The following is a 115,343-nucleotide window of genomic DNA, read 5'->3' on the forward strand; positions in this document are numbered from 1 at the left end:
GTGGCAGGCGGTCTCCGCCTGCCACGCCCTTCTGCATTCCACCCTTAGAATCGCAGTGTGTCGACCACCCCCGAATCATTCAGCCGCGTCACCGTTGAAGAGCGCCTCTTCAGCCTCGTCCTCGCCTTGCTGGCGACGGAGAACGGCCTGACCAAGTCGGATATTCTCTCGACAGTGCAGGGCTATCGGCAGCGATACATCATCGGCGGAGACAATGCCAGCCTGGATCGGCAGTTCGAGCGCGACAAGGACGACATCCGAGAGCTCGGTATCCCTCTCGAGACCATTGATCCGCCCGATGACCCAGGCAGCAACCACAACCTTCGCTACCTGATCCCGAAGAGCCTGTATGACCTCCCTACAGACCTCACATTCTCGCCGGACGAGCTCATGCTGCTCAAGCTCGCTGCAACGGTGTGGCGGGAGGGTTCGCTGTCGGCCGAGTCGCGGCGTGCACTGACCAAGCTCAACTCACTGGGCGTCGAGTCAAGCGACCCCTTGCTCGGCTATGCACCGCATCTGCGTGCGCGTGAGACCTCATTCGAACCGCTCAGCAAAGCGATGGACCGTGGCCAGATCGTCTCGTTCCTCTACCTCAAGCCCGGCGAGTCAGCGCCCAGGCTACGCGTAGTCGCCCCGCACGCTGTTGTTCTTCATGAGGGTCGTTGGCACCTGTTTGCCACCGACCAGAATGCGCAGGCAACGCGTACATTCCTGTTGTCGCGCATCGTCGGTCCTGTTGCCGTCGTGCAGGGCAAGTCATTCACTCCCGATGGCGACGGAAAGGCGACTCAGGCGCTTGACGAACTTGACGCCATTTGGAATCGCAATCTCGCGACAATTTCGGTGACGCCAGATTCGGATGCAGCGGTGAGACTGAGTAAGCGCGACGCCGACGGCGATCTGAGCCGCAACGCACACGGTGACCACATGATCACGCTGCACTTCACCGACCTCAACATCCTGGCCGACGAGCTCGCCGGATATGGTCCAGAGGTGCTCGTCCTCAGCCCCCTCGAGTTGCGCCAGGCGGTATATGCCCGGCTCGTCGGCGTCAGGGACGCCCATTCCGAGGTCAGCAGCACTCAAGCAGATTCAGAAGGGTCAGCACGATGAGTCCTAAGCCTCCGGCGCTGGGCGCACCTGACAAGCTCACGTTCCTGCTTTCCCTTGTGCCTTACTTGATGGATCACGACGAGGTGACGGTGACGGATGTCGCAACTCACTTTGGTATCAGTCCCGCACGTGTGCGGGATGCGGTCAACCTCATCGCCATGTCTGGTGTCCCTGGTGACACTCACCAGTATCTGCACGGTGACCTTTTCGACATTCAGTGGGATGAGTTCGAGAACAACGACAGAATCATCCTCACCAATCTGGTCGCCATCGACGATTCTCCACGCTTCTCGGCACGTGAAGCCGCTGCACTCATCGCCGGTTTGCAGTACCTGTCATCGCTGCCGGAGAACGCCGATCGAGATGCAATCGCGTCGCTGATGGCAAAACTCACCAGGGGAGCCTCAGCAACGCCGAGCCAGCTGGCCGTAGCTCAGCCCGGCTCAGCCGATACCCTTGCCCTCATCCAATCTGCGGTGCAGGGCAACCGCCAGCTCGAGTTCGACTACCTCAACGCCCGGGGCGAGCAGGAACGTCGCCGCGTCGATCCGCTTCGGGTCGAGTCGGTCGACAACGACTGGTACCTGCGCGGCTGGGATCATCTGCGCGAGGCAGTGCGCACGTTCCGCCTCGACCGCATGAGCAACCCGGTGGTGACTAACGAAGCGATCACAGAACACGCTGGCGACGTCGAGCTTCCCGATTCCCTGTTCGTCGGCTCGGCTGACGATCTCACTGTCGACATCGAACTCCCGGCCGCTGCAGGCGCCTTGATCGCCGACTACGTACCTGAGGGCACAACGGGCACGATAGAGAATGATCGGATGCGCGTCACTCTCAGGGTCGCGCACTATCACGGGCTGAAACGCTTCGTGGCGGGTCTGGCCGGCGTCGTGACAGTCGTCGACCCGCCGGAGGCACGGGCGATCGTCGCGGCATGGGCCGCTGCTGGAGCCGCCAGATACGAGCAGCTCGAGTCTGACACTGCGCCAACCGAGAGCGTTCTCTGATGATGCCGTGGTGGTCGTGGCTCCTGATCTGGACAGGGCTGGTCCTCGGTCTGCTGGGCATGCTCGCGTACTTCGCCGTGAACCTTTTCAAAAAGCTCATGAAAGCGACGGATGCCCTCGGTAAGTTGGGCGCCCAGGTCGGCGCGCTCGAAACCAACATCAGTGAACTCCAAGCCCCTTCACCGCGTCCCGCCATCTTCAAAGACCATAATGTGCTTGCGTACCAGCGCGAAGTAGGCCAATACGCCAAGGCAGAGCGTCGTCAACGACGTAGGGATGACTTGGTGAATCGGGGTAAACTCTTGACTACCCCCTCAGATCAAAGGATGGACGACCATGCTCGGTAACGCACTCAGCGGATGGCACCTCGTTGTTATCGTCTTCATCGTCTTGCTCCTTTTCGGCGCACCCAAGCTCCCTGGCCTTGCTCGCAGCCTCGGCCAGTCGATGAAGATCTTCAAGAGCGAGATCAAGTCCGACAAGACCGAAGAGCGCACGACGACACCAGATGTCGCGCAGCCGAACCAGTCCGACGCGTCGCAGAGCACGGGTTCAACCGACTCAACGACTAAGTCGTAGCCCACATGGCAGTGCGCACCTCCCGGCGTACGGACGGCGAAGGGAAGATGTCCCTCGGGCAGCATCTTCTCGAACTGCGAAAGCGCCTCTTTCTGGCTGCCGCCGGCATCATCGTCGGAGCAATCATCGGTTGGTTCCTCTCTGAGTTTGTCTGGGACGCACTCCGTGAGCCGGTGTATGCGATCGCGAATGCACAGGATCGCAACGCGCAGATCAATTACCCGAACATCACATCAGCGTTCGATCTCAAGTTGAAGATCGCGTTCTACGTTGGCCTCATCATCTCGAGCCCGATGTGGCTCTACCAGATCTTCGCCTTCCTGGTTCCTGGCCTCACCCGCAAAGAGAAGCAGTACACCTTCGGTTTCTTCTTCTCTGCCGTTCCGTTGTTTTTCGCGGGCTGCGCTGCCGGCTGGTACGTGCTTCCGCACATCGTTGAGCTGATGACGAGCTTCGCTCCAGCCCAGGACGCCGCGTTTATCGCGGCAGCCGAGTACTTCGACTTCGTGCTCAAGCTTGTGCTGGCGATCGGTATCGCCTTTGTGCTCCCTGTCTTCATCGTGCTGTTGAACTTCGCAGGCGTGATCAGCGCAGAATCCATCGTCAAGTCGTGGCGCGTTGCGATCCTGGTCATCGTCCTCTTCACAGCGATCGCCACACCGTCTGCCGACCTCGTGTCGATGTTCATGCTCGCGATCCCGATGATCGTGTTGTACTTCGCCGCGTGGGGAATCGCCTGGCTGCACGACCGTCGAGTCGCAAAGCGCAACCTCGCCTTTACCCAAGAATTGGCACTGTAGGTCTATCACGTGAGCACAAGCGATTCCCTGTCACCCGCGGAAAAATATGCAGCTGCGCGCACTCGCGCCAAGTACTCCCAGGTGGAAGCATTCCGTTCAGGATTGCGCTTTGATCTCGACCCGTTCCAGCGCACAGCATGTGTGTCTCTCGAAGAGGGCAATAGTGTGCTGGTCGCCGCCCCGACGGGTGCTGGCAAGACGATCGTCGCTGAGTTCGCCGTTCACCTCGCGATGCAGCAGCCCGCGGCGAAGGTGTTTTACACGGCGCCCATGAAGGCGCTCAGCAACCAGAAGTTCCAGGAGTTCGTGGCTGAGTACGGCGCGGAGAACGTTGGCCTGCTCACCGGCGACACGAACGTGAATTCCGGAGCCCGGATCGTTGTCATGACGACTGAAGTCCTGCGCAATATGCTGTACGCGGATTCCGATCTGCTCACCAATCTCGCATTCGTCATCATGGACGAGGTGCACTATCTGGCAGATAGATTCAGGGGTGCAGTGTGGGAAGAAGTGATCATTCATCTTCCTCAGTCCGTCAGGCTGGTGTCGCTCAGCGCGACAGTTTCCAACGCTGAAGAATTCGGCGATTGGCTCCAGGCGGTCCGTGGCGACACCGATGTGATCGTGTCTGAGGAGCGGCCGGTTCCGCTCGAACAACACGTTCTGGTCAAGACCAAGATGCTCGATCTGTTCGACTCGTCTGGCCTCGCTGCAACCAACCGGGTGAACCCCGAGCTCGTTCGGCTGGCTTCAAGCGGTGGGCGGTCTATCGGTAGCAGATCATCCGCTGGCCGGCGCGGAAATGACCGCGGCAGCTACCATCAGCGGGCGCAGCAGGATTCTGGAAAAATGCCGAGGGCGGACATCGTCGAGATGCTCGCCGGTAAGCACCTGTTGCCCGCCATCTTCTTCATCTTCAGTCGCGTCGGCTGCGACCAGGCCGTCAAACAGGTGCTTCGCGCAGGCGTCAGGCTCACGGATGCCGCAGAACGCGACGAGATCAGACAGATCGTTGACGAGCGGTGCCGCACCCTGCTCGACGAAGACCTGGCCGTTCTTGGCTACTGGGAGTGGCTCGATGGGTTGGAGCGCGGCGTTGCTGCTCACCACGCCGGGCTGCTCCCCGCATTCAAAGAGGTTGTCGAGGAGCTGTTCCAGAAGAAGCTCGTCAAGGCAGTCTTCGCCACTGAAACGCTCGCTCTCGGCATCAACATGCCCGCGCGCACCGTCGTGCTTGAGAAGCTTGAGAAATTCAACGGTGAGGCCCGTGTCCCCATCACAGCGGGGGAGTACACGCAGATCACCGGTCGTGCAGGCCGGCGCGGCATCGATGTCGAGGGCCACTCCGTCATCCAGTGGCAGCAGGGTCTCGACCCGCAGTCTGTGGCGTCGCTGGCGTCTCGGCGCACGTATCCGCTCAATTCAAGCTTCAAGCCCACCTACAACATGGCAGTGAACCTGATCGATCAGTTCGGGCGCGAGCGCACCAGACAGATCCTGGAATCGTCGTTTGCGCAGTTCCAGGCGGATCGCGCTGTCGTCGACATGGCCCGCAAGGTGCGTGCGCAGGAGGAATCGCTAGCCGGCTACGCCGAGTCGATGACCTGCCACCTCGGCAACTTCACTGAATACGCCGCAATTCGCCGTTCTCTCACCGATCTCGAACGCGCGGGAAGCGCGGGGGACACCGGGTCTCGTGCGCAGCGGGAAAAGCGCCAACGCGAACTCGCGAGTCTGCGCAAGCGGATGAGGTCGCACCCCTGCAATAGCTGCCCTGAGAAGGAGCAACACGCCAGGTGGGCCGAACGCTGGTGGAAACTGAAACGACAGACAGATGCCCTGAACAAGCAGATCAGTTCACGCACCGGCGCTGTTGCTCGCGTCTTCGACCGCGTGACTGACGTACTGCTCGGCTTCGGATACCTCGTATCCGATGAGCACGGCCGCGTGTCTCTCAGCGAGAGCGGACGCATTCTCCGCAGGATCTACGGAGAGCGTGACCTGCTGGTGGCCGAATCACTGCGCCGGGGGCTCTGGAGCAGTCTCGACGCACCGAGCCTGGCCGCCATGGCCTGCGCCCTTGTCTTCGAACCCCGGCGTGACGAAGGGATGACCGACGAGCGCTGGCTGCCCAAGGGTGCATTCCGTCCGGCATTCGACGCAACAACAGACCTCTGGAGCCGCCTCGACGACCTCGAACGCGATAACAAGCTCCCCGGTAGCAACCCACTCTCGGTCGGCCTGAGCCTTGCAATGTGGAAATGGGCAAAGGGAGCGTCGCTGGGTGACGTACTTTACGAAGCCGACATGGCTGCAGGAGACTTCGTCCGCTGGACGAAGCAGACTATCGATCTGCTCGATCAGCTGTCAGTCGTTGCCGATGGCCACGTCGGACGCACCGCCCGCACCGCGATGGACGCCATCAGACGCGGAATCGTCGCATACAGCTCTGTCGCTTAGGCTAACGAGGTGACCGAACCTGATCGCCGAGTGCTGAACATGCCGCTCTGGGCATCCATCCTTCTTGCGGCAGGCGCCGGCGTCATCCTCGATGCAGGGTTCCCCGACCGCGACTGGTGGATACTTGCCCCCGTCGGCGTATTCCTCATGCTCGTTGCGCTGCTCGGGCGCGGTCCGTGGACAGGCCTGTTGGTCGGTGCAGTGGCCGGTCTGTCGTTCTGGCTCGTCCACGTTAGTTGGTTGACGCTGTACCTGGGATTGCCCCCGTGGCTCGGTCTCGCCGGGCTCGAGAGCGTCTTCTTCGCTGTCGGTATGAGCCTGATTGCCGTGGTGCTGAATAGAGGGCCGCGAGCGTGGCCGACGACGTTCGGCCGACTCGGCATCGTGCCCGTTGTCGTGGCGGGGCTCTGGACCGCCAGGGAAGCAATCTCAGCCGTGTGGCCATATGGCGGATTCGCGTGGGGCCGCGTCGCAATCTCGCAGTCCGAGAGCCCATTCAATTCCTTGGTCGCGTGGGTGGGGATGTCAGGACTGAGCTTCGTCATCGTCTGGCTGTGCGCGCTCATGCTGCAGCTGATCCGGGCAGGAGACTTGTCCATCTCGGCGAGGTCGGGCATTGCGATTGCATCGGTGGCACTCGTACTCGTATTCCCGTCCTGGCCGACCGTGCAAAGCGGTACGACACGTCTGGCCGCGGTGCAGGGCGCCTCAGACGCGGGTTTGTTCGCCCAGAACAGCCCAGGCCAGATTTTGCAGGATCACGCCTCGGCGACTCTTCCCCTGATCGGTGAAGATCTTGACTTCGTGGTCTGGCCAGAGAATGGCAGCGACATCGACCCGACCAGGAACGCACAGTCGGCGAAGGTCCTCGATTATCTGAGCACCAAACTCGATGCGCCCATCGTGGCGGGAACCATCACGTTGCGGGACGATGTGTTCTACAACACGTCACTGCTTTGGAAGGCAGGTGAGGGTGCAGTCGACTGGTACGACAAGGTGCACCCGGTTCCATTCGGGGAATACGTACCCGACCGCGAATTCTGGCGTCCGTTCGCACCGGACCTGATCGACCTGATCCCTCGGGATTACGGCATCGGTACCAGGGACAGCATTTTTGACATCAATGGCATTCGCGCCGGTATCGCTATCTGCTTCGATATCGCCGATGACCAGCTGATCCACAACATGATTTCCGGCAAGGCCGAGATCATTCTCGCGCAAACCAACAATGCGGATTTCGGCACGACAGACGAAAGCGTGCAGCAACTGGCAATCGCGCGTCTTCGCGCCATCGAGGCCGGCCGCACAGTGGTTAACATCTCGACTGTCGGTTCCAGTGCGATCATCACTCCCGACGGTGAGACTCTCGACTCGCTGCCCACCTGGGAGGCCGGTGTCATGGTTCAGACAGTTCCGCTGAGCACGTCCGTCACTCCGGCGATGTCGCTTGGGCGCGGGATTGAGTGGTTGGTCTCCGGTCTGGGGCTAGCAGGTTTCCTGCTCTGTGCGCTTGCCGGTACACAAAAGCGCCGAAACAAGTTCGGCGCTTAGTTGTGGCTGCAGCGTAGCTGTCAGATGAATTTCGGCTTGCTATGCGCCGATCTTCTGCTGTCCGCGACGTGTGCGCAGGTATGTCAGGCGCTCCTCAAGCAACTCTTCGAGTTCGGCACGGGTTCGACGCTCAAGCAGCATGTCCCAGTGGCTTCTCGCTACCTTTTCGTCCGAGTGGTCAACAACGACAGGCACGGAATCTACCAAGCGGGTCGCGACTTGAGAGCAATGCTTGCACTCCCACTCATCTGGCGCTTCAGCATCCGCTGAAAAAATCATCACCGTCTCGCGGCCGCACGCGGCGCACAGGTAGGTGTGGCTAACTCGTGGTGAGAAAGTGACGCCCTCTTCACTCTGCAGGCTTTGTGCGCCCAGTCTCATTCCACGCAAACTGCGATCTGCCATCGTGTGGTCTCCTCTCGCGATGCATTCACAGTTCTAAACCATCAAGCTGGGCGTTATCTTTCCGTTATCTAGCTTCTGGCAGTTAATTCTCAGGCTCGAGCGGAAATCAGCGCCACAGCGAGGTCGGTCCTGTCGGTCACGAGTCCGTCGACCCCCATGTCGAGTAGTCGCCTCATCTCCGCTGGATCGTTCACCGTCCAGGCATGCACCTCGCAGCCGGCCGAGTGAATGGACCTGACGATCTGAGGGGTGACCAGGGATATGCCCCTGAACCTGACTGGGATCTGCACGGCATCGATGCCGTGCAATGCCCGCTTGGTCGCCCAAGCGGCGCCGAGATTTGCCGACAGCACGGCGCGAATGACTCCGCTGCGCGATGCGGAGGTCGCGACGCCGGGAAGCAGCTTTGCTGTTTGTCTGCGACGATTCTCAGAAAACGACGAAATCAGCACCCGATGTGTGGCCCTGTAGCGCAGAACTGCCTCGGCTGTCGGCACAATCGCATCGTCCGATTTCACGTCGATATTGAACCGTGCTTCCGGAAAAGCCTCGAGCAGCTCGCCGAGCGATACGAAGGATTGTCCGTGCCCCAGATCCACCTTGTGCAGTTCTGCGAGCGTGAAGTCACTCACGAGTCCGTCTCTGCCAGCGACGCGCGAGAGATCGGAGTCGTGACTGATGATCGCGATGCCGTCACGCGACGCATGCACATCGGTTTCCAAATGTGTCGCGCCTGCGTTCAGCGCTCTCAAGAACGCCAGCAACGAATTTTCAGGCGCATCGAGGGCCAGGCCTCGATGCGCAAACACCCGCGGCCCGCTGCCGGAGAGAAATGGTGGGCGCAGGTTGGATGGCATGGAGCGTTGTTTCCTTCAGGCTGGCCTTAGGCCCGCCGAATGACGGGACTACGTCCCGGGAGTAGACGGTGGCGCTGCAGCGGGATGAACACCCGGAGTACCAGCCGGTGCGGGCGAATCTGCATTGCCTGCACTCTGCCCGAACGCGCGTCCGATACCCTTCAGCGCCTCCGTGAGCTCACTCGGCACAATCCACAGTTTATTAGCGCTTCCCTCGGCGAGTTTCGGCAGCGTCTGCAGATACTGGTACGCAAGGAGCTTCGGATCAGGGTCACCATCGTGAATTGCCCTGAAGACGGTCTTAATGGCCTCGGCCTCACCCTGGGCGCGGAGCACGGCAGCTTTTGCGTCACCCTCGGCAGAGAGGATCGCAGCCTGTCGCGCGCCTTCTGCAGTGAGAATTGCAGACTGCTTGGTTCCCTCTGCGGTCAGGATCAGGGCTCGCCGGTCACGCTCAGCGCGCATCTGCTTCTCCATGGAGTCCTGGATCGACAGGGGCGGGTCGATCGCCTTGAGCTCAACACGACCGACACGAATTCCCCACTTGCCGGTCGCTTCGTCCAGCACGACCCTCAGCTGACCGTTGATGTTGTCGCGGCTGGTCAGAGCTTCCTCGAGGTTGAGGCCACCGACGACGTTGCGCAAAGTGGTCGTCGTCAGCTGTTCAACGGCGCCCAGGTAGTTGGCGATCTCGTAGGTGGCCGCACGTGCATCCGTCACCTGGAAATAGACCACAGTGTCGATCGAGACAACGAGGTTGTCTTCAGTGATCACCGGCTGTGGCGGGAACGAAACGACCTGCTCGCGCATGTCGATCAGCGGGCGCATCCTGTCGATGAACGGCACCAGGATGTTCAGGCCCGGCATCAACGTCTTGTGGTAGCGACCGAGACGCTCGACGACTCCGGCCGACGCCTGGGGCACGATGCGAATCGCCTTGAACAGTGTCACGATGACGAAGACCACAACGATCAGGATGATGACTGCGACGACGATGGTTGTCACGATCTGACTGGCATCCATTAGATTTCCCTCTCAGCAGGCACGACAACAGCGGTCGCCCCATCGATTGCGGTAACAAGTACACGTTCACCGGGCCCGACGACGCGTTCCAACGTTCCGGGGGAGAGTCGCGCCGTCCAGATTTCGCCATTCGCGAGCCTCACCTGCCCGCCGTTGGAACCGATCGATGCAACCACGCGTCCGTCAAGACCGAGCAGGGCATCAACGTTGGTACCGCTCGGGTCCCCACCCTTTTTCAGCGCACGCAGCAGCGGTGGTTTGATCCCGAAGAGCAGCACAATTGCCAGTACTGCAGCGACGATCAATTGCAGCCACCAGGGTCCACCGAGGAGTCCGGTGACCAGTCCTCCCAGGCTGCCCAGCGCAATCATGAGGAACGTGAGTTCCAGGGTGACCATCTCAACGGTCATAAAGATCAGAATGAGCACCAGCCAGATGATCCAGCCATATTGAACTACGAACGAGTCCATGCTTTTTCCCTCCGATCTCGTATTCTTCGACGCTAGCAGGTGACCGCCACGGCATACTGAAGCCTTGTTGGTAATGTCGTCTTTCGTAGATAAAGCACTTATTGAGGAGCACGCGTGACGAACCCACTTGCCGCTGGATCACTTGAAGGACGACGAGTACTCGTCACAGGGTCCTCGCGGGGCATCGGAGCCGACACAGTCGGTTATTTCGCCGAGGCCGGCGCCCAGGTCGTCATCAACTACCGCAACAAGGCGGCCAGGGCGCAGAAGCTTGCGGATGCCATCACGGCAGCGGGCGGCAAAGCAATCACTGTCGGCGCTGATCTCACCGACCCAGCGTCACTCACCACCTTGTTCGACACCATCCGCACCGAACTAGGCGGTCTCGACATCCTCGTGATGAACGCATCGGGCGGCATGGAGAGTGGCATGGCTCCCGACTACGCCATGCAGCTGAACCGCGATGCACAGGTGCAGCTCCTGCAAGCGGCGCTGCCGCTTCTTGGTGACGGCGCGCGTGTCGTGTTCGTGACCAGCCACCAGGCCCACTTCATCGAGTCGACTCCGACCATGCCTGAGTACCTGCCTGTCGCACTCAGCAAGCGAGCGGGCGAAGACGCGCTGCGTGCGCTCATACCCGAGCTCGAGGCGAAGGGCATCGAATTCGTTGTCGTATCAGGTGACATGATCGAAGGCACGATCACCGCGACCCTGCTCGAACGCGCCAACCCTGGTGCGATCAGTGAACGCAAGGAATCGGCCGGGCGCCTCTACAACGTCAGCGAATTCGCTGCCGAGATCGCCCTCGCGGCCGTTGAGCCCATTCCCGCCGACAACACACGTTACGTCGGCGACACCTCAGATTTCAGAACGACCTAACGGCACAACAGATGAAGGCTCCCGACCTCCCTCTGCTCTCCACAGTTTCCCGGCCCACCATCCACCCTGATGGTGATCGGGCAGTCATCGCCGTTACCAGACCAGATCTGGCGGCCGATGACTATGTCGGTCAACTGTGGAGTGTGAGGCTGGTCGGGGATCCGACTCCGGTGCTCGTTACTCGAGGTTTCAGGGACACGGCGCCGCACTTCTCGCCAGATGGACGTCTTCTTGCTTTTCTCCGCGCCTATCCAGGCGCCCCGGTCCAGCTCTGTGTGGTTGACGCCGCCGGGGGAGAGCCAGTCGAGGTCACACAAACGCCATTGGGCGTCACCGAGTTCGTATGGGCGCCAGACTCAGGCTCGCTGGCGTTCATCGCGCGAGAGCCCGAGTACGGCCGCTACGGCACTGTCCCAGGGGTCGATGCCAGTGACGAGCCTGCCAGGCGCATTACGACGCTGCGATACAAAGCGAATGGTGTCGGGTACACATTTGATCGACCTGCCCAGGTTTTCCTCGTGCGCACGCCCAACGTTTGGGCACCGCCGACGCCTCAGACTGCACCCTCTGCCGATGGTGCCGATGTGTTGCGGCATCGATCGGCACGCTCAAAAGATGGCATCCCGCGACAGCTCACGTGGGCGGTCGACGGCTTCGACCACGCTGGACTCGCGTTCTCACCCGACGGCGCCTCGCTCATTACGATTTCGGCTCGGCAGTCAACCCGCGATATCGACCTTCGGTCGGGTGTAATAGAGCTCGCGATCGCCGCGGATGCACAACAGCACCGGACTCTTTCGCCTCACCTCGACGGAGCGCGTTCCTCGTCGACTCACCGCAGAGGAATCCATCGACCTGGCCGAATCGTCGGAACTCACATTCACCGATGACGGGTCAGTGATTGTGCAGAACACGACACGCGGAACCGTGCAGCTGATGGCCGTCTCACCCCACGGCCAGATCTCGCAGATCACCTCGACCGCCCTCGTCGTCACCGGCCATGATTGTGTCGGCGACAAGGTTGTCTTCGCTTTCCAGGACGCTATGTCGTCAGGCGACGTTGCGGTAGTGGCCGACAACCACATCCGGCGCCTCACCGGGCTCGGTTCATCACTGCGGGATGACGATATTCTGCCCTCCCGCGAGGTCACGGTTATCGGCCGCGATGGATGCCCTGTGCACGGGTGGGTCGTCCGGCCGAAGGAGCACAGCACAGAGGGACCGGGCGCGCATCCGGTGCTGTTGTGCATCCACGGCGGACCCTTTAGTCAGTACTCAGTCGCCCTCTTCGACGAGGCCCAGATCTGTGCTGCGGCCGGCTATGCGGTGGTGATGTGCAACCCTCGCGGGTCGTCAGGATACGGGCAAGCGCACGGGCGTGCGATCCGGCACGGCATGGGGCAGCTTGACCAGAATGACGTGCTTGATTTCCTTGACGGTGTTCTCGATACCGATCCAACCCTGGATGCAACACGGGTCGGAATCATGGGCGGCTCGTATGGCGGTTTCCTGACCGCCTGGATCATCGCCAACGACCACCGATTCACGACGTCCGTCATTGAACGAGGATTCCTTGACCCCGAAGCTTTCATCGGAACCTCCGACATCGGCAGTTTCTTCACGGATGAGTATGCGGGGGAGACCCAGTCCCACATTCAACGCCAGAGCCCGCAATCGGTAGTCGGTAGTGTCAGAACCCCCACCCTGCTGACGCACTCCGCCAACGACCTCCGATGTCCGCTGGGTCAGTCCGAGCGCTATTACGCAGCTCTCAAGCGCGGGGGAGTTGAGACTGAACTTGTCATTTTCCCAGGCGAAGATCATGAGCTGTCCCGCAAGGGAAGCCCACGCCACCGCGAGCAGAGATTCGCCATTGTGCTTGAGTGGTTAGCTCGCTATTTGCCGACGGCGCACAACGCCCGTTGAGGCCGCACACGGTCACCCACGCCACCAAACTATATGAGGTTGTCGACTCGCAAGAGCCGACAACCTCATATAGTTATGTCAAGAAAAATTAGCTACCAAGCACCGCTTTTGCCGCGCGGCCGAAAGTAAACGCCTGGATGAGCTGCAAAATCCCTGTGATGACCAGGAAGATTCCACCGATCAGCACCAAGACGCCGATTGACTCGACCGGCGAGAGCAGTACGACGATGCCGGCGATGATGCTCACCACGCCGAACAGGATGCCGAACCAACGGCTCGAGTCGGTTGAGGTCTCAACCAGGGCTGCAACTCCTTCGATGATCCATGAGATGCCGATGACCATGCCGAGCACAACTAGTGAGTTGAGCGGATTCCTGATCGAAATGATGCCGGCGATGATGAGGAGGACGCCAAGCATGATGTTGAGCACCCTGGGTCCTGGTGCCACGCCGACGACGAAGATGCCCCTAACGAGGCGAATAATTCCCGCGATCAGGAAGTACAGCCCAAAGAGGATCGCAATGAGCGAAACCGTGGCGTCCTGCCACACGAGAATCATGACGCCGAGAACGAGTGCAATGACACCGCTGATTGCGATTGCGGTACGCACGCCGCTGACAGCCGACTTGGTCAATTCGTTCGGATCGACTCGAAAATCAAATACTGCAAAATCGTTCGACATTGATGACTCCCTTTGATCTGCCTGTGCACGAACCGAATGATTTCGTCCATCTGAGCGACACCCTAGCGATGACGCTGAGGATTCGTCGCAAACGTGCACCAGTGAGTCCGTGTTGCACCTCGAAACGTCCACCAGCTGGTTGATTCAGCCAACGCTGCTGTAATTCACGCCATGCGAGCCGCAGCGATCATCCGATGCGCATATGGGTACTCATGCCGACGATCACGCATAACCATCAGAACAGCCTGATCAGAAGCAGATTCCGCGAACTACTAATTGGGCTGATAATGCACATTATGTCAAGTCATGGGCCAGCTGGCCCTACGGGGACGGTTTTCCATCTGCCCATGGCAATCTGTTGCTCGGCTACCCGATTCAACCGCACAAATACCATAGAGTCGCCGCATGATGAATGCGGCGACGCTCGGAGCGCTCTCTCGGTCGGTTCGTTCTTCCTGTTTCCTGACTCCACTCGGCGCCGGGTGCGCGTTCTTCTCGCAGCCAAGCCGCCAGAGACGGAAAATTGGCCGCAAGCAGCGGTCGCCACCGCGAAAATGCGCACCACTCCCCTGGCCCATCCGGGCGATACTCAGGAGTGTCTCGTCGAGCCTCGAACCGCTCTCCCCCGACCATGTGACGGCATGACGACGTTCATGAACCCCCGTGACACGTAAGACCTCCCGGCTTTCCGATGCCGGGGCTCACGCGCATACTGACGGGAGCGAGAGGAGCCTCGTCATGGCCGCACTGATCAGCTCGGCACTACTCTCACTCGACGGATACATAGCGGATGCCGCTGGCAACTTTGACTGGGCAGCCCCGACTGACGAGGTTCATTCCTTCGTCAATCAGCTCGAGCGCTCGATCGGAACCTATCTCTACGGCCGCCGCATGTACGAGGTCATGTCGTTCTGGGAAACAGCCGCAGACGAACTGCCCCTGTCTGGCCCTGCCCTGGAGTACAGCGACATCTGGCACTCTGCAGACAAGATCGTGTATTCCCGCACTCTGACTGAGGCGCCGACCGCGCGCACGCGCATCGAACATTCCTTCGATGCTGCCGCCGTCAGGGCTATAAAGGCGGCCGCAGTGCGCGATATCTCGATTGGTGGGTCGGAGATCGCAGCCGAGGCACTGAACGCCGACCTCATCGACGAGATTCACCTGTTCGTGACACCGATCCTGGTCGGCGATGGCACGCCATTCTTCCCGCATGGGTCGCGCGTCAACCTCACGCTGCGTGACGAACACCGCTTCGAAGACGGCACGATGCACCTTCACTATCTCGTCATCCGCTGACGTCAGGGCATCGGAACACCACGCACAAACGGGCATCGGGTGACCCATTTACCTTTCAACTCTGGCGGCTTACTGTGAGGCGCAGAGTCACTAGCTACGTCAGGGGCACGACCGTTGCTCCCCGCGATATCGCCGAAAGCGAGAGTGCAGAGATGAATCTGACCCCGAGGGAAATCGACAAGCTGTATATCTACCAGGTCGCGGATCTGGCACGAAAACGGCGCGAAAGAGGTACCAAACTCAACGTTTCCGAAGCCCAGGCCTTGATCAGCGAGGCCATTCTCGAAGCTGCCAGAGATGGCAAAAGCGTTGCCGAATGTATGGAGCTCGGCAAAGGCATCGTCAAGGAGAAGGATTGCATGGATGGCGTGCGTCCCCGAATCGCCCTGCTTCAAGTCGAAGCCACGTTCGTTGACGGTACAAAGCTCGTCTCCTGCCATGACCCAGTGGGGGTTTAGCGGATGACGCTCGGCCAGGAACCGTCGTGGATTGTGTTAGTCGGCGGGCACGAGAGTGACGATGGCGCTGACCTTGACTTCGTCAAGGCCGCACTGCCCAACGTGCGCCCCAGCCCTCCAGGGCGTCCTCTGAACAATGTCGTCTCACGAGCACTCGACGCCACAGACGGTGTCGTGGCTGTGCTGCCCATGACGTTCGGACGCAATCCAACGATGGTTGCCGATACGGCCAAAACGATGCAGTGGCTGTCGACAGGACGAGAAGGTGGCCGACTTACGTTGTGCGAGCCATTCGGTTCCGCTGACCACCTCGTCGCCTGGCTGCGTACCGCGGCTACCAGGACGCATGCGCGACGGCCCGGTGCCGGCATCATCGTCGCGGCGCCTCGGTCGAATCCATTCGACGATGCCGAACTGTATCGACTGGCCCATCTTGTGCGCACACACGGCGCCGGAAACGACGTCGAAGTCTGTTGCTACGAATCCGACGGCGATGTTGTCCAAAGCATCCAACGCTTTCGAGCGCTGGGGCGGGGCGAGACCGAAATTGTTCCTGCTGGGTTCGCGCGCACGTCACCTGTTGACCTGTCAGCGTCAGCGTCAGCGACATCCGGTGCCGAATTCTACGGACCGCTGATGAGTGAGCAGGCAATCGTTCGGATCATCACGGAACGCGTCGCGGAGGCCGAGCACAACCTCGGCCGAGGTCACAACGGGATCGAAGATGGCCTGCTGGCCGACCACGGTCACGGATTTGCCCACTCCCACGCCTTCGAAGAAGGGCAGGCCCCGCACACCCACTCGCACAGTGGTGTCCCCCACACACATGGAGGGCACAGCGAAGAACACACCCACGAATCGCACTCGGATCAGTCCGATGTGCGCCCAGAAGAATTCACGCACAGTCATTGACAGGTGGAGGAAAAATCATGCTTGGAAGCCCTAAATATGAGTTTGGTAGCGATCAATTGGAGATCAACGCCGGACGCGATCACGTCACGCTCAAGGTGAGCAACACAGGCGACCGTGCAGTTCAGGTCGGATCACATTTCCACTTCTTCGAGGCTAATAAAGCCCTCAGGTTCGAGCGGGAGAAGGCATTCGGGATGCACCTCGATATTCCGGCGGGCACAGCAGTCCGGCTCGAACCCGGAGACACGAAGGAAGTGACGCTCGTCGCTTACGCCGGAAATCGACACATCGTCGGTTTCAACAATCTCGTCGACGGCGGGCTGGATTCCGAACGCACCCGCATCGAGGCGATCGATCGCATGAAGGAACTGAAGTACGAAGATGGCGCGCCAACAACGCGTTCCACCGCTGGTGCCACCACCTCAAAGGGGAAGAAATAATGGCTCTCATCTCACGCAAGGAATACTCGGACCTGTACGGACCGACCCGGGGCGACAAAGTGCGGCTGGCCGACACCAACCTCGTCATCGAGATCGAAATGGACTACAGCGAAGGTCACTATGGCGATGAGATCGTCTATGGCGGCGGTAAGACCGCCCGAGACGGGATGGGTGCCGATCCTCAGGCGACAGGAGCCAACGGGGTACTCGACCTCGTCATCACGAATGCGATTATTCTCGACCCGGTGCTTGGAGTCATCAAAGGCGACATCGGCATCAAGGACGGACTGATCGTTGGTGTCGGAAAGTCAGGCAATCCCCAGCTCCAGAGCGGCGTCGACCCTCGGCTTGTCGTCGGCCCAGGCACAGAGCTACTCGCTGGCGAGCACCTGATCGCAACCGCAGGCGGAATCGACTCCCACGTCCACTACATCTCGCCGCAGCAGGCGCAAGCGGCGCTGTCCAATGGGATCACCACGCTCTTTGGCGGTGGTACCGGCCCGACAGATGGCACAAATGGTGTGACGACGACGCCTGGCGCATGGAATATTCATCGCATGCTTCAAGCCGCAGAGGACATGCCCGTCAACCTCGGTTTCCTCGGGAAGGGAAACGGGTCGCTCCCCGGCGCGCTTATCGAACAGCTCGAAGCCGGAGCTGCCGGGCTCAAGGTGCACGAGGACTACGGCGCAACGCCGGCCGCGATCAGCAATGCGCTGGACGTCGCTGAACTCTACGACGTCCAAATCTCGGTGCACACGGACAGCCTCAACGAGGCTGGGTTCGTTGAGAACACACTGGACGCGATCAACGGACGCACCATCCACACCTTCCACACTGAGGGCGCTGGCGGTGGGCACGCCCCAGACATCATGAAGGTTGCCGGCCACTCCAATGTGTTGCCGTCATCGACCAACCCAACGCTGCCGTACACCGTGAATTCGGTCGACGAGCTGCTTGACATGGTCATGGTCTGCCACCACCTGTCGCACGACATCCCAGAGGACGTCTCGTTTGCGGACTCCCGGGTACGCGCGGAGACGATCTCGGCAGAGACGGTGCTGCACGACGAAGGGGTCATCTCGATGATCTCGTCCGACTCGCAGGCGATGGGGCGCGTGGGTGAATCATTTACCCGCACATTCCAGGTGGCCCACCACAACAAGGACCAGCGCGGAAAGCTGCCGGAGGATGCCGAGGGCAACGATAACTTCCGGGTACTGCGCTACCTGGCCAAGATCACGATCAACCCCGCTATCACGCAGGGTATCTCCGACTACATCGGTTCGATCGAAGCCGGAAAGATCGCAGATATCGTGCTGTGGCCGACGGAGTCCTTCGCTGCAAAGCCCAAGCTCATCGTGAAGGGTGGCTTGATCAACTGGGCGCTCATGGGAGACCCGAACGCCTCACTGCCGACTCCTCAGCCGGTGTACTACCGGCCGATGTTCGGCGCCATGGGCCGGGCGCAGAAGAATACGCGAGTCACGTTCATGTCGAAGGCCGGAATCGAGAACGGTATCCCCGAGAAGTTGGGGCTGGAGAGCAAGGTGCTCCCCGTGAAGCGGACCCGCAACATCGGTAAGGAGAGCATGGTCAGGAACAATGCCTTGCCGGTCATCGAAGTCGACCCTGAGACGTTCAAAGTGACGTACGACGGCAAGCCGGCGACGATCAAGCCAGCGAAGACACTTCCGCTGACCCAGTTGTTCTTCCTGGCATAGTCGATCATGGCTTCCTCTGATGTTCGGCGGCTGCTGGTCAGCCTGCAGCTGTCGGACTCGGCATTTCCGAGTGGTTTTTACACGCTCTCCCATGGCTTGGAGGGATTCAGTCAAGCCAGGTTGATAGCGCGTGGAGGAGTTGAGGCGTTGCTTGCCGAAATGCTCATACACTCGGTCGGTCCGGGCGACGGGACTGCGCTCGCAGCAGCTCATCGCGCCGCCCGGATAGGAGCGTGGGATGTCGTTCGAGAGGTCGACCAGCGCCTCTTCGCTTCGAAGCTGAATGCGGAGATGCGCAAGGCCTCTGTCCGAAGCGGCCGTCAGTTCACGGAGGTCGCCATGGCGGCCTTCGGCGGTGCAGAGCTCGAAGAGTACCGCCGCATGGTCACGGACCGATCGACACCTGGCTGCCAGGCGGTCGCAACTGCCGTGGCGTACGCGGGTGCCGGCGTCGACACCGAACAAGCTGTCGCCTCTGACCTTTTCGCCTTCTCGGTGAGCTTCGTAGGAGCCGCGCTTCGGCTCCGGCTCACGGACCACCAAGACGCACAAGTGATATTGAACGCTGTTGCGCCCGCCATTGAGCGGGCGACCGCCCAGGCCATCAACCGGCATATCGAAGATCTGGGTGGCTGCGTGCCCATGGCCGACGTCATGTCGGCGAGGCACGAGCGAGCAGAAGCCAGGCTGTTTGCCAGTTGAGCGCATCCGATGGCTCGCTTTAATCCGCATCTCTACAGGAAAGAAAGACACACACCATGAGTGAACACGTACTGCGTATTGGCATCGGCGGACCTGTCGGTTCTGGAAAGACCGCGCTTGCCGAGGCCTTAGTTCCCCTTCTCATTGCATCCGGGCACACGCCGGGCGTCATTACCAATGACATCTACACGCAAGAGGATGCGCACCACGTTCGGCGCGAACTCGCCGGGGTTCTCGATCCGGAACGGGTGGTCGGCGTGGAGACGGGGGCATGTCCGCATACTGCAGTTCGAGACGACCCCACTATGAATCTGGCCGCGGGCGCCGAAATGCTTGAACGGTTCCCCGACATCGACACGCTCATCTATGAGTCGGGCGGGGACAATCTCACGCTGACCTTCTCCCCCGCGCTCGCTGACGTTTTCGTTTTTGTCCTCGATACCGCTGAGGGCGAGAAGATGCCACGCAAGCGAGGTCCAGGCATCACGGAATCCGACATCCTCGTCATCAACAAGATCGATATCGCCCAATATGTGCGTTGCGACCTCGACGTGATGGAAAGTGACGCGCACCGCGTCCGTGACGACAAGCCGGTCGTCCTCACGAACGCGCTGACTGGGCATGGGGTGCAAGCTCTCCATGATCAGATCCTGGCTGAGTGGAGTAAGACGCGCGAGGAACAACTGGCATGACGATCGAGCACGAAGTGATTAACCACGTTGGTAGTGAGCCGCCGGAATTTGCCGGCGGCTATCGCCTCCAGCGCGCGCATTTCGAACCTGCTCGCGTACCAGATGAGGTCCTGCGCTACGACGAGGCGATGGGCGACCTCGACGTGGGCAGCCCGGGCAAAGTCGGAATCATGCAGCTCGAGTTCGCTAAGGGCGAGCATCGCACAGAGCTCGCGCACCACTATCAAAAGTCGCCGCTGCAGATCATGCGACCGTTGTATTACGACGAGCTGCGCCCCGACATGCCGTACACCTTCCTCATGTCCACCGGTGGGGGCGTTCTGCAGGGTGATCGACTCCGAACTGACCTGACCTTTGGTCCTGGCAGTTCCGCACACGTCACGACGCAGGCCCACACCAGGATCTACAAGATGGAGCGCAACTACGCGACGGCCATCGTGAATCTTGTGGTTGGAGCAGGTGCCTATGTGGAATACATGCCAGACCCGGTCATCCCCTTCGCCAGGTCCAGGTACTACCAGCACACCAGGGTTGAACTCGATCCGACGGCCACCCTGATCGTCAGCGAAACAGTGTACGCCGGGCGACTGGCCAGGGACGAGCGGCACCACTACGACGTGTTTGCGTCTGATTTCGAGGTGTTCAGGCCAGACGGATCACTCGTCGCGTTGGACAAGGTACGGCTAGTGCCTGGGGACGGTGGGGTCGAAGGGCTCGCCATGCTCGATGGGCGCGATGTGCTGTCGATGCTTTACGTCTTCACTCCCTTGGTGCCGGCGCAGGAATTGGCCGACAGCCTGCATGAACTCCTCGCCGAATTGACGGACACGACTGCGCAGGATGATCCCCTATTCGGCGTGAGTGTCCTGCCTGGCGACGTCGGAGTCTGGGTACGTGCCCTCGGAAATGACACCATCGCCATGGCCAGGAGGACCGCCGCGCTCTGGAGCTTCATTCATGAGCGAGTGACGGGGCTCGCAGCTCCGGCGATCAGAAAGACGTGACCTGATATGAAGAACCCGCCCTCATATGCCGTCCAGCTCGTCAAGGTATTCATCCCTGTCGTGATAATTCACGTCGTCGGCTTTGGGATATTCTTCATGTTCGTCCAGCCTCAGCAGCTCCAGCTCGGCTCGGCGGTATTTGGGATCGGAATCGCGATCACTGCCTACCTGTTGGGGGTGAGGCACGCTTTCGACGCCGACCATATTGCCGCGATCGACAACACCACCCGCAAGCTTGTTGATATGAATAAGCCAGCGGCTGGCGTTGGGCTGTTCTTTTCATTGGGGCACTCCACCGTGGTGTTCCTCATGGCTCTACTGCTCGCCGGTGGAATCAGCTGGGCGGCTGGCCTGGCATCCGATGGGAATGCGGCTCGGGACTGGCTGGGCGTCTTCGGCACCATGATCTCTGGCATCTTCCTGATACTGATCGGCGTCATCAATGCCATCTCATTCTTCGCAATTCTGCGGGTGTGGCGCGCATCGAGAAACAGCACACTTAATCAGGAGGATCTGGACCATCACCTCGAAGGCCGCGGCTTCATCAACAAGATCCTGCGGCCACTCGTCAAGTCGGTCGATCGCCCAGGGAAGATGTACTTCGTCGGATTCCTCTTCGGGCTTGGCTTCGACACCGCTAGCGAGATCGCGCTGCTGGTTCTTGCCGGAACAGGCGCGGCAACCGGTATGCCCTGGTATGCCGTGCTGTGCCTGCCGCTCATCTTTGCAGCGGGGATGAGCCTGTTCGACACTCTGGACTCCGCTGTGATGGTCAAAGCGTACGGCTGGGCAACGATCAACCCGATTCGCAAGGTCTACTACAGCCTCACGGTCACTGGAATCTCAGTGGTTATCGCAATCGTGATCGGTGGCATCGAGCTCCTCGGGCTGCTCAATGAGAAGCTCGGTTTGAAAGATCCAATCACCTCGTGGATAGCGACGATTGATTTGGAGTACATCGGCTACATCGTGGTCGGCACGCTAGTCACCGCGTGGCTGTTGTCGATGGCGTATTGGAAATTCGGCAAGATCGAACAGCGCTGGAACGCTCATCATCCGGCTACAGACACGCCTTCACCAAGCTCGAAGGGCTCTGATTGACATGACTAACGCAAATGCAACTCAGCATGCACAAGGACCGGCCGTGCAGGCCGGCGAATCCATCGGCCACGGCGTCTCGCAAATCTACTTTCAGGCAAATATCTGGACGGGACTACTCATCCTCGCGGCCTTCGTCGTCGCGGACTGGCGGATGGCCATCCTGGCTCTACTCGGCGCCATCGCGGCAACCGTCACCGCGGTGCTATTCAAAGTGCCGAGGAGCGACATCGTCGCTGGAATGCACGGCTTCTGCGGCACGCTCGTGGGCGCCGCAGCGTTCGCGGCAATGGGCGGCGACCAGTGGCTGCCATATCTGATGGCGATCGTCGGCGGTATTGTCTGCACCCCGATCACCCTTGGTGTGCTGTGGCTCTTCACTCACGGGCCGCTGAAGCCAATCAATCTCCCGTACACCACAGCGCCGTTCTGTATCACCGCCGGCATCGTTTACGGCCTCACGATTCCAGCCCACGTCACCTCAGCGCCACTGACAGCTCCTGAGTCCGGCGGCATCGGCTTTCTGCAATCCCTTCTGACCAATGTGTCGCAGGTCGTGCTCGTCGACAGCGCCATCGGCGGTGCGCTCATTCTGATCGGGCTGTTCATCGCGAGCTGGAAGGTCGGAGTTGCCGCGATACTCGGCAGCCTGATCGGCAGCCTGATCGCTCTGGCCGTTGGCGATGATATGGCCAAGATCTCCAACGGCCTTGGTGGCTACTCCGCCGTGTTGACGGCCATCGCCATGGCGGCCGTGTTCCTGAAGGGCGTGTGGGAGCCATGGGTGATGGCGGTCATCGGCGCCGTGCTCACCGCACTTGTCCAATTCTGGATGGGCTTCCTCCCCGGCCCGATCTATACCTGGCCATACATCCTCACGACATGGGTGCTGCTGATCCTGACCTTCGTCATCCCGCGGCTCGTTCGGCGGGAACACGGAGGTCACGGCGCGGAAGCCATGGCCACGGCCACCTAACAGGCGCTCGCACGGCCAGCCTGCGGTCGCTCGCTAAGATGGAAACGAGCGAGGAGCGTCCCCTTTCCTCGCTTTTACACCGCAGAATTGGAGCTTTAATGGCCGAACAGTCCCGTCTCGATGCCGTCATCACTTTGGCGCAGCACCGCGGATTCGTATTTCCGTCCGGCGAGATCTATGGCGGCACCAAATCTGCGTGGGACTACGGCCCTCTCGGTGTCGAGCTCAAGGAGAACATCAAGCGCCAGTGGTGGAACGCTTTCGTGCGCGGGCGTGGCGACATGGTTGGTCTTGACTCTGCAATCATCCTCCCAACTGCGGTCTGGGAGGCCTCTGGCCATGTCAAGGTCTTCAGCGATCCGCTGACCGAATCGCTGACCACGCACAAGCGATACCGGGCAGACCATTTGTTCGAAGCTTACGAGGCCGAGCACGGCCACCCTCCCGTCAACGGGCTCGCTGACATCCCCGACCCTGAGCACCCCAAAATCATCGGTCAGTGGACCGAGGTTCGCGCATTCTCAGGGCTAATGAAGACCTACCTGGGCGCCGTTGACGATGAGTCGGGCATGCACTACATGCGCCCGGAAACCGCACAGGGCATTTTCACAAACTTCCACAACGTTCTGCAGACGTCGCGCAAAAAGCCGCCGTTCGGTATCGGCCAGATCGGAAAGGCCTTCCGCAACGAGATCACACCGGGAAACTTCATTTTCCGAACCCGTGAATTCGAGCAGATGGAGATTGAGTACTTCGTCGAGCCCGGTACCGACGAAGAGTGGCAGCAGAAGTGGATGGACCTCTCCTGGGAGTGGTTCATCGACCTTGGCATGAACCCTGAGAACATCCGTTGGTTCGAACACCCGCAAGAGAAGCTGGCACACTACTCGAAGCGCACCGTCGACATCGAGTACCGATTCCACTTCGCCGGCAGCGAATGGGGCGAACTCATGGGCGTCGCCAACCGCACCGACTACGACGTCAAGGTGCACGCAGAGGCTTCTGGCAAGGACCTCAGCTACTTCGACCAGAACAAGAACGAACGGTACATCCCGTTCGTAATCGAGCCGTCGTTCGGTCTGACCCGTGCTCTGATGGCGTTCCTGGTCGATGCGTACGATGTCGAAGAGGTTCCCAACGCCAAGGGCGGTATCGACAAGCGCACTGTGCTGCGTCTCGACCCGCGCCTGGCGCCGGTCAAGGTTGCTGTCCTTCCGCTGTCGCGCAACGAGGCATTGTCGCCGTTGGCGCGTTCGGTCGGAGATGCACTTCGCAAGCACTGGAACGTCGACTTCGATGACGCCGGTGCAATCGGTCGTCGTTACCGCCGCCAGGACGAGATCGGCACCCCGTTGTGTGTGACTGTCGACTTCGACTCCCTCGAAGACAACGCTGTCACAGTGCGCGACCGCGACACGATGCAGCAGGATCGCGTGCCGCTCGATGAGCTGCACGAGTACCTCTCCAGCCGCTTGAACGGCGCATAACATCAGCTAATGAGAAACCCCCTCCAGCCTGCTGGAGGGGGTTTCTCATTGTGCACATTGGGCTTAGCCCGGTTCTCCGGCCTGAGATGAGCTCTTTATGTCGCTGACAGGCGGATGGATGACCATTCCGAACTCGTTCACACGCTTGAACTCATCGGGATCAGCACCTCTCAGAGGTGGCTGTGGACAGTTCAGTACTGTGTTGTTCAGGGAATGATCAATCGTGTGCTCGGTCATCGGTTGCCCGCAAACCGGACAATCTTTAAGCGCCACAGTTTCTGCGGCCGGATAAGTTCCCTCAGGAGGCGACTCGAATATCGGGTACAGTTTTCCTTCGACCCACTCGAACAAGTGGGAGAATCCGCCACCGCGCGTTGATCTCTCCTGAGTCATACCACCACCATACGCCTGGTGTTGCCTGGTGGCACAAGAATCTATTGCGGCGGTTATTCCTCTCCGAACCCGGTTTCAACGAGGTCAGCCAGAGCGTTGACTGCATCCGCGCCGTCGGGTGCGTCCGACGAGATCTCGGCGACTGCGCCCTTGTTCAGGCCTAACGACATAATGCCAAGCAGGCTCCGTGCGTCTTTGCCGTTCACTGTGACCGGCACCGAGAACGAGCTCGCCAGTTTGACGAACTCAGCCGCAGGACGCGCATGCAGGCCAGCTTTGTTGCGCAGGGTAACGGAGCGCGAGAAGCGCCCGCTTGGCGCCTCTGCCTCTGCAGGAGCAGCAGACGGTGCAGCAGACGGAGTAGCCGGAAGGCCAGGAACGAACACTTGTGCGGCCGACAAGGCGGCATTCGACACAGCATCGAGGTCTCCCCCGACCTCAGCCGCAACCGCGGCAGCGACTCCGCCCTCAACGAGTGGTGCGTTCACGAGCCTGACTCGCGCCCTAACGCCATCGTCGAGGAAGTCGAGCGCGGTTTCGGCGGTCAGGATTGCTGAACCCAGGTCGCAGAGCACGACAACACCCGCGCCGGAGTCGGCGGCTTCGATACCGGCGGACACCTTTTCGTAACTGGTTCCGATTCCGTCTTCGTCGGTGCCGCCGGCCGCGACGAGCGTCACCCCGGCTGCCATCTGACGCGCCAGATCGACGAGTCCCTCCGCGATCTTGACGCTGTGGGAGACGAATACGATTCCTACCATGTCGGTTGCACCAGCCACGTCTATGCCTTCACAGCCGAATCCGCGGCGGCCCTCAGCAACAGCGCTGTTGATTGTGCGCCAGGATCACGGTGTCCGATCGCCCGCTCCCCCAGATAGCTGGCCCGCCCCTTCCGAGCGACGAGCGGTTCGGTCGCGACCGCGCCTGCTTCTGCAGCGTCCGCGGCAGCGGCCAGGACCCCGGCAGCATCTACGCCATCGGCAGCAGCCCGTGCCGCGGCGTCTACGGCTGGAGTCCAGGCGTCCACCATAGTCTTGTCACCGGAATCAGCCTTTCCTCGCAGCACGATTCCGTCACGCGCTGCCGTGAGCACGGCAACGATGCCCTCGCTATCGAGCTCGCTCCCGGCAACCATCGATGCTTTGAGATACGCGGTCCCGTACAGCGGCCCTGATGCGCCGCCGACAGTCGAGATGAGCGTCGTAGCCACAACCTTCAGAACGTCGCCTGGCGTGGCATCCGCCGGGACGTTGTCCAGTTTGAGGAGCGCCGCCTGAAAGCCTCTGTCCATGTTCTCGCCGTGGTCACCGTCACCGATGTCCCGATCGAGGGTATTTAGCTCTGCCCGCTTCTCAGAGAGGATCTGAGCGCTTTGGCGAATCCATTCTTTTGCCCAAGCAACATCGACAGACATACTTCTGCTCTACCTTCCCCACCGCAGTGCGGCCGTGTGCACCGGGGCATCCCACAGTGCAGTCAATTCATCATCAAGCTTAAGCACAGTGATTGAAGCTCCCTGCATCTCCAACGACGTGGTGTAGTTGCCGACGAGCGTCCTGGTGACCTCGATGCCCTTGCTCGCCAGCACTTCTGCGGCACGGCGGAAGACGATGTAGAGCTCAACCTGCGGTGTGCCACCCATGCCGTTGACCAGCAGCAGCACCTTGTCGCCGGCGACGAACGGGATGTCCTCAACGATCGGTCCGAGGAGCCGGTCGACTATGGCGTCCGCCGGCTGGAGCTTGATGCGCTCACGACCTGGCTCACCATGAATGCCAACTCCGATCTCGATCTCGTCGTCGGCGAGCTCAAAACTGGGCTCACCTGCGTGAGGGACGACACAGGGGGTTAAAGCGACGCCCATCGTCCGCACCTGCGCGTTCACCCTCTCAGCGATGGCCACAACGGCGTCGAGGGAGTCGCCACGCTCTGCGGCTGCTCCGGCGATCTTCTCGACCAGAACTGTTCCCGCGACTCCGCGACGACCAGCGGTGTAGAGGGAATCCTTGACGGCTACGTCATCGTTAATGATGACTGAGCGCACCTCAATACCCTCGATAGATGCCAGGTCGGCTGCCGTCTCGAAGTTCAGGACGTCTCCGGTGTAGTTCTTGACGATGTGCAATACCCCAGCGCCGCCGTTGACTGCCTGGGTTGCGGCCAAGATAGGGTCTGGCGTCGGAGAAGTGAATACCGGCCCAGGGACTGCAGCATCCAGCATCCCTGGACCGACGAATCCGCCGTGCAAAGGTTCGTGGCCACTTCCGCCGCCGCTGACGATTCCAACTTTGCCTGCAATAGGGGCGTCTTTTCGCACAATGTAGATCGGGTCATGAGACACCCTGACCAGGTCACCATGCGCGGCTTCGAAGCCTGCAACAGCCTCGTTGACCACGTCCTTTGGATCGTTGATGAGCTTTTTCATGAGCATCCCTTCACCTGGCGTATGAGGCACCGTCATCTTCGCTGATGGCGGGTTCGACCCAAACATACCGTTGCCCAACTTACGCGCTCCTGACGCTCACTGTAAGTGCCCGAAGTCGGCCGCACGAATTTACATTCCCCTCGGCTACCCCGCGGGTCTATGGTTGAGCCAACCGCTCGTGCCATGGGTTTGCTCAGGCGTTCCCTGGCCTCATCTGAAAGGTCAACGTGGACAATCTCGGAGTTGCGTTTCTGTCGGAAGTAGTTGGCACAGCACTGCTGGTGCTCCTTGGCTGTGGTGTCGTAGCTAACGTCGCTCTCGCGAAGACCAAAGGTCTCGCCGGGGGCTTCCTTATGGTCAGCATCGGATGGGGCTTCGCGGTCTTCTCCGGCGTGATCGTTGCGTATAACTCAGGCGCCTATTTGAACCCGGCAGTCGTGCTCGGCGTCATTGCGTCAGGAGCAACTGATTTCGGTGGTGCGGCACTTGTGCCCGTCACCTTCGGGTCAACGCTCGCATATATCGCAGCGGAGCTGATCGGCGCCTTCATCGGCGCCGTCGTCGTATGGCTGGCTTACAAACAGCACTTCGACACCGAGCCTGAGCCTGCCAACAAGCTCGGCGTCTTCTCGACCGGCCCCGCAATCCGCTCATACGGCTGGAACCTGGTCACCGAGATCATCGGCACGTTCGTTCTCGTCTTCGTCGTCATCGGCTTCGGTGGCGGACGACAGGGCGAAGGTGGCCTTGCTGCCCTCGGCGCCCTGCCGGTAGCACTGTTGGTTCTCGTGATCGGTACTTCACTCGGTGGACCGACCGGATACGCCATCAACCCGGCACGTGACCTGGGCCCGCGTATCGCGCACTTCGTGCTTCCGATCAAGGGCAAGGGATCATCCGACTGGTCCTACTCCTGGGTACCGGTTGTCGGTCCCATCATCGGCGGCCTTCTCGCCGGCTGGGCATCCATCGTGATGCTGCCGATCCTCGGCTAACGCGCAGCGGGCCGGTTCATCCCGAACCGGCCCGCATCTCTGCCTAAATGCACCTCCCAATTTCAATTTCAATGGAGAAATCAATGCCTGATTACGTACTCGCCATCGACCAGGGCACCACCAGCAGCAGGGCAATCATCTTCGACAAGGCCGGGTCGATCATCTCGACCGGTCAGCTCGAGCACGAGCAGATCTTCCCGAAGGCCGGCTGGGTCGAGCACGACCCGAAAGAAATCTGGGACAACGTCCGTGAGGTCATTGGCCAGGCACTGGGCAAGGCAAACCTGACCCGCCACGACATCGCGTCTGTCGGTATCACCAACCAGCGCGAGACAGCTGTCGTCTGGGACAAGAACACCGGGGAGCCCGTCTACAACGCAATCGTCTGGCAGGACACCCGTACCCAGCCGATCGTTGACCGTCTCGCAGCGGATGGCGGTGTCGAGCGCTTCAAGCAGAAGGTCGGCCTGCCGCTGGCCACCTACTTCTCGGGAACCAAGATCGTCTGGATCCTCGAGAACGTCGAAGGCGCCCGCGCCAAAGCCGACGCCGGCGACCTGCTCTTCGGAACCACAGATAGCTGGGTCCTCTGGAACCTGACCGGTGGAACCGACGGTGGAGTCCACGCCACCGACGTGACCAACGCGTCTCGCACGCTGTTCATGGACCTCGAGACCCTGCAGTGGGACGACGACATTCTCGCGGCATTCAATGTGCCGAAGTCAATGTTGCCCGCGATCAAGTCCTCGTCCGAGGTCTACGGCATCGTCGACGAGCACAGCCTGTTGCGCGAGGTACCCGTCGCCGGCATCCTGGGCGACCAGCAGGCCGCGACCTTCGGCCAGGCTGCATTTGACCAGGGTGAAGCCAAGAACACCTACGGCACCGGCAACTTCCTCATTTTCAACACCGGTGAAGAGATCGTGCACTCCAAGAACGGCCTGCTCACGACCCTGGGCTACAAGCTGGGTGACGCGGCTCCCCACTATGCACTCGAAGGCTCGATCGCCGTCACCGGTTCACTGGTGCAGTGGCTGCGCGACAACCTCGGCATCATCCACTCAGCACCGGAGATCGAGGCTCTGGCCGCCACTGTGGAGGACAACGGCGGTGCATACTTCGTACCGGCGTTCTCTGGCCTCTTCGCGCCATACTGGCGTGCGGATGCCCGTGGTGCACTGGTTGGCCTGACCCGCTTCGTGAACAAGGGCCACATTGCCCGCGCTGCACTTGAGGCAACGGCCTACCAGACCCGAGAAGTGATCGACGCTGTCAACGCAGACTCCGGAGTCCCTCTGACTGAGATCAAGGTAGACGGCGGAATGATCGCCAACAACCTGCTGATGCAGTTCCAGGCCGACATTCTGGGGGTGCCAGTCGTACGTCCGGTCGTTGCAGAAACCACGGCACTCGGTGCGGCATACGCTGCCGGCCTGGCCGTCGGCTTCTGGAGCGGCTTGGACGAGTTGCGTGCAAACTGGCAGGAAGACAGCCGGTGGACACCCCAGCTGCCACAGGAAGAAAGCGACCGTCTGTTGCGCAACTGGAAGAAGGCCGTCACGAAGACCTTCGACTGGGTCGACGGCGACGTGAAGTAGTCGACACAGGCGCGAGCCGAACACATCCAGTGCTTCGGTTCGCGCCTGTACTTATTCAACCTCGAGTTGATTCAACCCACTGAGCAAGCTTGGCCGTGGCCGCACCGGAGTCAATAGTCTCCGCGGCCACGGCCATCTTCGTACGGAACCGCTCAAGAATGGCAATCTGGGACTGTGCCGGATCCTGAGCCAGATCAAAGGCGACCAGGCCAGCGGCGGCATTCAGCAGAACGATGTCCCTGACCGGGCCTTCCTCCCCCGCGAGCACAGCACGCACGACATCGGCGTTGTGCGCAGCGTCGCCGCCGACCAGATCGCTCATCTTCGCCCGCTTGAGACCGAGGTCGCGCGGCTCGATGTCGTGTTCGGTAACGAGTCCCCTCGATACCTCCCATACGTGGCTGTGGCCTGTCGTGGTGAGTTCGTCGAGACCGTCATCACCCCGGAAGACAAGTGCTGTAGCTCCGCGGGTCTGGAAGACACCCACGAACAGCGGGACCCTATCAAGGCTGGCGACACCGACGGCAGAGGCCTCAGGTCGAGCCGGGTTGCAGAGCGGGCCGAGATAGTTGAAGACCGTCGGAATGCCGAGGTCGCTACGAACCTCAGAAGCGTGACGGAAACCAGGATGGAAAGCTGCAGCATACGCAAAGGTGATCCCGGCCTCATCCAAGATCGACGCGACCCGATCGGCTGACAGCGTGAGGTCGATGCCGAGTGCCGCGAGCACATCAGATGACCCCGATGCCGAACTGGCTGCCCTGTTGCCGTGCTTGATTACCGGAACACCTGCTGCAGCACACACGATCGAGGACATCGTCGACACGTTGACAGTTCCGAAGCGATCGCCGCCCGTCCCCACAATGTCGAGTGCCATTGGATTCACGGACAACGGAACGGCGTGCTCAAGAATTGCGTCACGAAATCCGACGATCTCGTCAACAGTTTCGCCCTTGGCTTTCAGTGCTACCAGGAACGCCGCCAACTGAGCCGGTTTAACTTCACCGATCATCACCTGTTCCATACACCACGCAGCATCGGCGACGCTGAGATCCTCGCCATTGAGTAGGGCGTGCAGGATATTGGGCCATGACTGCAATTCGAACATGACATCGATCTTAAAGCAGAAGTGCCCACTCCCCTGAATTTACGCGGCCTTCCGGGCAGTTATTAGGCATACCTAACTCGCACCAATCTGGGACAGGCATGCCAGATTGAGAAAAACCTGTGCGAATATCGGCCATAATGGAGGAGTGACGAGCACTTCAATTACTCCTATGGCGGCTACGCCCGTAGTGAACAGGCCCAACAGCGTAGCGGTGGGCACCATTGTCTGGCTAGGCAGTGAGGTCATGTTCTTCGCGGGGCTCTTCGCGATCTACTTCACGCTTCGTTCGACGTCGCCTGAACTGTGGGCCGCCGAGACAGCGAAACACAACTTCACCTATGCGTTGATCAACACGCTGATCCTGGTCTCCTCCTCCGTGACATGCCAGTTCGGCGTCTTCGCGGCCGAGCGGCTGCAGGCGCGTGCGACCGGTTGGAAGCCGAGCCAGTGGGGCATGGTCGAGTGGTTCTTCCTCACCTACGCCCTCGGCGCGATCTTCGTAGCCGGCCAGGTACTCGAGTACGCAACGTTGGTCTCTGAGGGAATCGCCCTCGACACCAATGCATACGGCTCAGCCTTCTACCTCACCACCGGTTTCCACGGAATTCACGTGACCGGCGGTCTGATTGCCTTCCTTCTGGTTATTGGCCGCGCTTTTGCTGTCAAGAACTTCGGCCACAAGGAAGCAACAAGCGCCATTGTCGTGTCTTACTACTGGCACTTCGTCGACGTCGTCTGGATCGGGCTCTTCCTGGTCATTTACGTTCTCAAATAGAAATCAGGAGCGGACAACTTCAGCATGCCCGAGAACAGAACACCCAAGGTCCGTAAGGTCCGTAAGGTCCGTAAGGCCGGCCGCCGTCACCCGATGGCCAGCGTCGCTCTCATCGCGATCGGCCTCCTCTTCACCGGTGGCGCCTACGCCGCCATTAGCACCGGAACTGCTTCAGCTGAAGCAGACGCCACATCGCAGCAGACCATTGATGAAGGTCAGAAGCTTTTCGCTGCAAACTGTGCAACCTGCCATGGCATGAGCGCAGAAGGAACAGCGAACGGTCCGACACTGATCGGTGTTGGCGCAGCCTCCGTCGACTTCCAGGTCGGCACCGGACGCATGCCGCTCGAGATGCAGGGCCCGCAGGCGATTCAGAAGCCAGTGCAGTTCACCGAAGATCAGGTTGCAGCCCTCTCGGCTTATGTCGCGTCGTTGGCACCTGGTCCCGCAATCCCTGACGCAGAGCTGCTCGATGCACAGGGCGACGCCAGTAATGGTGGCGAGCTGTTCCGCATCAACTGCGCAATGTGCCACAACGTGGCTGGCGCAGGTGGAGCACTCACCGAGGGCAAGTTCGCACCCCCTCTCACCGGTGTTCCGGCCAAGTACATCTACGAGGCCATGATCACCGGCCCGCAGAACATGCCGGTGTTCAATGACATGAACATCTCGCCTGAGGGCAAGCGCGACATCATCACGTACCTCAAGTACATCGAGAACAACCCGTCACCAGGCGGCTTCGCACTCGGATCGCTCGGACCCGTTTCTGAGGGCTTGTTCCTCTGGATCTTTGGACTCGGAAGCATCGTGGCGTTGACCGTATGGATCACGGCAAAGTCGAACTGACCGGAACCCGGTCTCGAAAAATTATTGAATCGACATTTGGTATGAAGGAGAACAATGGCCAAGGACGATAACGGCGGGAAGGATCTGACAGCTGCCGATTCGTCAGACGTTGTACACGTGGATGAATCCCCGGGTATAGCAGTCGTCGCACGGGATGCCCTTGCCAATCCTGGCTTACCCCCGCACCGCCCCCGCATCACTGACCTCAGCCCCAAAGCAGAGCGTCACGCGGAGCGAACCGTATACACGCTTTTCTACTTGTCAATTGTGGGCAGCGTTTTTGCGATCGCGGCATACATGGTCTTCCCGATCGTTCCTGACGACCCCAGTTCAGTTCGCCTGAACACGCTTTTCATCGGCCTCGGTCTGACGCTTGCACTGCTGGCGATCGGTATCGGTGCTGTGCACTGGGGCAAGGCGCTCATGTCGGACCACGAGGGTGTCGACGAACGCCACCCGGTTCGCGGTTCGGAAGAGACACGTGCTCGTGCAGTTGAGATCTTCGCTGAGGCAAACGAAGAATCAGGTTTCGGTCGCCGTACCCTGATTCGCAACAGTCTTATCGGCGCGCTCGTTGCCTTCCCGCTTCCGGCAGTCGTTCTTTTCCGTGGCCTCGGCCCGCAGGATGAGAACCCCGTCGAGCTCCTCAGCCACACCATGTGGAAAAAGGGAACTCGTCTGGCCATCGACCCGACCGGACTTCCGATCAAGGCATCGGATGTCACCCTCGGGTCAGCTTTCCAGGTTATCCCTGAAGGCCTGATGGACATCGAGCACGGCAGGCTCGAAGAAAAGGCAAAGGCCGCTGTACTTCTTATGCGTCTGAAGCCTGAAGATCTGCACGAACTCCCGGATCGCAAGGATTGGTCGTACGACGGCATCGTCGCGTACTCCAAGATTTGCACCCACGTTGGATGCCCCGTGGCCCTGTACGAGCAGCAGACGCACAACCTGCTCTGCCCGTGCCACCAGTCCCAGTTCGACGTCACAAACCACTGTGAGGTCATCTTCGGACCGGCCGCGCGGCCACTGCCGCAACTTCCTATCGCCGTTGACGCTGAGGGTTACCTCATCGCACGTAGCGACTTCACCGAACCCGTCGGGCCGAGCTTCTGGGAGCGCCATTGAGTACGACAACCACCGAGAGCGCCCCGGCAGATACTCGCAAGTCCGGCGGCTTCACCGCCTCGGCAGCGAACTATCTTGACGAGCGCACCAGCATCTCATCCGCGGTCAAGGAATTGGGTCGCAAGATCTTCCCTGACCACTGGTCATTCCTCCTCGGCGAAGTAGCGCTGTACAGCTTCGTCATCATCCTGCTGTCAGGTTCATTCCTGACGTTCTTCTTCCAGGCTTCAATGGCAGAGGTCCACTACGACGGCTCGTACGTTCCGCTCAAGGGCGTCGAGATGTCTGTCGCGATGGCTTCATCGCTCGACATCTCGTTCGACCTCCGTGGCGGACTGTTGATGCGCCAGGTTCACCACTGGGCAGCCCTGCTGTTCGTGGCGTCCATCGGTCTGCACATGCTGCGCATCTTCTTCACCGGTGCGTTCCGCAAGCCGCGCGAACTCAACTGGGTGATCGGTTTCGTGCTGTTCATCCTCGCCATGGCAGAGGGCTTCACGGGATACTCGCTTCCCGATGACCTGCTGTCTGGTAACGGCCTCCGCATCATTGATGGCATGGTCAAGGGCATCCCGCTCGTCGGCACCTGGATCTCGTTCCTCCTCTTCGGTGGAGAGTTCCCCGGTACCGACATCGTTGGTCGCCTCTACTCGCTGCACATCCTGCTGCTGCCGGCAATCATTGTCGCCTTCATCGCGCTCCACTTGCTGTTCGTGGTCGTACACAAGCACACGCAGTTCCCTGGTGCAGGCAAGACCAACTCGAACGTTGTCGGCTTCCCCGTGCTCCCTGTCTACGCAGCCAAGGCCGGTGGATTCTTCTTCATCGTCTTCGGCGTAGTCATGCTGATGGCGTCGCTGTTCACGATCAACCCGATCTGGAACTACGGCCCGTATGACCCCTCACCGGTGTCTGCTGGTACACAGCCTGACTGGTATATCGGCTTTGCTGACGGCGCACTCCGCCTGATTCCGCCGCACCTCGAGTTCGTATGGCTGGCCCGCACGTGGTCGTTCAACATCCTGATCCCGCTGGCCGCGATCGGTATCTTCATCGTCCTCGTGATGATCTACCCGTTCATCGAGGCCTGGATCACCGGCGACAAGCGCGAGCACCACATCCTTGACCGTCCACGCAACGCCCCGACGCGCACAGCGATCGGTGCTGCGGGTGTCACGTTCTACGCCGGCCTCTGGGCCGCAGCATCGTCGGACATCATCGCCACTCACTTCCATCTCACAATGGAAGGCGTGATCCATACGCTGCAGGCTGTTGTGATTCTCGGCCCGTTCATCGCCTACTTCATTGCCAAGCGAATCTGCCTGGCCTTGCAGAAGAAGGATCGCGAGATCGTTCTCCACGGCTATGAGTCCGGACGCATAGTCCGACTTCCTGGCGGTGAGTTCATCGAGGTTCACCAGCCGGTCGACGAGTACGAGCGCTGGAAGCTGGTTAACTTCCAGGAGTACCAGCCACTGATGATTCGTCCGAACTCCCGTGGCCAGATCACGTTCGGTCAGCGTTTGCGCGCAGGACTGTCCCGCTGGTTCTTCGAAGACCGGATCGCTCCGGTCTCCAAGAAGGAGATCGAGCAGTCGCACGGAGACCACCACTAAGTCCGCCAGCCGGACCTGATACACATAGATCGGGCATCGATGTCCCTCCACACATTGTCGGAGTGGCTTCGGTGCCCGATCTGTTTAACCCCGTTGACTGCTTTTGAACCGTTGTTGCTCCGCTGCGAGCATGGGCACTCGTTCGATGTCAACAAGCGCGGCTTCGTGACGATGCTGCGCTCGCACGGATTGATCGGCGACAGCGCAGCGATGCTCGACGCACGAGCATCCTTTCTCAACGCAGGCTGGTACGCACCGCTGCTGGATGCCGTCAGCACACTGAGCACGCAGCAGGACCCGGCAGACGTACTTGATATCGGCTGTGGCACCGGCTATTACCTGGGCGGGGTATTGGAACGCTCCCCTGCCGCTCGCGCGCTCGCCTTCGACATCTCCCCCGCGGCCGTATCTCGGACGGTACGCAGCCATCCGCACGTCGACGGCCTGGTTGCCGACGTCTGGTCGGCTTTGCCGATCCGCGGCAACTCAGCCGATCTCATCCTTAACGTGTTCGCACCCCGCAATGCAGCGGAGTTCGCGCGTATTCTGCGACCCGACGGCCTGATGATCGTCGTGATCCCCCAGGACAGCCACCTCCGCGAACTTCGGGATACCGGACTGGCCCTCGGAGTTCAGCAGAACAAAGCGACTCAGCTCGTCGACAGCCTCGCCGACCACTTCGCCGTTGAAAGCCGGCAGAAGCTCGATGTCCGAATGGATTTGACGCAAGCAGAGATCATGAGCCTCGTCGGAATGGGTCCGTCTGCGCATCACCAGGGCGAGACGCCGGAACGCGGCGATGACGCCGACAACGACGCCGGGCACCGCCAGGTCGTGACTGCAGCGTTCGAGATCTTTGGGTTCAGGCCGCGCCACACAAGCCCGGCGGCGCAGTAGCACCCAGAGAGTACAGCGCCAGGAGCACTCAGCGCGGCCGTACTCGGCTCGCTAGCCGGCTACCGCCGATATGCGTCAGGTTGACTGCGATACGTCCTGAGGGCCGTCTTTGCCGCTCTGAAGATGTAGAGACAAGAGGCGCCAGCCAGAATGTCGGCGCCAAAGGTCGCCCCCTTGCGTAGGTCTACGCGACATCTGGCAACCAGGACCTCTTGACCATCAGATTTCGTCGTTCGCAGACGCTTCGATCCAATCGGTGGCTTCATCTGACAGAAAGAAGCCATCAGGTCCGCTCTCGCCAACCCAATTAGCTTCGTCGTTCATGACACCACCGGCGGCGACAATCTCATCCAGAATCGTCGCCGGGACCGCATCGCCGTTGTTGGCGATCAACCACTCTCGTGCCGAATCACTCAGGTTCGGCCACCACTCATCGATTTCCATGATCAAAGCTTTGCACTAGCATCCAGACTTTGCACCCGTGTGCGCCGCACGTTTCATCCGTGCACAACACAGAACGGCGCCCTCCCGAGGGAGAGCGCCGTTCTGTCGTGTAGCTATTCGCGTTTAGCGAGCGAACAATCCGCGGTAGTACTCGTAGACCCAGCCGACGAGGCTGATGGCACCGATTCCTACTGCGATGAAGCAGATCCAGAACCCGACGCCCAGTCCGAGGAAGAGCAGCGCGGCGCTAGCCGCGAGCATGATCGGCCACCAGCTCCACGGGCTGAAGAAGCCGAGCTCAGGGTCGCCGTCGTCGATGTTGGCGTCGAGGCGGTCTTCTGGCAGTTCGCCGCCCTGGGCTGCGTGGACGCGGCCCAGGTAGAAGGCGATGAATGCAGCCAGGACAGTCGACAGCGCCAAGGCCATCGTGCCGGCCCACTCGACGGTTCCGTAGAGAGGATCAACCAGGCTCCACACCACGTATGTGACGGTTGCCAGACCGAAGAACGCTGCGAGAATCCACAGGAGGTTGACGTTTGCTTTCATTTACTTGACCTTCTCGGAAGCCGCGTCGTACGTCGGAGCGTCAGGAGCGTCCTTCGCCGGGCCGATGCCAACGGGGATTGCGACCTCGGGGTGATTGAGGTCAAACGCAGGACGCTCTGAACGAATGCGCGGGATGGACGTGAAGTTGTGGCGCGGCGGCGGGCAGGATGTTGCCCACTCGAGCGATCCACCGTAACCCCATGGGTCGTTCACGGTTACCTTCGGCGCCTTGCGAGCGGTGATGTACACGTTCAGGAAGAACGGGATCATCGACGAAGCAAGGATCATGGCACCCACGGTGGAGAGCTGGTTCATCCAGGTGAATCCATCGTCGGGTGAGTAGGTTGCATAGCGACGCGGCATACCGACGACACCGAGCCAGTGCTGAACCAGGAACGTGGTGTGGAATCCGATGAACAGGAGCCAGAAGTGCCACTTGCCGAGGCGCTCGTTGAGCATCTTGCCTGTCCACTTCGGCCACCAGAAGTAGAAACCACTGAACATGGCGAATACGACGGTACCGAAGACGACGTAGTGGAAGTGAGCTACGACGAAGTAGGTGTCAGACACATGGAAGTCGAGCGGCGGCGAAGCCAGGATCACGCCGGTGAGACCACCGAAAGTGAAGGTGATGAGGAAGCCGATAGCCCAGAGCATCGGAGTCTCGAAGGTCAACGACCCTCGCCACATCGTGCCTATCCAGTTGAAGATCTTCACGCCTGTCGGAACAGCGATGAGCATCGTCATCAAGGAGAAGAACGGCAGCAGTACGGATCCGGTGACGTACATGTGGTGAGCCCACACGGTTACGGAGAGAGCAGCAATGGCGATGGTTGCGTAGATCAGCGTCTTGTAACCGAAGATCGGCTTGCGGCTGAACACCGGGAAGACCTCGGAGACGATACCGAAGAACGGCAGCGCGATGATGTACACCTCAGGGTGGCCGAAGAACCAGAACAGGTGCTGCCACAGGATGGCCCCACCGTTGGCAGGGTCGTAGATGTGCATGTCAAAGATGCGGTCACCGGCTGCGGCGAGCATTGCTGCTGCGAGAACGGGGAATGCCATCAGGACCAGAATCGAGGTGACGAGTGCGTTCCAGGTGAAGATCGGCATGCGGAACATCGTCATACCAGGTGCACGCATCGTGATGATGGTCGTGATGAAGTTGACCGCACCGAGGATGGTACCGAATCCGGAGAGACCGAGGCCCACCATCCACAGGTTTCCACCCACGCCTGGCGAGAACGTCGTACTTGCCAGTGGTTGATACGCGAACCAGCCGAACGAAGCTGCGCCCTGCGGGGTGAGGAAGCCGCCAACGGCGATCAGGCTACCGAAGAAGAAGAGCCAGAAGGAGAAAGCGTTCAGACGCGGGAACGCAACGTCTGGAGCACCGATCTGCAGCGGCATCAACGCATTGGCAAACCCGAAGAACAATGGGGTTGCGAACATGAGCAGCATGATCGTGCCGTGCATGGTGAAGAGCTGGTTGTACTGCTCCTTCGTCGCCACGACCTCAAGCCCGGGCTCGAACAGCTGAGCGCGGATGACAAGGGCCATCACGCCGCCGATGCAGAAGTAGATGAACGAGGTGATCAGGTACATGTACCCGATGACCTTGTGGTCAGTGGATGTCATCCACCTCACCAGGATGTTGCCCTTTTTCTCAGCACCGGGGCTGATGATGGGAGGCGCTGTGCGCACTGGTCCCGGGGTTTCGATGGTCGTGCTCATGGGTTAGTTGCCCTCCTGCGCCGTGGGGGCGCTGGTGCCCGGGAGATTTGAATTGCGGTCGTACTCGCTGCCGAGCTGACCTACATTACCCGCAGCACGAAGACCGTCGGTGTAAGCGATGTAGTCAGCCTCTGACACAACCTTCACCTTGAACAGCATCTGGGAGTGGTACTCGCCACAGAGCTCGGCACACTTGCCGTCGTAGGTTCCGATTCGTTCAGGGATGACCGACATGTAGTTGGTCTTACCGGGAATCATGTCCTTCTTGTAGAGGAAGTCGATGACCCAGAAAGAGTGAATGACGTCGCGTGAGTCGAGAGCGATCTCGATCTCCTTGCCGACGGGCAGCACGAGAGTCGGGAGCTCTGACTCAATGATTGAGCCGGGAGCACCCTCGGGGTCGGCCTGTGCCTGAATGCCTGTGTAGTAGACATCCTCGTTGACGTAGTTGAAGTCCCAGGCCCACTGCTTGCCCATGACCTGGATCTTGACCTCAGGATCGTCGAACCGGGCCTCAATGGCCTGCTGGTCCCTGGCCGTAAAGGCGAAGAATCCAAGAACGAGGATCAACGGCACGATCGTGTAGAAGATTTCGATCGGCATGTTGTAGCGAAGCTGCACCGGAAGGCCGGTCTGGCCCTTGCGGCGGCGGTAGACGACAACAGCCCACAGGGTGAGGCCCCATGTGATGATGCCGACAATGAGGAGAACGATCCAGGAGGTGGTCCACAAGCCGGAGACGCGCTCAGTGTGGTTCGTTACCGGTGACTGCCCCTCCTGGAATCCGGGGAGAAACCCGTTCTGCTGGGCTTGTGTACACCCCGCGAGAACAATGGTTAACGTCGCTGCGATTGGAATTGCAGCCCATCGAAGACGGCGGTTATTGCGCACCGGTGACCTTTCGGGAGACTCGTGGGCACTTCTCAGGAAGTGATTTGATCGAGTCCCAGCCTACTCCGAGACAGGCCGCGAGATGTGCACTTCACCCGACGCGTCGGCGTAAAAATCAGGGTTTTGCTGGTTTTTTTCACCAAAAATAGAACTGGGAGACCGTCCAAACGGACGATCTCCCAGCCTAAAATCAACTTTCTCGACTAGTGGAACGAATCTCCACACGCACAGCTTCCGCCTGCATTCGGGTTGTCGATCGTGAAGCCCTGCTTTTGGATGGTGTCTTCGAAGTCGATCGACGCGCCGTCAAGGTAAGGGACGCTCATCTTGTCGACGATCACCTCGACGCCATCGAAATCGACGACTGCATCTCCGTCGAGCATCCGCTCGTCGAAATAGAGCTGGTAAATGAGTCCGGAGCAGCCACCAGGCTGAACCGCGACGCGGAGGCGCAGGTCTTCGCGACCTTCCTGGGCGAGCAGGCTTCGAACCTTCGAGGCTGCAGTGTCACTGAGACCGACACGGTGAGCTGTCGTCTCTGCGGCTGCAGTGCTTTCGGTAATGGTGTCAGTCATGGTGCTCCTTGAGACGTTGTTCGACGCGAAATCTACACAGATTCTACAGCTGGCAACAGGGAATGGGCCGTGAGCATTCCCTGTTGCCTCACCCGGTAGCGGGCTAGTGCCCACTCATGTCGTTCATTCTGGCCAGCAGCAATGCCTCGCTCAGCACTGCTCGCTTGAAGACTCCCAGGTGAAGGGATTCGTTCGGGCTGTGTGCCCGGGAGTCGGGGTCTTCCACTCCGGTGACGAGGATCTGGGCCTCGGGGAAAACTCGTACCAGGTCGGCGATGAACGGAATTGATCCGCCCACCCCCATGTCGACGGGTTCGACACCCCACGCGTCATGCATGGCCTGGCGGGCCGCAGCCACGGCCCATCCGCTCGTGTCGACCAGGAAGGCATCCCCCGTGTCGACGTCGTCGATCTCGAGGTGCGCACCGAATGGAGCGTTCGCTTGAAGGTGGGCCACGAGCGCCTCATACGCCTCAGCTGCTGGCTGGCCAGGAGCGATCCGTGCGCTGATCTTCACGCTGATCGCGGGCGATAGCGTGTTCGACGCATTCTCGACACTGGGCGCGTCGATGCCGGTGACCGTGATGGCAGGCTGCGCCCAGATTCGGCTCAGGATGGTGCCGGTCCCGATGGGCGTCACGCCGTCGAGTAGGCCTGCCTCCGACCTGAACAGTTCGTCTGAGTACTCTGGCGTCTGCTGTTCATGGCTTGTCAGCCCTGCAACCGCAACGGAACCGTCCTCAGCGTGCAGGGTAGACAGCAGCTTGATCGTGGCGAGCATCGCATCGGGCACTGCTCCCCCGTACATTCCAGAGTGCGAGGCGTGGGCAAGCGTACGTACGGTGAGCTTGAACGTCACGTTGCCCCGCAGGCCGATCGTGAGTGCAGGAGTGTCGATATCCCAGTTGGTGGAATCTGCCACGACGATGGCATCCGCGCGCAGGACATCCTGGTTTTCCTCAAGGAAGTTGGCGAACGAACGACTACCAAATTCCTCTTCACCCTCGATGAAGAGTGCGAGGCCGAGGTCGAAGTCATCTCCGGCAGCATCGACCAGGGCCCTAATTGATGCAATGTGAGCCATGACCCCCGCCTTGTCGTCAGCCGCGCCGCGACCATACAAGCGGTCCCCTCGCACCGTCGGCTCGAAAGGATTGGACTCCCACTCTTCGTCCTTGCCGGGGGGCTGCACATCATGGTGCGCATACAGAAGTATTGTCGGCCTGCCGTTTCGAGCGGCCCTGCTGGCCAACACTGCCGGCTGACCGAGTTCGTCGGTTCCCGGAATGCCGGCTTGCTTGACCTCGACCCTGTCGAAGACGCCGAGTCCGCGAGCCAGGTCGGCCACCGCGTCTGCGCTGGCCGCCACGTGGCTGGGGTCGAAGGCCGTCCATGCAACCGATGGAATGCGCACGAGCGCGCTTAGATCGGCAATTGTGCCCGGCAATCCGCGTTCAACTGCGAGGCGAACGTCAGCCTCAACTTTCGCGTTTGCTGGAGATGTCTGTTCGCTATCCGTCATGCAGGTAATCTTAAGGCAACCGAATTCAAGGACATGATGTGGCAAAGCAACCTCTGACCCCCGACGCGGAACCCTCGATCGAAACCTCTGAGGAGACCGCAGCGCGGCTCGCAGCAGCGGCGACGGCAAGCAAGGGCGCGCCGACTCCCACCCGCAAGCAGCAAGAGGCCGCGAACAAGCGGCCCCTGGTTCCCGACGACCGTAAGTTGGCCGCCAAGCAGGCTCGCGCCAAGTCGGCAGATTCCCGCGAGCGTGCTCGCATCGGGATGGCGGCAGGCGATGACAAGTACCTGCCCCTCCGTGAGCGCGGCCCGCAGAAGCGATTCGTGCGTGACTACGTCGACGCCAGGTTCAACGTCGGTGAGTTCATGATTCCGGTGATGTTCCTTGTCATCATCCTGACGTTCTTCCCGGATCCCACGGTGCAGACGTACGGAATCCTGGCTCTCTGGGCATTCTTCCTCGTTGCCGTGATCGACTGCGTGATCCTCGGCTTCATCCTGAAGCGCAAGGTTGAGGCGAAGTTCGGTGCGAGCAAGGCGGAGCGCGTGCGCTGGTACGCGGCCATGCGTGCCCTGCAGCTGCGCGCAATGCGCCTGCCTAAGCCGCAGGTCAAGCGCGGACAGTACCCGAGCTAGATCCCCGCTACGACGAAGAATGGCCCGAGCATCTGCTCGGGCCATTCTTCGTGGCGCTTCGCTACCCGAGGCGGAAGGCGCCCGCTCTGATCAGCGGGATGCGGGTCTCGTCCTCTGTCAATGAACCGTGCTGTCCGATCATCCTTCTGGCCGACTGGTTCGGCTCCCTGGAGTCGTAGTATGCGATGAGTTTGCGGGCTGCGACGATCACGTCACCGATTCGGGGTGCGACAGCGTCGTCGACATCACCGAAGTAGCCGGCAGCGATGGCCTCGCTCCGCGTCATGATCCAGGCCCGCTCACCCTCACTCTGGCGCCAGGCTTCGGCCAGTGCGTCGGCGGTGCGCTCGGTATCCGGGTCAAGGTACAGGTGCAGGCACCGTGGGTCTCCCCCGATGTGACGGACGCCATCAACAAGCTCTGGAACAGTGTCGAACAGGATGTGCCGTTCGGCGGGGACGTCGATCACTCCGTGATCGGCCGTGACAATGAGTCCTTCGTCGGCACGAAGTGAATTCTCGAACTTGACAAGTTCCGAGTCGAGGTTCTCGAGCTCGGCCAGCCATCTGGGTGATTCCCAACCGTGTGCATGGGCGGCGACATCAAGTTCGGCCACATACAGGTAGACCAGCGCACGTGGTTCTTCGTCGAGAATCCGCCTGGCCGCTGCAAAACGATCGGCAACGCGTTCTGCCGGGACGTACGTGGCGCCACGCAGGACCGCGCGCGTGAACCCTGAGTCTGTATATCGTGCGGGCCCGACGGCAAAGCTCGGGATGCCCGCATCCGCTGCCTGTTCAAAGACTGTGCGCACGCGCTGCCACGTCGCAGGGTCCATCCCCGCATCCCAGCCGGTGAGCTGGTTGACCACGCGGTCGTTGGCTTCATCGCGCACTCTGTAGCCAACCAACCCATGCTGGCCAGGGGCGACACCTGTGGTGAGTGTGGCGATACCCGCGGCAGTTGTTGCAGGGAACACACCGTCGATCACGCTGCGCTTACCGAGCCGTGAGGCCAGGAACCGCGCATGACCGGCCCGGCTCTTGATGGCGCTGGCACCAAGTCCATCAGCGAGGACCACCACAGCCTTACGCACGGCAGGCAGGTCGAGAACATTGGATTCGCCCTGGAGGGCAGAGAGGCAACTTGGGAGTACATCGGCAAGGCGAATCGTGCTGAATTGGCGGGCCGGTAGCATATAGGACATCGGGACGATTCTTTCACAGTCGTTCCTGACACCCGTTATGAAACCTCGTGCTCTCCCGCACGCCCTTAGCAGAATTCACGAATGAGCCGCTCAGACAGCACAGCAGACGCATCCTTTACCGAGCGCATCGAAGATGTCGACGTATCGACAGAGATGCAGGGGTCATTCCTGGAGTACGCGTACTCCGTGATCTACTCCCGTGCCCTTCCCGACGCCAGAGACGGCCTCAAGCCGGTTCAGCGGCGCATCCTTTATCAGATGAGTGAGATGGGCCTGCGTCCGGATCGTGGTCACGTGAAGTCCGCGCGCGTCGTCGGCGAGGTGATGGGCAAGCTGCACCCCCACGGTGACACGGCAATCTACGATGCCATGGTGCGCATGGCGCAGCCGTTCACCCTGCGCGTGCCCCTCATCGACGGGCATGGCAACTTTGGCTCCCTGGACGACGGCCCAGCAGCCCCCCGGTACACCGAAGCTCGCCTGGCAGCGCCCGCGCTCTCGATGACGGCAGACCTCGACGAGGATGTCGTCGATTTCGTACCCAATTACGACAACCAGCTGACGCAACCCGATGTGCTGCCGGCTGCGTATCCGAACCTGCTCGTCAATGGCGCAAGCGGAATCGCCGTTGGTATGGCCACAAACATGGCTCCGCACAACCTCATCGAGGTCGTCGGCGCTGCCAGACACCTGCTTGCGCACCCGGATGCCACGCTCGACGAGCTGATGGAATACGTTCCAGGCCCCGACCTTCCCACCGGCGGCACGATCGTCGGCCTTGCCGGAATCAAAGATGCATACGCGACGGGTCGCGGAAGCTTCAAGACCAGGGCCCGCGTGTCAGTCGAGGCGATTTCGGCCAGGAAGACCGGCCTTGTCGTCACCGAACTGCCATACCTGGTCGGTCCAGAGAAGGTCATCGAGAAGATCAAGGACGGCGTCAACTCCAAGAAGCTGTCGGGTATCTCGGATGTGACGGACCTCACCGACCGCACCAAGGGCCTGCGCCTGGTCATCGGCATCAAAACAGGATTCAGCCCTGAGGCCGTACTCGAGCAGCTCTACCGCGTGACCCCGCTGGAGGATTCCTTCGGCATCAACGCCGTCGCCCTCGTCAATGGCGGGCCGCAGACGCTGGGCCTCCGCGAGCTGCTCCTCGTCTACGTGAACCACCGCATCCAGGTAGTCACGCGACGAAGCGCCTACCGCCTGGCCCGCCGGAAGGAGCGCCTGCACCTCGTTGAGGGTCTGCTAGTGGCGATTCTCGACATCGATGAAGTCATTCAAGTCATCAGGGCCAGCGATGACACCGAACAGGCCCGCACCCGACTTATCGACGTCTTTGAGTTGAGTCAGATCCAGGCCGAATACATCCTCGAGCTCCGTTTGCGCCGCCTGACGAAATTCTCGCGGATCGAGCTGGAAGCAGAGCGCGACAAGCTGCTCGCTGAGATCGCTGAACTTGAAAAGCTTCTGTCGAGCAAGCAGGCAATTCGCACCCTGGTCTCCGATGAGCTCGCAGAGATCGCAGAACGCTTCGGTACCCCGCGTCGTACGGTGCTGACGGAAGCCAGGCCCAGCATCGCCGGAGCAGCTGCGAAGCGACAAGCGGCCATCCTCGAAGTGCAGGACACGGCCACACGCGTCTATCTGAGCGTCACTGGGCGCATCGCACGGGTCGATGCGCAGGAAGCCGACGTAGAGGGCGCCCAGTCGCGTGCTGTGCCCGTACAGCGCCGGAGCAAGCACGACGCCATCCTCTCGGTGCTCGATACGACGAGCCGCACCGAGATCGGTGCCGTCACGAACCTGGGACGACTCATCCGCTTCTCCCCCGTCGACCTGCCCGTCATGCCGACGTCGTCGATTCAACTCGCTGCGGGCGTGCGTATCGGCGACTATCTGGCGCTGAGCAATCGCGCCGAGAAGGTACTCGCACTTGTCTCGCTTGAATCAGACAAGTCGATCGCCCTCGGTACGAAGCAGGGTGTTGTCAAGCGTGTGACTGCCGGAGATTGGGCAAACAAGCCTGATTTCGAAATCATCGCGCTGAAGCCGAAGGATGCAGTCGTCGGCGCTGTCCAGGGCGGAGACGACGACGAGCTCGTCTTCGTCGCGACTGACTCGCAGCTGCTGCGGTTCCCTGCGAGCTCGGTTCGTCCGCAGGGACGTACAGCGGGTGGAATGGCCGGCATCAAGCTGGCGGCCGGGGCAGACGTGATCTTCTTCGGGTCAGTGTCACCGGAGGAAGCCGAGTCTGCTGTCGTCGTGACGATTGCGATCGGCAGTCAGACGCTGACCGGAACAGACCCAGGTAGCGCGAAGGTGTCTGACTTCTCCGAATACCCCGCCAAGGGCAGGGCAACCGGTGGCGTGCGCGCTCAGCGCTTCCTCAAGGGTGAAGACGCCCTCTCGCTCGCGTGGGTCGGCCCAGCACCCGCGCGCGCCGTCGGACCCGATGGATCACCGCGCACGCTTCCGGAAAGCGGTGCCAGGCGCGATGCCTCCGGTGTGCTTCTCGACGCGGTCATCGGCGCCGTGGGCGCTCAGATCAGCTAGGCATACGAACTAGGCATACAGAAGGGGCGGTGCATCAGCACCGCCCCTTCTGCGTCACCTGCTATCAGTCGGCTACACGTCGATGCGGTCGCGGCTGAGCTTGTCTGAGCTGTCGATGATGAACTCCTTGCGTGGGGCGACGTCGTTGCCCATCAGCAGCTCAAAGATTTTGCCTGCCTGTTCGGCATCAGACACCTGCACGCGTCGCAGAGTGCGGTGCGAGCGTTCCATTGTGGTGGTCGCCAGTTGGTCGGCATCCATCTCACCCAGTCCCTTGTAACGCTGGATCGGATCCTGGTACTTCTTGCCCGTGCGCTTCAGTCCGGTGAGTACGCCCTGCAGTTCTGCTTCTGAGTACGTGTAGATCGTCTCGTTCGGTTTGCTGCCTGGATTCATCACCACGACCCTGTGCAGCGGCGGAACTGCTGCGAAGACCCGACCGCCCTCGATCATCGGGCGCATGTACCTGAAGAACAAGGTCAGCAGCAGGGTGCGGATGTGAGCGCCGTCGACATCGGCGTCGCTCATGATGATCACCTTGCCATAGCGGGCGGCGGAGAGATCGAAGCTGCGGCCGGAACCGGCCCCGATCACCTGGATGATCGAGGCGCACTCTGCGTTGGAGAGCATGTCGGAGACCGACGCCTTCTGCACGTTCAGGATCTTGCCGCGAATCGGCAGCAGTGCCTGGTGTTCGCTGTCGCGTGCAAGCTTGGCGGTTCCGAGGGCCGAGTCACCCTCAACGATGAACAACTCGCTCGTGGCGACGTCATTGCTGCGGCAGTCAACCAGCTTGGCCGGAAGTGACGAGCTTTCGAGCGCGTTCTTACGGCGCTGAGTCTCTTTGTGCGCCCTGGCTGAGATGCGCGACTTCATTTCGGAGACGATCTTGTCGAGTACAAGTGCTGTCTGCGCCTTGTCGTCGCGCTTTGCCGACGAGAACCGCTCGGCCAGGCTCTTGGCCACAACCGACGAGACGATCGCGCGGACGGCGGGAGTGCCGAGGATCTCCTTGGTCTGGCCCTCGAACTGTGGTTCTGGCAGACGCACCGTCAGCACGACGGTGAGTCCGGCCAGGATGTCGTCCTTTTCAAGTTTGTCTGAGCCGACCTTCAACCGCCTGGCGTTGGCTTCAACCTGTCCGCGCAGGAACTTCAGCAGGCCGGCTTCGAAACCGGCCTGGTGCGTCCCGCCCTTGGGAGTGGCGATGATGTTGACGAAGCTGCGCATCACCGTGTCGTAACCGGTCCCCCAGCGGAGGGCGATGTCAACCGCGCACTCGCGCTGCAGTTCTGTCGGAACCATTGCGCCTTTGTCTGTCAGCACGGGCACCGTCTCTGTGAAGGTGCCGGTACCGCTCAGGCGCCAGATGTCAGTGAGTGGTGCATCCGTTGCCAGGTGTTCGACGAACTCGGAGATACCGCCCTCGAACGAGAACGATTCGTCGATTGTCTCTTCTGCACGCTGGTCGGACACGTTGATAGTGAGACCAGGAACGAGGAACGCGGTCTGCCGTGCGCGCGAGAGCAGTTCATCGGTCTGGAAGGTTGCACCCTTGGTGAAGATCTGGCGATCGGCCCAGTACCTGATGCGAGTGCCGGTGACGCCCTTGCGGACCTTACCGATGACGCGCAGTTCGCTCTTCTTCTCAAAGGGAGTGAACGGGGCATCAGGGCTCTTCTCGCCACCCTCGTCTGCAAATATCCCCGGCTCGCCACGGTGGAACGACATGGCCCAGGTCTTGCCATCGCGGTCGACCTCGACGTCGAGGCGTTCGGAGAGCGCGTTGACGACAGAGGCGCCGACACCGTGAAGTCCACCCGAAGCAGCGTAAGAGCCACCGCCGAATTTTCCACCGGCGTGCAACTTGGTGAAGACGACCTCAACACCGGACAAGCCGGTCTTCGGCTCAATGTCCACTGGGACGCCACGGGCAGTATCCCGAACCTCGACGCTCTGGTCTGAGTGCAGGATGACGCTGATCGAATCGCCATGGCCGCCGAGGGCCTCGTCAACCGAGTTGTCGATGATCTCCCACAGGCAGTGCATGAGTCCGCGGGAGTCAGTTGAACCGATGTACATGCCGGGACGCTTGCGTACAGCTTCGAGTCCTTCGAGGACGGAAAGGTGGCGCGCGGAATAGTCAGAACTCACAACTGTTAAGACTACTGACCCCAGGTGACAGTCGCCTGACCAACACTCAAGGCTCGCTGCTACGCGGTGAGCGAAATACTTGCCAAGTGGCCTATGAAGTCACCGCAGGCGTGTTTACATTGAGTACTAGGTTTTATTGGTTCAAGTCTGGAGGAGGAGCTTATGTCCCAGATCGCCACCGAGAATGGTGCCGTCGACGAACTCGACGCCCCCCACCAGCTCACCGCAGCCGACCGCTGCGATGCATGCGGAGCTCAGGCATACATCCGTGTCGTCGTGAACAACAGTGAACTGCTGTTCTGCGCACACCACGGTCGTAAGCACCAGGAAAAGCTGGAAGCTGTTGCGCAGAGTTGGCATGACGAGTCGAGTCGGTTGTTCAATGACCAGCGTTCGTAAGAACGTCTAAATTCGGTAAAAGAATAGGCCTCTGAGACGAATAGTCTCAGAGGCCTATTTGTATTCTGGCTACTCCGCAGCGATACCGAGCCGTACAGCAATCTGATTGCGCGCGGCCTTCGCGATGTCATCTGCACGCTTGCTTTGCTCGCCAGGAACGTACTCCGCACCGTGCCTGGCCAATGCGACGGTGAGCAGGTGGTCGGCAAAATCGGGGTTACGAGCCAGAACGGGCCCATGCAGATGAGTGCAGAACATGTCGCCCATGACGAGGCCTTCCTGATCCTGGCCATTTCCCGTGCCGCTGACGACGCGGCCAAGGGGTGAGGCTTTCGCCCCGACATAGCCTCGAGAGTGATTCTCGAAACCGCTCAAACGGCCATACTTCGATTTGACGACGATATCGTCGGTCACCCTCGATTCCGCAGGAACGGCGCGGCCGGCAACAAGCCCCAGCCCTTCGATGACCTCTCCATCACCCAGTTCGATCCCCCAGCTCAGCAACTCCCAACCGGTACCGACGGCAAGGATAGGAACATGCCCTGCGCACCACTGGCGAAAGTGGTCGACCATCGGCTGCAGGAGATCGCGTGCGAGCACCAATTCAGAATCTGTTCCCGAACCGACGACAACCATGTCGACGGCCTCAGGGATCTCGTCGACCGAGTTAACCGCAACCACGGTAATCTCGTGCCCGGCCCACTCGGCGCGCCTGGCCAGTACCCGCGCGTTCTCCGCATCACCGTTGGTGTTCAGGAGCTCGGGCAGAATGGAAACGATTGTCAGTGCTGTCATGGCTGGGCTACCTCTAAGCGGGGTCTGGATCGTTGCTGGTGAGACCGAGGTGAGCGCGCGTGCGTCGCATCGAGTCAGCTGAGAACACAATGGTTTTCAAGCCATGGCCGGGATCCGGTAAAGCAATGAAATCATCGAGAGCGCGCCCGAGATCCGGCTCGATACGATCGATGTCTACCTCGTCGTATGCGAGTTGCAACGCGATGTCATACGCCTTTGAACCAGAGACGACGAGCACTCGACCCAACAGCGATGTGTCGACGGGCCAGAAGTACGAGGGGTCGCGCACATCAGATCCGACAGCCACAAGGATCTGTTCTGTGCCGCGCTCGATGTTGTCGACATTGAGCTGAAAGCTTGCAGGGTTCTGCACCAGAACGAACTCAACCTGCTTGCCACGCACGGTGACGATCTCGCCTCGACCGAATACTGCAGGGATTGCAGAAACGGCGGTGATCGCGTGCTCAGCAACAAACCGATCACCCAGGATGGCATGCGCTGTCGCCAAAGCGGTCGCAGCATCAACCGCGTAGTGGGTTCCTCGCGCAGGGAGTCCCACGCCGAAGCTCTGCCCCGAGGGCATCGACACCGTGGCTTCACGACCGGAAACCTGCGTGACGAGAACACCCTCGGCTGGACTCAGGCGCTCTGGCGCGGTCTGTGTGTAACCAAGGCCCCGAGGGCTCTGCTCAAGGACCGCTTCGCTAACGCCGTATTGATCGATCCGAACACCGGGTGCGAGCTGTTCAGCCAGTGCAACAAGGTATTGGTCGTCGGCATTGATGATCACAGACTCTGTGGCGCGCGCCGCAATCTTCAGCAGCATTGTCGCGACCATCTCAGAGTCGTGGAACCTGTCGATCTGGTCGACCATGACGTTTGTCAGGGCGACAACCCTCGGCGACAAGCCGCCGGCGATCAAAGCGCCATGACCTTCATCCATCTCAAGGACAGCGATCTCGCCCTCGATTCGGCCAGTCAGACTGACCTCTTCGAGCAGAGCGGATGTCAGGCCCTGGCTAATGTTGGCCGTCGACGGGTTGGTGAAGACCGACACGTTGTGCGCACGCAAAATCGCCACCAGCATCTTGGTGGTTGTGGATTTGCCGCTCGAACCGGTTACGACAACCAGACCCGACGGGAAACTGTTGAGGGTGCTCGTCAGAAAGCCTGGGGCTATCTTGTTGACGACCAACCCGGGGACGGCAGAACCGCCCCCGGGTTTTCTCCATCTTGCAAGTGTCCGTACGACCCTGCCGATGAGGATCGCCGGTGCATAGCGCACCTGGTAACCCTTATTCGAGGTAGTCGCGCAGCGACTGTGAACGCGACGGGTGGCGCAGCTTCGCCATCGTCTTCGACTCAATCTGACGGATACGTTCGCGGGTGACCCCGAACGTGTCGCCGATCTGGTCGAGCGTCTTCGGCATGCCGTCTCCGAGGCCGAAGCGCATGCGGATGACGCCAGCCTCACGCTCTGACAGAGAATCAAGCAGGCTTTCCAGCTGCTTCTGCAGCATGGTGAAGCCCACAGCATCTGCAGGGACGACAGCTTCGGTGTCTTCGATCAGGTCGCCAAACTCGCTGTCACCATCTTCACCAAGCGGGGTGTGAAGTGAGATCGGTTCGCGACCATACTTTTGGACCTCAACGACCTTTTCCGGCGTCATGTCGAGCTCGCGGCTCAGCTCTTCTGGCGTTGGTTCGCGACCGAGGTCCTGCAGCATCTGGCGCTGCACCCGAGCGAGCTTGTTGATGACCTCAACCATGTGCACCGGGATACGGATGGTGCGAGCCTGGTCGGCCATGGCACGAGTGATCGCCTGACGAATCCACCAGGTGGCGTAGGTCGAGAACTTGAATCCCTTGGTGTAGTCGAACTTCTCGACTGCACGGATGAGGCCCAGGTTGCCTTCCTGGATCAGGTCGAGGAACTGCATTCCGCGGCCGGTGTAGCGCTTGGCCAGCGAAACCACGAGTCGGAGGTTGGCTCCGAGCAGGTGGCTCTTGGCGCGGGCGCCGTCCTTTGCGACCCACTGAAGTTCGCGACCGAGGGCGGTGCGCTTCTCAGCATCGGTCATCTGCGACAGCTTGTCTTCAGCGAAGAGGCCGGCTTCGATTCGCATGGCGAGCTCGACTTCTTCAGCCGCGTTCAGAAGCGCGACCTTACCGATCTGCTTCAGGTAGTCCTTGACCGGGTCTGCCGTAGCGCCGGTGATTGCGCTTGAGTAAACCGGGACTTCATCATCGTCATCAACGAGTGACAAAACGAGTGCGCCTGAGGGCAGCGGCTCAGTCTGAGCGGGGCGCTTGGCTGCACCTTCTTCGTCTGAGTCGTCATCGTCGTCTGACTTGTCGACTACAACGTCTTCGACCTCGACAACACCTTCACCGGGTTCGACATCTTCGTCTGGTCCGTCTTCGGTCTTGCCCTTGGCAGCCTTGGCCTTGGTCGTTGCGGCACGCTTGCGCGGTGCAGCCTTCTCAGCAGCGGGATCCGCTGCTGCCTTCTTCGCGGCATTTGCGGCCCGTGTAGCGGCGGCCTTCGTCGCCTTGGCCGTGCTCGCGGTGGTCTCTTCGGTCACCTCGGTCTTTACTGGGGTTGCCATTCGAACACCTCTCATGCGTCATATTTGCGCGTAAAACCCGCGTATTCCCGCAGTCAAAAACTATAGCTACAAGAAATTGGGCAGTACTAAGACCCATGTCAAGTCCTAGGGCATCGCGCGGATGACAACTGCACCAACATTTCATTGGTGCTCCTAGAACCAGAACGGGTCCTATTGACAATTATTGCATGGATTGGTTATACAGCGAGCCACTGGCCGTTAAGTCTCGCGCACGTGTCGTCACAGTCCCCGGCGCCGCTTCCATGCTCGAGATAATGCAACCCAGAGAGGGGCCACTTCTATTCCCTCGTCACGTGACATCTGGCTCCGTGTGCGACGGCGGGCACGCAAGAGAAACACCACCCCGATACCGATCACGAGGTACTGCACAGCAAATGCGACCCTGAACGAGTCAGCGGAGTAGAGGTCGCTCTCTGCGCCACCACTCATCCTCAGCTTGTCCTGTACGTCGAGCAGTACGCCAATGAGAAACATCATCACGAAACTAGCGGTGAATCCGCCGACGTTGACGACACCGTTCGCCGAACCCAGGCTGCGCTGTGGGTTGAATGTACGTGCAAAGTCGAATCCGATCAGTGACCCCGGTCCACCGACGCCGATGACGACGAGAAGCAGCGCAATGAGCCACACCGGCTGCGGACCCGGCCAGAGCAGCACAACGGCCCAAGCTGTGCCAATTGCTGCGACGATCCCCAGCACAATTGAGCTTCGGCGCGCCGGGAAGCGGGCAGTCATGATCCCGAGGAATGGGCCCATGATCAACCCCGATCCGACAAGGATGGTCAGCAAACCAGCGGCGAGACTCGGTGAGTAGCCCAATCCGTAGACCATGAAGGGAAACCCCCAGAGCAGGCTGAACACCGCGCCAGATGACTGCGTCACAAAGTGCGACCAGAATCCAAGCTGAGTGCCTGGCCTGGCAAGGCTGTGTCGCAACTGGGAGAGAGCCGTCTTCCAATCGGCCGGTGCTCCGACGTCAACGATTTCAGCTGGCCGGTCTTTGATGAAGATGCCGACCACGATGAACGCGATGACCGCGACGGAACCAGCCGAAACGAATGCAGACGTCCACCCCCACATATGCAGGATCCAGGCCAGCGGGACAGCGGAGAGCACCTGGCCGAGCTGGCCGAGGTTGCCCATCCACTGCGACATCTGCGGAACCAGCCGCGGTGTGAACCAGGACGAGACCAACCTGATCACCGAGATGAAGATCGTCGCATCGCCGGCGCCGACCAGGATGCGACCGATGACCGCAATGGTGATCGACGGCGCGAATGCGAGAGTGAACTGGCCGATGATCATCAGCGCAGTGCCACTCAGCATCAACACGCGCGGACCGTATCGATCGATCAGGACGCCGACGGGAATCTGAGCTGAGGCGTACACGATCAGCTGGACAACGGCGAGGCTCGACAAGACCGCCGCGGATCCCCCGAACCGTTCAGCTGCGTCGACTCCAGCTATACCCAGCGAAGTGCGCTGCAGGATTGCGGAGATATAGGCGAACGCTCCAACTGCAAAAATTAACGCGGATCGACGAGAGTTCACTCCACAACGTTACCCCCGGTGGTTCAGCTGCCTGACCCGTCGTCCCTGGTGCGTTTGATCATGAGGAACTTTTCGAGCTCTGCCGCGATTTCATCGGCGCTTGGAAGCTCGCCGTCTTCGTCAGTCAGGGGTGAGCGAAGGGGGTTGCCCTCCATATATGCGTCATAGCGCTGCTCGAGGGTGCCGACAAGCTTGCCGAGTTCACCGTTCTCCTGGACCTGCTCATCGATCCGAGCGACGAATTCTCGGTTCTGCTCGCGCAAACGATCTGTGGGGAAAATGAGTCCTGTCGCTGCGCTCGTACTCTCCAGGGCGGACAACGCCGCTGAGGGGTACTCGGTGTCTGCGAGATAGTGCGGAATCAGCAGCACAAACCCTGCGGTCGTGGCGCCTACATCCTGTAGTCGGAACTCCACAAGGTGCAGAGCGTTGGCGGGGACCTGAGTGTGTGGCCGCCAAACAGACATACTCTCGATGAGGTCTGAGCGGTTGCCACTCACCGTGACGCCTATCGGGCGAGTGTGGGGAACCGGCATGGGGATGGCGTGCACCCACGTCGTTGATGACACCTTGAAATGGTCGATCAGCTCGAGAACGGCCGCCGTGAACTGTTCCCACCGGAAATCCGGTTCGAAACCAGCAAGCAACAGGAACTGTTGACCAATTTCATCGGTCGCCAGGTAGACCTGGAGACGCGCCGGCTGATAGTCGGTGAGGTGATCCTGATCGAAGTAGATGATGGGACGCCTGGCTCGATAGTCAAGGAGCGCATCAGCATCGAAGGTCGCGACAACGGTGTGATCAAGCGTCGACAACACATATTCGGTGAACTGGGAAACAGCGCCACCGGCGTCAGCGAATCCCGTTAGTCCTGCAACCAAATGCAGGCCTTCCGGGACCATGACGGCATCGGCCGTCAGCTCGTAAAGTTCACCAGGATCGCGCATGCTTCAACTCTATGCCGCCCCTATAGACGCACCCGGGGAAACAGCCTTGAAGCCTTGATGCCGAGAGCGAACACCCGTCTCCCCGTACCATGGAGGCATGACAGTTCCACAGCTTTTCGTATCCGACCAGCCCGCCCTCGACTCGAATGCCGATGCAATCGTGATTGGAGCAGTCTCCGCTTCTGGCGGCGTAACCCTGTTTGCAGATGAGGCGTTTGCAGCTATCGCAGACCAGCTCTCCGCCCTGGGCGTCACGGGTGCCGCAGATGAGTTGACCCGAATTCCGGCCAGCATCGGAAGCGCACGCAGCATCGCCATCATCGGGCTTGGATCAACCCCGTCAGAGGTCGCGCTCCGGAACGCCGCAGGATCAGCTGTTCGGCAGCTGGGTGGAGTTGAAACCGTTGCGTTCGGATTCCCCCTCACATCCGCTGAGGAACTCTCTGCAGTGCTTGAAGGCGCAGCGCTCGGTGCGTACTCCTTCACGTCCTACCGCTCAAGCACCACCTCGCTCAAGCTGCCCGCAAGCACAGTGACAGTACACACCGCAATTACCTCGCCTGAAACGCTCGACAGGGCACGTGTCGTTGCCGAGGCGACCTCGCTCGTGAAGGACCTGGTCAATACTCCGCCAGCCGACCTCTACCCGGCATCCTTCGCCGATCTCGCCCAGCGAGCGGCTGCAGACCTGCCCGTCGAACTGACGGTGTGGGATGAAACCCGCCTGGCCGAAGACGGCTTCGGTGGCATCCTCGGCGTCGGACAGGGCTCATCGCGCCCGCCCCGCCTGATCAAGGTGGAGTACTCCCCCACCGGAGCAGAGAAGCACCTCGCACTGGTGGGTAAGGGCATCACCTTCGACACCGGTGGGCTGTCGTTGAAGCCCGCATCGTCAATGGTCGGCATGAAGTACGACATGGCAGGCGCCGCGACGGTGCTGGCCGCCACGCTCGCTGCCGCCCGACTCGAACTGCCCGTTCGGATCACCGCATGGCTCTGCATGGCCGAGAACATGCCGTCGGGCACCGCGACCAGGCCGGAAGACGTACTGCGCATCCGTGGCGGACGCACAGTTGAAGTGCTCAACACTGACGCCGAAGGCCGTCTCGTTCTGGCGGATGGCCTCGTCGCTGCCGGCGAGGAGCACCCGGATGCCATTGTTGATGTGGCAACGCTCACCGGTGCCGCGACAGTAGCTCTCGGCACGCGGTACTTCGCGGCGATGGGCAACGACGACTTGGTCAAGCAGGTTCTGGATGCCAGCGCAGCAGCCGGAGAATCGGCCTGGCCGATGCCGCTTCCGAGCGAACTTCGCTCAGTGCTTCGATCCGACGTCGCCGACATCGCCAACGCGAAGATCGGCAACAAAGCCGCCGGCATGCTGCTGGCCGCTGTGTTCCTGCAGGAATTCATCGGCACCATCAGCGACGAGCCCGACGCGGCAACAATCCCGTGGGCTCACCTCGACATTGCCGGCTCTGCCCAGAACGAAGGCGGCGGCTATGGATTCACGAAGCCAGGCCCGACAGCCGTTTCGCTCCGGACACTGATCAAACTGGCCGAGGACTTTTGCCGCCCGTAGTACAGTCGTATGGGCAAGACAAGCTTGTCAAGGAACGTCTGTCCCGCACTCCATAACCGTGCCGGACAGCACGTGGCGCAGTTCGTAACACACGAAGGAGTAGCTGGGTGGCCGAACAGAGTTTTGATCTTGTAGTTCTCGGTGGAGGAAGTGGCGGATACGCGGCAGCACTGCGCGCAGTCCAGCTCGGATTCACTGTTGGCCTGGTTGAGAAGGGCAAACTCGGCGGCACCTGTCTGCACCGTGGTTGCATTCCAACAAAGGCTCTTCTGCACTCCGCAGAGGTAGCCGATGTGACTCGTGAATCAGAGAAGTACGGGGTCTCCGCTACCTTCCAGGGAGTCGACATCCAGGCTGTGACGGCATACCGCGAGGGAATCGTCGCCAGCAAGTTCAAGGGTCTGCAGGGGCTTATCAAGGCGCGCGGCATCACGGTCATCGAGGGTGAAGGTCGACTCATCTCCCCCACGACTGTGCAGGTCGGCAACGACACCGTCGTGGGCAAGAACGTCATCCTGGCAACCGGCTCGTACTCACGTTCACTTCCTGGCCTTGAGCTCGGCGGTCGCGTCATCACCAGCGAGCAGGCACTCGAGCTCAACTTCATTCCGAAGAAGGTCGCTGTCCTTGGTGGCGGCGTCATCGGCGTCGAGTTCGCCAGCGTCTGGAAGTCGTTCGGCGCAGACGTCACCATCATTGAAGCTCTTCCCCACCTCGTTCCGAACGAAGAAGAGTCGATCTCCAAGCAGCTCGAGCGTGCGTTCCGCAAGCGCGGCATCGAGTACTCGCTCGGCGTTCGCTTCCAGAGTGTCGTGCAAAACGAGAACGGTGTCGTCGTCACCCTCGAAGACGGCAAGACGATCGAAGCTGAGATCCTCCTTGTTGCAGTCGGCCGTGGTCCCGCAACTGCCGGACTTGGCTTCGAAGAGGTCGGCGTCACCGTCGACCGCGGCTTCGTCATCACCGACGAGCGCCTCGCCACCAACATTCCGGGTGTCTACGCAGTCGGCGACATCGTCCCCGGCCTGCAGCTTGCACACCGCGGATTCCAGCAGGGCATCTTCGTCGCAGAGGAGATTGCGGGCCTGAACCCGATCATCGTCGAAGACGTCAACATCCCGAAGGTCACCTACTGTGACCCCGAGGTGGCTTCTGTCGGTTACACCGAGGCCAAGGCCGGCGAGAAGTTCGGTGCCGACCAGGTCTCGAGCTACGAGTACAACCTCGGCGGCAACGGCAAGAGTGCCATCATCGGAACGAGCGGCTCAATCAAGGTTGTACGCGTGAACGATGGCCCCATCGTCGGAGTTCACATGATCGGAGCCCGCGTCGGCGAGCTCATCGGCGAAGGACAGCTCGTCGTCAACTGGGATGCATACCCCGAAGACATCGCGCCATTCATCCACGCACACCCCACCCAGAACGAAGCACTCGGCGAAGCATTCCTTGCACTGGCTGGTAAGCCACTGCACGCAATGTAGTCCGAGTGCGACTCACCCCACTTAGTAAGCTAAAAAGACAAATGGTTTTGAAGGAGACAAGCGCATGAGCGAATCCGTCAGCCTCCCGGCACTCGGCGAGAGTGTCACAGAGGGAACGGTTACCCGCTGGCTCAAGAACGTGGGAGACCGCGTCGAGGTCGACGAGCCCCTACTCGAAGTATCGACCGACAAGGTCGACACCGAGATTCCGTCGCCCGTAGCCGGTGTTATCGAAGAGATCCTCGTGCAGGAAGACGAGACGGTCGAGGTCGGAACCGTTCTGGTGAAGATCGGTGATGGATCGGCAGCAGCCGCTCCTGAGGCTGCTGCCCCCGCCGCGGCACCTGCCGAGGCGGCACCGGCCGCAGCTGCACCTGCTGAAGCTGCACCGGCCGCCCCCGCGGCACCGGTAGCCGCACCAGCACCTGTTGCCGCTCCTGTCGCAGCACCTGCACCTGTTGCAGCTCCTGCTCCGGTCGCAGCACCGGTTGCAGCGCCTGCTCCGGTTGCAGCACCTGTTGCAGCACCTGCTCCGGTTGCAGCACCTGTTGCTGCGCCGACTCCCGCTGCAGCACCTGCACCTGCTGCCGAAGCTGCACCGACGCGTGGCTCACACGCCGGCACATCCGGCTACGTCACACCGATCGTTCGCAAGCTTGCGAACGAAGCTGGCGTAGACCTGTCGACCGTCACCGGTACCGGTGTTGGCGGACGTATCCGTAAGGAAGACGTCGTCTCGGCAGTATCGTCGACCGTTCCTGCAGCTGCACCCGCAGTCAAGGTTTCACCGCTCCGGGGCACCAGCGTGCCGATGACGCGCCTCCGCAAGGTTGTTGCTGAGCGTGCTGTCATCTCGATGCAGACATCAGCACAGCTCACCACGGTTGTCGAGGTCGATGTCACCCGCGTTGCAATGCTGCGCGACAAGGTGAAGGCCGACTTCCTCTCGAAGACCGGCAACAAGCTGTCCTTCCTGCCGTTCTTTGCTGTTGCTGCAGCAGAGGCACTCCAGGAGTTCCCCATCATCAACGCCACGATCGACGCTGACAACAACATCGTCTACCCGGCGCAGGAGAACATCAGCATTGCCGTCGAGACCGACCGAGGTCTGCTCACTCCCGTCGTCCGCGACGCTGCTGAGCTCGACATCGCAGGCTTCGCCGCGCAGATCGCCGACCTCGCAGAGCGGACCCGCGAGAACAAGCTGAAGCCAGACGAGCTGTCTGGAGGCACGTTCACGCTGACCAACACCGGTTCACGTGGCGCGCTCTTCGACACCCCTGTCGTTTTCCTCCCGCAGAGTGCAATCCTCGGCACCGGCATCGTGTACAAGAAGCCTGTCGTCGTTACGAATGACGGACTCGACTCGATCGCGATCCGTTCAAGCGTGTACCTCGCGCTGTCGTACGACCACCGCATCATTGACGGAGCGGACGCCGCAGGCTTCCTCACCACGATGAAGCGTCGTCTCGAAGCTGGAGCATTCGAGGGCAACCTCGGAATCTAGTCGGCTCGCTCGGCTTTCTTAGTCGAACAGCTCACGAAGTCGCCAACCGGCCTCGCCCTTGATCACAAGGAGCGAGGCCGGTTTTGTCTGTTCGTTTTCTAAATGCGCGCCACCCGCCGCCCAGCTCATGATCGCCGCATTTCCCGTGCGTTCCACAAGCGTGAGCAGTCCATCGCCCACACCAGCTGTCTCGGCTGGGGTGCCGCCCTGTTGGACGAGACGGATGCTGTAGCTGTCGGCGTCCAGGATTGCCGAGGGCGACTGGTCCACATCGCTCAGGCACGATAGGGATGCCTCTTGTATGCATGCGTCTCGTCGTTTCAACAGCACGGCTGTCGCGGCAATCGGGTCATCGGCCGAGAGCAACTCGTCATCAGGCGAATCGGCGAGGGCATCGTCTTGCGGGCTCGCAATCGGCGTTACAGAACTCTTGGGCGATGTAGCCGCGCCGCCCTTTGATGGCGGCACTGTCAGGACGAGGACCAGAGCAGCAGCGGCGAGGGCAGACGCCACTATGAGCGGATTCCGCTTCAGCCGGAGCCACCGAGCAGCACGGGCGCGCAGCTGGGTAGTCTGCCGTGCGGCTGGCCGCGCGACCCGCCCCACCGCCCACAGTTCGCTCATCAGTGCCCTGGCCATCGTGGCCAGGAGACCCCCAGCCTTGTCTGGAACGCGTAGCAGCTCGTCATCAGACTCGACGGCGTGACCTGTAGCGCGGACGACACCATCGCGTGCCGCGGTCGCCAGATCGGGTTGTCGCTGGCGCACCGGGGTGTTCGCTAACCGAATAGGCGCGCCGGGCGCCCAGGAGAAGAGACGCCGCTCAAGTTCGTCAAGACACGGCAAAAACGGAACAGCTGTCGTCGCCATCTCGAACCACGCAGCAATCGGCTCCGCCCTGCGGTTGAGCGCAGAGCTGTTTTCGAGAAACTCGAACACCGCGCGTATCAGCGCAGTCAACCTGCAATAGTCGGCCCGAATCAGGTCCATCCGGTCGTGGCCGACAGACGGTGGCGCCTGATTGACCATCCGGGGCGTCACATCCATGAGGCTTTCCAGGCCGGTCAGGACTGGCCGCCCGGCACGGGTGAGCGAAACGGTGGCGAGACTCAACCGGGTATGAACGAGGTTCAGGGCATGCAGCTCCGCCAGTGCAGCGACGACCGGTGCGATGATCGTCACGGCCTCCCCTGCTTCAATGCGTCGCCACTCGCTCAGCATTGCTCCCACGGATGCCGTCGACACCGTTTCCTCAACGATGGCAACTCGACCGTCTGGCAGTGTCGCGACATCATGCAATTGAGGCACACCGCCACCGATCATCGAGCTCAGCGCCCGAATCTCTCGTGCAATTGCCATGGGGTCCGCCGATGGGTCGAAGACCCGAATCGCCACACACTCTGGCATCTCCTGATCAGCCGCAAGCGGGCCGTCGGTCGAATCGGCGCCGATCCTTTCGGACAGTCCGAGGTCACGCCCGAGGTACACCGTCGCGTGCCCACCAGCGCCGAGTCGCCGCAGGACGCGGTAGCCCACGAGGCCACCCACCGACTCAAGATCCATTTGTCCAGAGTGCCAATTGGCATCCGCTGAATCCTGCGAATCCAACCAAATGTGGAGTGAATGCGACCTTCAACAGTGTGGAGGAGATCACCAGAGGATTCGGCAGACTGTCACGAAGCATTCCGGCGACTCGATAGTCTTATAACCATGGCTCGCAGCAAGGATAAAACTCCCCGCACCCCGAAAGAACCCGGCCGCCTGAAGCAAATGTGGCAGGTGTTCCAGATGACCCGGCGATACGACTCGAAAATCGTGTTGTACATGATTCTCTCGTTCGTGGTCCCCGTGATTATCGGTGTGGCACTGGCGCTCGTCTTCTCCCCCGGCAACGCGCTCACGATGACCCTCTGGATCATTGCCGGAGTGCTCGCCGGCATCCTCACCATGCTCATCGTTCTTGGACGTCGCGCCGAGAAGGCCGCGTACTCCCAGATTGAAGGGCAGCCGGGTGCCGTCGGCGCGGTGCTGCGAAGCTCCCTCAAGCGTGGCTGGGTCGGGAGTGAGATGCCCGTCGCCGTGAACGGCAAGACGCAGGATGCTGTCTACCGTGCAGTCGGTCGTGGTGGAGTCGTCCTCATTAGCGAGGGCCCCCAGAGCCGCACGAATCGCATGATCGAAGAAGAACGTCGCAAGGTCACCAAAGTTCTCGGCAACGTGGCAATCACCGTCATCTCCGTGGGGCCCGACGAAGACGCAGTACCACTGCACAAGCTTGCTGGCCGTTTGACCAAGATCAAGAAGACGGTAACCAAGGCCGAGGTTCTGGCCATGAACAACCGCCTCAGCTCACTCCGCACGACAATGCCGATCCCCAAGGGCATCGACCCGATGAAGGCGCGTCCGCAGCGCGGAAAGTAGACCGCACGAGCATTAGCTCACCTCCAGGTGAGCGCTACAGTCCTGATCCGCGTCGCTTAGGCGCGGATCAGAACTGTTCCTGCGACCTTGTCGTGAAATCCGCGCTGATCTGAATCCCACACCAGGGCGGGAACGACGATCGCGAGCAGCAGTGTGCGAACAATGGGGCGCCACAGCCCGACGTGATTTCCCGTCAGCGTAATCAGGCGCAAGCCGAGCAACCGGTGCCCAACGCTGCCGCCCATGATGGGAATGAGCACGATTTGCATGATCACGAAGATCAATGTGGTGGCAAATCCGCTGTAGTAAACGAAATCCGCACCGTAGAGACCGTACCCGACACCGATCGCCAGTGCCCAGTCGATCGCCAGTGCCGCGATCCTGCGCCCGGCCCTTGCCACGGACGTTGGTCCATGGGCCGGCAGTCCGAGGCGCTCCCCCGGCCATTTACTGGGGGCAAGCTGGCCGAATGACATGGGGCTGGAATTTGGTTGAGGCACCGAACAAGTCTATAGAGCAGGCTCCTGCGTAACATGCCGGAAACAATTGCGACACTGTCGAGAAACGACGAACCGGTACGTTCGGATGAGGTCGTAGCGCACGACCCTTATGGATCCACGTCGTTTGGAGTTAACCCGCATGTTCCGCGATTCGTCAGAAGTGCTTAAGTTCATCAAGGACACAGACGTCAAGTTCCTTGACATCCGTTTTACCGACCTGCCCGGTGTGCAGCAGCACTTCAACATTCCGGCTTCAACCGTCGATGAAGAATTCTTCACCGTCGGCCAGCTGTTTGATGGTTCATCGATTCGCGGCTTCGCGAACATCCACGAATCCGACATGCAGCTCATCCCCGACGTCACGACCGCGTACATCGATGCGTTCCGCACCGAGCGAACGCTCGTCATGCTGTTCGACATCTACAACCCGCGCAACGGCGAGATCTACTCCAAGGACCCGCGTCAGGTCGCCAAGAAGGCAGAGAAGTACCTCGCCTCCACCGGCATCGCCGACACCGCATTCTTCGCGCCAGAGGCCGAGTTCTACATCTTCGATGACGTTCGCTACGAAGTGAACCAGCACTCAAGCTTCTACTCGGTCGACTCCAGTGAAGGCGCCTGGAACTCGGGCCGCAACGAAGAAGGCGGAAACCTCGCCAACAAGACGCCCTTCAAGGGCGGCTACTTCCCCGTCAGCCCCGTTGACCAGCACGCCGACCTGCGCGACGACATCTGCCTCAAGCTGATCGACGCCGGGCTCATCCTCGAGCGCAGCCACCACGAGGTTGGCACCGGCGGACAGGGCGAGATCAACTACCGCTTCGACACCATGGTTGCCGCAGCAGACGACATCCTGAAGTTCAAGTACATCGTCAAGAACACCGCTCACGAGTGGGGCAAGACCGCAACGTTCATGCCGAAGCCGCTGTTCGGCGACAACGGTTCTGGAATGCACACCCACCAGTCCCTGTGGGCAGACGGCAAGCCGCTGTTCTACGATGAGGCCGGCTATGGCGGACTCTCCGACCTGGCCCGCTGGTACATCGGTGGCCTGCTGAAGCACGCTCCGGCAGTGCTCGCGTTCACCAACCCCAGCGTGAACTCGTTCCACCGCCTGGTTCCCGGCTTCGAAGCTCCGGTCAACCTGGTCTACTCGGCCGGTAACCGTTCAGCCTGCATCCGTATCCCGATCACGGGCACGAACCCGAAGGCCAAGCGCATCGAGTTCCGCGTTCCTGACGCTTCGAGCAACCCGTACCTGGCGTTCGCTGCACAGCTGATGGCCGGCCTCGACGGAATCAAGAACCGCATCGAGCCGCACGAGCCCGTCGACAAGGACCTCTACGAGCTTCCGCCCGAAGAGGCCAAGAGCATCCCGCAGCTTCCTGCATCGCTCGAAGAGGCACTCTCGGCTCTCGAGGCTGACCACGAATTCCTTCTCGAAGGCAACGTGTTCACGCCGGAGCTCATCGAGACCTGGATCGACTACAAGCGCGAGAAGGAAATCAAGCCGCTCGCTCAGCGTCCGCACCCGTTCGAGTTCGAGCTGTACTACGGCGTCTAAGTCATCGCCTGAACACTGATCGTGGCCGTCCCTCTTCATGAGGGGCGGCCACGACTGCGTTAAGCTCACTGCGCGGGTCGGGAGATATCATGCGAACTATCCCCGACGAATGGAGAATGCCGTGCCAGACGAGTACTCGCACGCCCCGAGTGGTTCAATTGTCGTCGGACACGACGCATCTGAGCACTCAGCCAGGGCTCTCCAACAGGCCCTCACCCTTGCAGAAGCATTCGCCGCACCACTGGTGGTCGTGCGGGCCTGGGAGCTGGACAAGCACGTTCCCGAGTACACGCAGATGCTCTCTGGACCCGGTTCCTTCCCCGAGGTGACGGATGCACTCCGCGCCATTCTGGAGGCCGAATGCGAGGAGACAGTGAGTGAGCATCCATCCGTGGCTGTCAGATATCTCGCGGCGCTGGGCTCCCCCGCCGTTGTGCTGACCTCCGTTGCGGAACAGGCGCGGCTGCTTGTAGTCGGGTCGCGGGGTCATGGCGGCCTGGCTGGGTTGCTCTTGGGGTCCGTCGCTGATCGCTGTGTACTTCAGGCATCCTGCCCCGTGCTTCTCATTCGGCCACCCGCCGAAACGGAAGCGGTATCGGCAACGCCTCCACAAGCTGAGACAGGCCACGCCGGCCCTGAGGTTGCGCTCGAGATAGAGCCGGGTTCGGTCGTTGTCGGGCATGACGGTTCGGCAAACAGTGAGAAGGCGCTCGAAGTGGGCTTCGAGTATGCGCTGACGCTCGGACTGCCGCTTGCGATCGTTCGCACATGGAGCATCGATCATCTACCGCGCGGATTGCTCTGGAAAGAGGGTTACGTCGCCTCGTTCGACGAAATCAACGTTGGCGTGAGGGAAGAACTCATCGCCGACGTCGGCCCGCTGGCCGAACGGCATGAGGCTGTAACCGTCAGCCACTATGCGACTCTGGGTGATCCTGGCGAGTCACTGGTTCGCGCTTCACAGAGTGCAGCACTCCTGATCGTCGGAAACCGAGGCAGGGGCGGGTTCGGGAGCCTTCTCCTCGGCTCGGTGAGTGCCTATTGCGCCCACCGCGCTGACTGCCCCACTCTCATCGTTCCGCGTTGACCGCACGATCCGGCCGCTAACAAAAAGCACGGGCCACAGCCCCGATTGGGGATGCGGCCCGTGCTTTAGGCTGCGAACGCGATCATCAGGCGAATGCGTAGGCTCCCTGACTGGCGGAAGCCGCGCTTGCGCTCTGCACAGGGGCACGACCGATTGTGCGTACATTCCAGCCAGCAGCAGCCCACGCCTGACCGTCGAGGCAATTGCGGCCATCGACGATGTTCTGCGCCTTCACGAGAGCGGCAAACTCACGTGGGTCTGCATCAACGAATTCCGGCCACTCGGTCAGGACAAGCACAACGTCGGCACCCTGGATTGCCGTCGCTGCCGAGTCGGCATAACCGAGGGCCGGAAAAATACGGGCCGCGCTGGTGGTGGCCTGCGGGTCGAATACCGTTACCTGTGCGCCACGCAGCTGAAGGGCTGCGGCGACGTTCAGTGCCGGCGAGTCACGCACGTCGTCGGTGTCGGGCTTGAAGGCGGCGCCCAACACGCCGATGCGACGGTTGAGTACCGATCCGCCGCACGCGGCCAGAGCGTGGTCGATGACCAGCTGACGCTGTCGCATATTGATCTCGTCCACCTGCTGGAGCAGATCCGACGCCGAGTGAGCGCCCAACTCGCTTGAACGGTGCATCAGAGCCCTGATGTCCTTCGGTAGGCAGCCGCCGCCGAAGCCGAGGCCCGCGTTCAGGAACTGGCGACCAATGCGGACGTCATGACCCAGGGCATCCGCGAGGAGTGTGACATCCGCTCCCACGGCCGCACAGACCTCTGAGATCGCATTGATGAACGAGATCTTGGTGGCAAGGAACGCGTTCGCGCTGACCTTGACCAACTCTGCCGTCGGAAGGTCCATGACCAGTACCGGGGTGCCGTTGGCGATGGGTTCTGCGTACACCGTACGGAGCATGGCCTCAGAGGCGGCAGTTGTGCCACCCAGTACCAGTCGGTCAGGCGCGAGGGTGTCCTGCACCGCTTTACCTTCACGCAGGAACTCCGGGTTCCAGACCAGCTCAGCGGTGACGCCAGCCGGCAGGTTCTCGTGCACGATACCCCGCAGTCGAGCCGCGGTGCCGACGGGTACCGTCGACTTGCCGACGATCAGACCATCGTGGGTGAGGTGCTTAGCCACTTGCCTGGTCGCATCCTCGACGTAGCTGAGGTTCGCAGCAAAGCTTGTTGACTGCTGCGGGGTACCGACGCAGACGAAGTGCACGTCAGCGAACGCTGTTGCAGCTTCGATGTCAGTGGTGAAGCGCAGCTGGCCAGTGCCCACGTGCTTGCGAAGCAGCTCGGGAAGTCCGGGCTCGTAGAACGGCACGATTCCCTGGCTGAGAGCATCAACCTTGTTGGGGTCTGTATCGACGCCGATGACCTCGAATCCCATTTCGGCCATGGCTGCAGCATGGGTCGCACCCAGGTAGCCGGTGCCGATAACACTGATTCGCGGTGCCCGCTGCTCGCCGTTGTCGTTCGTCATTGGTTTCTCCTTAGTCCTGAAAAGTGATGAAGCATGGGGGTTGCCGTTCGGACGAGTTCGGTCAACTTGCCGGCAACAGGGTGAATCGACCCAGCGGATCCGTCAGCCCTGTGATGAACGCGGAGAGGCTGTCGGCTCGAGAGTTAATGCGCCAATCGTTGGTAGTGCGTTCTCCTTCAACGAAGGTCGTGATCGCGAGGTTGAACCAGGCGAACCCAACGATGTCGTCATTCTCCGGCTTTGCCATGGACGAGAAGAAGCTCGTCAGCCACGTCTCCTTGTGTCCACCGGTCTCAGATGCGCCGACCTCGGCCAGCAGGATGGGCTTATCGGTCAACGCGCGGAGCTGGTTGAGGCTCGCATCGAACGTGTACTCGAAGGTGAATTCCTGCTTCGCCACGTATGCCGGTCGCAGGTATCCGGAGAGACCCACCATGTCGACGTAGTCATCGCCTGGGTACAGCGACGCCAGGAACTCCGGCTTCTTGTTGATAGCCGGAAGCTTGTTGATGATGTTCGGTGACCAGACCCAGAACACAAGCTCGTTGGCGCCTTCAGCCTCGAAGATGTCGTGCACGTGCTTCCAGACCTTGACGTAGTCGCCCGGGTTGTTGCCGTTGATCGACTCACCCTTGCCCGTTGTCTCATTCCACGGGTACCAGATGCCGTTCATTTCGTGATTGAACCGGATGCCGAGCGGGAGTCCGGTTGCGACGATGTCACGGGCGTACTGATGGATGTACTCGTCGAATGCTCCAGGCACGCCTGCCGCTTCGTCACCCAAAATCCTGGGCAATGAGTAGTCAGGCTCTTCAATCACATCGTTGCCGGCCTTGATCGGGCGTGATTCCCAGGTCAACAGCGGGACCTTGCCACGCTCCCATGCTCGCGTGACGGCGTTGGCCCTGAAGGTTTCGTCCCACCCGCCGAAATAGCCAACCAGGTTGGGCTGAACGCCGATGGCCGAGCTCGTCGAGTCAAACGTCGACCAGTTGAACGGCGCCTGCTCCGTGTACATCCCGAAATATCGCGAGGCCGGGTTCAGAATGTCCTGCTTCGCCGGAGCCGTAATGACCGGCTCCACAGCCGGAGTCTTAACGGGCGGCGTCGTTGTCGGCTTGGATTTGGTGGCCGATGCTGCTGCTTTTGCCTCCGCCGTTCGACGGTTGGCAGCGGAAACCTGCTGTTGCACTTCAGCCAGCTTCTTCGCCGTCGAGGCCTGTTGCGCGAGCAGCTTCTTCTTCTGCTCGGTCAGCTCGCTTGACGTCTTCGCAAGCTTTGCCTCGATAGAAGCGAGCTTTGTCTTGAGCTTGGTGTTTTCGGCACTCAGCGGGTTGAGCGTCACACCAGCATCTGCGACTACGGCTTCGACGGTTTGACGGATCGGACTGCTCGGAGAGGCCCACACGATGGCCGACAGGATCGCGAGGGTTGAAGCCATGGCAATGAGCGCGATCACCGAACGCCGGGTGTTCTTCTTTCCGGTTGACCACCAGGTTTTGTTAGACAATGAGCAGTCCTTCCAGGACGAAGATGGCGATACCGATCAGATACGGAATCGCAGCTTTGGGGTTCAAGCGACGCCGGGTCGGCTGTGCGCGACGCGACTCAAGGACGACCGGTTCCGCGGCAGGGTACTCGCGCAGAGCGGTTCCGGCTGGAGCAGATTCTGCCTGGTGAGCGCCGGCGGTGGCGGGCGAGATCGACCAGGATTCGGGGATACCGAGTGATTCCAGCGTGCCGAATTCGGCCTCGTCGCTACGGCTGCCGACGGAGTCGACTCCGGTGCCTTCGCTGGTCAGGGTGTCTCCCCCGGCATATGCGCCGACTCGTGTTCCCCATCCGCTGGCGTGTGCCATCCGGAAGAAGCCGATGAGTCGGATCGGCATCAGGAAGAACGTGGAGACGAGGATGAAGATCGGCAGGCGGAAGAAGTCGCTTGGCTTTTCGGCAAGGTGGCGAATCTGACGGATTGCCATGCTGATCACTGACGACAGGACCATCAGAATGGCGACGGTGACGATGCCGGTTCCCATACCGTATTCGCTCAGGAAGCCCTCGTAGAAGTTGTAGCCCTGGCCAGTGAATGAGCGGTAGATCCAGCCACCGATGACCCCGGCGAGCAGGAACGGCAAGATGATGTCCATCAGGAAGAAGAAGGCAAGAACCGGGGCGTGGCCCAGCATCCAGGGCAACATCCGAAGCGTGTTGTACTGGCTGCCACGCGCCCAGCGCAGCTGCTGCTTCCAGAGCTTCTTGATCTGGAGCGGTGCGTCCGTGTATACGAGGCTGGTGTGCTGGTAAACGGTGCGGTAGCCCTCTTTGAGGGTGAGGTTCGTCAGCGTGCGATCGTCAGAAACCTCGAGGAAGACGCCCATGAACTTCTCGTTCATGAACTTGTCCATCACTCGAATCAGGATTGAGCGACGAAAGGCGATCGTTCGGCCGGGGAGGCAACCGATCTGACCAAGGGTGCTCTGTGCGGGCATCGAGTACAGCGCACGCGAGTTCTCAAGCCAGTCGGCCCAGCGCGTGATCCAGCTGCGAGTGGGTTCCAGGATGCGCTGGCGCGTCGTTACGCCACCGACTTGGCTGTCTGCAAATGGCTTGACGAGCTCAGCGAGAGCGTTGGGCATCCAGACGGTGTCAGAGTCGACCAGCACTGTGATGTCGCCGGTGGAGAGCTCAGTACCGATCTTGACGGCGTTTCGCTTGCCGGGAATCGGGGTGTGAACCCAGCGCACGAGCGGCGCGAACTCGTCACACACGCTGACAAGGCCAGGGTTCTCTGGGCCGTTGATGACGACGATGATTTCGCCAGGCTGCTGCTCGACCATGCGGCCAAGCACATCGCGAAACAGGTCGAGGGGCTCGTCGAGCACGGGGACAACGACGCTTGTCGTGCCGTGATAATCACCAGTGAACGGGCGATAACGAGCAGACAAGAAGACCTTGACTGCCCAGAGGATCCACACCAGTGCGGAGTACACGGAGAACATGTACAGCTCTGGATGCCCCTCCATCATGTGTCTGATTTGCAGGATGAATATGAACAAGGCTCTACCCCGGCGATCGTGGTTGTGATGAGATCCGCGCCGCTGGGGATCATCAATGATTCGAACAAATTGCGCTACGGGTCTGAGTATGGTGGGTCTGAGTCCCGCTTCGCAAACGCGTCGTCTACCCCCGGAAGTGGTACGTCGTGTCCCCCATTAGGCCGACACGTGTCCCCCCTTGTGCGGACACTCGGAGGCGGGTCTTCGCCCCCGAATCGACGGAAGATTTTGCACTGTCTCAGCCCGCATTGGTCGAGGGGGTCGACTAATAAAATCCCAGATCAAACGTATTTATGCGCGGGCATTTTCAAGCGCGACAACCGGGGTGCTTCAGCGTTCAGCCGCGTGAGGACGCCGCAGTCTGAGGACTACTCACCTTGGATTGGGCGCGCAAAATTGCGTCAAAAATGCAGTCAAAATTGCTCCGGAAATTTACGGCGCCGTAACAAATGAGACGGGATCGAGAGCAGATCGTCAGCCGGTCAGCGGACGCGTGCGTTCGGGTGGACCATAGAACAGTCGTTCGAAGACAGCGCGGGACCGTCTCGTGACGCCCAGATAATCCTCTTCGAGCTGATTGGCCGAGCCGGGCGGGTACTGCATGATCCGGGCGATGCCCTCGAGCTGCTGGCGATCGGCCGGCAGTACGTCTGAAGTCTTGTTTGTCCACAGAGTGATGGCCGACCGGGCCCGGGACGCGAAGATCCAGGCGGCACGCAACGTCGCGGCATCCTCTTCTGTGACGAGGTCAGCCTCGCTCGCAACGGTCAGTGCGACCATCGTCGACGTCGTCTGCAGCTCGGGCAGCGCCGCCGCGTGCTGCAGCTGCAACAGCTGCACGAACCATTCGACGTCGCTCAACGAGCCACGGCCCAGCTTGAGGTGCCGATTGGGATCTGCGCCCTGCGGGAGCCGTTCGTTCTCAACTCTGGCCTTGATCCGCTTGACCTCTCGAACATCCTGCTCGGCGATCTGTGCCGGATACCTGACAGAGTCTGCAATCACCTCGAAGTCGCCGAGCAAGGCCGCGTCACCGGCGACACCCGTCGCCCGAAGCAGAGCCTGGGCCTCCCACGTCAAGGACCAGCGGCGATAGTAAGCAGCGTAAGAGTCGAGAGAGCGGACGACGACGCCGTTCTTTCCCTCTGGTCGCAGCCCGATGTCGAGATCGAGCGGCAACACGTTGTCTTCGGTGAGCCGATTGAGCTCACGCACGATGAAACGCGCCCGATCATGGGCGGGCTCGTTCTCAAGCGCGGCGGCCCTGAAGACGTACATGACGTCGGCATCCGAACCGAAACCGAGCTCTGCTCCGCCGAATCGCCCCATTCCAATGACGGCGAATTCGATCCCGTCGCCCTCGCCAGGTTTGGGCACCAGCGACGTGCCTCTGATCGACGCGACAACCGCCTGGATGTGAGTGGACGTGATATCAGTCAGTCCGACAGCGAGCTGCGCCACCGTGATCTCGCCGAGGATGGCTGAGAAAGCGAGGCGCAACACTTCACGACGTCTGGCCGTGCGCAGAATGCCGGCAACGGCATCGGGGCTCTCATGGCGGCCGATGACGGCGCTTGCCTCCTCGTGCAGCACGGCAAGTGGGCGCGGACGCAAGTCGTCTTCATCTTCGAGCCAGGCAACGGCTTCCGGGATCTTCTCCAGGAGCTCACCGACAAATCGGGAGCTGGAGAGCACGCGGGTCAGTCGCTCTGCGGCACCCGACGAGTCCCGCAGCATGCGCAGGTACCAGTAGGTCGAGCCCAGGCTGTCGCTCAGGCGCCTGAACGCGAGCAGACCGTAGTCGGGGTCTGCACCCTCGGAGAACCACTGCAGGATGACAGGCAACAGGTGCCTCTGGATCGTCGCGCGTCGCGACACTCCCCCAGTCAACGCCGCAATGTGGCCGAGTGCTCCCTTGGTGTTGCGGAATCCGATCGCCGCCAGCCGCGCCTCGGCTTGGGCGCTCGTGAGATTAAGGCCCTCGGCCGGCAATGCAGCAACAGCGGACAGTAACGGCCGGTAGAACAAGCGCTCATGCAGGCCCCTAACGCGCTGTTTGAGCGCCGTCCAGGTGTCAACGAGACCGGCGGCACTCGTCGCCAGCCCTGTCGCCCTGGCGAGCACCCTGAGCGCCTGCTCATCGCGTGGCAGCATATGCGTTCGTCGAAGCTTCTCGAGCTGAATGCGGTGCTCCATGAGCCTGAGTACACGGTAGTCATGAGCGAACTCGGCGGCCTCGACCCTGCCGATGTATCCGTAGTCGGCCAGGGCGGTCAGTGCCGGTAGCGTGCCGGCCTGCCTGACACCCTCGTCTGACTGGCCATGCACGAGTTGGAGCAGCTGAACAGTGAACTCAATGTCGCGCAGCCCTCCGGGACCGAGCTTGAGCTGGTAGTCGACCTCACCGTCCGGGATGTTCGCGGTGACTCGCTCGCGCATCCGCTGCACCGACTCGACGAAGTTCTCGCGACTTGAGCTGTTCCAGACACCCGGAGCCACTGCGGTGACGTACCGCAGGCCGAGCTCACGGTCACCGGCCAAGGGTCGCGCCTTCAGCAGAGCCTGGAACTCCCAGCTCTTGGCCCAGCGGTCGTAGTACGCGAGATGCGACTCGAGGGTGCGCACCAGTGCGCCGTCCTTGCCCTCTGGTCGCAGGTTGGGATCGACCTCCCAGAGCTCCGGCTCGACGGCCGACTGATTGAGCCCACGCATCACCAGCACGGCGAGGCGGGTGGCGATGTCGACTGCGCGCATGTTGTCGAGTTCGGCGTGCTCGTCGCCTTCTGCGACGAAGATGACATCTACGTCGCTCACGTAGTTGAGTTCACGCGCACCGGCCTTGCCCATACCGATGATGGCCAGTCTGGTGGCGCGCACCTGGTCAGTCGGGAACGTTCCATGGCCAGGCACGTCGCTGGCCACCATGGCGCGAGCGACGGCGAGGGCTGCATCGAGAGCTGCAGATGCCAGATCAGCCAGACAGTGGGCGACGGCGTCGACGCCGGCGACCTGATCGGCCTGCCCGAGATCGAACGCAGCCACCTCGGCGAGCCGTCGGCGATAGCGCACCCGAAGCGCCACCCAGGCCTCGTCGTCGACAAGGCGGGAGAATCCGGCTGTGGCGCCGACTGACGCCAACAGATCGGCATCGAGATCGTCTGCCGTCGGCAAGCTCTCTCGAGCCTCCGCCAGAATCGACAGCTCGTCTGGGTGCCGAAGGAAGAACTCAGTGAGACCGCTCGACGCCCCGATCACCCTCAACAGGCGTTCGGCTGACTCTGGATGGGCGAGCAGCGCACACGTCTCGTCAGGGGCACGGCGCAACAGCTCGATCAGAGAGCTGAGCGCGGCATCGGGACTCGCTGTCAGACCGAGCAACGGGAGCAACTGGGCAGCGGCTGGCGCACCCAGTTGCTCTGCGATGCCCAGCCGCTCCCGCACGGCTCCAAGTTCGACGAAACCGACGCGCGCGAGTTCAGTGAGTGTGAGTTGTTCGCGCGCCATATTCAGGTGCAGCGCTCTTAGAGCATCTCGAGATTCTTGCGAAGTTCGAACGGCGTTACCTGGGAACGGTATTCCTTCCATTCCTGACGCTTGTTGAGCAGCACGAAGTTGAACACCTGCTCCCCCAGTGTCTCGGCGACCAGCTCGGATCGTTCCATCAGTTCAATCGCGTGGTCGAGGCTGGCAGGCAGCGAGCTGTAGCCGAGTGCGCGGCGCTCGGTGTCGCTGAGGCTCCAGACGTTGTCTTCGGCCTCAGGCGGAAGCTCGTACCCCTCTTCGATGCCCTTGAGCCCTGCAGCCAGCATGAGTGAGTACGCCAGGTACGGGTTCGCGGCTGAGTCAATGGCGCGATATTCGATGCGCGAGCTCTGGCCCTTGTTCGGCTTGTAGAGCGGCACACGCACAAGCGCCGAACGGTTGTTGTGGCCCCAGCACACGAAGCTCGGAGCTTCGTCGCCGCCCCACAGCCGCTTGTATGAGTTCACGAACTGGTTGGTCACCGCAGTGATCTCCGGCGCGTGCTTCAGCAGGCCGGCGATGAACTGACGGCCCGTCTTCGACAGCTGGTACTGGGCGCCGGCTTCGTAGAAGGCATTCGTGTCACCTTCGAACAACGACATGTGAGTGTGCATGCCGGATCCGGGGTGCTCTGACATCGGCTTCGGCATGAATGTCGCGTAGACGCCCTGCTCGATCGCGACCTCTTTGATGACGGTGCGGAACGTCATGATGTTGTCGGCAGTGGTGAGTGCGTCCGCGTAACGGAGGTCAATCTCATTCTGGCCGGGACCGGCTTCGTGGTGGCTGAATTCCACCGAGATGCCGAGATCTTCAAGCATCCGCACGGAGCGGCGACGGAAGTCGTGAGCTGTACCACCCGGAACGTTGTCAAAGTAGCCGGCCGAGTCAACGGGGACGGGGCCTTCGGCGCCGTACTTCGAGGACTTCAGCAGGTAGAACTCGATTTCGGGGTGCGTGTAGAAAGTGAAGCCGCGGTCGGCCGCCTTTTCCAGGGTGCGCTTGAGTACGTTGCGGGGATCGGCAACTGCCGGCTGTCCGTCCGGCGTCGTGATGTCGCAGAACATCCGCGCTGTCGGGTCGATCTCGCCACGCCAGGGCAGGATCTGGAAGGTCGAGGGGTCTGGATGCGCGAGGACATCGGCCTCGAACGATCGCGTGAGTCCTTCGATGGCTGAGCCATCAAAACCGAGCCCCTCGGCGAATGCACCCTCAACCTCGGCCGGGGCGATCGCCACCGATTTCAGAGTACCGACGACGTCGGTGAACCATAGGCGAACGAACTTGATCCCTCGCTCCTCGATGGTACGAAGAACGAAGTCACGCTGCTTATCCATTCAGGCCCTCTCTTTCCCTTCTAGGGTAGTGGTTCCAAGGCCACACCGGGCATAAGAAACACGGCGGCGCGCCTCACTGAACAGCCAAGAAGTCCGCGAAATGTCGCTGGCTACACTTGAGACATGTCAGACCAGAACAACTCCCCTGTCAGCGCTACCGCAGAAGAAGTGAAGCCATACGGCAGTGCCCCGACCGGCCCGAAGCGAGTGCGCACCCGCCACTTCCAGAACGCCAAGGAGCAGGGCATTCCCATTACGGGACTGACCAGCTACGACATGCTGACGGCACAGATCTTCGACCAGGCCGGCATCGACTTCCTGCTTGTCGGCGACTCAGCCGGAAACAACGTGTTTGGTTACGAGACGACGCTGCCGGTGACTGTCGATGAGCTGATACCGCTTACTCGCGCGGTCTCTGACGCGGTAAAGCGCGCACTCGTCGTGGCCGATATGCCTTTTGGTTCATACGAGAGCGGCCCGGAGGAAGCGCTGCACACCGCCGTCCGCTTCATGAAGGAATCGCGGGCACATGCCGTCAAGCTCGAGGGCGGCAGGCGCAGCCGCAAGCAGATCAAGCGGATCGTCTCTGCCGGCATTCCGGTGATGGCTCACATCGGCTTCACCCCGCAGAGTGAGCACGGTCTTGGCGGACACATGATCCAGGGCAGGGGCACTGCCGCTGAGCTCCTTATCGCTGACGCACTGGCCGTACAGAAGGCCGGCGCGTTCGCCGTCGTCCTCGAGATGGTGCCGTCATCCGTCGCCGCTGAGGTGACCGCCCGACTGGACATCCCCACAATCGGTGTTGGAGCAGGACCGGATGTCGACGGCCAGCTCTTGGTCTGGACCGACTTCGCCGGAATGAGTGAGGGCAGAGTGCCGCGTTTCGTGCGTCAGTATGCCAACGTCCGCAACATCCTCACGGATGCTGTCACTCAGTTCAGGGCTGATGTTGAGTCAGGCGCATATCCGGCACCAGAGCACAGCTACGAATAGCTGACGGTCCTGCAGCGAGGAACGCTGGTCACGGAACGGTGATCAGCGGTTGTCTTCTGCCTCTTCTTCGGCCCACTTGGCGCTGTTCTCTCGCAGCTTCTCGAGCGCATGCTCGGCCTCGACCCTGGTCTGGAATGGGCCGACTCGGTCGATTGAGGGTGATTGGAAACCCTGTTCGACGGCTCCGGTGCGCATGTTGTACCAAAACAGGTGGTCAGTATCTTCAGCCATAAACTTGATCTTATGCCTCACGATTCTGCCGGTCATCTGATCCCGGGGACGATCTCCCCTACACGCGCCGTCCCCGCCCACATTCAACGCCCCGAGTATGTAGGGAAGAAGGCACCGGCCGGATACTCCGGAAACAACATCTACACGCCGGAGCAGATCGAACTGATCAGGGAATCCGGCCGGATCGCCGCGCAGGCAGTCGAAGCCGTCGCCGCAGCCATCGTGCCGGGTGTCACCACTGAAGAACTTGACGCGATTGGCCACGAGTTCCTGATCAGTCACGACGCGTACCCGTCGACGCTCGGCTACCGCGGCTACCCCAAGTCACTGTGCAGCTCGATCAATGAAGTGATCTGCCATGGAATCCCCGACGACACAGTTCTGAACAACGGCGACCTCATCAACATCGACATCACGGCGTTCAAGAACGGGATGCACGGCGACCTCAACGCAACATTCATCGTGGGCGAGGCCAGCGAAGAAGCGACGCTGCTTGTCGAACGCACAAGGGAAGCTCTGGCGCGCGGAATCAAAACCGTCGCGCCCGGTCGCCAGGTGAATGTCGTCGGTCGCGCAATCGAGTCGTACGCGAAGCGTTTCGGCTATGGCGTCGTGCGCGATTTCACTGGCCACGGAGTCGGCGAAGCCTTCCACTCCGGCCTGATCATCCCGCACTACGACTCTGCGCCCGAGTACGACACCGTGATGGAGGTTGGCATGGTGTTCACCATCGAACCGATGCTCACGCTCGGTACCCATGAGTGGGACATGTGGGCAGACGATTGGACGATTACCACAAAGGACAAGAGTCTTACCGCCCAGTTCGAGCACACCCTTGTCGTCACCGAACGTGGCGCAGAAATCCTGACTCTGCCATAGCGAGAACGGGCCAGCGATAACGGCGACAACGGCCACCCGGTAAGTTGTCAGCATGAATGCAACGGGGACTCCCGCCACTACGGCTATCGGCATTGACATCGGCGGCACCGGCATCAAGGGTGCCATCGTCGACCTCGCCACCGGCGAATTACTCTCGGACAGACTCAAGCTGCCCACACCAAAAGGCGGCAAACCGGGCGACATCATCGATACGACACGGCAACTGCTTGAGACTCTCTCTGCCGGTGTCGGCAGTCTTCCGATCGGTGTGTGCTTCCCGGCCGTCGTGAAGAACGGCCACACGATGTCGGCGGCCAATGTCTCACGAGACTGGATCGGGCTGGCCGCAGAGGAGCTCTTTGAAAAGGGCCTCGGCCAGCCGATCCACTTCGTCAATGACGCGGATGCTGCCGGCTATGCCGAGGCACAGTTCGGTGCCGCCCGTGACGTGCCCGGCGTGGTGCTGCTCACCACACTCGGTACCGGTATCGGTTCTGCGCTGCTCAATGACGGCGTGCTGGTACCCAACACCGAGCTCGGTCACATCGAGATCGACGGCCACGACTATGAGACGAAGGCTGCATACTCGGCCAAGGAGCGTGAGCACCTCAGCTGGTCAGACTGGACCAAGCGCCTGCAGAAGTACTACTCGACGCTCGAGAAGTTGTTCTCTCCCGACCTGTTCGTTGTGGGCGGTGGCGTCTCAAAACGCTATGACGATTTCATTCCCCTGCTCAAGCTGAACACCCCGATCATCCCGGCAGTGCACCGCAATAACGCCGGAATCCTGGGCGCAGCTGCACTGGCAGTCCGTTTTCCGGACCCGTCCTGAAAGACGCCCCATGACGACCCCGCGCACTTCACGCCCCTCTGTCAATCACGAGTCGGCGGCGGGTAACTCTGCGTTTACTCCGGCCCACATCGACGACATCGCGCAGTCGTTCAGCGAACACCACGCGAGAGGTGCCTCGCCGAGTGTCGTCTGGGCGTTGTTCGACCGCACATCCCTGGTGCGGGCAGACGCGCGCGGGACGCTGCACGACGGATCGATTCCGGGCCCTGACACCGCATATCGCATCGCATCCTGCACCAAGAGCTTCACAGCCGCCGCCATCCTGGTCCTTCGTGATGAGGGTCGTGTGGGCCTGGACAGCCCCATCACGCAGTTCGTTCCGGCCTTCTCCTCCGCCACCCTGCCGACTGTCGATTCCCCCGTGCCGACGGTCAGGATGTTGTTGACCATGTCTGCCGGACTTCCCACCGATGACCCGTGGGGTGACAGGCAGGAATCGATCAGCGACGCGGACCTCGATGCACTGCTTCGCCGTGGACTCAGCTTCGACTCTGTCCCCGGCACCCGGTTCGCATACTCCAACCTCGGCTATGCACTGCTTGGACGTGTCGTCACGCAGGCCAGCGGCATCGATTATCGCGACTTCATCGCGCAGCGTTTTCTCGATCCGCTCGGCTTGCAGCAGACCGGCTTCGATTCCACGGTTGCGGCCAGGGGCGGAGTAGCCGCCGGTGCCCGCTGGCTTGACGGCAGCTGGGACTACCTGAAGTTCTCGGGACCAGGCGCCTTCTCGCCCATTGGGGGCTTATTCAGCACCCTCACCGACCTGAGCACCTGGGCACAGTGGCTGGCCAGCGCCTTCGAGCCACGGTCTGAATCAGAGCACACAGATGCCGTCCTGTCACGCTCATCGCGGCGCGAGATGCAGCAGCTACATCGGTTCACGCCCGACCTGCCCTCACACCCAGGCGGCTATGGCTTCGGGCTGTTCGTCCAGCATTATCCGGACGGCGAGACCGTGGTGTCGCATTCAGGCGGATACCCGGGATTTTCAGCGCACATGCGCTGGTCGACGAGGTCGGGCCACGGCATCGTCGCGTTCGAGAACGCCACCTATTCGCGTGTATCCGCTCCCACTACCGAAGCCTTCGACAGAGTGCTGGTCGGTCAGCGGCCCTCGGCGCATCCGACCGCGGCTCAGAGCATCGTCTGGCCGGCCACCCGTTCCGCCCAGGATGCCATCACTGCCCTGGTGAACGACTGGCACGATGACCCCAACCACCTGCTCTTCGCTGAGAACGTCGAGCTCGACGAACCGTTCACTCACCGCCACGCCACACTGACGGCTGCGATTGCCGTTATCGGTGGGCTGGTCACGGGCGGCAGGTCAGACTCAACCGACGAAAGTTCTGGAACCCCCTCCCAACTGGTGTGGTTCCTTCCCGGGCACGCTGGGCGCCTCAGGATCGAGATCCAGCTGACTCCGGAGAACCCACCCCGAGTGCAAACGCTCAAGTTCTCGCCTGACCGGGTCGGACGATAACAGCGATAAAGCAGACCGCTTCAACCGATAAAACGCGAGCTATTCTCGGCACCCAGCCAGTAGTCTTGAGCCATTCGAACAGCGTTGATCGGAGGCAGGATGGACCCGTCATCTCGCCGCCGTGTGGATTCGACTCCTCCGCAATTTCTGTCTAGCGATGTTGCTTCTGTCGGAGTGCGCAAGCTGGTGCAGGAATCCTGGCAGCGCTCGAGACATCTGATGCTCGACCCGGACAAGCCGCTCACCGGTCCGAGCCTTGCCGACGATGACCTGCGGGAGTACCGCAGCTCGCATCCGCTGGCCCTCGTGCTGCCGACCATCCACAACCTGCTTATCAGGCACACCTATGACGCCAGCCTGATCGTCGCTGTCGGAGACCAGGCAGGGCGTCTGTTGTGGGTCGACGGTGACCGCACGCTCAGACACAAGGCAGAGTCAATGCTCTTCATCGAAGGCGCCGACTGGTCGGAGACTGCGGTGGGAACGAGCGCGCCAGGCACGGCACTGGCACTCGACCGCAGCATGCAGATCAGAGGGACCGAACATTTCAACCGGATTGTGCACCCCTGGAGTTGCTCGGCGGTGCCGGTACATGACCCGTCGACCGGCGTGATCATCGGCGTGATCGACATCACCGGTGGGGACGATGCCGTCGGACCCATCGCTCTTCCCCTTATCGAGGCGACGGTGGCAGCCGTTGAGGCCGAATTGAAGCTGCGACGCCTCGATGAACTGCTTGCCCACTCATCGCGCTCGGCGCACTCGCTGCGCTCGAGGACGAGGCAGCCACGACCCGCGCAGCAGCCCCGGGCGCTGCTCACGGTGCTCGGCACAGAGAGCGGGCGCCTCGAGATTGGAGAGACCTCAGTCGGCCTCAGTCTGCGCCACGCTGAGATCCTCACTTTGCTTGCATGGCATCACGACGGCCTCAGCGCCAGGGCACTGGCCGAACTCCTCTACGGCAGCGATGATGCGCTGGTGACAGTGCGTGCAGAAATGGTGAGACTGCGTCGCGTACTCGAGCGCCGCGCACCGATGCTGACGCTGGAGTCCAAGCCGTACCGGGTGACGGTACCGCTTGAGCTGGACGCCCAACGAGTCCTCGCGTTCCTCACCCGCGGGGCGCACAAGGTTGCACTTGCCGCCTATGCCGGTCCGCTTCTGGGCGCCTCTGAATCGCCGGGAATTTCAGCGATTCGCGCCGAGGTGAGCGGTGCACTCAGAACCGCACTGCTGACAGATGCCTCGATAGACACGCTGCTCGCATACGCCCGCACCGACGACGCTGCATTCAACCGCGAGGTCTGGCACACCTGCCTCACCCTCCTGCCCACCCGTTCCCCGAAACGGGCAGCTGTCGTGGCGAGAATCGAGCTCATCGACAGTGAGTTGGGCGGTGCCGCCCGTCGGTAGCCGCGGCACCTCTGCCGGCGCGCGACCAACGTTGCTCCCGTGGCGCGCGACCAGCGTTGCTCTCTGATGCGACTTAAACGCCAGATGCATACAAGACGCGAGCGCTCGTGCTCCACGTGCAACCCCGGCGCAACCCTCACGCTCCTAAGCTCGCGGAAGAGGACGCTACCCGGTCCTCATTCCTCAGACAGAGTCGTCGAACAGGAGCGTTATGACCATCTACGCCGCGCCGGGAACACCCGATGCGAAAGTGACATTCAAGCCACGATACGAAAACTGGATCGGCGGTGAGTGGGTGAAGCCGGTTGAAGGCCAGTACTTCGAAGACATCTCCCCCGTCAACGGCAAGCCGTTCGCCGAGGTCGCTCGCAGCACCGCCGCCGACATCGAGCTGGCCCTGGATGCCGCGCACAAGGCAGCGCCGGCGTGGGGCAAGACGAGTGCAACCGACAGGGCGGCAGTCCTGAACCGCATTGCAGATGTCATCGACGCCAACCTTGAACTGCTGGCCGTCGCAGAGACCTGGGACAACGGTAAGGCGATCCGTGAACCACTGAATGCCGATCTTCCGCTGGCCAGCGACCACTTCCGCTACTTCGGGGCCGCGATCAGGGCGCAGGACGGTGACCATGCCGAGCTCTCGGAAGACATGCTGTCGTATCAGTTCCACGAGCCGCTCGGCGTCGTAGGACAGATCATTCCCTGGAACTTTCCCATCCTGATGGCCGTCTGGAAGCTGGCACCCGCGCTGGCCGCCGGCAACGCCATCGTGCTCAAACCCGCAGAGCAGACCCCGGTTTCGATCCTGGTGCTGATGGAACTCATCGGCGATATCCTGCCGCCCGGCGTGGTCAACATCGTCAACGGCTTCGGCATCGAGGCAGGCAAGCCTCTCGCCTCGAGTCCGCGGATCCGCAAGATTGCCTTCACGGGTGAGACGACAACAGGCCGGCTCATCCTGCAGTACGCCAGCGCGAACCTGATCCCGAGCACTGTCGAGCTGGGCGGCAAAAGCCCGAACATCTTCTTCTCAGATGTCGCAGCCCACAACGATTCGTTCTACGACAAGGCACAGGAGGGTTTCGTGCTCTTCGCCTTCAACCAGGGCGAGGTGTGCACCTGCCCCAGCCGGGCACTCATCCAGAAACCGATCTACGATTCGTTCCTCAGCGACGGAATCGACCGCACCAAGAAGGCCGTGCAGGGCAACCCGCTCGACACCGACACGCAGGTGGGCGCCCAGGCCTCCAATGATCAGCTCGAAAAGATCATGAGCTATATCGACATCGGCAAGCAGGAGGGCGCCACCTTGCTGCTCGGCGGCGAACGGGTGGACCTCGGTGGCGACCTCACCGATGGCTACTACGTGCAACCGACTATTTTCGAGGGTGACAACTCGATGCGAATCTTCCAGGAAGAAATCTTCGGCCCCGTCGTCGCTGTCACCAGTTTCACCGACTATGACGATGCAATCCGCCAGGCGAACGACACCCTCTATGGCCTCGGTGCCGGCGTGTGGTCCAGAAACGGAAACGTGGCATACCGCGCCGGTCGTGACATCCAAGCCGGCCGCGTCTGGGTGAACAACTACCACGCCTATCCAGCAGGAGCGGCGTTCGGTGGCTACAAGAGTTCGGGTATCGGCAGGGAGAACAACAAGCTGGCACTCGGGCACTATCAGCAGACGAAGAATCTGTTGGTTTCATATTCAGAGAGCAAGCTCGGTTTCTTTTAGCGAGGCATCGCTCTCTGATGTCCGGTGGTCGGCCCGGCCGGGGGGACGGACCGATCACCGCGATGACGAGGAGAACTATCTGATGGATGCCAGTGTCACGATTCCAGGCGAAAGCCTCTCGCGCGTCGCACTCACCGATATGAGCGTGACACTCCTCGGTCTGCTCTGGCACAAATACGGGCCACTCATGTTCCACCAGTCGGGCGGATGCTGTGATGGCAGCTCGCCGATGTGTTATCCCGCCGGTGACTTCATCACGTCGGACCAGGACGTACGGCTGGGCCAGTTCGACATCGGCACTGCCGCAGCGCCCCAGCCGATCGACTTCTGGATGTCGAGGGAACAGTTCGAGTACTGGAGCCACACACACCTGACCGTCGACGTAGTGACCGGACGCGGCAGCGGATTCTCGGCCGAAGCTCCCGAGGGTGTGCGATTCATCATCCGCTCACGCCTGATGGAGACAGCGGCGCCGTTCGCCTGAAGTTCGCGGCCTGGGTCAAGCGGTCAGCGGTCAGCGGAACTGAGTGGAACGGCCCCGAAGGTGGCTGGGTAGTCGTCAAGCCAGGCCCAGCGTTCTGCAGGCCAACTCACGACAAATGCGCGCCCGACAACGTCGTCAAGCGGCACAAATCCTTTGCCGGGATTCGCGCCCTGGTAACGCGAATCATTCGAACGCCCACGGTTGTCGCCCATAACCCAGAGGGAATCGGTCGGCACAGTGACGTCAAAGTCGGTTGCTGACACCCGTGTCGCCCCCCACGCCAAACGCACATACGGTTCATCAAGCGGCGTGGAATTGACGCTCATCTGTCCCTGGCTGTTGCAACAGACGACGTGATCGCCAGGCAGACCAATTACGCGCTTGACGAGGTGTTCACCGCTGTCGGTGTTCGCGAGCCCCACGGCTTCCAGCATCCATTCGAAACCGGCGGCAATCGGAGCCTGTTCCGGCTTCGACTGGGGAGTGAGCCAGCCGCCCGGGTCCTTGAACACCACGACATCACCGCGATTGAGAGCCACGACGTCTGGCACTAGTTCGTTGACCAGGATGCGGTCGTTCACCTTCAGGGTGTCACTCATCGATTCCGACGGAATGTAGAACGATTTGATCAGAAATGACTTGACCAGAAACGATACGAGAAGCGCAACAATGACGATGATGATGGCATCACGCAGCAGGTGGAAGGGGCTGCGCTGACGTCGTCGCCTGTCAGCGTCGGATGGATGACGCGAAGCGTCGGGCAGCGTCTCGTCGGTCATCGCTGATCACCCCCGACCGAGTGTACGCAAAGTTGCACTGTGCGGGCACTTTTCAGGGGCAGATCAGAAATGGAATGGGCCGGCTATTACGCCGGGTTCTGTCCAGGTGCCGCATCGAAACACGACACCGTCGACGGCCATCTATCTACGAACTACGTTGCCGCAGCCCTCTAGCGGTCTACCCGAAAACTCGGCGAGCAGCCTTAGCGTTTTCTGTCTGACCTTGCTCCGGGCGAGGTTTACCGAGCCGACCAGGTCACCCTGGCCTCTGGTGGTCTCTTACACCACCGTTTCACCCTTACCGCAGGCAAGCCTGCGGCGGTCTACTTTCTGTGGCACTGTCTCGCGGGTTACCCCGGGTGGGTGTTACCCACCGCCCTGCTCTATGGAGCCCGGACGTTCCTCGGCATCCTGACCTCGAAAGATCCAGATGACGCGACCGTCTTGCCGACCCATTCCAATCCGCAAGCCTACAGGTGCCGGCGTGAGTCGACTAAATGCCGGCTCCCTCCTGGCGCTCATCATGCCCCTCGACCTCGTGACGGCGCTCGAGAGCGGCCCCTTCGACATCCACGTTGGGCAAGATGCGGTCGAGCCAGCGCGGGATCCACCAGGCCGACGTGCCGAGCAGGTGCATGATCGCCGGCATGAGCAACATTCGTACGAGGAATGCATCGACCAGTACACCGAATGCCAGACCGAAGCCGATCGACTTGATCATGCTTGACTCCGAGCTGATGAAGCCGGAGAACACAGCGATCATGATCAACGCGGCCGCGATGACCACCGAGCGGCCGGCACGGAAGCCCTGGGCGACGGCGAGGCGCGCTGGCGCCCCGTGCACGTACGCTTCCCGCATCCCGGTGGCCAGGAAGAGCTGGTAGTCCATCGCCAGCCCGAAGAGGATACCGACGAGGATGACAGGCAGGAAGCTCAGGATCGGTCCGGCGCTGTGAATGCCGAGGAATTCAGCTAACCAGCCCCATTGGAAGACGGCAACGATCGCTCCGAAGGTCGCGAAGAGCGACAGGATGAATCCGCCTGTCGCGATCAGTGGAACCAACAACGAGCGGAACACCAGGATCATGATCAGGAACGACAGGCCGATGACGACGGTGAGATAGAGCGGCAGCACATCCGCCAGCGCCTCTGAGATATCGATGTTGATCGCGGCTTGCCCGGCGACACCGAGTTCGATATCGCTGTCAACGGTCAATCCGCGCAGGTCTCGCACAAGCTGTTCGGTTGAGGCACTGTTGGGTCCCTCGGCCGGGACGACCTGGAACGCGGCGAGCCGATTGTCAGCCGAAACCGCGATCGGCGCGACGGCGACGACATCCTCTTGCTCCGCGATCGCTTGTGCGACAGACACCTGTGCGGCGAGCACTCCATCTTCGTCGAGTCCGGCCGGCAGCGCCGCGGTGACCAGAAGCGGGCCATTTGCACCCTCGCCGAATGACTCCCCCACGACAGTGAAGGCCCTGTAAGACGATGAACCTGTCGGCTCGGATGACCCGTCAGGCAGACCCAAACGCATCGACAGCGACGGGATCGCGATAACCAGCAGTACACCGATCGTGACCACGGCGGTGATGACCGCGCGGAGTGTGCCCATGGGCTTCACCGCGGTCTGCTTCGACACGCCTTCGCTCCCGATGCGAGCCCTGGCCTTCTTGCCCAGCACGCGCATGCCGGCCAGGCCAAGCAAAGCAGGCGTGAGGCTGATGGCAATCAGTACGGCGATCAACACGCTCACGGCTCCGGCCGTGCCCATCAGTCCCAGGAAGGGTACTCCGGTGACATTGAGTGCGAGCAGGGCGATGATGACCGTCGTTCCCGCGAACAGTACGGCGTTGCCGGCCGTGCCGTTTGCCAGACCGATGGATTCGCGCACCTCGGCGCCCCGCAGTAATTGTTTGCGATGCCGGTTGATGATGAACAGGGAGTAGTCGATTCCCACGGCGAGTCCGAGCATGACTCCGAGGATCGGCGTGACGCTCGTCATGTCGAGAACACCGGAGAATGAGAGCGTTAGCATCGCGCCGATTCCAACACCCACGAGTGCAGTGATGATGGGGAACGCCGCGGCCAGCATCGAGCCGAGCATGATGAGCAGGATCACCCCGGCTAGCACAACACCGACAACTTCACCGACCCCGACAAGCTGAGGCACGCTCTGGGCGATGTCAGACGAGAACGACACCTCGACGCCCTTGATCGGGGTGGCTTCGAAATAGTCGATCGTCGCCGCCTTCGCGCTCTCCGGCAGTTCCAAGCGCGGCACCGTGTATGCAACGGTCACGATTGCGGCGGCATCGTCTGGCGAGACCATCCGAATGTTTTTCGCGAGTGAGAGCAACTCGGCTCCACGCTCGAGCTTGGCGCTTTCGGCGTCAAGGGTGGCACGTGATTCGGTCAGTGCGGCCTGCTGTTGGTCGAGCTGAGCCTGCTGCGCCGTCAGCTGTGCCTGCGCAGCATCAAGCTCGGCCGTCAGCGCTCCGGCAGCTTCGGCCTGAGCTCTGCTGGCATCCAGCTGCGCCTGCCCGGCAGTGATCTGGGCCTGGGCAGCGTCAAGCTGTGCCTGACCTGCGTCGAGCTGGGCACGTCCGGCGGTGATTTGCGCACGTCCAGCTTCGATCTTGCTGGCCTGATCGGCGCGTTGCGCTTCTGTGGCGAACGGGTCCACGACGTTTGCCACGTCGGGCAGCGTGCTGGCGCCCGCCACAAGTGCGCTGATCTCGGTCTTCTGCTCACTCGTCAGAGGCGAGCCGTCTTCTGTGGTGAAGACAACGGTTCCTGAGGCGCCGCTGAAATCAGGAAGCTTCTTGGACAGCTCGTCTGTAACCGCACCCGACGCTGTACCCGGAATGTCAAAGCTAGAACTGAGCCCCTTGAAACCAATCAGGAACGCGCCGAGGGCCAGTACGAGGATCACTATCCAGGCGGCGATGACCAGCCACGCTCGACGTGCGGAGAATTTGCCCAACCGATATAGCAACTCAGCCATGGAAGTCCTTTCGCCAGACACCTTGATGATACGCACGGTCACGCGGGTCAAACTCACCGGTAAGGGAATACGCAGAAGGGGCACAGCCTCTCGGCCGTGCCCCTTCTCGTGAAGCAGTTGGTCAGATGCCGGATTCTTCAGTGCGAACCAGGATCGTGCCACAGTCAGGGCAGAACACGACGTCGTCGGCAGGCGAGTTGCGAACCGTCTCCAGGTCGTTGCCTGTCAGCGTCATCGTGCAGGCACCACACGTGCGCGCACGCAGAAGTGCGGCACCATGACCGTGGCCGGCTACACGACGCTTCTCGTAGAGCGCGATGAGTTCATCAGAGATGTTGGCCGCAATAGCTGCCCTGTCACGGACGAGGTCGTCGAGTTCCTTCTTGACCTCGACCAGGTCAGCATCGCGCACCTGCTCCAGTTCGGCGATGCGGGCCGCGATTTCTTCGCGCTCGCCCTGCACGAGAGCGAGTGCGCGCTCGTGCTCTTCGAGACGCTCCATGACGGTGATCTCGATCTCTTCGAGGTCAAACTGGCGCTTCTTGAGTGCGGCCAGCTCGGTTTCCAGAGCCTGTACGTCTTTCACCGAGGAGGTGTGCTGCAAACGATCAGTGTCGCGTTCGATGCGCTTCTGCACGACGTCGACATCCGATTCGATGCGCGACAACTCGGTACGAACATCGTCGAGTTCGCCAAGACGAGCCATGTAGCGCACCTTGACCGCGTCGGCCGTAGCGGTGAGCGCAGCAATCTCTGCGTGCTGGCTGAGAGCTTTCGCCTTGTGCTCAAGCTGCTGGACCTTGGTGTCAAGCGCCTGGAGCCTGAGGAGCTCTTTCTGGGCTACGGGGGTTGCCTTCACTGTTTCCTGACCTTTACGAGTGTTGAGTTACAAAATTGTGGAGCCGTTACGAGGCTATTGAGTGACGACGAAGTCCCAGGGATCGGTGCGGAGATCACTGACGCTCACACGAACCCCCGGCAATGCGGCCCGAAGCTGAGTTGCAGCGGCGTCAAGCCACAACCATTCACTTGCCCAGTGTGACACGTCGATGAGTGCGGGACCTGAGCCAGTGAGCTTCGCCTGTTCTCTGGCTTCAGAAGCCGGGTGATGCCGCAGATCGGCCGTGATGTACACATCCGAGGACACGACCGCGGGATGAGCCAGCAACGAGTCGCCGGCTCCGCCACACAGCGAAACCGTTTCTACCAGCGTGCCATACTCGCCGGACACTCGAACGCCGGTTGCCGTCGCCGGCAACAGTTCGGCGATGTCGCGCGCCAGTTGCCCGAGGGTCGTTGGCTGAGCGAGGTGGCCGACGCGACCGATACCGACGCCCGGCACGCTGCCAGGCGTGATCGGCTGCGCATCGACCAGACCGAGCCGGGTGGCGATCACGTCTGAGACGCCGTCTTCGACAACGTCTGCGTTGGTGTGGGCAGCAATTAGAGCGCAGTTCGCCCGGATGAGTCTGGCCAGCAGTGCACCCTTGTAGCGATCCTCTGCCACCGACGTGACGCCGCGCAACAGGAGCGGATGGTGCACAAGCAGCAGATCGGCACCCGCTTGGATGGCCTCATCGACCGTGCCGGCGACGGCATCGACGGCGAGATGGATCGACGTGATCTGCTGTGCTGGATCGCCACTCAGAAGCCCAGGAGCGTCCCAGGCTTCAGCGCCGGACAGCGGCCAGAGTTCATGGATGATCTGGGTGGCGTTGGCGAGCGAAATTGACACTCGGTCAGCTTACCGGTCGCTCGCTTTGCACACCCGGTCTATCGAGGCTTCTTCGTTGGCCAGCCGACAAGGATAACCACGCCGATCATGATCATCGCCAGGCCGAGCCAGCCGAGGGGGTCAAGTCGTTCGCCGACGATCACGATCGCCAGAATCGTCGCGACGAGCGGTTCGACGAGCGTGATGGTTGTCGCCGTGCTGCTGGTTACTGTGCGGAGGCCTGTCCCGAACAGGATGTAGGCCAGGAACATCGGGCCAAGCGCGAGGTAGGCCGTAATGCCGATACTCGACGCTGACTGCAGCAGCGGTGCACCGGTGAACAGCAGCACCGGAACCAGGCACAGGGCACCGAGGCCGAATAGTGCGCCCATTGTTGCATTCGAGCTGTGGCCCGCAGAGAGAACGCGACGGGAGGCATCCGTATACAGCGCGTAGCTGAGACCGGCGAGCAGACCGAGCAGCACACCGAGCGGAGTATCGGAGGCGCTGGCGCCGGTATCGGCAGGACGTCCGATCACGAGGAGCACTGTGCCCATCACCGCAATGCCGGTACAGAGTGCCCAGCGCGCCGAAATATGGCCGCGGTCCACCAGATATTCGATGGCGGCGGCGAAGAGTGGAGCTGAGCCCAGGGAGATTACAGTGCCGATGGCAACTCCGGCCAGATTCATCGAACTGTAGAAGGCCAGCGGGTAAACGAAAATTCCGCCGACGCCTGCGATCACCCAGCCGCGCACCGATTTATCGGCCATCGCGCGCATCGAGCCCTGGGCAGAGAGCAGAAAAAGGAGGCCGCCACCGATCGCCATCGTGGCTGCGCCAATGGCCAGCGGGCTGACGTCGTCGGGCAGGAAGTGAGCGGCTGTGCCCGTCGTGCCCCAAAGCAACGACGCAATCAGAATAGGGACGACGCCTCTGTTGTTCTGCCGCACCCGGCATCCAATCTGTTGCTGTCAGTGTGCGCAGTGGCGCCTGTCTCAGGTGAACTGGTTTCCGACAGTGTATGGGCAGCGGATGCCTGGCGCGGGTCGCAGTATCTTCGGTGTTCAGAAATGGCACTATTGCTGTGATGCACCCCACCACGTGGCGGATGCAGCAGAGCGATAGGACAGATGACGTGACACAGACAAGCCCCCTGACGATCGTGACAGGCGGCAGCCGCGGCATCGGTGCTGCGATCTGCCGACGGCTGGCACGGGACGGCCACGACGTCGTGATCGGATTCCACAGCGACGATGTCGCTGCAGAATCGGTGGCACGAGACGTGCGCGGGGCCGGTCGGCGAGCCATCGCCGTGCGCGTCGACACGACCGACGACGCGAGCGTTGCTGCGCTCTTCGAGCGAGCCCGCGAGTTCGGCACGGTGACAGGCCTGGTGAACAACGCAGGCTCGGCCAGTGCCGTCGGCACGCTGGCCAAGAACGATATGGCTGATATCCGCCGCGATCTCGACGTCAACCTCGTTGGCGTCCTTCTGTGCGCACAACAGGCGGTACGGGCGATGTCCCAGTCAGGCGGTGGCTCGATCGTCAACATCTCGTCGGCCGCGGCCACGCTGGGTGGGGCGGGAAGCTACGTGCACTACGCGGCGGCGAAGGCGGCAGTCGATGGGTTGACCGTCGGCCTGTCGAAAGAGGTCGCAGCACTCGGCATCCGCGTCAATGCTGTTGCCCCCGGCACCATCTGGACCGAGTTTCACCGCGATCCCGATAGGCCGGCGAAGGTAGCGACGACAGTGCCCCTCGGCCGCGCGGGCCAGCCGGACGAAATCGCCGGTGCCGTCGCTTGGCTACTTTCAGCGGATGCCAGCTATGCCACGGGCACAATCATTCGGGTTGCTGGCGGGCTGTAGCACTCGCGGCAATCGCGGCGACCGCGCTTATTCGACGCGAGTGTGCGTAGTTCGCTACCGCATCGCAGCAGGCAACCGCTGCAACGCCAACCACATAGGCGACGAGATCGATGGCCGCGAATGACGTGCCCAGCGTGAGCCTGAACACCACGCTGTCGGACAGCGTGGCCGGAATACCTGTGAGCTGGAAGAGTTCGATGGCCACGCACAGGCCTCCGGCAATAATGCCGACCTGCACGGGAAGCAGGCGAGGCGCCGCTACCGTGACTGCCAGGTAGAGAAGGACTGCGTACAGGGCGTCTGCAGTGAAATTCGTCACGGGCCCACTATCGATGGCGTGCACCAGGAGTCCGACGATCATCACAAGCAGCCCGGCAGCACCGGCACCCAGCCGACGACGCCGCGCTGGCCTGCGTTGTATATCAGCGTCAGATCTCACAAGGCAGAGGCTACGTCATCCCTCGCAGGGACGCATCGGAACGCCGTTCTCCGCCGCCGGGGGTAGACGGTGCGTTTACCCGGGAAGTTGCGGCTCGCGCCACTGAGCAGCACACGCGAAGATATGTCACGATCGCTCTTATGGGAGGTCGTGGTCGACCCGAACGACCACCTGGGATGGATGGCGGACTCCCCCGATTACGCCATCCATCCCATTTCTTTGCCCGCGGGCACCGTGTGCCTTGCCGACGCCGCGCTGACGCTCGGCTGACCTCCGCAGATCGTGACGCGGCCTGGTCTAGGGTCATGAAATGGCCAATCTCGTCTATCCGCCAGCTGTCCGCCCCGGAGGCACCATCGGAGTGCCGTCGCCGTCATCTGGCGTTGATTCAGAGTTCGCTCCGCGCCTCGCTGATGCGACAAACGCGCTCACGGCACGCCGATACCGGGTGGAACTCGGCACACTGGTGCGCAACGGTGGACTCGTTTCTGGCTCAATATCGGAGCGCGTCGACGAGCTACAGACAATGTTCGCCCGGGACGACGTCAACGCTGTGCTGCCGCCGTGGGGCGGTGAGCTGGCGATCGACATGCTTGACACCCTCGATTGGGCAGCACTTGCTGCAGACCCGAAATGGTTTGCCGGCTGGTCAGACATCTCGACACTGTTGCTCCCGCTGACCGTCATGCACGGAGTGGCGACCCTGCACGGGGCAAACCTGATGGACGAGCCCTACGAACTGCCGACCGAGTTCGTGCGCTGGACAGATGTCATCTCCGGAACTGTCGGAACGTCCTTCGAACAGCAGGCTGCCCCACATCGCCGCACCCGACCCTGGGGCGACTGGGCAGATGAGCCATTGGATGCCGCGAAGGCGTATGAGACGACGACGCACTGGAAGCTGCTCTCTGGAGCGTCCCAGGCCGAGTTCTCTGGTCGTCTGATCGGCGGTTGTCTCGACACCGTCGCCCTGCTTGCCGCGACCCCATATGGTGATGTACCGGCATTCCAACGGCGTTACGCGCCCGAAGGCTTGGTCGTCTACCTCGAGGTGTCTGACGCGGATGCCGTCAGCACAGCGCGCATGCTTCGCTCACTCCGCTTGGCCGGCTGGTTCACTAACGCAAACGGCGTACTCATCGGCAGGACGACCGCACCCAATAGTGCGGATATGACCCAGCTGGAGGCCGTTGCTCACGCGCTCGGCGACCTGCCGATTCCTGTGATCGTCGATTTCGACGCGGGACATGAGCCGCCCCAGATGCCGCTCGTCAACGGAGCCATCGCCGACGTGCGCATCGACGGCCGCCACGGCTCGATCCGCCAGACCCTCACGCCCTGACGGCGGCGGCGCGAGTCAATAAAACAAGAAAACCCCCGATTTCTCGGGGGTTTTCACTGTGGGCCCTACCGGGATCGAACCGATGACATCCACGGTGTAAACGTGGCGCTCTACCAGCTGAGCTAAAGGCCCCGACTACCGCTTGCGCGGATCAGGTCGTTTCACATCATACAGAAACCAGCGCCCGAGTCCGAAATCGACGGCCTCGTTTCGCGACCGCCGGGCGCGTCGCGGACTAGGCCGGCTGCAGTTCAGACAGCGCTGCGCGGTAAGCCTCGATAGCCCGCGGCTCGCCAGGGGCTGTGATGAAACTGGCGCGGATGATGCCGCTCGCGTCAATAAGGAAAGTCGCGCGGTTCGCAAAACCCTTCTCCTCGAGGAAGACACCGTATTCCTTTGCCACGCCGCCGTGCGGCCAGAAGTCGGCGACCAGACTGAAGTCATAGCCTTCCTGTTCACCCCAGGCGCGCAGTGCGTGACGAGAGTCAACCGAGATGCCGATCAGTTCGACGCCGCTGTCGGCAAAGAGCGACAGGTTGTCGCGCAGTTCGCACAGTTCGCTGCTGCAGATTCCTGAGAAGGCGAGAGGGAAGAAGACCAACGCGACCGACTTCACCCCACGGAACTGGCTCAGCGAAATCGTCTCACCGTATTGGTTGATGAGCGAGAAGTCTGGTGCCTGGGTGTCGTTCTCCAAAGCCATGGTGCATTTCCTTTCCGTGCCGCAAATTACTGCAGCTGAACACGGTGGGAAAGCCTAGCCCCAGGCGCTCTGTGAACCAAGAATCTGAAAGCTCGCCAGCTCACTGTGAGGTTGGGGCGGCGCACGCACAGCCATTCCAGACTCACTAGGCTGGACTAGGTGCCAATGGTCGTAATCCGACCCGCTTTGTCTCCGGCACGAATAATCAGGCCAAATTTGTTCATCGCAGGTGAGGCCCCACAGAGAGAGGTCGAGTGTGACTGTCAACGACCAGGACCCGTACTCGATGAATAACATCGACACAGATCCAGAAGAGACGGCCGAATGGTCGGAGTCACTGGATTCGCTTGTAGCCGCAGAAGGCCACCAGCGTGGCCGTGAGATCATGCTCAGCCTGCTCAAGCGGTCCAAGGAACTTCACCTTGGCGTACCGATGGTTCCGACCACGGACTACATCAACACCATTGCTGCAGAAAACGAGCCGGAGTTCCCGGGCGATGAAGACGTCGAACGTCGTTACCGCGCCTGGATCCGCTGGAATGCAGCAGTGCTCGTGCACCGCGCACAGCGCCCCGGCATCGCCGTCGGTGGCCACATCTCGACGTACGCGTCGTCGGCTGCCCTCTACGAGGTCGGCTTCAACCACTTCTTCCGTGGGCAGAACCACCCGGGCGGCGGAGACCAGGTCTTCGTGCAGGGTCACGCCTCCCCCGGAACCTACGCACGTGCATTCCTCGAAGGACGCCTGAGCGCCAACCAGCTCGACGGTTTCCGCCAGGAGAAGTCGCACGAAGGCGGAGGACTCTCGTCCTACCCGCACCCGCGCCTCATGCCGGAATTCTGGCAGTTCCCGACTGTATCGATGGGCCTTGGCCCGATCAACGCGATCTACCAGGCCCAGGCCAACCGCTACCTCACCAACCGTGGCATCAAGGATGCGAGCGACCAGCAGGTCTGGGCATTCCTCGGCGACGGTGAAATGGACGAGGTCGAAAGCCGCGGACAGCTTCAGGTCGCCGCCAACGAAGGCCTCGACAACCTCAACTTCGTGATCAACTGCAACCTGCAGCGTCTTGACGGCCCTGTGCGTGGCAATGGCAAGATCATCCAGGAGCTCGAGAGCTTCTTCCGCGGTGCCGGCTGGAACGTCATCAAGGTCGTCTGGGGTCGCGAGTGGGACAGCCTGCTCGCCAACGACACCGACGGCGCCCTGCTCAACCTGATGAACGTCACGCCTGATGGCGATTACCAGACGTACAAGGCCGAGAGCGGCGCATACGTGCGCGAAAACTTCTTCGGACGCGACCTGCGTGCGCTCAAGCTCGTCGAGGGCTACACCGACGACGAGGTTTGGAACCTCAAGCGCGGTGGGCACGACTACCGCAAGGTATACGCCGCATTCAAGGCAGCATCTGAGCACAAGGGCCAGCCCACCGTCATTCTGGCGAAGACCGTCAAGGGCTACGGCCTCGGACCGAGCTTCGAGGGCCGCAACGCGACCCACCAGATGAAGAAGATGACGCTCGACAACCTCAAGACGTTCCGTGACAGCATGCACGTGCCGATCACCGACGCCCAGCTTGAAGAGAACCCGTACCTGCCGCCGTACTACACCCCCGGCGATTCAGACCCGGCGATCCAGTACATGCACGAGCGTCGCCGTGAACTCGGTGGCTACGTGCCGGAGCGTCGCAGCAAGTACACCCAGCTGAACCTGCCAGACGACTCCACGTATGCGATCTCGAAAAAGGGTTCAGGCACGCAGGAGATCGCCACCACGATGGCATTCGTGCGTCTACTCAAGGATCTGTTGCGCTCGAAGGACTTCGGCAACCGCATCGTCCCGATCATCCCCGACGAGGCTCGTACCTTCGGAATCGACGCGTTCTTCCCGAACGCCAAGATCTACAACCCGAACGGTCAGCACTACACCTCCGTCGACCGCGAACTGCTGCTGGCGTACAAGGAGAGCCCTCAGGGCCAGATCGAGCACGTCGGCATCAACGAAGCCGGCGCGATGGCCGCGTTCACCAACATGGGTACTACGTACGCCACCCAGGGTGAGCCGCTCATTCCGATCTACGTGTTCTACTCGATGTTCGGATTCCAGCGCACCGGCGACGCCATGTGGGCTGCTGGCGACCAGATGGCCCGTGGTTTCATCATGGGTGCCACCGCGGGTCGCACCACGCTGACCGGTGAGGGCCTCCAGCATGCAGACGGTCACTCGCACCTGCTCGCCTCGACCAACCCGGCAGTCGTCTCGTACGACCCGGCATACGGTTACGAGATCGGGCACATCATGCGCGACGGTCTGCAGCGCATGTACGGCGGAACCCACACAGATCCGAACGTCATGTACTACATCACTCTCTACAACGAGCCGTATGTACAGCCGGCCGAACCGGAGGGCGTGGATGTCGATGGCATCGTGCGCGGTATCCACCAGCTGAACCAGTCGATGGTCGCTGGCCCCAAGGCTCAGCTGCTGGCATCCGGTGTCGGAGTCACCTGGGCACTCGAGGCCCAGCAGCTCCTCGCTGAGGACTGGGGCGTTGCCGCCAACGTCTGGTCGGTCACCTCGTGGACCGAACTGCGTCGCGACGGCCTTGCGGCAGAGGAACATAACTTCCTCTACCCGGACGCCGACGAGCGCATCCCATATGTCACGTCAAAGCTTGCCGGCGCAGAGGGACCGGTCATCGCCGTTTCCGACCACATGCATGCAGTAGCGGACCAGATCCGTCAGTTCGTTCCCGGCGATTTCGCAACGCTCGGAGCAGACGACTTCGGATTCTCCGACACCCGCGCTGCCGCACGTCGCTACTTCAAGATCGACGGCCCATCCATGGTCGTTCGCACGCTCCAGATGCTCGCCCGTCAGGGCAAGGTCGACCGAAGCCTGGTCAGTGCAGCAATCGCGAAGTACCGCCTGCACGATGTGAGCGCTGGAACCTCCGGCTCTGCCGGGGGCGAAAGCTAACAACGAAAGTGGCACCGGCGCCCAAGACGAAAGAGCAGACGCTCGCCTGGCTTCGAACGATTTCAGGCGAGCTGTCTACGGCGACGTTGAAACGCCTGGAGGACACGCTGCCCTGGTATGGCGATATGCCACCAGGGCGGCGGTCCGCCGTCGGGCTCGTCGCCCAGGCAGGTATCACGTCGTTCATCTCCTGGTACGACAACCCCAACTCGACTCCGTGGATCGCGGCAGACGTTTTCGGTGCCGCCCCACGGGAGCTCTTACGATCGGTCAGCCTGCAGCAGACGTTGCAGCTCATTCGGATCGTGGTTGAAGTCGTCGAGGAACGCGTCAAGGACGGCAGCGAGTCACTTCGTGAAGCGATCCTGCTGTACTCGCGCGAAATCGCCTTCGGCGCAGCTGATGTCTACGCCAGGGCAGCAGAGGCCCGTGGCCTCTGGGATGCTCGGCTTGAGGCACTCGTCGTCGACTCGATTCTGAGCGGGGAGTATGACGACGAGCTTCCCAGCCGTATCGCCGCACTCGGTTGGCACGGTCATGGCGAAGTCTGCGTGCTCGTCGGTACGACGCCGAAGATGCTCGACGTCGACCACCTCAGGCGCGCTGCACGCCACATGGCAGCGGATGTGCTGATTGGCGTGCAGGGCAACAGGCTCGTGCTGGTCATCGGTCGCGCCCACCCCACGCCGGTCGAGGGCGAAGACACAGCTGGCGCGCCACCGCTGCTCAGTTTCATGGAGATCGCGGTCCAGCTTGAAGAAAGCTTCGGTCCCGGACATCTGGTGCTCGGCCATGAAGTCCCGAACCTCGTTGATGCGTCCAAGAGCGCCAAGGCTGCTCTCGCCGGGTTCGCTGTCGCCCGTGCGTGGCGCAACGCCCCGCGCCCCGTGCAAGCGGATGACCTGCTGCCCGAGCGGGCACTCGCTGGAGATCCGCTTGCTCGCGCCACACTCATCCACCGCGTGTATCGGCCATTGCAGGCACACTCGACCGAGTTGCTCACCACACTCTGGTGCTACCTCGACAACGGTCGGTCGCTTGAAGCGACGGCACGTGAACTCTTCGTGCACCCGAACACCGTGCGCTACCGCCTGAAGCGCGTCTCCGAAGTTATCGGGTACGACGCGACCGGAGCCAGGGAAGCCCTGATCCTGCAGTCGGCGCTGATCATCGGCTCGATCAGCGATCACGACGGTTCTTCACGTCGTCGCTGACCCTCTTGCCGGCCCCGATGTAACGAATCCCCCAAACGTTTCCGGAATACTTAGTACTTCTTCAACACACACCGACGTATTGAGATTGGGAAACTAGAAACGTGATTGTTGTCGTCTGCCCTGGACAGGGCTCGCAAACCCCCGGATTCCTTGAGCCCTGGCTCGCTGACCCTGCGTTTGCAGGAGAGCTTCGTGAAATCTCGGATGCGGTGGGAATCGACCTCGTCGCCCACGGCACCACGAGCGACGCCGACACAATCAAGGACACGGCGATCGCGCAGCCGCTCATTGTGGCTGCAGGACTCCTCACCCTCAAGGCCCTGCTCGCAGATGGTCGCCGCGAAAAGATCGGCGGAATCGCCGGGCACTCGGTCGGCGAGGTTACCGCAGCCGCCGGAGCCGGCATCCTCAGCAACGCTGACGCCGTACGTTTCGTGCGCGAGCGTGGCAGCGCCATGGCGGCCGCGGCCGCTGCTACCCCGACGGGGATGAGCGCCGTCCTCGGTGGAGACGAAGCAGAACTACTTGCCAAGCTCAGCGAACTCGGACTCGAGCCCGCAAACTTCAACGGCGGTGGCCAGATCGTCGTCGCAGGCGCACTGGATGCCCTCGCGGCCCTTGCCGAGAACCCGCCGGCCAAGGCGCGCGTCATCCCGCTTCAGGTCGCCGGCGCATTCCACACGCGGTATATGACACCTGCTGTCGAACACCTCGCGTCGGTTGCCGCATCACTCACCCCGGCTGATCCCACTCTTCCGCTGTGGACAAACAAGGACGGCTCGCTCGTCTCAAACGGTGCGCAGTTCGTCGAGCTTCTCGTCGGTCAGGTCTCGTCGCCAGTACGGTGGGACCTGTGCATGGAGTCCTTCGCCGCCGCCGGCGTCACCGGAATTATCGAGGTTGCTCCAGCCGGCGCACTCGTCGGACTCGCCAAGCGTGCACTCAGAGGCGTACCGAGCCTCGCGATCAAGACTCCAGACGACCTGCCGGCCGCGTTCGAGCTCATCGACCAGGCTTCCTGAGTCCTACCGAAAGAAACGAATGATCAAGCCAACCCTTCAGCAGTCTCACGGAGCGCAGTTCACCCGCATCCTCTCCGTCGGCGCAGCACGCGGCGATCTGAACGTCGTCAATGACGACCTGATCGAGCCGATCAACTCGTCAGACGAGTGGATCCAGCAGCGCACCGGCATCATCTCCCGCACCAGGGCGAGCGAAGACCTCCAGGCCGTCGACCTCGCGACCGATGCGGCCCGCGAGGCCATCGAGCGTTCAGGCATCTCCCCCGAACTCATCGATGCCGTCATCATCGCGACGATCAGCAACATCCAGCAGACGCCATCCATGGCTGCTGTCGTCGCCGACCGAGTGGGCGCAAACCCAGCTGCCGCGTACGACGTCAATGCCGCCTGTGCCGGCTACAGCTACGCGATCGCCCAGGCCGACGCCCTGATCCGTGCCGGCGCTGCACACTACGCGCTTGTCATCGGCGCCGAGAAGCTCTCGGACGTCGTCGACCCGACCGACCGCTCGATCTCATTCCTGCTAGGCGATGGCGCGGGTGCTGTCGTCATCGGCCCGAGCGAGTTCCCCGGCATCTCGGCAACAATTTGGGGTTCAGACGGCTCACGGGCCGACGCCGTCGGTATGAACCACACGCTGCAGGAATACCGTCGCGGCGATGCTCCGTGGCCCACGCTTCGCCAGGAGGGCCAGACAGTCTTCCGCTGGGCAGTATGGGACATGGCCAAGGTTGCCAAGCAGGCGCTGGATGCCGCCGGCATCACCAGCGACCAGCTCGCGGCCTTCATCCCGCACCAGGCGAACATGCGCATCATCGACGAATTCGCCAAGCAGCTGAAGCTTCCGGAGTCGGTGGTCATCGCCCGCGACATCGCTACGACCGGCAACACCTCGGCCGCATCCATCCCCCTTGCCACGCACCGATTGCTCGAAGAGCACCCGGAATTGAGCGGCGGCCTCGCGCTTCAGATCGGCTTCGGAGCCGGTCTGGTATTCGGCGCGCAGGTCGTAGTTCTGCCCTAGTTCCTCAAGTCACCCCTAAACTGAGTCTCGGTCAAACGAGACACCCCCCAAGGAGAAAACAAAATGGCATTGTCCACCGAAGAAGTTCTTGCCGGCCTGGCCGAGCTCATCAACGACGAGACTGGCATCGCGACCGACACGGTTGAGCTGGGCAAGTCGTTCACCGACGACCTCGACATCGACTCCATCTCGATGATGACCATTGTCGTCAACGCAGAAGAGAAGTTCGACGTCAAGATTCCCGACGAAGAGGTAAAGAACCTCAAGACCGTCGGCGACGCTGTCGAGTTCATCGTCAAGGCCCAGAACTAGCCACACCTTTCGGGCAGGCCGGACGACTGATGTCGGTCGGCCTGCCCGTTGTGGCATGTCCCACGCTTTCCCCTCCACGAGAGTTGACGTTATGACCAAGAAGATCGTTATCACCGGTATCGGTGCGACCTCGCCGCTCGGCGGAACCGCACCAGAGACCTGGTCGGCCCTTCTCGCCGGCGAATCGGGTGCACGCACCCTCGAACAAGCCTGGGTCGCCGAGACCCAAATCCCCATCACTTTTGCTGCGCAGGCCAAGATATTGCCTGCCGACGTCCTCGAGCGTTTCGAGACCAAGCGTCTCGACCCGTCGAGCCAGTTCGCACTGATCGCCGGCCGTGAGGCCTGGGCAGATGCCGGCGCCCCCGAGGTCGAGCCCGAACGTCTGGCCGTTGACTGGTCAACCGGCATCGGCGGCGTCTGGACGCTGCTCGACGCGTGGGACACCCTGCGCGAGCGCGGCCCGCGCCGCGTGCTGCCCATGACTGTACCGATGCTGATGCCGAATGGCCCCGGAGCCGCAATCGGCATGGACCTGCATGCTCGTGCCGGTATCACCACTGTCGTCTCCGCCTGCGCCTCCAGTACCGAAGCGCTCGTCAACGCCTACAACCGCCTGCAGGCCGGTCTGGCCGACGTCGTCATCGCCGGTGGATCAGAGGCAGCAATCCACCCGCTGCCTATCGCCTCGTTTGCTGCAATGCAAGCGCTGTCCAAGCGAAACGACGACCCGGCTACCGCGTCACGTCCGTACGACATCAGCCGTGACGGCTTCGTACTCGGTGAGGGTGCAGCAGCGCTCGTCATCGAGACCGAAGAACACGCCAAGGCCCGCGGCGCGCGAATCTACGCCGAACTTCTCGGTGGTTCCATCACGAGCGACGCGTACCACATCACCGCACCGGACCCCGAGGGCTCAGCAGCCGCACGCGCCATGCTCACCACCATCGAAAACTCCGGTGCAAGCCTCGCGGATGTCACACACATTAACGCGCACGCTACAAGCACCCCGGTGGGCGACATCGCTGAGTACAACGCGCTCCGCCGCGTATTCGGTGACCTGCTCGATGGCATCCCGGTGTCGGCGACGAAGGCATCGACCGGTCACCTTCTCGGTGGCGCCGGTGCGATCGAGGCGCTGTTCACGGTCAAGGCACTGCACGAACGCCTTGCCCCGCCAACGATCAACCTGACCGAGCAGGACCCCGACATCCCACTGGATGTCGTGACCACGCCTCGCGCGCTGCCTGCCGGCGACCTGCTGGCCATCAGTAACTCGTTCGGATTTGGCGGCCACAACGCCGTCGTCGCATTCCGCAGCGTGTAATACCGCGCAATCACCTGTAACGCACACGACCCCGACCGGGAAACCACCGGTCGGGGTCGTGTGTTTGGTGCGGTCTGGTGCTTCGCTCACGCGTCGTTCGGGAATGTCACCGACCAGCGCGTCTGGCGCCGCATCCAGGCCGCAAGCTCTGTGGGTCTATCCGACCTTGTGCAGCCAGACCACGGCGCTCATGTCGCTGGCGTGGCGGAACGGCTCGAGCTCGTCATCCCACGCCTGCCCGAGCGCCAGCCGCAGTTCTCTGTGCAGTTCGATGGCGTTCGCGCCGGCAACTTCCATGGCGTACCTGACCCGGTCTTCCGGGATCACGATGTTGCCTGCCGTGTCTGTCTGTGCGTAGAAGATACCCAGATCGGGCGTGTGCAGCCAGCGTCCGCCATCGGTGCCGAGGCCTGCATCCTCCGTCACCTCGAAGCGCAGGTGTTCCCAGCCGCGGAGTGCTGAGGCCAGGATAGCGCCGGTTCCCCGTTCGCCTTCCCAATAGAATTCGGCCCTCTGGGCACCCTTCAACACGGGCTGGTCTGCCCAATCAAAATTCACTGCCTCACCGAGCGCGGTACCGGCCGCCCATTCGACATGGGGGCACAGCGCACGAGGCGAAGAGTGCACATAAAGTACTCCCCGTGCGGCAGGTGCCTGACGGGTCTGTATTGCCGTCATCCTTTTCTCCGTTCAGTGAGGTGCGTCTTCCCCAACGACCTCTGAACCGACTGATGCGCGGCGTGCGTATGAAATTGGACGACAGTGATGCCGTTACGTGAATTATGCCGCAGCTCCACCGAAAATTACAACACTGTAACGCGAGTCGCTCGAAGTCATTCGCGAGTGCGATCCGGGCCGTCGCACGTACGACGATGCAGGTACGACAGACTATGTGCACACCACTTGGTTCAAAGGAGAAGCATGCGCATTGGAATGGCAATCAATTACGCCGACGGATTCCGCGAGACGGTCGCGGAGATTTCGGCACTCGAACGGGCCGGCCTCGACGTCATTTCGGTGCCTGAGGCCTACTCGTTCGATGCAGTGAGCCAGCTCGGTTTCATCGCTGGCCAGACGAGCACTATTTCGATCGCATCCGGCATTCTGCAGATCTACACGCGCACACCGACGCTCACCGCGATGACTGCCGCGGGGCTCGACTACGTGTCTGATGGCCGGTTCATCCTGGGCATCGGTGCATCCGGCCCGCAGGTCATTGAGGGTTTTCACGGTGTTCGCTACGACGCGCCGGTGTCACGCACCCGCGAAATCATCGAGATCTGCCGGACGGTCTGGCGCCGCGAAAAGGTGGAGTACCAGGGAAAGCACTACACGATCCCGCTCCCGGCAGACAAGGGAACTGGCCTGGGCAAGCCACTGAAGCTGATCAACCACCCCGTGCGCGAGCGTATCCCGGTCGTCGTTGCTGCGCTCGGCCCGCGCAGTGTTGCGCAGACCGCTGAGATCGCCGAGGGCTGGCAGCCGATCTTCTTCCACCCGGAGCGCGCCGCATCGGTGTGGGGCGAGGCACTGGCCGAGGGAGCCGCGAAGCGGGATCCGTCGCTCGGAGCTCTTGAGGTCTACGCCAGTCCCGTCGTGCAAATCGGTAGCGATGCCGAGAAGTACATCCCTGCGCTCAAACCACACCTCGCGCTCTACATCGGCGGGATGGGCGCCAAGGGCAAGAACTTCTACAACGACCTCGTGCGTGACTACGGCTACGAGGCTGAAGCTGAGCAGATCCAGGAACTGTATCTGGCAGGCCAAAAAGACGAGGCTGCCGCAGCGGTGCCCGACGAACTGGTGCGAGCCATTTCGCTCATCGGAACCGAGGACGAAGTCGCACAGCGACTCGCGGCATTCGATGCTGCAGGCGTGACAACGCTCAGTGTGTCCACTGCCGCCCCTGACCCCGGTGAGCGCGTGCGTCAGGTAACGGTGCTGCGTGGCCTGGTCGACAACCTGCGCGGCTAGGGCTTCAGCCCTTCGCTTCGCATAACTCCTGCGGGTTTGCGGCCGAGGGAGATTCCGAGCCCGCACTTGCGGGGAACTCGGGCGCGGCGGCGGCGTTCTGCAGGAGTTATGCAACCGCAGCGCAGGGAATGCGGGATCTCGAGGCAGGGTGGCGGCCGATGGGGCGCATAGTCGACCCCGCAGGGCGTGGTGCCCGAGGATTAATTGTGTAGTCGGTATGGTTTTAGGAGTCAGGTTTCCTCGCTGCATGAGTACGGAGGCACGGTGTCGGTTCGAAGCAAGCTGCTGGCTATTCTCACTATCGGTCCGGCTTACGGATTCCAACTGCACACCGAACTGCAGTCACGCACGGGCCAGCGCCGCAGCACCAATGTCGGACAGATCTACTCGACGCTTGAGCGCGCGATCGACCAGGGAGCCGTGCGCTCAGCAGGACTCACGCCAGACGGCCTTCCGCTGTACGCACTGACTGATCTCGGCCGCACCGAAGCCATCCAGTGGCTGACCAGCACGACGAGCGGCGTCGGCGACGAGTGGGATGACATGCTCGACCGCGTTCTGCTGTCGTCGTCGATCCCCGGCAGCAATGTCGCAACGCTGATCGCCGACTATCGCACGTACTGGCACGGCCGGGTTGAGGCGCTCACCCCTGGCAAGGGGGCCACTCAGGATGCGCGCACAGACGGACTGCCGGATCCAGACGGCCAGCGCTTGCTGGCCCAGGCAGGTGCCCAGGTATCCGCGTCCGCCGCTCTCGAGTGGCTCGCCCAGGCCGAGACGATGCTCACTGCCACCGGTCTCACCTCGTTCCGGCGGGGGCTCAGCCAAACACGGCCACGTCGAGGACGACGTCCTGCAGCGACGAAGCCGTCTGTGACGACGTAGGCACGTCGCGTCTGGTCACTTCGCGTCGGCGTAACTCTCGACCGTGGCGACGGTCAACAGAAAATCGACAGGGAACTCGCCGAATAGGAGGCGACCCGCCTCGGTGGCTGCGTCGACTATGATCTGCTGCACCTGCGGGGCAAGCGCCGCTGGCGTGTGCACCACGACCTCGTCATGCAGGAAGAACACGAGGTGCGGCGACTGGCTGAACGGTGACTGTGACGGATCACGGTCGGCTCCACCAGCGCCACCGGCATCCAGCTTCTGCAGCGCCTTGCGGATCTGGGCCATCCAGCAGAGCGCCCACTCGGCAGCACTCCCCTGCACAACGAAGTTGCGCGTGAAGCGACCCCACTCCCGCGCCTGGCTGCGCGCCATCCGTTCGTCGGCGCTCGATGCCTCCGGTGCATAGGCGTATGCCTGCGCCCTGAGCCAATCCTCGCTGGGACGGGGTGACGACCGGCCGAGCCTCGTGGTCACGACACCGCCGCGCTCACCGACCCTGGCTGCGGCCTCCGTGAGTTCGAGTGCGCGTGGATATGCCCTCGCCAGCTTGGGCAGTAGCCGGCCGCTCTCACCTGACGTCGCGCCGTACATTGCGCCGAGCATCGCGACCTTGGCGTGGTCGCGCGTCTCGACGACGCCGCTCGCCACGATTCCCGCATAGAGATCAGTGCCTCGCCCGGCGTCGGCCATCGCAAGGTCGGTGGAGAGCGCGGCGAGGATGCGCGGCTCAAGTTGCGAGGCATCGGCAACGACGAACGTCCAACCGTCGTCGGCCGTCACTGCACGGCGCACCTGCTTGGGAAGCTGGAGCGCACCGCCGCCCTTGGTCGCCCAGCGCCCCGTCACCACGCCACCCGGCACGTAGTCGGGGTGGAAGCGGCCGTTGACGATCCACGTGTCCATCCAGTACCAACCGTTGGCACTCAGCAGCCGTGAGAGCTTCTTGTACTCGAGTAATGGAACGAGGGCGGGGTGTGAGTGCTCTTTCAACTCCCAGGCCCGTGTGGACCGCACCGGGAGCCCGGCACGTTTCAACGCACGCAACACCTCGGTCTGCGAATCGGGGTTGAGGGTCGGGTTGTCAAGCAGCGAGCGGATGCGAGCGGCCAGCGCCTCCAGTTTGGCCGGGCGCGTACCGTAAGCCACCCGGGGGCCAAGCTCAGAGGTGAGCAACGCATCGTGGATGTCGGTACGCCAGGGCAGCCCGGCGAACTGCATCTCGGCGGCGATGAGCGCACCGGCAGACTCAGCCGCGAGGAGCAGCCTCAACCTGCCCGTCTCTGCCGAGCTCAGCAGTGCCTGTTGTTGCCGCTGGAACTCGACACGACTGTCTGTGCTGTCGGCATCGCCATCGGCATCCGCTGACGAAGTGTCGGGTTCGGCCGCGAAATCGAACAGGGTATCCCCCGTCGGGACTGCCGGTACGTGTGCCACCGCTGCCTCATCCCAGCGGTGAGGTCCCGACTGTGACAACGGGCTCTCGGCGGTAAATGCCGAATTGCAGAGAATGACGTGGCTGAGTCGAAGGTCGTGGCAGCGCTCGACCCGAATGCCGGCGCGGAGCAGCTCTGGATACCAGGCAGCGGTGTCATCCCACACCCAGCGGGGCGAGGCACTCTCGCGCGCCCTGACGTACTGCGCAAAATTGACTGCCGGCAATTCGAACGTCGGGGTTGCTGGAGATCCGGTGGCGTCGAGTTCGGTGATGAGGATGACGCCCCCGCTCCTACCTACCACAATATGCACGAGTCCATTCTCCCGCGCCCCACAGACATCGCAGCATCAGGGCCTAGCGACCTCACCGACCCGGGGATAGCTTGGAATCATGACGCCGGCTGACGAGCACGAGTCCGCACCATCCACACCGGAAGCAACCCACGAGAATCGTGCGGTGCACACCAAGACCACGTCGCTTAACGAGCACGCACGAGTCATGCACCAGGCGACCAATTCGCAGGGAGGGCGCGATCCGATGGCTACCAACGGGCCAGGGCATGATCAGTCTGGCGGCCCCAATCAGAGCCACGACCCCGCCCACATGACAATGACCGGGCACGACAGCCACCGCGGCCACGGTCAGATGGCCATGGCTGATCACTCAGGTCACCCCGGCAATGCGGGTCATAGCGGTCACGCCGGCCACGTCGCCCAGTTCAGGCGCCTGTTCTGGATCATGCTCGTCATCGCCGTGCCCGTTGTCGGATTCAGCCCGATGTTCGCGATGATCCTCGGCTACACGGTGCCATCGACGCCAGGGGCCGAGTGGATCTCCCCCGTGCTCGGTACCGTGATGTACGTCTGGGGCGGTCGCCCATTCCTGAGCGGTGCTGCCACAGAGCTTCGGGCGCGCAAGCCCGGCATGATGCTGCTCATTGCCCTGGCGATCACTGTCGCCTTCCTGGCCTCGTGGGGCGCCAGCCTCGGCATCCTCGACCACGAGCTCGACTTCTGGTGGGAGCTCGCGCTCCTGATCGTGATCATGCTGCTGGGGCACTGGATCGAAATGCGTTCGCTTGCCCAAACGTCGACAGCGCTTGAGTCACTTGCGGCTCTGCTGCCCGATATCGCCGAACGAGTTAGCGGTGACAGCGTCGAACAAGTCTCGCCATCTGAGCTGAAGGTCGGCGATACCGTTGTCGTTCGGCCAGGCGCGCGAATCCCCGCTGACGGCATCGTGGTGAGCGGCACAGCGGATGTCGATGAATCGATGATCACCGGAGAATCGAAGCCGGTCGGCCGGGGTCCAGGCGACCATGTCGTCGCCGGGACCGTCGCGACAGATTCAGGACTCCGCGTGCAGGTCAACGCGATCGGTGACGACACAGCACTGGCCGGGATCCAGAAGCTCGTGGCAGAGGCACAGGCTTCGAGCTCCCACGCACAGCGACTGGCTGATCGTGCGGCCGGATGGTTGTTCTGGTTCGCTCTCGGGTCTGCTGCACTGACGGCACTCATCTGGACAGCAATCGGCCAGCCGGATGATGCCGTCGTGCGCACCATCACCGTGCTCGTGATCGCCTGCCCGCACGCACTCGGCCTGGCGATTCCCCTGGTGGTCTCCATCGCCACCGAACGTGCGGCGAGCGCAGGCATCCTGATCAAGGATCGCCTGGCCCTGGAAAGCATGCGCACTGTGACAACGGTCATCTTCGATAAGACAGGCACTCTGACCACCGGTCACCCCGCTCTGGCGGGCATCAAGCTCTATGCGGATGTCACCGAGCCGGAGCTACTGGGACTGGCCGCCCGTATCGAGGCAGACAGTGAGCATCCGCTTGCCCGTGCGATCGTGTCAGCCGCCAGTGATCGCGGCCTGGACACCAGCTCGGCCTCAGAGTTCACCGCTTCAGTCGCCGTCGGCGTCAGCGGAACCGTTGACGGGCGCACTGTCAGCGTCGGTGGACCCCGACTGCTCGCCCAGCACGACCTGCCGACCCCTGAAGATCTCGACGCCTGGGCCGCCGATGGCGCGACGATCCTCTACGTCGTCAGGGACGGCTCGCTTCTCGGCTCCCTCGCCCTCAGCGACCAGGTTCGCCCCGAATCGTTCAGTGCGGTCGAGGCGTTGCACGCGCGCGGCATCCAGGTTGTCATGATCACCGGCGATGCCGAGCCCGTTGCGCAGTTCGTCGGGTCTGAGCTGAACATCGACAGGGTTTATGCCGGGGTCAGGCCAGAAGACAAGGCTGCCCGCATCATCGAACTGCAGAAGGAAGGCCGCACCGTCGCCATGGTCGGTGACGGTGTGAACGATGCCCCCGCTCTCACCCAGGCGGATGTCGGCATTGCCATCGGCGCAGGCACCGACGTGGCCATCGCCTCGGCCGGCGTCATCCTCGCCAGTGACAACCCGATGTCGGTACTGTCGGTCATCGACCTCTCCAGCGCCACCTATCGCAAGATGAAGCAGAACCTGTGGTGGGCCGCCGGCTACAACCTCATCTCTGTCCCCCTCGCTGCGGGCATACTGGCGCCGATCGGCTTTGTGCTTCCGATGGCCGTCGGCGCACTCCTGATGTCGGCATCCACGGTGGTTGTCGCGCTGAACGCCCAGCTACTGCGTCGTCTCGACCTCACACCCGCCCCCACGCATAACTACCGTTAGGTTTCCTCGCGCACCCGTTAGGAAACCGTTAGGGGCGGCGATCCGGCACTGACGCGGGTATCTAATCGTTTTCTGCACCCTCGGTGGTGCACGCGCGCCGACCGGCGCCTGCGTTCTGAAGCGGCTGGAGTTATCTGTGCTCGATATTGTCTATGTGCTCGGCGTGATCGCCGTCTTTGCACTCGTCGCCCTGGTGGCCAAGGGGGTGCTGAAGCTGTGATCTTCTTCAACATCCTGGCTGCAGTTCTCGGTGTCGCCGCTGTCGCGTACCTCGTGTATGCCCTCGTGAAGCCTGAGCGATTCTGATGAGCGCATGGGCAGTTGTCGCTCAAGCCGCGACTCTGGTGCTGATCCTGGCACTGGTCTATCGTCCCCTGGGCGACTACATGGCACACATCTACACGTCCCCCAGACACCTGAAGTTCGAGCGCGGCCTGTACCGGCTCATCGGGGTGGATGCCAACCGGGAGCAGACCTGGCAGGCCTACCTGCGCGGGGTTCTCGCGTTCTCCGTCGTCGGTGTGCTGATGGTCTACCTCCTGCAGCGAGCGCAGGCCATCCTGCCGTACTCACTCGGGTTCCCTGCTGTACCAGAGGGTCTGTCCTTCAACACGGCGGCGTCATTCGTGACCAACACCAACTGGCAGTCATACTCCCCTGACACGACGCTGGGCTACTCGGTGCAGATCCTCGGTCTTGCCGTGCAGAACTTCGTCTCGGCAGCCGTCGGTATCGCTGTGGCCGTCGCCCTGGTTCGCGGGTTCGCCCGCCGCAACTCCGGCACGATCGGTAACTTCTGGGTTGACCTGACCCGTGGCGTGTTCCGTCTGCTGCTTCCCCTGTCGATCATCGGTGCAGTCATACTCATCGCCGGCGGAGTCATCCAGAACTTCAACGGATTCAGCACTGTCGACACCCTGAGCGGCGCAACCCAGAGCATTCCAGGTGGCCCCGTCGCCTCCCAGGAGGTGATCAAGCTGCTCGGTACCAACGGTGGTGGCTTCTTTAACGCCAACTCGTCGCATCCGTTCGAGAACCCGACAGCCTGGACCAACCTGTTCGAGATCGTTTTGATGCTCGTCATCCCGTTCAGCTTGCCGCGCACCTTCGGCACCATGGTCGGCGACAAGAAGCAGGGTTACGCGATCCTCGCTGCGATGGCATCAATCTTCGTGATCTCCCTCACCGCACTCACCCTGCTCGAGACGTTTGCCACCGGCAACGCGCCCTCAGCAGCGGGTGCAGCGATGGAAGGCAAGGAGACCAGGTTCGGTATCGCCGGCTCGACGCTGTTCGCTACGACAAGCACGCTCACCTCGACCGGTGCAGTCAACTCGATGCACGACTCGTTCACCGCAGTCGGCGGAATGCTTCCCATGCTCAACATGATGCTCGGTGAGGTTGCTCCCGGTGGTGTCGGCTCTGGCCTCTACGGGATGCTGATGCTCGCCATCATCGCGGTGTTCATCGCCGGCCTCCTCGTCGGGCGCACCCCGGAATACCTGGGCAAGAAGATCGGCCCGAAGGAGATCAAGCTCGCCAGCCTCTACATCCTCGTGGTGCCGACGCTTGTCCTGGCCGGCACAGCGCTGAGCTTCGCCATTCCAGGCATCAAGGACGACGTGCAGAACACGTCGATTTGGAACGCAGGCAACCACGGCCTGTCCGAGGTGCTGTACGCCTTCACGTCGGCAGCGAACAACAACGGTTCGGCCTTCGCCGGCCTCACCGCAAACACCCCGTGGCTGAATACCGCACTCGGCGTGACCATGCTGCTCGGCCGATTCGTGCCGATCGTGTTCGTGCTGGCTCTGGCCGGAACCCTTGCGGCTCAGGGCGCGACCCCGTCGACGGCCGGCACGCTGCCGACTCACCGCCCGCAGTTCATCGGGCTCCTGGTCGGCGTCACCGTCATCATCACAGCGCTCACCTACTTTCCCGTGCTCACGCTCGGACCTCTTGCAGAAGGGCTGCAGTAACCGCCATGCCAACACTCACAACTCCCGACCTGAAACCGGGACATCACTCGCCGGAGTCCGAGACGGGCTCCACCGGCACGCGTCGCCGGGGATCCTTCAGCTCCGATCAGCTGCTTCCTGCCATCACCGGTGCATTCGTCAAGCTCGACCCGCGACGGATGTGGCGCACTCCCGTCATGTTCATCGTCGAGATTGGCGCTGCGCTCACCACTGTGCTGGCGCTCGCGGGGCCATTCATCGGCCCAGGTGAATCCATTGCGTTCACCTGGGCGATCTCGATCTGGCTGTGGCTCACCGTGCTCTTCGCTAACTTTGCTGAGGCAATCGCAGAGGGTCGGGGCAAAGCGCAGGCCGACAGCCTGCGCAAGACTCGCACGAGCACCCTGGCAACCCGGGTGTCCAACTACGACGCCACAGCGGATGCCGGTGCAGCGCGAGCACAGTTCGACAGCGTCTCCTCGGCCGAACTGACTCGTGATGATGTCGTCGTCGTTGTGGCCGGTGAGCTGATCCCCGGTGACGGAGACATCGTCTGGGGAATCGCATCCGTCGACGAGTCGGCGATCACCGGAGAGTCAGCCCCCGTCATCCGTGAGTCTGGCGGAGACCGCAGTGCCGTCACCGGTGGCACCCGGGTACTCTCCGACCGGATCGTTGTACGCATCACCAGCAAGCCAGGTGAGACGTTCGTCGATCGGATGATCGCCCTGGTCGAAGGCGCGTCCCGCCAGAAGACACCCAACGAGATCGCCCTGAATATCCTGCTGGCAAGTTTGTCGATCGTGTTCGTCGTCGTCGCTCTCACGCTCAACCCCATCGCCGGGTATGTGGATGCGGCCGTCAGCGTTCCGGTACGTGTCGCCCTGCTCGTCTGCCTGATCCCGACGACGATCGGCGCCCTGTTGTCGGCCATTGGCATCGCCGGCATGGACCGGCTGGTGCAGCGCAATGTGCTAGCCCTCTCCGGCCGTGCAGTCGAGGCGGCGGGTGACGTGACCACCCTGTTGCTCGACAAGACGGGCACCATCACGTACGGCAACCGCCGTGCAGCCGAGTTCACTCCGATGCCCGGCGTTGCAATGCCCGAACTGATCACCGCTGCAGCCAGGGCATCCCTGGCCGACCCCACCCCTGAAGGCAAATCGATCGTCGATCTGGCCACCGGGTTCGGCTTCTTGTTCACCGAAGCTGACACCCGTCGCTCCGAGGTCGTGCCGTTCACCGCACAGACCCGCATGAGCGGTATCAACGATCCTGACGGCAGTCAGGTGCGCAAGGGTGCCGGATCGGCGATCATTGCCTGGGTCAGGGAGACCGATACCCTCTCCGCGGCGGATCTTGCCGAGCTGGATGCGCGTGTCGAGGTGATCTCGAAGGCCGGCGGCACCCCGCTTGTCGTCGCGGCCACCTCTCACCTCGGTGAAGCCCGAATACTGGGCGTCGTCTACCTCAAGGACATCGTCAAGGAAGGCATCGCGGAGCGCTTTGCCGAGCTGCGGGCGATGGGCATCCGCACAGTCATGGTCACCGGTGACAACCCACTGACGGCCAAGGCGATCGCGGCGGAAGCCGGCGTCGATGACTTCCTGGCTGAGGCCACCCCTGAAGACAAGCTCGCGCTCATCAAACGGGAACAGGCAGGCGGCAATCTCGTCGCCATGACCGGTGACGGCACGAACGACGCTCCGGCGCTTGCGCAGGCGGATGTCGGCGTGGCGATGAACACCGGTACTTCGGCAGCCAAAGAGGCCGGCAACATGGTCGACCTCGACTCTGACCCGACGAAGCTCATCGACATCGTGCGAATCGGCAAGCAGTTGCTGATCACCCGCGGAGCGCTCACCACGTTCTCGATCGCCAATGACGTAGCCAAGTACTTCGCGATCATCCCGGCGATGTTCGCGGCTGTGTACCCAGGGCTCGGCCTGCTGAACGTGATGCAGCTGCACTCACCGTCATCAGCCATCCTTTCGGCGGTGATCTTCAACGCACTCATCATCGTCGTCTTGATCCCGCTCGCGCTGAAGGGCGTGTCGTACCGACCGGTCGCAGCCTCGCGCATCCTCAGCCGCAACCTGCTGATCTACGGTCTCGGTGGCGTCATCGCTCCCTTCGTCGGCATCAAGCTCATCGACCTCGTCGTCAGCCTGATCCCCGGAATGTGAGCGAGAGACCGATGACTTCACTTCAGACTCGAGACGGAAAGAATCACTCATGACCACAACATCGCGTGCATCAGTACGCCACTACTGGGTCGCACTCCGGGCGATGGTGGTACTTACTATCATCCTCGGTGTGCTCTACCCGCTGGCCATCACCGGCATCGGGCAGCTCGCCCTGCCCTGGCAGGCCAATGGCTCGCCCGTGACATCCGGTGCCACCACCGTCGGGTCGGCACTCATCGGGCAGTCGTTCTCTGACGCAGACGGCGTGCCACTGCCAGAGTGGTTCCAACCGCGGCCATCGGCAGCCGGCGACGGCTACGACGCTGCGGCATCGAGCGGCTCCAACTGGGGTCCGGAGAATGCCGACCTGCTCACGGCGATCGCCGAGCGCAAGCTGGCCATTGAAGCCGCAGACGGGGTGAGTGCAGACGCGATCCCCGCCGATGCGCTGACGGCATCGTCCTCCGGCCTCGATCCGCACATCTCTCCGGCATATGCGTTGCTCCAGGTGCCGCGGATCGCCGCAGCCCGTTCCCTGCCCGAAAGCACTGTTCACGCTCTGGTCGAGTCTAAGATTCAGGGGCGAGACCTGGGCTACCTCGGTGAGCCGACGGTGAACGTTCTTCGGCTGAACATCGCACTTGCAGAGATGGATCACTAACGCATGAAACGCGGTCGCCTTCGGGTACTGCTCGGAGCGGCTCCGGGCGTGGGCAAGACATACGCCATGCTCGAAGAAGGCCGCCGCCTGCGTGACGAAGGCAAAGACGTGGTCGTGGCGCTCGTGGAAACCCACGGGCGCCGCGCCACTGCGGCAGTACTTGAGGGCTTGGAGACGCTGCCACGCCAAAGCGTTGAGTACCGAGGTACAGTCCTGACCGAACTGGATGTCGACGCGCTCATCGCCCGTCGCCCCCAGATCGCACTCATCGACGAACTCGCGCATTCGAATGCCCCTGGAGTCGAGAACGAAAAACGCTGGCAGGACGTCGACACGATCCTGGCTGCCGGCATCGACGTGATCTCGACGGTGAACATCCAGCACATCGAGTCGCTCAACGACGTGGTGCAGCAGATAACCGGTGCTGTGCAGCGAGAGACGATTCCGGATGCCGTGCTACGTGCAGCCGACCAGATCGAGGTCATCGACCTGGCCCCGCAGTCACTGCGCGATCGACTGGCAGAGGGCAACGTCTATCCGGCCGAACGCATCGACGCTGCACTCTCGAACTACTTCCGTCTCGGTAACCTCACGGCCCTGCGGGAGCTCGCGCTTCTCTGGCTGGCCGATGAGGTCGACAGTGCTCTGAAGGCGTACAGGCACGAGCACGGCATCAGCAACAAGTGGGAAGCCAGGGAACGGGTCGTCGTAGCCCTGACCGGTGGACCAGAGGGCGAGACGCTGTTGCGCCGAGGCGCCCGCATCGCAGCGCGCTCGTCTGGTGGCGAACTCCTCGCCGTGCACGTGACAACCGAAGATGGGCTGCGCTCGCCGCATCCCGGTGCACTGGCCGCCCAACGGGCACTTGTCGAGACCCTCGGCGGCACCTTCCACCAGGTCGTCGGCGACGACGTGCCCCGCTCCCTTGTCGACTTCGCCAAGGCAGCAAACGCCACACAACTCGTGATCGGTGTCAGCCGCCGCAGCCGTTTTCTTGCGGCGCTCACCGGCCCCGGCATCGGCACCTCGGTCATCCGTGAGTCAGGCGACATCGATGTGCACATCGTCACACACTCCGCGGCTGGGGGGAAGTTCCTACTTCCGCGCTTCGGGGGCGCCCTGTCTGCAAAGCGTCGCATCCTGGGCTTTGCCCTTGCCCTGATCGGTGGGCCACTCACCACCTGGGTGCTCGTGCTGTTCCAGAGCGAGGAATCGATCACCTCCGACGTACTGAGCTATCAGCTGCTCGTCGTGCTCGTCGCGCTGGTCGGCGGCATCTGGCCCGCGCTGTTCGCCGCGCTGCTCTCCGGGCTCACTCTCGACTACTTCTTCGTGCAGCCGCTGTACACGATCACCGTTGCAGAGCCGCTCCACCTCTTCGCACTCGGCCTGTACCTGCTGAACGCCCTCCTGGTCAGCTATGTCGTCGACCAGGCGGCCAGGCGAGCCAGGAGCGCTCGCCGCTCCGCCGCAGAGTCCGAATTGCTGGCAACTGTCGCCGGCAGCGTGCTGCGCGGTCAGGATGCCCTGCAGGCGCTCATCACCCGCACACGAGAAGCCTTCAGCCTAAGCGGCGTGCGCTTGCTCGCCGGCGACACCGTGCTCTACACCGACGGTGAGCCGGCCGATGATACCCACGTGACGAGGATGCCGGTCGGAGAGCGCGCCGTGCTCGAGCTGCACGGGCCAGACCTGGCTGCCTCAGAACGCCGACTGCTCGCCGTCCTTGCCACCCAGATCGATGCAGCGCTTGAGCACTCAGATCTGGCCAAAACCGCAGAGGAACTCGGCCCGCTCGAAGAGGCCGACAGGGTGCGGAGCGCTCTCCTTGCCGCGGTGGGACACGACCTGCGCCGCCCACTCAGCGCAGCGACAGCCGCCGTGAGTGGTCTGCGGGCCGATGACGTCGTCCTGAGCGCCCGCGACAGGAGCGAATTGCTCACCACCGCCGCGGAGAGCCTGGATTCGCTCGCCTCCCTCGTCACGAATCTGCTCGATGTGAGCCGACTGCAAGCTGGTGCTCTTGCCGTGAAGATCGATGACGTCGACATTGCCGAGGTCATCCTTCCTGCCCTCGACGAACTCGGCCTTGGCCCGGCAGAGGTGGAGTTCGATCTCGGGGCCGATGTCTCCCCGGTGCGAGCGGATGCCGGGCTGCTCCAACGCGTGCTGGTCAACCTGCTGGCCAACGCCACCCGCTTCTCCCCCGCGGAGACGCGCGTGCGGGTGGCTGTCAGCGAATTCGCCGGTACCGTGCAGATTCGGATCTCTGACCACGGACCCGGTGTCTCTGCCGAGCGACGCGATGAGATCTTCGTGCCGTTCCAGCGCCTCGGCGACACCGACAACCTCACCGGGCTCGGCCTCGGGCTCGCCCTGTCGAAGGGCTTCGTCGAGGGCATGGCCGGTACGCTCGAAGCCGACGACACCCCAGGCGGCGGGCTCACCATGGTTGTCTCCCTGCCGGCGGCCGCCGCACCGACCGAGAACGGGAACCCCGAATGAAAATCCTGATCGCCGATGACGATCCGCAGCTGCTGCGAGCGCTGCGCATCACCCTGGGCGCCAGGGGGTACGAGATCGTCACTGCAGCGGATGGCGTGGGCGCCCTTGATGCGGCAATCGAACACCATCCAGACCTCGTGATGCTCGACCTGGGCATGCCGAACCTCGATGGCATCGCCGTGATCGAAGGCCTGCGCGGCTGGTCGCAGGTACCCGTGCTCGTGGTGTCAGGCAGAACAGGTGCTTCAGACAAGGTCGAGGCCCTCGATGCAGGCGCCGACGACTACGTGACGAAGCCGTTCTCGATTGATGAGTTGCTGGCACGCATCAGGGCGCTCACCCGTCGGGTGGTTCCCGTCGATCAGGAACCAGTGGTGATGCTGGGTGATGTGGCCGTCGATCTGTCGGCAAAGAGCGTTATGCGGACCATCGCCGACAGAACCGAAGCTGTCAGGCTCACTCCCACCGAGTGGCGCATCCTGGAGACGCTGCTGCGCAACCCGGGACGGCTGGTCACCCGTGAGACGCTGCTCACTGAGGTGTGGGGGCCCAATCACACCGGCGACAGCGGCTATCTGCGGCTCTACCTCGGACAACTTCGTAAGAAACTCGAAGCCGATCCGTCGCGCCCCCGCTACTTGCACACCGAAGCCGGCATGGGGTATCGCTTCAGTCCAGGTGCGCCCGAGGGGTCCTAGGCCGAGTCGAGCCGGCGTGGAGCCGCCTTCCACGCACCTCACAGGCGCCTCTACACTCGCGCACGTATCGTGCAGGAGTGGAGTTA

Annotated in this window: 99 protein-coding genes, 1 tRNA gene and 1 other RNA gene (1 of these 101 running past the window's edge); 60 read left to right on the plus strand and 41 right to left on the minus strand. The window is 61.7% G+C overall.

Going from position 1 to position 115,343, the window contains the following annotated elements:
- The first annotated feature begins 57 nt into the window (after nucleotides 1-57).
- The 6 genes from ACMT3I_RS05895 to lnt all read left to right on the plus strand — a co-directional run bounded on the left by ACMT3I_RS05895 (nucleotide 58) and on the right by lnt (nucleotide 7,516).
- On the plus strand, nucleotides 58-1,116 hold the full coding sequence (locus ACMT3I_RS05895) for a helix-turn-helix transcriptional regulator (RefSeq protein ID WP_414803538.1): 1,059 nt from the start codon (nucleotides 58-60) through the stop codon (nucleotides 1,114-1,116).
- A complete protein-coding gene (locus ACMT3I_RS05900; protein ID WP_414803539.1) occupies nucleotides 1,113-2,126 on the plus strand; it encodes a helix-turn-helix transcriptional regulator in 1,014 nt (337 codons plus the stop codon). Before ACMT3I_RS05895 ends, ACMT3I_RS05900 begins: the two co-directional genes overlap by 4 nt.
- A gap of 336 nt (nucleotides 2,127-2,462) precedes the next feature.
- On the plus strand, nucleotides 2,463-2,705 hold the full coding sequence (gene tatA, locus ACMT3I_RS05905; RefSeq protein WP_414803540.1) for a Sec-independent protein translocase subunit TatA: 243 nt from the start codon (nucleotides 2,463-2,465) through the stop codon (nucleotides 2,703-2,705).
- A gap of 47 nt (nucleotides 2,706-2,752) precedes the next feature.
- The gene (gene tatC / locus ACMT3I_RS05910) at nucleotides 2,753-3,505 is read left to right on the plus strand and encodes a twin-arginine translocase subunit TatC (protein ID WP_414803541.1); all 753 of its coding nucleotides are present in this window, start codon (nucleotides 2,753-2,755) and stop codon (nucleotides 3,503-3,505) included.
- Between the two features lie 9 nt (nucleotides 3,506-3,514).
- Entirely contained in the window at nucleotides 3,515-5,965 is a 2,451-nt protein-coding gene (locus ACMT3I_RS05915; RefSeq protein ID WP_414803542.1) for a DEAD/DEAH box helicase, read from the plus strand.
- A 9-nt stretch (nucleotides 5,966-5,974) separates the two neighbouring features.
- Nucleotides 5,975-7,516, plus strand: coding sequence for an apolipoprotein N-acyltransferase (gene lnt, locus ACMT3I_RS05920; RefSeq protein WP_414803543.1), 1,542 nt, complete (start codon nucleotides 5,975-5,977; stop codon nucleotides 7,514-7,516).
- A gap of 39 nt (nucleotides 7,517-7,555) precedes the next feature.
- Here lnt and ACMT3I_RS05925 read toward each other — a convergent pair whose 3' ends face one another.
- The 4 genes from ACMT3I_RS05925 to ACMT3I_RS05940 all read right to left on the minus strand — a co-directional run bounded on the left by ACMT3I_RS05925 (nucleotide 7,556) and on the right by ACMT3I_RS05940 (nucleotide 10,271).
- Complete coding sequence (locus ACMT3I_RS05925; RefSeq protein ID WP_414803544.1) at nucleotides 7,556-7,921, minus strand: RNA polymerase-binding protein RbpA; 366 nt, start codon at nucleotides 7,919-7,921, stop codon at nucleotides 7,556-7,558.
- An 89-nt stretch (nucleotides 7,922-8,010) separates the two neighbouring features.
- The gene (locus ACMT3I_RS05930) at nucleotides 8,011-8,778 is read right to left on the minus strand and encodes a glycerophosphodiester phosphodiesterase (protein WP_414803545.1); all 768 of its coding nucleotides are present in this window, start codon (nucleotides 8,776-8,778) and stop codon (nucleotides 8,011-8,013) included.
- A 48-nt stretch (nucleotides 8,779-8,826) separates the two neighbouring features.
- Entirely contained in the window at nucleotides 8,827-9,801 is a 975-nt protein-coding gene (locus tag ACMT3I_RS05935) for an SPFH domain-containing protein (RefSeq protein ID WP_414803546.1), read from the minus strand.
- Complete coding sequence (locus ACMT3I_RS05940) at nucleotides 9,801-10,271, minus strand: NfeD family protein (protein WP_414803547.1); 471 nt, start codon at nucleotides 10,269-10,271, stop codon at nucleotides 9,801-9,803. The genes ACMT3I_RS05935 and ACMT3I_RS05940 overlap by 1 nt, the downstream gene beginning before the upstream one ends.
- A 114-nt stretch (nucleotides 10,272-10,385) precedes the next feature.
- Between ACMT3I_RS05940 and ACMT3I_RS05945 the strand changes: the two genes are divergently transcribed.
- Together ACMT3I_RS05945 and ACMT3I_RS05950 are read left to right on the plus strand one after the other, a co-directional pair.
- Nucleotides 10,386-11,150, plus strand: a complete 765-nt coding sequence (locus ACMT3I_RS05945; RefSeq protein WP_414803548.1) for an SDR family oxidoreductase — start codon at nucleotides 10,386-10,388, stop codon at nucleotides 11,148-11,150.
- 774 nt (nucleotides 11,151-11,924) lie between these two features.
- Complete coding sequence (locus ACMT3I_RS05950; protein WP_414803549.1) at nucleotides 11,925-13,076, plus strand: alpha/beta hydrolase family protein; 1,152 nt, start codon at nucleotides 11,925-11,927, stop codon at nucleotides 13,074-13,076.
- Between the two features lie 88 nt (nucleotides 13,077-13,164).
- Here ACMT3I_RS05950 and ACMT3I_RS05955 read toward each other — a convergent pair whose 3' ends face one another.
- On the minus strand, nucleotides 13,165-13,758 hold the full coding sequence (locus ACMT3I_RS05955) for an HdeD family acid-resistance protein (RefSeq protein ID WP_414803550.1): 594 nt from the start codon (nucleotides 13,756-13,758) through the stop codon (nucleotides 13,165-13,167).
- Between the two features lie 738 nt (nucleotides 13,759-14,496).
- Here ACMT3I_RS05955 and ACMT3I_RS05960 point away from each other — a divergent pair.
- From ACMT3I_RS05960 to ACMT3I_RS06010, 11 genes are all read left to right on the plus strand, one after another.
- Nucleotides 14,497-15,057 carry a dihydrofolate reductase family protein gene (locus ACMT3I_RS05960; RefSeq protein ID WP_414803551.1) on the plus strand — a complete coding sequence of 187 codons (561 nt, stop codon included), beginning with the start codon at nucleotides 14,497-14,499 and terminating at the stop codon, nucleotides 15,055-15,057.
- A gap of 152 nt (nucleotides 15,058-15,209) precedes the next feature.
- Nucleotides 15,210-15,515 (plus strand): urease subunit gamma, encoded by a 306-nt coding sequence (locus tag ACMT3I_RS05965; protein WP_414803552.1) that lies wholly within the window; start codon nucleotides 15,210-15,212, stop codon nucleotides 15,513-15,515.
- 3 nt (nucleotides 15,516-15,518) lie between these two features.
- A complete protein-coding gene (locus tag ACMT3I_RS05970; protein WP_414803553.1) occupies nucleotides 15,519-16,427 on the plus strand; it encodes a hypothetical protein in 909 nt (302 codons plus the stop codon).
- The gene (locus tag ACMT3I_RS05975) at nucleotides 16,424-16,867 is read left to right on the plus strand and encodes an urease subunit beta (protein ID WP_414803554.1); all 444 of its coding nucleotides are present in this window, start codon (nucleotides 16,424-16,426) and stop codon (nucleotides 16,865-16,867) included. The genes ACMT3I_RS05970 and ACMT3I_RS05975 overlap by 4 nt, the downstream gene beginning before the upstream one ends.
- On the plus strand, nucleotides 16,867-18,591 hold the full coding sequence (ureC, locus tag ACMT3I_RS05980; RefSeq protein WP_414803555.1) for an urease subunit alpha: 1,725 nt from the start codon (nucleotides 16,867-16,869) through the stop codon (nucleotides 18,589-18,591). Before ACMT3I_RS05975 ends, ureC begins: the two co-directional genes overlap by 1 nt.
- 6 nt (nucleotides 18,592-18,597) lie before the next feature.
- Nucleotides 18,598-19,293 carry an urease accessory protein UreF gene (locus tag ACMT3I_RS05985; RefSeq protein ID WP_414803556.1) on the plus strand — a complete coding sequence of 232 codons (696 nt, stop codon included), beginning with the start codon at nucleotides 18,598-18,600 and terminating at the stop codon, nucleotides 19,291-19,293.
- Nucleotides 19,294-19,349: 56 nt separating this feature from the next.
- Nucleotides 19,350-19,985 (plus strand): urease accessory protein UreG, encoded by a 636-nt coding sequence (gene ureG / locus ACMT3I_RS05990; protein WP_414803557.1) that lies wholly within the window; start codon nucleotides 19,350-19,352, stop codon nucleotides 19,983-19,985.
- Nucleotides 19,982-20,989, plus strand: a complete 1,008-nt coding sequence (locus tag ACMT3I_RS05995) for an urease accessory protein UreD (protein WP_414803558.1) — start codon at nucleotides 19,982-19,984, stop codon at nucleotides 20,987-20,989. The genes ureG and ACMT3I_RS05995 overlap by 4 nt, the downstream gene beginning before the upstream one ends.
- 6 nt (nucleotides 20,990-20,995) lie before the next feature.
- Nucleotides 20,996-22,090, plus strand: coding sequence for a HoxN/HupN/NixA family nickel/cobalt transporter (locus tag ACMT3I_RS06000; RefSeq protein WP_414803559.1), 1,095 nt, complete (start codon nucleotides 20,996-20,998; stop codon nucleotides 22,088-22,090).
- 1 nt (nucleotide 22,091) lies between these two features.
- Entirely contained in the window at nucleotides 22,092-23,063 is a 972-nt protein-coding gene (locus ACMT3I_RS06005) for an urea transporter (protein WP_414803560.1), read from the plus strand.
- A 98-nt stretch (nucleotides 23,064-23,161) separates the two neighbouring features.
- Entirely contained in the window at nucleotides 23,162-24,550 is a 1,389-nt protein-coding gene (locus tag ACMT3I_RS06010; RefSeq protein ID WP_414803561.1) for a glycine--tRNA ligase, read from the plus strand.
- Between the two features lie 446 nt (nucleotides 24,551-24,996).
- Here the strand turns inward: ACMT3I_RS06010 and dhaM are convergent, their stop codons facing one another.
- From dhaM to dhaK, 3 genes are read right to left on the minus strand one after another with little or no spacing between them, the layout of a single operon-like run.
- Nucleotides 24,997-25,704, minus strand: a complete 708-nt coding sequence (gene dhaM / locus ACMT3I_RS06015; protein WP_414803562.1) for a dihydroxyacetone kinase phosphoryl donor subunit DhaM — start codon at nucleotides 25,702-25,704, stop codon at nucleotides 24,997-24,999.
- Between the two features lie 20 nt (nucleotides 25,705-25,724).
- Nucleotides 25,725-26,357 carry a dihydroxyacetone kinase subunit DhaL gene (gene dhaL, locus ACMT3I_RS06020; RefSeq protein ID WP_414803563.1) on the minus strand — a complete coding sequence of 211 codons (633 nt, stop codon included), beginning with the start codon at nucleotides 26,355-26,357 and terminating at the stop codon, nucleotides 25,725-25,727.
- Between the two features lie 9 nt (nucleotides 26,358-26,366).
- Nucleotides 26,367-27,368 carry a dihydroxyacetone kinase subunit DhaK gene (dhaK, locus tag ACMT3I_RS06025; protein ID WP_414803564.1) on the minus strand — a complete coding sequence of 334 codons (1,002 nt, stop codon included), beginning with the start codon at nucleotides 27,366-27,368 and terminating at the stop codon, nucleotides 26,367-26,369.
- Between the two features lie 227 nt (nucleotides 27,369-27,595).
- Here dhaK and ACMT3I_RS06030 point away from each other — a divergent pair, with 227 nt between their 5' ends.
- Nucleotides 27,596-28,363, plus strand: a complete 768-nt coding sequence (locus ACMT3I_RS06030) for an MIP/aquaporin family protein (RefSeq protein ID WP_414803565.1) — start codon at nucleotides 27,596-27,598, stop codon at nucleotides 28,361-28,363.
- Nucleotides 28,364-28,446: 83 nt separating this feature from the next.
- Entirely contained in the window at nucleotides 28,447-29,961 is a 1,515-nt protein-coding gene (gene glpK, locus ACMT3I_RS06035; RefSeq protein WP_414803566.1) for a glycerol kinase GlpK, read from the plus strand.
- A 55-nt stretch (nucleotides 29,962-30,016) separates the two neighbouring features.
- Here the strand turns inward: glpK and trpD are convergent, their stop codons facing one another.
- Nucleotides 30,017-31,069 (minus strand): anthranilate phosphoribosyltransferase, encoded by a 1,053-nt coding sequence (trpD, locus tag ACMT3I_RS06040; protein WP_414803567.1) that lies wholly within the window; start codon nucleotides 31,067-31,069, stop codon nucleotides 30,017-30,019.
- 169 nt (nucleotides 31,070-31,238) lie between these two features.
- Between trpD and ACMT3I_RS06045 the strand changes: the two genes are divergently transcribed.
- Genes ACMT3I_RS06045 through ACMT3I_RS06065 form a run of 5 tightly spaced genes read left to right on the plus strand, consistent with a single transcriptional unit; the run spans nucleotide 31,239 to nucleotide 36,331 of the window.
- A complete protein-coding gene (locus ACMT3I_RS06045) occupies nucleotides 31,239-31,844 on the plus strand; it encodes a cytochrome c oxidase subunit 3 (protein ID WP_414804023.1) in 606 nt (201 codons plus the stop codon).
- A gap of 24 nt (nucleotides 31,845-31,868) precedes the next feature.
- Nucleotides 31,869-32,690 carry a c-type cytochrome gene (locus tag ACMT3I_RS06050; protein WP_414803568.1) on the plus strand — a complete coding sequence of 274 codons (822 nt, stop codon included), beginning with the start codon at nucleotides 31,869-31,871 and terminating at the stop codon, nucleotides 32,688-32,690.
- A gap of 54 nt (nucleotides 32,691-32,744) precedes the next feature.
- The gene (locus tag ACMT3I_RS06055; protein WP_414803569.1) at nucleotides 32,745-33,818 is read left to right on the plus strand and encodes a Rieske 2Fe-2S domain-containing protein; all 1,074 of its coding nucleotides are present in this window, start codon (nucleotides 32,745-32,747) and stop codon (nucleotides 33,816-33,818) included.
- Nucleotides 33,815-35,434, plus strand: coding sequence for a cytochrome b (locus ACMT3I_RS06060; protein ID WP_414803570.1), 1,620 nt, complete (start codon nucleotides 33,815-33,817; stop codon nucleotides 35,432-35,434). Before ACMT3I_RS06055 ends, ACMT3I_RS06060 begins: the two co-directional genes overlap by 4 nt.
- A gap of 39 nt (nucleotides 35,435-35,473) precedes the next feature.
- Entirely contained in the window at nucleotides 35,474-36,331 is an 858-nt protein-coding gene (locus tag ACMT3I_RS06065; RefSeq protein WP_414803571.1) for a methyltransferase domain-containing protein, read from the plus strand.
- A gap of 219 nt (nucleotides 36,332-36,550) precedes the next feature.
- Here the strand turns inward: ACMT3I_RS06065 and ACMT3I_RS06070 are convergent, their stop codons facing one another.
- The 6 genes from ACMT3I_RS06070 to ACMT3I_RS06095 form a co-directional block, all read right to left on the minus strand.
- Nucleotides 36,551-36,775, minus strand: a complete 225-nt coding sequence (locus ACMT3I_RS06070; RefSeq protein WP_414803572.1) for a hypothetical protein — start codon at nucleotides 36,773-36,775, stop codon at nucleotides 36,551-36,553.
- Nucleotides 36,776-36,898: 123 nt separating this feature from the next.
- Nucleotides 36,899-37,321, minus strand: a complete 423-nt coding sequence (locus ACMT3I_RS06075; RefSeq protein WP_414803573.1) for a cytochrome c oxidase subunit 4 — start codon at nucleotides 37,319-37,321, stop codon at nucleotides 36,899-36,901.
- Nucleotides 37,322-39,058, minus strand: coding sequence for a cytochrome c oxidase subunit I (gene ctaD, locus ACMT3I_RS06080; protein WP_414803574.1), 1,737 nt, complete (start codon nucleotides 39,056-39,058; stop codon nucleotides 37,322-37,324).
- Nucleotides 39,059-39,061: 3 nt separating this feature from the next.
- Nucleotides 39,062-39,949 (minus strand): cytochrome c oxidase subunit II, encoded by an 888-nt coding sequence (gene coxB / locus ACMT3I_RS06085; RefSeq protein WP_414803575.1) that lies wholly within the window; start codon nucleotides 39,947-39,949, stop codon nucleotides 39,062-39,064.
- Between the two features lie 203 nt (nucleotides 39,950-40,152).
- Nucleotides 40,153-40,524 carry an iron-sulfur cluster insertion protein ErpA gene (gene erpA, locus ACMT3I_RS06090; protein WP_414803576.1) on the minus strand — a complete coding sequence of 124 codons (372 nt, stop codon included), beginning with the start codon at nucleotides 40,522-40,524 and terminating at the stop codon, nucleotides 40,153-40,155.
- 103 nt (nucleotides 40,525-40,627) lie between these two features.
- The gene (locus ACMT3I_RS06095) at nucleotides 40,628-42,046 is read right to left on the minus strand and encodes a dipeptidase (RefSeq protein ID WP_414803577.1); all 1,419 of its coding nucleotides are present in this window, start codon (nucleotides 42,044-42,046) and stop codon (nucleotides 40,628-40,630) included.
- A gap of 38 nt (nucleotides 42,047-42,084) precedes the next feature.
- Here ACMT3I_RS06095 and ACMT3I_RS06100 point away from each other — a divergent pair, with 38 nt between their 5' ends.
- Nucleotides 42,085-42,684, plus strand: a complete 600-nt coding sequence (locus ACMT3I_RS06100) for a DUF3043 domain-containing protein (RefSeq protein WP_414803578.1) — start codon at nucleotides 42,085-42,087, stop codon at nucleotides 42,682-42,684.
- Between the two features lie 61 nt (nucleotides 42,685-42,745).
- Here the strand turns inward: ACMT3I_RS06100 and ACMT3I_RS06105 are convergent, their stop codons facing one another.
- Nucleotides 42,746-43,891 (minus strand): alkaline phosphatase family protein, encoded by a 1,146-nt coding sequence (locus ACMT3I_RS06105; RefSeq protein ID WP_414803579.1) that lies wholly within the window; start codon nucleotides 43,889-43,891, stop codon nucleotides 42,746-42,748.
- Nucleotides 43,892-43,972: 81 nt separating this feature from the next.
- On the opposite strand from ACMT3I_RS06105, the gene ACMT3I_RS06110 reads away from it, so the two are divergent.
- A complete protein-coding gene (locus tag ACMT3I_RS06110) occupies nucleotides 43,973-46,450 on the plus strand; it encodes a DNA gyrase/topoisomerase IV subunit A (RefSeq protein WP_414803580.1) in 2,478 nt (825 codons plus the stop codon).
- A 72-nt stretch (nucleotides 46,451-46,522) separates the two neighbouring features.
- Here the strand turns inward: ACMT3I_RS06110 and ACMT3I_RS06115 are convergent, their stop codons facing one another.
- Nucleotides 46,523-48,604 carry a DNA gyrase/topoisomerase IV subunit B gene (locus ACMT3I_RS06115; RefSeq protein ID WP_414803581.1) on the minus strand — a complete coding sequence of 694 codons (2,082 nt, stop codon included), beginning with the start codon at nucleotides 48,602-48,604 and terminating at the stop codon, nucleotides 46,523-46,525.
- A 162-nt stretch (nucleotides 48,605-48,766) separates the two neighbouring features.
- On the opposite strand from ACMT3I_RS06115, the gene ACMT3I_RS06120 reads away from it, so the two are divergent.
- Nucleotides 48,767-49,003, plus strand: coding sequence for a hypothetical protein (locus ACMT3I_RS06120; protein WP_414803582.1), 237 nt, complete (start codon nucleotides 48,767-48,769; stop codon nucleotides 49,001-49,003).
- 69 nt (nucleotides 49,004-49,072) lie between these two features.
- Here ACMT3I_RS06120 and ACMT3I_RS06125 read toward each other — a convergent pair whose 3' ends face one another.
- The 5 genes from ACMT3I_RS06125 to ACMT3I_RS06145 all read right to left on the minus strand — a co-directional run bounded on the left by ACMT3I_RS06125 (nucleotide 49,073) and on the right by ACMT3I_RS06145 (nucleotide 54,926).
- Nucleotides 49,073-49,798, minus strand: coding sequence for a type 1 glutamine amidotransferase (locus ACMT3I_RS06125; protein ID WP_414803583.1), 726 nt, complete (start codon nucleotides 49,796-49,798; stop codon nucleotides 49,073-49,075).
- A 13-nt stretch (nucleotides 49,799-49,811) separates the two neighbouring features.
- Nucleotides 49,812-51,083 (minus strand): MurT ligase domain-containing protein, encoded by a 1,272-nt coding sequence (locus tag ACMT3I_RS06130; protein WP_414803584.1) that lies wholly within the window; start codon nucleotides 51,081-51,083, stop codon nucleotides 49,812-49,814.
- A 10-nt stretch (nucleotides 51,084-51,093) separates the two neighbouring features.
- Nucleotides 51,094-52,407, minus strand: a complete 1,314-nt coding sequence (locus ACMT3I_RS06135) for an RNA polymerase sigma factor (RefSeq protein WP_414803585.1) — start codon at nucleotides 52,405-52,407, stop codon at nucleotides 51,094-51,096.
- A 240-nt stretch (nucleotides 52,408-52,647) separates the two neighbouring features.
- On the minus strand, nucleotides 52,648-53,979 hold the full coding sequence (locus tag ACMT3I_RS06140) for an MFS transporter (protein ID WP_414803586.1): 1,332 nt from the start codon (nucleotides 53,977-53,979) through the stop codon (nucleotides 52,648-52,650).
- Between the two features lie 23 nt (nucleotides 53,980-54,002).
- Nucleotides 54,003-54,926, minus strand: a complete 924-nt coding sequence (locus tag ACMT3I_RS06145; protein WP_414803587.1) for a proteasome assembly chaperone family protein — start codon at nucleotides 54,924-54,926, stop codon at nucleotides 54,003-54,005.
- 97 nt (nucleotides 54,927-55,023) lie between these two features.
- Here ACMT3I_RS06145 and ACMT3I_RS06150 point away from each other — a divergent pair, with 97 nt between their 5' ends.
- The 3 genes from ACMT3I_RS06150 (at nucleotide 55,024) to ACMT3I_RS06160 (ending at nucleotide 59,496) form a co-directional block, all read left to right on the plus strand.
- Complete coding sequence (locus ACMT3I_RS06150; RefSeq protein ID WP_414803588.1) at nucleotides 55,024-56,508, plus strand: leucyl aminopeptidase; 1,485 nt, start codon at nucleotides 55,024-55,026, stop codon at nucleotides 56,506-56,508.
- A gap of 107 nt (nucleotides 56,509-56,615) precedes the next feature.
- Nucleotides 56,616-57,989 carry a dihydrolipoyl dehydrogenase gene (gene lpdA / locus ACMT3I_RS06155; RefSeq protein WP_414803589.1) on the plus strand — a complete coding sequence of 458 codons (1,374 nt, stop codon included), beginning with the start codon at nucleotides 56,616-56,618 and terminating at the stop codon, nucleotides 57,987-57,989.
- 64 nt (nucleotides 57,990-58,053) lie between these two features.
- Nucleotides 58,054-59,496, plus strand: a complete 1,443-nt coding sequence (locus ACMT3I_RS06160; protein ID WP_414803590.1) for a 2-oxo acid dehydrogenase subunit E2 — start codon at nucleotides 58,054-58,056, stop codon at nucleotides 59,494-59,496.
- Between the two features lie 18 nt (nucleotides 59,497-59,514).
- Here ACMT3I_RS06160 and ACMT3I_RS06165 read toward each other — a convergent pair whose 3' ends face one another.
- Nucleotides 59,515-61,059 carry a hypothetical protein gene (locus ACMT3I_RS06165; RefSeq protein WP_414803591.1) on the minus strand — a complete coding sequence of 515 codons (1,545 nt, stop codon included), beginning with the start codon at nucleotides 61,057-61,059 and terminating at the stop codon, nucleotides 59,515-59,517.
- Nucleotides 61,060-61,206: 147 nt separating this feature from the next.
- On the opposite strand from ACMT3I_RS06165, the gene ACMT3I_RS06170 reads away from it, so the two are divergent.
- Nucleotides 61,207-61,917, plus strand: coding sequence for a DUF4191 domain-containing protein (locus tag ACMT3I_RS06170; RefSeq protein WP_414803592.1), 711 nt, complete (start codon nucleotides 61,207-61,209; stop codon nucleotides 61,915-61,917).
- Between the two features lie 56 nt (nucleotides 61,918-61,973).
- On the opposite strand, the gene ACMT3I_RS06175 is transcribed toward ACMT3I_RS06170, so the two are convergent.
- The gene (locus tag ACMT3I_RS06175; protein ID WP_414804024.1) at nucleotides 61,974-62,393 is read right to left on the minus strand and encodes an RDD family protein; all 420 of its coding nucleotides are present in this window, start codon (nucleotides 62,391-62,393) and stop codon (nucleotides 61,974-61,976) included.
- Nucleotides 62,394-62,556: 163 nt separating this feature from the next.
- Between ACMT3I_RS06175 and glnA (ACMT3I_RS06180) the strand changes: the two genes are divergently transcribed.
- Together glnA (ACMT3I_RS06180) and ACMT3I_RS06185 are read left to right on the plus strand one after the other, a co-directional pair.
- Entirely contained in the window at nucleotides 62,557-63,981 is a 1,425-nt protein-coding gene (glnA, locus tag ACMT3I_RS06180; protein ID WP_414803593.1) for a type I glutamate--ammonia ligase, read from the plus strand.
- Nucleotides 63,982-64,102: 121 nt separating this feature from the next.
- Nucleotides 64,103-65,068 carry a universal stress protein gene (locus tag ACMT3I_RS06185; protein WP_414803594.1) on the plus strand — a complete coding sequence of 322 codons (966 nt, stop codon included), beginning with the start codon at nucleotides 64,103-64,105 and terminating at the stop codon, nucleotides 65,066-65,068.
- 85 nt (nucleotides 65,069-65,153) lie between these two features.
- On the opposite strand, the gene ACMT3I_RS06190 is transcribed toward ACMT3I_RS06185, so the two are convergent.
- From ACMT3I_RS06190 to glnA (ACMT3I_RS06210), 5 genes are all read right to left on the minus strand, one after another.
- The gene (locus ACMT3I_RS06190; RefSeq protein WP_414803595.1) at nucleotides 65,154-66,551 is read right to left on the minus strand and encodes a UDP-glucose dehydrogenase family protein; all 1,398 of its coding nucleotides are present in this window, start codon (nucleotides 66,549-66,551) and stop codon (nucleotides 65,154-65,156) included.
- Nucleotides 66,552-66,612: 61 nt separating this feature from the next.
- Complete coding sequence (locus tag ACMT3I_RS06195) at nucleotides 66,613-68,061, minus strand: glycosyl hydrolase (protein WP_414803596.1); 1,449 nt, start codon at nucleotides 68,059-68,061, stop codon at nucleotides 66,613-66,615.
- Nucleotides 68,054-69,607, minus strand: coding sequence for a glycosyltransferase family 2 protein (locus ACMT3I_RS06200; RefSeq protein ID WP_414803597.1), 1,554 nt, complete (start codon nucleotides 69,605-69,607; stop codon nucleotides 68,054-68,056). Before ACMT3I_RS06200 ends, ACMT3I_RS06195 begins: the two co-directional genes overlap by 8 nt.
- A 474-nt stretch (nucleotides 69,608-70,081) precedes the next feature.
- Nucleotides 70,082-73,111 (minus strand): bifunctional [glutamine synthetase] adenylyltransferase/[glutamine synthetase]-adenylyl-L-tyrosine phosphorylase, encoded by a 3,030-nt coding sequence (locus ACMT3I_RS06205; RefSeq protein WP_414803598.1) that lies wholly within the window; start codon nucleotides 73,109-73,111, stop codon nucleotides 70,082-70,084.
- 17 nt (nucleotides 73,112-73,128) lie between these two features.
- Nucleotides 73,129-74,466, minus strand: a complete 1,338-nt coding sequence (glnA, locus tag ACMT3I_RS06210) for a type I glutamate--ammonia ligase (RefSeq protein ID WP_414803599.1) — start codon at nucleotides 74,464-74,466, stop codon at nucleotides 73,129-73,131.
- A gap of 123 nt (nucleotides 74,467-74,589) precedes the next feature.
- Here glnA (ACMT3I_RS06210) and panB point away from each other — a divergent pair, with 123 nt between their 5' ends.
- Nucleotides 74,590-75,462 (plus strand): 3-methyl-2-oxobutanoate hydroxymethyltransferase, encoded by an 873-nt coding sequence (panB, locus tag ACMT3I_RS06215; protein ID WP_414803600.1) that lies wholly within the window; start codon nucleotides 74,590-74,592, stop codon nucleotides 75,460-75,462.
- Nucleotides 75,463-75,504: 42 nt separating this feature from the next.
- On the opposite strand, the gene ACMT3I_RS06220 is transcribed toward panB, so the two are convergent.
- Nucleotides 75,505-75,693 (minus strand): SPOR domain-containing protein, encoded by a 189-nt coding sequence (locus ACMT3I_RS06220; RefSeq protein ID WP_414803601.1) that lies wholly within the window; start codon nucleotides 75,691-75,693, stop codon nucleotides 75,505-75,507.
- 12 nt (nucleotides 75,694-75,705) lie between these two features.
- Here ACMT3I_RS06220 and map point away from each other — a divergent pair, with 12 nt between their 5' ends.
- The 6 genes from map (at nucleotide 75,706) to ACMT3I_RS06250 (ending at nucleotide 82,540) form a co-directional block, all read left to right on the plus strand.
- Entirely contained in the window at nucleotides 75,706-76,572 is an 867-nt protein-coding gene (map, locus tag ACMT3I_RS06225; protein WP_414803602.1) for a type I methionyl aminopeptidase, read from the plus strand.
- Nucleotides 76,573-76,624: 52 nt separating this feature from the next.
- On the plus strand, nucleotides 76,625-77,404 hold the full coding sequence (gene ppgK / locus ACMT3I_RS06230) for a polyphosphate--glucose phosphotransferase (protein WP_414803603.1): 780 nt from the start codon (nucleotides 76,625-76,627) through the stop codon (nucleotides 77,402-77,404).
- A gap of 10 nt (nucleotides 77,405-77,414) precedes the next feature.
- Nucleotides 77,415-78,908, plus strand: a complete 1,494-nt coding sequence (locus ACMT3I_RS06235; protein WP_414803604.1) for a serine hydrolase domain-containing protein — start codon at nucleotides 77,415-77,417, stop codon at nucleotides 78,906-78,908.
- Between the two features lie 219 nt (nucleotides 78,909-79,127).
- On the plus strand, nucleotides 79,128-80,321 hold the full coding sequence (locus ACMT3I_RS06240) for a GAF domain-containing protein (protein ID WP_414803605.1): 1,194 nt from the start codon (nucleotides 79,128-79,130) through the stop codon (nucleotides 80,319-80,321).
- A 211-nt stretch (nucleotides 80,322-80,532) separates the two neighbouring features.
- Entirely contained in the window at nucleotides 80,533-82,056 is a 1,524-nt protein-coding gene (locus tag ACMT3I_RS06245) for an aldehyde dehydrogenase family protein (protein WP_414803606.1), read from the plus strand.
- A gap of 82 nt (nucleotides 82,057-82,138) precedes the next feature.
- Nucleotides 82,139-82,540, plus strand: a complete 402-nt coding sequence (locus ACMT3I_RS06250; RefSeq protein ID WP_414803607.1) for a DUF779 domain-containing protein — start codon at nucleotides 82,139-82,141, stop codon at nucleotides 82,538-82,540.
- 23 nt (nucleotides 82,541-82,563) lie between these two features.
- On the opposite strand, the gene lepB is transcribed toward ACMT3I_RS06250, so the two are convergent.
- The 6 genes from lepB to ACMT3I_RS06280 all read right to left on the minus strand — a co-directional run bounded on the left by lepB (nucleotide 82,564) and on the right by ACMT3I_RS06280 (nucleotide 88,993).
- Entirely contained in the window at nucleotides 82,564-83,319 is a 756-nt protein-coding gene (gene lepB / locus ACMT3I_RS06255) for a signal peptidase I (protein WP_414803608.1), read from the minus strand.
- Nucleotides 83,320-83,390: 71 nt separating this feature from the next.
- Nucleotides 83,391-83,774: RNase P RNA component class A (gene rnpB, locus ACMT3I_RS06260), an RNA gene on the minus strand.
- Nucleotides 83,775-83,812: 38 nt separating this feature from the next.
- Nucleotides 83,813-86,326, minus strand: a complete 2,514-nt coding sequence (locus tag ACMT3I_RS06265) for an MMPL family transporter (RefSeq protein ID WP_414803609.1) — start codon at nucleotides 86,324-86,326, stop codon at nucleotides 83,813-83,815.
- Nucleotides 86,327-86,447: 121 nt separating this feature from the next.
- A complete protein-coding gene (locus ACMT3I_RS06270; protein ID WP_414803610.1) occupies nucleotides 86,448-87,185 on the minus strand; it encodes a zinc ribbon domain-containing protein in 738 nt (245 codons plus the stop codon).
- A gap of 54 nt (nucleotides 87,186-87,239) precedes the next feature.
- The gene (locus ACMT3I_RS06275) at nucleotides 87,240-88,061 is read right to left on the minus strand and encodes a Nif3-like dinuclear metal center hexameric protein (RefSeq protein ID WP_414803611.1); all 822 of its coding nucleotides are present in this window, start codon (nucleotides 88,059-88,061) and stop codon (nucleotides 87,240-87,242) included.
- Nucleotides 88,062-88,099: 38 nt separating this feature from the next.
- A complete protein-coding gene (locus ACMT3I_RS06280; protein ID WP_414803612.1) occupies nucleotides 88,100-88,993 on the minus strand; it encodes a DMT family transporter in 894 nt (297 codons plus the stop codon).
- 185 nt (nucleotides 88,994-89,178) lie between these two features.
- Between ACMT3I_RS06280 and ACMT3I_RS06285 the strand changes: the two genes are divergently transcribed.
- Nucleotides 89,179-89,913, plus strand: a complete 735-nt coding sequence (locus ACMT3I_RS06285) for an SDR family NAD(P)-dependent oxidoreductase (protein WP_414803613.1) — start codon at nucleotides 89,179-89,181, stop codon at nucleotides 89,911-89,913.
- On the opposite strand, the gene ACMT3I_RS06290 is transcribed toward ACMT3I_RS06285, so the two are convergent.
- Nucleotides 89,888-90,352, minus strand: coding sequence for a DUF2809 domain-containing protein (locus tag ACMT3I_RS06290; RefSeq protein WP_414803614.1), 465 nt, complete (start codon nucleotides 90,350-90,352; stop codon nucleotides 89,888-89,890). The genes ACMT3I_RS06285 and ACMT3I_RS06290 overlap by 26 nt on opposite strands.
- Before the next feature lie 310 nt (nucleotides 90,353-90,662).
- Between ACMT3I_RS06290 and ACMT3I_RS06295 the strand changes: the two genes are divergently transcribed.
- Nucleotides 90,663-91,694, plus strand: coding sequence for a S66 family peptidase (locus ACMT3I_RS06295; protein WP_414803615.1), 1,032 nt, complete (start codon nucleotides 90,663-90,665; stop codon nucleotides 91,692-91,694).
- A 59-nt stretch (nucleotides 91,695-91,753) separates the two neighbouring features.
- Here ACMT3I_RS06295 and ACMT3I_RS06300 read toward each other — a convergent pair.
- Together ACMT3I_RS06300 and ACMT3I_RS06305 are read right to left on the minus strand one after the other, a co-directional pair.
- A tRNA-Val gene (locus tag ACMT3I_RS06300) sits at nucleotides 91,754-91,826 on the minus strand.
- A 103-nt stretch (nucleotides 91,827-91,929) separates the two neighbouring features.
- A complete protein-coding gene (locus ACMT3I_RS06305; RefSeq protein ID WP_414803616.1) occupies nucleotides 91,930-92,397 on the minus strand; it encodes a peroxiredoxin in 468 nt (155 codons plus the stop codon).
- 256 nt (nucleotides 92,398-92,653) lie between these two features.
- Here ACMT3I_RS06305 and aceE point away from each other — a divergent pair, with 256 nt between their 5' ends.
- The 6 genes from aceE to ACMT3I_RS06335 all read left to right on the plus strand — a co-directional run bounded on the left by aceE (nucleotide 92,654) and on the right by ACMT3I_RS06335 (nucleotide 100,279).
- Nucleotides 92,654-95,380, plus strand: a complete 2,727-nt coding sequence (gene aceE / locus ACMT3I_RS06310) for a pyruvate dehydrogenase (acetyl-transferring), homodimeric type (RefSeq protein WP_414803617.1) — start codon at nucleotides 92,654-92,656, stop codon at nucleotides 95,378-95,380.
- An 8-nt stretch (nucleotides 95,381-95,388) separates the two neighbouring features.
- Nucleotides 95,389-96,594 carry a PucR family transcriptional regulator gene (locus ACMT3I_RS06315; RefSeq protein ID WP_414803618.1) on the plus strand — a complete coding sequence of 402 codons (1,206 nt, stop codon included), beginning with the start codon at nucleotides 95,389-95,391 and terminating at the stop codon, nucleotides 96,592-96,594.
- Nucleotides 96,595-96,695: 101 nt separating this feature from the next.
- Complete coding sequence (locus tag ACMT3I_RS06320) at nucleotides 96,696-97,616, plus strand: ACP S-malonyltransferase (RefSeq protein WP_414803619.1); 921 nt, start codon at nucleotides 96,696-96,698, stop codon at nucleotides 97,614-97,616.
- 19 nt (nucleotides 97,617-97,635) lie between these two features.
- Nucleotides 97,636-98,640 (plus strand): beta-ketoacyl-ACP synthase III, encoded by a 1,005-nt coding sequence (locus ACMT3I_RS06325; RefSeq protein ID WP_414803620.1) that lies wholly within the window; start codon nucleotides 97,636-97,638, stop codon nucleotides 98,638-98,640.
- 63 nt (nucleotides 98,641-98,703) lie between these two features.
- Nucleotides 98,704-98,952: an acyl carrier protein gene (locus ACMT3I_RS06330; protein ID WP_414803621.1), complete on the plus strand. Its 249-nt coding sequence runs from the start codon at nucleotides 98,704-98,706 to the stop codon at nucleotides 98,950-98,952.
- A gap of 91 nt (nucleotides 98,953-99,043) precedes the next feature.
- Nucleotides 99,044-100,279 carry a beta-ketoacyl-[acyl-carrier-protein] synthase family protein gene (locus ACMT3I_RS06335; protein ID WP_414803622.1) on the plus strand — a complete coding sequence of 412 codons (1,236 nt, stop codon included), beginning with the start codon at nucleotides 99,044-99,046 and terminating at the stop codon, nucleotides 100,277-100,279.
- 156 nt (nucleotides 100,280-100,435) lie between these two features.
- On the opposite strand, the gene ACMT3I_RS06340 is transcribed toward ACMT3I_RS06335, so the two are convergent.
- Entirely contained in the window at nucleotides 100,436-100,957 is a 522-nt protein-coding gene (locus ACMT3I_RS06340; protein ID WP_414803623.1) for a DUF3145 domain-containing protein, read from the minus strand.
- Nucleotides 100,958-101,200: 243 nt separating this feature from the next.
- On the opposite strand from ACMT3I_RS06340, the gene ACMT3I_RS06345 reads away from it, so the two are divergent.
- Both ACMT3I_RS06345 and ACMT3I_RS06350 read left to right on the plus strand, forming a co-directional pair.
- Nucleotides 101,201-102,253 carry an LLM class F420-dependent oxidoreductase gene (locus ACMT3I_RS06345; RefSeq protein ID WP_414803624.1) on the plus strand — a complete coding sequence of 351 codons (1,053 nt, stop codon included), beginning with the start codon at nucleotides 101,201-101,203 and terminating at the stop codon, nucleotides 102,251-102,253.
- Nucleotides 102,254-102,517: 264 nt separating this feature from the next.
- Nucleotides 102,518-103,138, plus strand: coding sequence for a PadR family transcriptional regulator (locus ACMT3I_RS06350; protein ID WP_414803625.1), 621 nt, complete (start codon nucleotides 102,518-102,520; stop codon nucleotides 103,136-103,138).
- A gap of 15 nt (nucleotides 103,139-103,153) precedes the next feature.
- Here the strand turns inward: ACMT3I_RS06350 and ACMT3I_RS06355 are convergent, their stop codons facing one another.
- Nucleotides 103,154-104,890 carry a bifunctional 3'-5' exonuclease/DNA polymerase gene (locus ACMT3I_RS06355; protein ID WP_414803626.1) on the minus strand — a complete coding sequence of 579 codons (1,737 nt, stop codon included), beginning with the start codon at nucleotides 104,888-104,890 and terminating at the stop codon, nucleotides 103,154-103,156.
- 187 nt (nucleotides 104,891-105,077) lie between these two features.
- Between ACMT3I_RS06355 and ACMT3I_RS06360 the strand changes: the two genes are divergently transcribed.
- The 8 genes from ACMT3I_RS06360 to ACMT3I_RS06395 form a co-directional block, all read left to right on the plus strand.
- Entirely contained in the window at nucleotides 105,078-107,249 is a 2,172-nt protein-coding gene (locus ACMT3I_RS06360) for a heavy metal translocating P-type ATPase (protein WP_414804025.1), read from the plus strand.
- 216 nt (nucleotides 107,250-107,465) lie between these two features.
- Nucleotides 107,466-107,555 (plus strand): K(+)-transporting ATPase subunit F, encoded by a 90-nt coding sequence (kdpF, locus tag ACMT3I_RS06365; protein ID WP_414803627.1) that lies wholly within the window; start codon nucleotides 107,466-107,468, stop codon nucleotides 107,553-107,555.
- Nucleotides 107,555-109,228: a potassium-transporting ATPase subunit KdpA gene (gene kdpA, locus ACMT3I_RS06370; RefSeq protein WP_414803628.1), complete on the plus strand. Its 1,674-nt coding sequence runs from the start codon at nucleotides 107,555-107,557 to the stop codon at nucleotides 109,226-109,228. The genes kdpF and kdpA overlap by 1 nt, the downstream gene beginning before the upstream one ends.
- A gap of 5 nt (nucleotides 109,229-109,233) precedes the next feature.
- Nucleotides 109,234-111,393 (plus strand): potassium-transporting ATPase subunit KdpB, encoded by a 2,160-nt coding sequence (gene kdpB / locus ACMT3I_RS06375; RefSeq protein ID WP_414803629.1) that lies wholly within the window; start codon nucleotides 109,234-109,236, stop codon nucleotides 111,391-111,393.
- Nucleotides 111,394-111,442: 49 nt separating this feature from the next.
- Complete coding sequence (kdpC, locus tag ACMT3I_RS06380; protein WP_414803630.1) at nucleotides 111,443-112,054, plus strand: potassium-transporting ATPase subunit KdpC; 612 nt, start codon at nucleotides 111,443-111,445, stop codon at nucleotides 112,052-112,054.
- A 3-nt stretch (nucleotides 112,055-112,057) separates the two neighbouring features.
- Nucleotides 112,058-114,559 (plus strand): DUF4118 domain-containing protein, encoded by a 2,502-nt coding sequence (locus tag ACMT3I_RS06385; protein WP_414803631.1) that lies wholly within the window; start codon nucleotides 112,058-112,060, stop codon nucleotides 114,557-114,559.
- Nucleotides 114,556-115,257, plus strand: a complete 702-nt coding sequence (locus ACMT3I_RS06390) for a response regulator (RefSeq protein WP_414803632.1) — start codon at nucleotides 114,556-114,558, stop codon at nucleotides 115,255-115,257. The genes ACMT3I_RS06385 and ACMT3I_RS06390 overlap by 4 nt, the downstream gene beginning before the upstream one ends.
- 77 nt (nucleotides 115,258-115,334) lie before the next feature.
- Nucleotides 115,335-115,343, plus strand: partial view of a hypothetical protein gene (locus tag ACMT3I_RS06395; protein WP_414803633.1) — the 5' end (the start) only. The gene runs 384 nt beyond the window's last position; 9 of the gene's 393 nt are visible here — the first part of the coding sequence; its start codon is at nucleotides 115,335-115,337; its stop codon lies off the right edge, out of view.

Origin of the sequence: Leifsonia sp. A12D58, from assembly GCF_047530025.1 — a bacterium.
Taxonomy (GTDB): Bacteria; Actinomycetota; Actinomycetes; order Actinomycetales; family Microbacteriaceae; genus Cryobacterium.

Bases quoted from the DNA above. Each gene is read 5' to 3' on its own strand.
- ACMT3I_RS05900 (WP_414803539.1), top strand. From the start codon at position 1,113: ATGAGTCCTAAGCCTCCGGCGCTGGGCGCACCTGACAAGCTCACGTTC.
- tatA (WP_414803540.1), top strand. From the start codon at position 2,463: ATGCTCGGTAACGCACTCAGCGGATGGCACCTCGTTGTTATCGTCTTC.
- tatC (WP_414803541.1), top strand. From the start codon at position 2,753: ATGTCCCTCGGGCAGCATCTTCTCGAACTGCGAAAGCGCCTCTTTCTG.
- ACMT3I_RS05925 (WP_414803544.1), bottom strand. From the start codon at position 7,921: ATGGCAGATCGCAGTTTGCGTGGAATGAGACTGGGCGCACAAAGCCTG.
- ACMT3I_RS05930 (WP_414803545.1), bottom strand. From the start codon at position 8,778: ATGCCATCCAACCTGCGCCCACCATTTCTCTCCGGCAGCGGGCCGCGG.
- ACMT3I_RS05935 (WP_414803546.1), bottom strand. From the start codon at position 9,801: ATGGATGCCAGTCAGATCGTGACAACCATCGTCGTCGCAGTCATCATC.
- ACMT3I_RS05940 (WP_414803547.1), bottom strand. From the start codon at position 10,271: ATGGACTCGTTCGTAGTTCAATATGGCTGGATCATCTGGCTGGTGCTC.
- ACMT3I_RS05950 (WP_414803549.1), top strand. From the start codon at position 11,925: ATGCACAACAGCACCGGACTCTTTCGCCTCACCTCGACGGAGCGCGTT.
- ACMT3I_RS05955 (WP_414803550.1), bottom strand. From the start codon at position 13,758: ATGTCGAACGATTTTGCAGTATTTGATTTTCGAGTCGATCCGAACGAA.
- ACMT3I_RS05960 (WP_414803551.1), top strand. From the start codon at position 14,497: ATGGCCGCACTGATCAGCTCGGCACTACTCTCACTCGACGGATACATA.
- ACMT3I_RS05965 (WP_414803552.1), top strand. From the start codon at position 15,210: ATGAATCTGACCCCGAGGGAAATCGACAAGCTGTATATCTACCAGGTC.
- ACMT3I_RS05970 (WP_414803553.1), top strand. From the start codon at position 15,519: ATGACGCTCGGCCAGGAACCGTCGTGGATTGTGTTAGTCGGCGGGCAC.
- ureC (WP_414803555.1), top strand. From the start codon at position 16,867: ATGGCTCTCATCTCACGCAAGGAATACTCGGACCTGTACGGACCGACC.
- ACMT3I_RS05985 (WP_414803556.1), top strand. From the start codon at position 18,598: ATGGCTTCCTCTGATGTTCGGCGGCTGCTGGTCAGCCTGCAGCTGTCG.
- ureG (WP_414803557.1), top strand. From the start codon at position 19,350: ATGAGTGAACACGTACTGCGTATTGGCATCGGCGGACCTGTCGGTTCT.
- ACMT3I_RS05995 (WP_414803558.1), top strand. From the start codon at position 19,982: ATGACGATCGAGCACGAAGTGATTAACCACGTTGGTAGTGAGCCGCCG.
- ACMT3I_RS06000 (WP_414803559.1), top strand. From the start codon at position 20,996: ATGAAGAACCCGCCCTCATATGCCGTCCAGCTCGTCAAGGTATTCATC.
- ACMT3I_RS06005 (WP_414803560.1), top strand. From the start codon at position 22,092: ATGACTAACGCAAATGCAACTCAGCATGCACAAGGACCGGCCGTGCAG.
- ACMT3I_RS06010 (WP_414803561.1), top strand. From the start codon at position 23,162: ATGGCCGAACAGTCCCGTCTCGATGCCGTCATCACTTTGGCGCAGCAC.
- dhaM (WP_414803562.1), bottom strand. From the start codon at position 25,704: ATGGTAGGAATCGTATTCGTCTCCCACAGCGTCAAGATCGCGGAGGGA.
- dhaL (WP_414803563.1), bottom strand. From the start codon at position 26,357: ATGTCTGTCGATGTTGCTTGGGCAAAAGAATGGATTCGCCAAAGCGCT.
- dhaK (WP_414803564.1), bottom strand. From the start codon at position 27,368: ATGAAAAAGCTCATCAACGATCCAAAGGACGTGGTCAACGAGGCTGTT.
- glpK (WP_414803566.1), top strand. From the start codon at position 28,447: ATGCCTGATTACGTACTCGCCATCGACCAGGGCACCACCAGCAGCAGG.
- trpD (WP_414803567.1), bottom strand. From the start codon at position 31,069: ATGTTCGAATTGCAGTCATGGCCCAATATCCTGCACGCCCTACTCAAT.
- ACMT3I_RS06045 (WP_414804023.1), top strand. From the start codon at position 31,239: ATGGCGGCTACGCCCGTAGTGAACAGGCCCAACAGCGTAGCGGTGGGC.
- ACMT3I_RS06050 (WP_414803568.1), top strand. From the start codon at position 31,869: ATGCCCGAGAACAGAACACCCAAGGTCCGTAAGGTCCGTAAGGTCCGT.
- ACMT3I_RS06055 (WP_414803569.1), top strand. From the start codon at position 32,745: ATGGCCAAGGACGATAACGGCGGGAAGGATCTGACAGCTGCCGATTCG.
- ACMT3I_RS06065 (WP_414803571.1), top strand. From the start codon at position 35,474: ATGTCCCTCCACACATTGTCGGAGTGGCTTCGGTGCCCGATCTGTTTA.
- ACMT3I_RS06070 (WP_414803572.1), bottom strand. From the start codon at position 36,775: ATGGAAATCGATGAGTGGTGGCCGAACCTGAGTGATTCGGCACGAGAG.
- ACMT3I_RS06075 (WP_414803573.1), bottom strand. From the start codon at position 37,321: ATGAAAGCAAACGTCAACCTCCTGTGGATTCTCGCAGCGTTCTTCGGT.
- ctaD (WP_414803574.1), bottom strand. From the start codon at position 39,058: ATGAGCACGACCATCGAAACCCCGGGACCAGTGCGCACAGCGCCTCCC.
- erpA (WP_414803576.1), bottom strand. From the start codon at position 40,524: ATGACTGACACCATTACCGAAAGCACTGCAGCCGCAGAGACGACAGCT.
- ACMT3I_RS06095 (WP_414803577.1), bottom strand. From the start codon at position 42,046: ATGACGGATAGCGAACAGACATCTCCAGCAAACGCGAAAGTTGAGGCT.
- ACMT3I_RS06105 (WP_414803579.1), bottom strand. From the start codon at position 43,891: ATGTCCTATATGCTACCGGCCCGCCAATTCAGCACGATTCGCCTTGCC.
- ACMT3I_RS06110 (WP_414803580.1), top strand. From the start codon at position 43,973: ATGAGCCGCTCAGACAGCACAGCAGACGCATCCTTTACCGAGCGCATC.
- ACMT3I_RS06120 (WP_414803582.1), top strand. From the start codon at position 48,767: ATGTCCCAGATCGCCACCGAGAATGGTGCCGTCGACGAACTCGACGCC.
- ACMT3I_RS06125 (WP_414803583.1), bottom strand. From the start codon at position 49,798: ATGACAGCACTGACAATCGTTTCCATTCTGCCCGAGCTCCTGAACACC.
- ACMT3I_RS06135 (WP_414803585.1), bottom strand. From the start codon at position 52,407: ATGGCAACCCCAGTAAAGACCGAGGTGACCGAAGAGACCACCGCGAGC.
- ACMT3I_RS06145 (WP_414803587.1), bottom strand. From the start codon at position 54,926: ATGCGCGATCCTGGTGAACTTTACGAGCTGACGGCCGATGCCGTCATG.
- ACMT3I_RS06150 (WP_414803588.1), top strand. From the start codon at position 55,024: ATGACAGTTCCACAGCTTTTCGTATCCGACCAGCCCGCCCTCGACTCG.
- ACMT3I_RS06160 (WP_414803590.1), top strand. From the start codon at position 58,054: ATGAGCGAATCCGTCAGCCTCCCGGCACTCGGCGAGAGTGTCACAGAG.
- ACMT3I_RS06165 (WP_414803591.1), bottom strand. From the start codon at position 61,059: ATGGATCTTGAGTCGGTGGGTGGCCTCGTGGGCTACCGCGTCCTGCGG.
- ACMT3I_RS06170 (WP_414803592.1), top strand. From the start codon at position 61,207: ATGGCTCGCAGCAAGGATAAAACTCCCCGCACCCCGAAAGAACCCGGC.
- ACMT3I_RS06175 (WP_414804024.1), bottom strand. From the start codon at position 62,393: ATGTCATTCGGCCAGCTTGCCCCCAGTAAATGGCCGGGGGAGCGCCTC.
- glnA (WP_414803593.1), top strand. From the start codon at position 62,557: ATGTTCCGCGATTCGTCAGAAGTGCTTAAGTTCATCAAGGACACAGAC.
- ACMT3I_RS06190 (WP_414803595.1), bottom strand. From the start codon at position 66,551: ATGACGAACGACAACGGCGAGCAGCGGGCACCGCGAATCAGTGTTATC.
- ACMT3I_RS06205 (WP_414803598.1), bottom strand. From the start codon at position 73,111: ATGGCGCGCGAACAACTCACACTCACTGAACTCGCGCGCGTCGGTTTC.
- glnA (WP_414803599.1), bottom strand. From the start codon at position 74,466: ATGGATAAGCAGCGTGACTTCGTTCTTCGTACCATCGAGGAGCGAGGG.
- panB (WP_414803600.1), top strand. From the start codon at position 74,590: ATGTCAGACCAGAACAACTCCCCTGTCAGCGCTACCGCAGAAGAAGTG.
- ACMT3I_RS06220 (WP_414803601.1), bottom strand. From the start codon at position 75,693: ATGGCTGAAGATACTGACCACCTGTTTTGGTACAACATGCGCACCGGA.
- map (WP_414803602.1), top strand. From the start codon at position 75,706: ATGCCTCACGATTCTGCCGGTCATCTGATCCCGGGGACGATCTCCCCT.
- ppgK (WP_414803603.1), top strand. From the start codon at position 76,625: ATGAATGCAACGGGGACTCCCGCCACTACGGCTATCGGCATTGACATC.
- ACMT3I_RS06235 (WP_414803604.1), top strand. From the start codon at position 77,415: ATGACGACCCCGCGCACTTCACGCCCCTCTGTCAATCACGAGTCGGCG.
- ACMT3I_RS06240 (WP_414803605.1), top strand. From the start codon at position 79,128: ATGCTCGACCCGGACAAGCCGCTCACCGGTCCGAGCCTTGCCGACGAT.
- ACMT3I_RS06245 (WP_414803606.1), top strand. From the start codon at position 80,533: ATGACCATCTACGCCGCGCCGGGAACACCCGATGCGAAAGTGACATTC.
- ACMT3I_RS06250 (WP_414803607.1), top strand. From the start codon at position 82,139: ATGGATGCCAGTGTCACGATTCCAGGCGAAAGCCTCTCGCGCGTCGCA.
- lepB (WP_414803608.1), bottom strand. From the start codon at position 83,319: ATGACCGACGAGACGCTGCCCGACGCTTCGCGTCATCCATCCGACGCT.
- ACMT3I_RS06265 (WP_414803609.1), bottom strand. From the start codon at position 86,326: ATGGCTGAGTTGCTATATCGGTTGGGCAAATTCTCCGCACGTCGAGCG.
- ACMT3I_RS06295 (WP_414803615.1), top strand. From the start codon at position 90,663: ATGGCCAATCTCGTCTATCCGCCAGCTGTCCGCCCCGGAGGCACCATC.
- ACMT3I_RS06305 (WP_414803616.1), bottom strand. From the start codon at position 92,397: ATGGCTTTGGAGAACGACACCCAGGCACCAGACTTCTCGCTCATCAAC.
- ACMT3I_RS06325 (WP_414803620.1), top strand. From the start codon at position 97,636: ATGATCAAGCCAACCCTTCAGCAGTCTCACGGAGCGCAGTTCACCCGC.
- ACMT3I_RS06330 (WP_414803621.1), top strand. From the start codon at position 98,704: ATGGCATTGTCCACCGAAGAAGTTCTTGCCGGCCTGGCCGAGCTCATC.
- ACMT3I_RS06335 (WP_414803622.1), top strand. From the start codon at position 99,044: ATGACCAAGAAGATCGTTATCACCGGTATCGGTGCGACCTCGCCGCTC.
- ACMT3I_RS06340 (WP_414803623.1), bottom strand. From the start codon at position 100,957: ATGACGGCAATACAGACCCGTCAGGCACCTGCCGCACGGGGAGTACTT.
- ACMT3I_RS06345 (WP_414803624.1), top strand. From the start codon at position 101,201: ATGCGCATTGGAATGGCAATCAATTACGCCGACGGATTCCGCGAGACG.
- ACMT3I_RS06360 (WP_414804025.1), top strand. From the start codon at position 105,078: ATGCACCAGGCGACCAATTCGCAGGGAGGGCGCGATCCGATGGCTACC.
- kdpA (WP_414803628.1), top strand. From the start codon at position 107,555: ATGAGCGCATGGGCAGTTGTCGCTCAAGCCGCGACTCTGGTGCTGATC.
- kdpB (WP_414803629.1), top strand. From the start codon at position 109,234: ATGCCAACACTCACAACTCCCGACCTGAAACCGGGACATCACTCGCCG.
- kdpC (WP_414803630.1), top strand. From the start codon at position 111,443: ATGACCACAACATCGCGTGCATCAGTACGCCACTACTGGGTCGCACTC.
- ACMT3I_RS06385 (WP_414803631.1), top strand. From the start codon at position 112,058: ATGAAACGCGGTCGCCTTCGGGTACTGCTCGGAGCGGCTCCGGGCGTG.
- ACMT3I_RS06390 (WP_414803632.1), top strand. From the start codon at position 114,556: ATGAAAATCCTGATCGCCGATGACGATCCGCAGCTGCTGCGAGCGCTG.